Origin of the sequence: Bradyrhizobium sp. BWA-3-5 (genome assembly GCF_032917985.1) — a bacterium.
In the GTDB taxonomy this organism is placed as follows: Bacteria; Pseudomonadota; Alphaproteobacteria; order Rhizobiales; family Xanthobacteraceae; genus Bradyrhizobium.
This window is the reverse complement of sequence record NZ_CP136626.1, coordinates 3,050,858-3,163,895: the sequence shown is the minus strand read 5'-3', so window position 1 is coordinate 3,163,895 and position 113,038 is coordinate 3,050,858. Positions and strand designations below refer to the sequence as shown.

Annotated in this window: 105 protein-coding genes, 2 tRNA genes and 4 pseudogenes (2 of these 111 cut by a window edge); 53 read left to right on the top strand and 58 right to left on the bottom strand. The window is 62.8% G+C overall.

Features of this window, described 5'->3' with window-relative positions:
• A protein-coding gene (locus RX331_RS15095; protein ID WP_317257296.1) for a LysM peptidoglycan-binding domain-containing protein crosses the window boundary here: on the top strand, window positions 1–665 show its 3' portion. It extends 322 nt beyond the left edge of the window; only the last 665 of its 987 coding nucleotides appear in the window; its start codon lies off the left edge, out of view; the stop codon is at window positions 663–665.
• Here RX331_RS15095 and RX331_RS15090 read toward each other — a convergent pair.
• From RX331_RS15090 to RX331_RS15070, 5 genes are all read right to left on the bottom strand, one after another.
• Entirely contained in the window at window positions 617–1,234 is a 618-nt protein-coding gene (locus RX331_RS15090) for an isoprenylcysteine carboxylmethyltransferase family protein (protein WP_317257295.1), read from the bottom strand. The genes RX331_RS15095 and RX331_RS15090 overlap by 49 nt on opposite strands.
• Before the next feature lie 24 nt (window positions 1,235–1,258).
• Window positions 1,259–2,308: an NAD-dependent epimerase/dehydratase family protein gene (locus RX331_RS15085; protein ID WP_317257294.1), complete on the bottom strand. Its 1,050-nt coding sequence runs from the start codon at window positions 2,306–2,308 to the stop codon at window positions 1,259–1,261.
• Window positions 2,309–2,340: 32 nt separating this feature from the next.
• On the bottom strand, window positions 2,341–2,853 hold the full coding sequence (locus RX331_RS15080) for a DUF962 domain-containing protein (RefSeq protein WP_317257293.1): 513 nt from the start codon (window positions 2,851–2,853) through the stop codon (window positions 2,341–2,343).
• Window positions 2,854–3,179: 326 nt separating this feature from the next.
• Window positions 3,180–4,154 (bottom strand): Bug family tripartite tricarboxylate transporter substrate binding protein, encoded by a 975-nt coding sequence (locus RX331_RS15075; protein WP_317257292.1) that lies wholly within the window; start codon window positions 4,152–4,154, stop codon window positions 3,180–3,182.
• Window positions 4,155–4,220: 66 nt separating this feature from the next.
• The gene (locus RX331_RS15070) at window positions 4,221–4,916 is read right to left on the bottom strand and encodes an urease accessory protein (RefSeq protein ID WP_317257291.1); all 696 of its coding nucleotides are present in this window, start codon (window positions 4,914–4,916) and stop codon (window positions 4,221–4,223) included.
• Window positions 4,917–5,537: 621 nt separating this feature from the next.
• On the opposite strand from RX331_RS15070, the gene RX331_RS15065 reads away from it, so the two are divergent.
• A tRNA-Thr gene (locus RX331_RS15065) sits at window positions 5,538–5,612 on the top strand.
• A gap of 87 nt (window positions 5,613–5,699) precedes the next feature.
• Here the strand turns inward: RX331_RS15065 and RX331_RS38800 are convergent.
• Window positions 5,700–5,837: pseudogene (locus tag RX331_RS38800) on the bottom strand (hypothetical protein); the annotation flags it as partial.
• 356 nt (window positions 5,838–6,193) lie between these two features.
• Between RX331_RS38800 and RX331_RS15060 the strand changes: the two are divergent.
• Together RX331_RS15060 and RX331_RS15055 are read left to right on the top strand one after the other, a co-directional pair.
• Window positions 6,194–6,445, top strand: a complete 252-nt coding sequence (locus RX331_RS15060) for a hypothetical protein (RefSeq protein ID WP_317257290.1) — start codon at window positions 6,194–6,196, stop codon at window positions 6,443–6,445.
• 152 nt (window positions 6,446–6,597) lie between these two features.
• Window positions 6,598–7,032, top strand: coding sequence for a hypothetical protein (locus RX331_RS15055; protein ID WP_317257289.1), 435 nt, complete (start codon window positions 6,598–6,600; stop codon window positions 7,030–7,032).
• Between the two features lie 17 nt (window positions 7,033–7,049).
• On the opposite strand, the gene RX331_RS15050 is transcribed toward RX331_RS15055, so the two are convergent.
• Window positions 7,050–7,898 carry an alpha/beta hydrolase gene (locus RX331_RS15050; protein ID WP_317257288.1) on the bottom strand — a complete coding sequence of 283 codons (849 nt, stop codon included), beginning with the start codon at window positions 7,896–7,898 and terminating at the stop codon, window positions 7,050–7,052.
• Complete coding sequence (locus RX331_RS15045) at window positions 7,895–8,260, bottom strand: hypothetical protein (protein WP_317257287.1); 366 nt, start codon at window positions 8,258–8,260, stop codon at window positions 7,895–7,897. Before RX331_RS15045 ends, RX331_RS15050 begins: the two co-directional genes overlap by 4 nt.
• A 390-nt stretch (window positions 8,261–8,650) precedes the next feature.
• Between RX331_RS15045 and RX331_RS15040 the strand changes: the two genes are divergently transcribed.
• A complete protein-coding gene (locus RX331_RS15040) occupies window positions 8,651–8,905 on the top strand; it encodes a hypothetical protein (protein ID WP_317257286.1) in 255 nt (84 codons plus the stop codon).
• A gap of 92 nt (window positions 8,906–8,997) precedes the next feature.
• Here the strand turns inward: RX331_RS15040 and RX331_RS15035 are convergent, their stop codons facing one another.
• From RX331_RS15035 to RX331_RS15015, 5 genes are all read right to left on the bottom strand, one after another.
• The gene (locus RX331_RS15035) at window positions 8,998–9,237 is read right to left on the bottom strand and encodes a hypothetical protein (protein WP_317257285.1); all 240 of its coding nucleotides are present in this window, start codon (window positions 9,235–9,237) and stop codon (window positions 8,998–9,000) included.
• A gap of 177 nt (window positions 9,238–9,414) precedes the next feature.
• Entirely contained in the window at window positions 9,415–10,128 is a 714-nt protein-coding gene (locus tag RX331_RS15030; RefSeq protein ID WP_317257284.1) for a porin family protein, read from the bottom strand.
• 319 nt (window positions 10,129–10,447) lie between these two features.
• The gene (locus tag RX331_RS15025; protein WP_317257283.1) at window positions 10,448–11,497 is read right to left on the bottom strand and encodes an alpha/beta hydrolase; all 1,050 of its coding nucleotides are present in this window, start codon (window positions 11,495–11,497) and stop codon (window positions 10,448–10,450) included.
• A gap of 204 nt (window positions 11,498–11,701) precedes the next feature.
• Window positions 11,702–12,097: a hypothetical protein gene (locus RX331_RS15020; protein ID WP_410708282.1), complete on the bottom strand. Its 396-nt coding sequence runs from the start codon at window positions 12,095–12,097 to the stop codon at window positions 11,702–11,704.
• 230 nt (window positions 12,098–12,327) lie between these two features.
• Window positions 12,328–12,615, bottom strand: coding sequence for a His-rich protein BRANT (locus tag RX331_RS15015; protein ID WP_317257282.1), 288 nt, complete (start codon window positions 12,613–12,615; stop codon window positions 12,328–12,330).
• A gap of 314 nt (window positions 12,616–12,929) precedes the next feature.
• Here RX331_RS15015 and RX331_RS15010 point away from each other — a divergent pair, with 314 nt between their 5' ends.
• Window positions 12,930–13,466, top strand: a complete 537-nt coding sequence (locus RX331_RS15010) for a tetratricopeptide repeat protein (protein ID WP_317257281.1) — start codon at window positions 12,930–12,932, stop codon at window positions 13,464–13,466.
• 151 nt (window positions 13,467–13,617) lie between these two features.
• Here the strand turns inward: RX331_RS15010 and RX331_RS15005 are convergent, their stop codons facing one another.
• Window positions 13,618–15,177: a S10 family peptidase gene (locus tag RX331_RS15005; RefSeq protein WP_410708211.1), complete on the bottom strand. Its 1,560-nt coding sequence runs from the start codon at window positions 15,175–15,177 to the stop codon at window positions 13,618–13,620.
• Window positions 15,178–15,486: 309 nt separating this feature from the next.
• Here RX331_RS15005 and RX331_RS15000 point away from each other — a divergent pair, with 309 nt between their 5' ends.
• The 5 genes from RX331_RS15000 to RX331_RS14980 all read left to right on the top strand — a co-directional run bounded on the left by RX331_RS15000 (window position 15,487) and on the right by RX331_RS14980 (window position 20,620).
• Complete coding sequence (locus tag RX331_RS15000) at window positions 15,487–16,149, top strand: hypothetical protein (RefSeq protein ID WP_317257280.1); 663 nt, start codon at window positions 15,487–15,489, stop codon at window positions 16,147–16,149.
• Window positions 16,150–16,198: 49 nt separating this feature from the next.
• Window positions 16,199–18,328, top strand: coding sequence for an adenylate/guanylate cyclase domain-containing protein (locus tag RX331_RS14995; RefSeq protein ID WP_317257279.1), 2,130 nt, complete (start codon window positions 16,199–16,201; stop codon window positions 18,326–18,328).
• 124 nt (window positions 18,329–18,452) lie between these two features.
• Window positions 18,453–19,232: an NAD kinase gene (locus tag RX331_RS14990; protein ID WP_317257278.1), complete on the top strand. Its 780-nt coding sequence runs from the start codon at window positions 18,453–18,455 to the stop codon at window positions 19,230–19,232.
• Between the two features lie 226 nt (window positions 19,233–19,458).
• Window positions 19,459–20,004, top strand: coding sequence for a response regulator (locus RX331_RS14985; protein ID WP_317257277.1), 546 nt, complete (start codon window positions 19,459–19,461; stop codon window positions 20,002–20,004).
• Window positions 20,005–20,026: 22 nt separating this feature from the next.
• A complete protein-coding gene (locus RX331_RS14980) occupies window positions 20,027–20,620 on the top strand; it encodes an Hpt domain-containing protein (RefSeq protein ID WP_317257276.1) in 594 nt (197 codons plus the stop codon).
• Between the two features lie 166 nt (window positions 20,621–20,786).
• On the opposite strand, the gene RX331_RS14975 is transcribed toward RX331_RS14980, so the two are convergent.
• From RX331_RS14975 to folE, 4 genes are all read right to left on the bottom strand, one after another.
• A complete protein-coding gene (locus tag RX331_RS14975) occupies window positions 20,787–21,962 on the bottom strand; it encodes a DUF2336 domain-containing protein (RefSeq protein WP_317257275.1) in 1,176 nt (391 codons plus the stop codon).
• A gap of 204 nt (window positions 21,963–22,166) precedes the next feature.
• Entirely contained in the window at window positions 22,167–23,147 is a 981-nt protein-coding gene (locus RX331_RS14970) for a transglycosylase SLT domain-containing protein (RefSeq protein WP_317257274.1), read from the bottom strand.
• Between the two features lie 245 nt (window positions 23,148–23,392).
• Window positions 23,393–23,821 (bottom strand): phosphoribosyl-AMP cyclohydrolase, encoded by a 429-nt coding sequence (gene hisI / locus RX331_RS14965; RefSeq protein ID WP_317257273.1) that lies wholly within the window; start codon window positions 23,819–23,821, stop codon window positions 23,393–23,395.
• Window positions 23,822–23,849: 28 nt separating this feature from the next.
• A complete protein-coding gene (gene folE / locus RX331_RS14960) occupies window positions 23,850–24,572 on the bottom strand; it encodes a GTP cyclohydrolase I FolE (protein ID WP_317257272.1) in 723 nt (240 codons plus the stop codon).
• A gap of 243 nt (window positions 24,573–24,815) precedes the next feature.
• On the opposite strand from folE, the gene RX331_RS14955 reads away from it, so the two are divergent.
• Window positions 24,816–25,265 carry an iron-sulfur cluster assembly scaffold protein gene (locus tag RX331_RS14955; protein ID WP_317257271.1) on the top strand — a complete coding sequence of 150 codons (450 nt, stop codon included), beginning with the start codon at window positions 24,816–24,818 and terminating at the stop codon, window positions 25,263–25,265.
• A 170-nt stretch (window positions 25,266–25,435) separates the two neighbouring features.
• On the opposite strand, the gene RX331_RS14950 is transcribed toward RX331_RS14955, so the two are convergent.
• Window positions 25,436–26,359, bottom strand: a complete 924-nt coding sequence (locus tag RX331_RS14950; protein WP_317257270.1) for a hypothetical protein — start codon at window positions 26,357–26,359, stop codon at window positions 25,436–25,438.
• A 277-nt stretch (window positions 26,360–26,636) separates the two neighbouring features.
• Between RX331_RS14950 and yidD the strand changes: the two genes are divergently transcribed.
• Window positions 26,637–26,972, top strand: a complete 336-nt coding sequence (gene yidD, locus RX331_RS14945; protein WP_317257269.1) for a membrane protein insertion efficiency factor YidD — start codon at window positions 26,637–26,639, stop codon at window positions 26,970–26,972.
• On the opposite strand, the gene RX331_RS14940 is transcribed toward yidD, so the two are convergent.
• Together RX331_RS14940 and RX331_RS14935 are read right to left on the bottom strand one after the other, a co-directional pair.
• Entirely contained in the window at window positions 26,969–28,204 is a 1,236-nt protein-coding gene (locus RX331_RS14940) for a hypothetical protein (protein WP_317257268.1), read from the bottom strand. The two genes, yidD and RX331_RS14940, sit on opposite strands and share 4 nt — an antisense overlap.
• 2 nt (window positions 28,205–28,206) lie before the next feature.
• Entirely contained in the window at window positions 28,207–29,571 is a 1,365-nt protein-coding gene (locus RX331_RS14935) for an APC family permease (RefSeq protein WP_317257267.1), read from the bottom strand.
• A gap of 298 nt (window positions 29,572–29,869) precedes the next feature.
• Here RX331_RS14935 and RX331_RS14930 point away from each other — a divergent pair, with 298 nt between their 5' ends.
• Window positions 29,870–31,186: an alpha/beta hydrolase gene (locus tag RX331_RS14930; protein ID WP_410708209.1), complete on the top strand. Its 1,317-nt coding sequence runs from the start codon at window positions 29,870–29,872 to the stop codon at window positions 31,184–31,186.
• 18 nt (window positions 31,187–31,204) lie between these two features.
• Here RX331_RS14930 and trpS read toward each other — a convergent pair whose 3' ends face one another.
• The gene (gene trpS / locus RX331_RS14925; protein WP_317257266.1) at window positions 31,205–32,224 is read right to left on the bottom strand and encodes a tryptophan--tRNA ligase; all 1,020 of its coding nucleotides are present in this window, start codon (window positions 32,222–32,224) and stop codon (window positions 31,205–31,207) included.
• Window positions 32,225–32,592: 368 nt separating this feature from the next.
• The gene (locus tag RX331_RS14920; RefSeq protein ID WP_317258135.1) at window positions 32,593–33,717 is read right to left on the bottom strand and encodes an MFS transporter; all 1,125 of its coding nucleotides are present in this window, start codon (window positions 33,715–33,717) and stop codon (window positions 32,593–32,595) included.
• 344 nt (window positions 33,718–34,061) lie between these two features.
• Between RX331_RS14920 and thrS the strand changes: the two genes are divergently transcribed.
• Window positions 34,062–36,104 carry a threonine--tRNA ligase gene (gene thrS, locus RX331_RS14915; RefSeq protein WP_317257265.1) on the top strand — a complete coding sequence of 681 codons (2,043 nt, stop codon included), beginning with the start codon at window positions 34,062–34,064 and terminating at the stop codon, window positions 36,102–36,104.
• A 294-nt stretch (window positions 36,105–36,398) separates the two neighbouring features.
• On the top strand, window positions 36,399–36,962 hold the full coding sequence (locus RX331_RS14910) for a nitroreductase (protein ID WP_317257264.1): 564 nt from the start codon (window positions 36,399–36,401) through the stop codon (window positions 36,960–36,962).
• 141 nt (window positions 36,963–37,103) lie between these two features.
• On the opposite strand, the gene RX331_RS14905 is transcribed toward RX331_RS14910, so the two are convergent.
• Window positions 37,104–38,171, bottom strand: coding sequence for a hypothetical protein (locus RX331_RS14905; protein WP_317258134.1), 1,068 nt, complete (start codon window positions 38,169–38,171; stop codon window positions 37,104–37,106).
• A 235-nt stretch (window positions 38,172–38,406) separates the two neighbouring features.
• Here RX331_RS14905 and RX331_RS14900 point away from each other — a divergent pair, with 235 nt between their 5' ends.
• Complete coding sequence (locus RX331_RS14900; protein ID WP_317257263.1) at window positions 38,407–39,486, top strand: patatin-like phospholipase family protein; 1,080 nt, start codon at window positions 38,407–38,409, stop codon at window positions 39,484–39,486.
• Window positions 39,487–39,524: 38 nt separating this feature from the next.
• Here RX331_RS14900 and RX331_RS14895 read toward each other — a convergent pair whose 3' ends face one another.
• Entirely contained in the window at window positions 39,525–39,953 is a 429-nt protein-coding gene (locus RX331_RS14895; RefSeq protein WP_317257262.1) for a CBS domain-containing protein, read from the bottom strand.
• Between the two features lie 186 nt (window positions 39,954–40,139).
• Window positions 40,140–40,937, bottom strand: a complete 798-nt coding sequence (locus RX331_RS14890; RefSeq protein WP_410708281.1) for a rhomboid family intramembrane serine protease — start codon at window positions 40,935–40,937, stop codon at window positions 40,140–40,142.
• Window positions 40,938–41,493: 556 nt separating this feature from the next.
• Between RX331_RS14890 and RX331_RS14885 the strand changes: the two genes are divergently transcribed.
• The 5 genes from RX331_RS14885 to RX331_RS14865 all read left to right on the top strand — a co-directional run bounded on the left by RX331_RS14885 (window position 41,494) and on the right by RX331_RS14865 (window position 45,096).
• Window positions 41,494–42,048, top strand: coding sequence for a PAS domain-containing protein (locus tag RX331_RS14885; protein WP_317257260.1), 555 nt, complete (start codon window positions 41,494–41,496; stop codon window positions 42,046–42,048).
• Window positions 42,049–42,263: 215 nt separating this feature from the next.
• Window positions 42,264–43,043: a transporter substrate-binding domain-containing protein gene (locus RX331_RS14880; protein ID WP_317257259.1), complete on the top strand. Its 780-nt coding sequence runs from the start codon at window positions 42,264–42,266 to the stop codon at window positions 43,041–43,043.
• 21 nt (window positions 43,044–43,064) lie between these two features.
• On the top strand, window positions 43,065–43,727 hold the full coding sequence (locus RX331_RS14875) for an amino acid ABC transporter permease (protein WP_317257258.1): 663 nt from the start codon (window positions 43,065–43,067) through the stop codon (window positions 43,725–43,727).
• A gap of 3 nt (window positions 43,728–43,730) precedes the next feature.
• Entirely contained in the window at window positions 43,731–44,381 is a 651-nt protein-coding gene (locus RX331_RS14870; protein ID WP_317257257.1) for an amino acid ABC transporter permease, read from the top strand.
• The gene (locus tag RX331_RS14865) at window positions 44,368–45,096 is read left to right on the top strand and encodes an amino acid ABC transporter ATP-binding protein (protein ID WP_317257256.1); all 729 of its coding nucleotides are present in this window, start codon (window positions 44,368–44,370) and stop codon (window positions 45,094–45,096) included. The genes RX331_RS14870 and RX331_RS14865 overlap by 14 nt, the downstream gene beginning before the upstream one ends.
• A gap of 46 nt (window positions 45,097–45,142) precedes the next feature.
• On the opposite strand, the gene RX331_RS14860 is transcribed toward RX331_RS14865, so the two are convergent.
• The 4 genes and pseudogenes from RX331_RS14860 to RX331_RS14845 all read right to left on the bottom strand — a co-directional run.
• Window positions 45,143–45,703, bottom strand: a complete 561-nt coding sequence (locus RX331_RS14860) for a hypothetical protein (RefSeq protein ID WP_317257255.1) — start codon at window positions 45,701–45,703, stop codon at window positions 45,143–45,145.
• A 135-nt stretch (window positions 45,704–45,838) separates the two neighbouring features.
• Entirely contained in the window at window positions 45,839–46,612 is a 774-nt protein-coding gene (locus RX331_RS14855) for an enoyl-CoA hydratase-related protein (protein ID WP_317257254.1), read from the bottom strand.
• A 91-nt stretch (window positions 46,613–46,703) separates the two neighbouring features.
• A pseudogene (locus RX331_RS14850) lies at window positions 46,704–47,931 on the bottom strand (SLC13 family permease).
• 157 nt (window positions 47,932–48,088) lie between these two features.
• Window positions 48,089–48,151, bottom strand: a pseudogene (locus RX331_RS14845) (hypothetical protein); the annotation flags it as partial.
• Here RX331_RS14845 and RX331_RS14840 point away from each other — a divergent pair.
• Both RX331_RS14840 and RX331_RS14835 read left to right on the top strand, forming a co-directional pair.
• A complete protein-coding gene (locus tag RX331_RS14840; RefSeq protein WP_317257253.1) occupies window positions 48,134–48,562 on the top strand; it encodes a host attachment protein in 429 nt (142 codons plus the stop codon). The pseudogene RX331_RS14845 and the gene RX331_RS14840 overlap by 18 nt on opposite strands.
• A gap of 179 nt (window positions 48,563–48,741) precedes the next feature.
• Window positions 48,742–49,359: a PilZ domain-containing protein gene (locus RX331_RS14835; RefSeq protein ID WP_057843932.1), complete on the top strand. Its 618-nt coding sequence runs from the start codon at window positions 48,742–48,744 to the stop codon at window positions 49,357–49,359.
• On the opposite strand, the gene RX331_RS14830 is transcribed toward RX331_RS14835, so the two are convergent.
• Complete coding sequence (locus RX331_RS14830) at window positions 49,346–49,534, bottom strand: hypothetical protein (RefSeq protein ID WP_317257252.1); 189 nt, start codon at window positions 49,532–49,534, stop codon at window positions 49,346–49,348. The genes RX331_RS14835 and RX331_RS14830 overlap by 14 nt on opposite strands.
• Window positions 49,535–49,690: 156 nt before the next feature.
• Here RX331_RS14830 and RX331_RS14825 point away from each other — a divergent pair, with 156 nt between their 5' ends.
• Window positions 49,691–50,320, top strand: coding sequence for a transglutaminase-like cysteine peptidase (locus RX331_RS14825; RefSeq protein WP_283034020.1), 630 nt, complete (start codon window positions 49,691–49,693; stop codon window positions 50,318–50,320).
• Window positions 50,321–50,453: 133 nt separating this feature from the next.
• Here the strand turns inward: RX331_RS14825 and RX331_RS14820 are convergent, their stop codons facing one another.
• Together RX331_RS14820 and RX331_RS14815 are read right to left on the bottom strand one after the other, a co-directional pair.
• On the bottom strand, window positions 50,454–50,771 hold the full coding sequence (locus RX331_RS14820) for a hypothetical protein (protein ID WP_317257251.1): 318 nt from the start codon (window positions 50,769–50,771) through the stop codon (window positions 50,454–50,456).
• An 87-nt stretch (window positions 50,772–50,858) separates the two neighbouring features.
• On the bottom strand, window positions 50,859–51,314 hold the full coding sequence (locus RX331_RS14815) for an Hsp20 family protein (protein ID WP_317257250.1): 456 nt from the start codon (window positions 51,312–51,314) through the stop codon (window positions 50,859–50,861).
• Window positions 51,315–51,601: 287 nt separating this feature from the next.
• Between RX331_RS14815 and RX331_RS14810 the strand changes: the two genes are divergently transcribed.
• The 5 genes from RX331_RS14810 (at window position 51,602) to RX331_RS14790 (ending at window position 56,106) form a co-directional block, all read left to right on the top strand.
• Entirely contained in the window at window positions 51,602–52,066 is a 465-nt protein-coding gene (locus RX331_RS14810) for a GNAT family N-acetyltransferase (protein ID WP_317257249.1), read from the top strand.
• A 23-nt stretch (window positions 52,067–52,089) separates the two neighbouring features.
• Entirely contained in the window at window positions 52,090–52,977 is an 888-nt protein-coding gene (locus RX331_RS14805; RefSeq protein ID WP_317257248.1) for an alpha/beta hydrolase, read from the top strand.
• 134 nt (window positions 52,978–53,111) lie between these two features.
• Complete coding sequence (locus tag RX331_RS14800) at window positions 53,112–53,618, top strand: hypothetical protein (RefSeq protein WP_317257247.1); 507 nt, start codon at window positions 53,112–53,114, stop codon at window positions 53,616–53,618.
• A gap of 411 nt (window positions 53,619–54,029) precedes the next feature.
• Entirely contained in the window at window positions 54,030–54,914 is an 885-nt protein-coding gene (locus RX331_RS14795) for a dienelactone hydrolase family protein (protein WP_317257246.1), read from the top strand.
• A gap of 37 nt (window positions 54,915–54,951) precedes the next feature.
• On the top strand, window positions 54,952–56,106 hold the full coding sequence (locus RX331_RS14790) for a serine hydrolase (protein ID WP_317257245.1): 1,155 nt from the start codon (window positions 54,952–54,954) through the stop codon (window positions 56,104–56,106).
• 32 nt (window positions 56,107–56,138) lie between these two features.
• Here the strand turns inward: RX331_RS14790 and RX331_RS14785 are convergent, their stop codons facing one another.
• From RX331_RS14785 to RX331_RS14775, 3 genes are all read right to left on the bottom strand, one after another.
• Entirely contained in the window at window positions 56,139–57,884 is a 1,746-nt protein-coding gene (locus tag RX331_RS14785) for a ShlB/FhaC/HecB family hemolysin secretion/activation protein (protein WP_317257244.1), read from the bottom strand.
• Between the two features lie 347 nt (window positions 57,885–58,231).
• Window positions 58,232–63,388, bottom strand: a complete 5,157-nt coding sequence (locus RX331_RS14780) for a beta strand repeat-containing protein (RefSeq protein ID WP_317257243.1) — start codon at window positions 63,386–63,388, stop codon at window positions 58,232–58,234.
• 466 nt (window positions 63,389–63,854) lie between these two features.
• Window positions 63,855–64,388, bottom strand: coding sequence for a hypothetical protein (locus RX331_RS14775; protein ID WP_317257242.1), 534 nt, complete (start codon window positions 64,386–64,388; stop codon window positions 63,855–63,857).
• A 179-nt stretch (window positions 64,389–64,567) separates the two neighbouring features.
• Here RX331_RS14775 and RX331_RS14770 point away from each other — a divergent pair, with 179 nt between their 5' ends.
• The 3 genes from RX331_RS14770 to RX331_RS14760 all read left to right on the top strand — a co-directional run bounded on the left by RX331_RS14770 (window position 64,568) and on the right by RX331_RS14760 (window position 65,506).
• A complete protein-coding gene (locus RX331_RS14770; protein WP_317257241.1) occupies window positions 64,568–64,930 on the top strand; it encodes a hypothetical protein in 363 nt (120 codons plus the stop codon).
• Between the two features lie 184 nt (window positions 64,931–65,114).
• Window positions 65,115–65,342 (top strand): hypothetical protein, encoded by a 228-nt coding sequence (locus RX331_RS14765; protein WP_317257240.1) that lies wholly within the window; start codon window positions 65,115–65,117, stop codon window positions 65,340–65,342.
• Window positions 65,339–65,506, top strand: a complete 168-nt coding sequence (locus RX331_RS14760) for a hypothetical protein (RefSeq protein WP_317257239.1) — start codon at window positions 65,339–65,341, stop codon at window positions 65,504–65,506. The genes RX331_RS14765 and RX331_RS14760 overlap by 4 nt, the downstream gene beginning before the upstream one ends.
• 36 nt (window positions 65,507–65,542) lie before the next feature.
• Here the strand turns inward: RX331_RS14760 and RX331_RS14755 are convergent, their stop codons facing one another.
• Both RX331_RS14755 and RX331_RS14750 read right to left on the bottom strand, forming a co-directional pair.
• A complete protein-coding gene (locus tag RX331_RS14755) occupies window positions 65,543–66,073 on the bottom strand; it encodes a gamma carbonic anhydrase family protein (RefSeq protein WP_317257238.1) in 531 nt (176 codons plus the stop codon).
• Window positions 66,074–66,138: 65 nt separating this feature from the next.
• The gene (locus tag RX331_RS14750; protein WP_317257237.1) at window positions 66,139–66,468 is read right to left on the bottom strand and encodes a DUF6949 family protein; all 330 of its coding nucleotides are present in this window, start codon (window positions 66,466–66,468) and stop codon (window positions 66,139–66,141) included.
• A 221-nt stretch (window positions 66,469–66,689) separates the two neighbouring features.
• On the opposite strand from RX331_RS14750, the gene RX331_RS14745 reads away from it, so the two are divergent.
• The gene (locus RX331_RS14745) at window positions 66,690–67,403 is read left to right on the top strand and encodes a hypothetical protein (RefSeq protein WP_317258133.1); all 714 of its coding nucleotides are present in this window, start codon (window positions 66,690–66,692) and stop codon (window positions 67,401–67,403) included.
• A gap of 144 nt (window positions 67,404–67,547) precedes the next feature.
• Here the strand turns inward: RX331_RS14745 and RX331_RS14740 are convergent, their stop codons facing one another.
• Complete coding sequence (locus RX331_RS14740) at window positions 67,548–67,766, bottom strand: DUF3126 family protein (RefSeq protein WP_317257236.1); 219 nt, start codon at window positions 67,764–67,766, stop codon at window positions 67,548–67,550.
• 107 nt (window positions 67,767–67,873) lie between these two features.
• Window positions 67,874–68,701, bottom strand: a complete 828-nt coding sequence (cysE, locus tag RX331_RS14735; protein WP_317257235.1) for a serine O-acetyltransferase — start codon at window positions 68,699–68,701, stop codon at window positions 67,874–67,876.
• Between the two features lie 208 nt (window positions 68,702–68,909).
• Here cysE and RX331_RS14730 point away from each other — a divergent pair.
• Window positions 68,910–70,265 (top strand): annotated as a pseudogene (locus tag RX331_RS14730) (hypothetical protein); the annotation flags it as partial.
• Window positions 70,266–70,283: 18 nt separating this feature from the next.
• Here RX331_RS14730 and RX331_RS14725 read toward each other — a convergent pair.
• Window positions 70,284–71,036 carry an alpha/beta hydrolase gene (locus tag RX331_RS14725; protein WP_317257234.1) on the bottom strand — a complete coding sequence of 251 codons (753 nt, stop codon included), beginning with the start codon at window positions 71,034–71,036 and terminating at the stop codon, window positions 70,284–70,286.
• A gap of 54 nt (window positions 71,037–71,090) precedes the next feature.
• Window positions 71,091–72,239 carry a hypothetical protein gene (locus RX331_RS14720; RefSeq protein WP_317257233.1) on the bottom strand — a complete coding sequence of 383 codons (1,149 nt, stop codon included), beginning with the start codon at window positions 72,237–72,239 and terminating at the stop codon, window positions 71,091–71,093.
• 260 nt (window positions 72,240–72,499) lie between these two features.
• Between RX331_RS14720 and RX331_RS14715 the strand changes: the two genes are divergently transcribed.
• Entirely contained in the window at window positions 72,500–72,745 is a 246-nt protein-coding gene (locus RX331_RS14715; protein WP_057852504.1) for a zinc-finger domain-containing protein, read from the top strand.
• Between the two features lie 7 nt (window positions 72,746–72,752).
• The gene (locus RX331_RS14710) at window positions 72,753–73,955 is read left to right on the top strand and encodes an FAD-dependent monooxygenase (RefSeq protein WP_317257232.1); all 1,203 of its coding nucleotides are present in this window, start codon (window positions 72,753–72,755) and stop codon (window positions 73,953–73,955) included.
• A gap of 148 nt (window positions 73,956–74,103) precedes the next feature.
• Here RX331_RS14710 and RX331_RS14705 read toward each other — a convergent pair whose 3' ends face one another.
• A complete protein-coding gene (locus RX331_RS14705) occupies window positions 74,104–74,532 on the bottom strand; it encodes a twin-arginine translocation pathway signal (RefSeq protein WP_317257231.1) in 429 nt (142 codons plus the stop codon).
• Window positions 74,533–74,706: 174 nt separating this feature from the next.
• Here RX331_RS14705 and RX331_RS14700 point away from each other — a divergent pair.
• A tRNA-Leu gene (locus RX331_RS14700) sits at window positions 74,707–74,793 on the top strand.
• Between the two features lie 658 nt (window positions 74,794–75,451).
• On the opposite strand, the gene RX331_RS14695 is transcribed toward RX331_RS14700, so the two are convergent.
• From RX331_RS14695 to RX331_RS14675, 5 genes are all read right to left on the bottom strand, one after another.
• The gene (locus RX331_RS14695; RefSeq protein ID WP_317257230.1) at window positions 75,452–78,136 is read right to left on the bottom strand and encodes a hypothetical protein; all 2,685 of its coding nucleotides are present in this window, start codon (window positions 78,134–78,136) and stop codon (window positions 75,452–75,454) included.
• Window positions 78,137–78,215: 79 nt separating this feature from the next.
• A complete protein-coding gene (locus RX331_RS14690) occupies window positions 78,216–79,109 on the bottom strand; it encodes a hypothetical protein (protein WP_317257229.1) in 894 nt (297 codons plus the stop codon).
• 2 nt (window positions 79,110–79,111) lie between these two features.
• Window positions 79,112–80,119: a TRAFAC clade GTPase domain-containing protein gene (locus tag RX331_RS14685; protein ID WP_317257228.1), complete on the bottom strand. Its 1,008-nt coding sequence runs from the start codon at window positions 80,117–80,119 to the stop codon at window positions 79,112–79,114.
• Between the two features lie 3 nt (window positions 80,120–80,122).
• A complete protein-coding gene (locus tag RX331_RS14680; protein WP_317257227.1) occupies window positions 80,123–81,211 on the bottom strand; it encodes a GTPase-associated system all-helical protein GASH in 1,089 nt (362 codons plus the stop codon).
• 13 nt (window positions 81,212–81,224) lie between these two features.
• Window positions 81,225–82,562, bottom strand: coding sequence for a metallophosphoesterase (locus RX331_RS14675; protein ID WP_317257226.1), 1,338 nt, complete (start codon window positions 82,560–82,562; stop codon window positions 81,225–81,227).
• A 464-nt stretch (window positions 82,563–83,026) separates the two neighbouring features.
• On the opposite strand from RX331_RS14675, the gene RX331_RS14670 reads away from it, so the two are divergent.
• Window positions 83,027–83,593 carry a TMEM175 family protein gene (locus tag RX331_RS14670; RefSeq protein ID WP_317258132.1) on the top strand — a complete coding sequence of 189 codons (567 nt, stop codon included), beginning with the start codon at window positions 83,027–83,029 and terminating at the stop codon, window positions 83,591–83,593.
• Window positions 83,594–83,971: 378 nt separating this feature from the next.
• Here the strand turns inward: RX331_RS14670 and RX331_RS14665 are convergent, their stop codons facing one another.
• Both RX331_RS14665 and RX331_RS14660 read right to left on the bottom strand, forming a co-directional pair.
• Entirely contained in the window at window positions 83,972–85,732 is a 1,761-nt protein-coding gene (locus RX331_RS14665; protein WP_317257225.1) for an adenylate/guanylate cyclase domain-containing protein, read from the bottom strand.
• Window positions 85,733–86,868: 1,136 nt separating this feature from the next.
• A complete protein-coding gene (locus tag RX331_RS14660; protein WP_317257224.1) occupies window positions 86,869–87,603 on the bottom strand; it encodes a lysophospholipid acyltransferase family protein in 735 nt (244 codons plus the stop codon).
• A 136-nt stretch (window positions 87,604–87,739) separates the two neighbouring features.
• On the opposite strand from RX331_RS14660, the gene RX331_RS14655 reads away from it, so the two are divergent.
• A complete protein-coding gene (locus RX331_RS14655; RefSeq protein ID WP_317257223.1) occupies window positions 87,740–88,597 on the top strand; it encodes an alpha/beta hydrolase in 858 nt (285 codons plus the stop codon).
• Between the two features lie 482 nt (window positions 88,598–89,079).
• On the opposite strand, the gene RX331_RS14650 is transcribed toward RX331_RS14655, so the two are convergent.
• Window positions 89,080–90,702, bottom strand: coding sequence for an ABC transporter substrate-binding protein (locus tag RX331_RS14650; RefSeq protein WP_317257222.1), 1,623 nt, complete (start codon window positions 90,700–90,702; stop codon window positions 89,080–89,082).
• Window positions 90,703–90,978: 276 nt separating this feature from the next.
• On the opposite strand from RX331_RS14650, the gene RX331_RS14645 reads away from it, so the two are divergent.
• From RX331_RS14645 to RX331_RS14605, 9 genes are all read left to right on the top strand, one after another.
• Window positions 90,979–92,109 (top strand): M20/M25/M40 family metallo-hydrolase, encoded by a 1,131-nt coding sequence (locus RX331_RS14645; RefSeq protein ID WP_317257221.1) that lies wholly within the window; start codon window positions 90,979–90,981, stop codon window positions 92,107–92,109.
• A gap of 241 nt (window positions 92,110–92,350) precedes the next feature.
• On the top strand, window positions 92,351–93,292 hold the full coding sequence (locus RX331_RS14640) for an ABC transporter permease (protein WP_317257220.1): 942 nt from the start codon (window positions 92,351–92,353) through the stop codon (window positions 93,290–93,292).
• A 12-nt stretch (window positions 93,293–93,304) separates the two neighbouring features.
• Entirely contained in the window at window positions 93,305–94,195 is an 891-nt protein-coding gene (locus tag RX331_RS14635) for an ABC transporter permease (RefSeq protein WP_317257219.1), read from the top strand.
• A gap of 112 nt (window positions 94,196–94,307) precedes the next feature.
• Window positions 94,308–95,948, top strand: a complete 1,641-nt coding sequence (locus tag RX331_RS14630) for an ABC transporter ATP-binding protein (protein ID WP_317257218.1) — start codon at window positions 94,308–94,310, stop codon at window positions 95,946–95,948.
• 228 nt (window positions 95,949–96,176) lie between these two features.
• Complete coding sequence (locus tag RX331_RS14625; protein ID WP_317257217.1) at window positions 96,177–97,679, top strand: M81 family metallopeptidase; 1,503 nt, start codon at window positions 96,177–96,179, stop codon at window positions 97,677–97,679.
• Window positions 97,680–97,703: 24 nt separating this feature from the next.
• A complete protein-coding gene (locus RX331_RS14620) occupies window positions 97,704–98,876 on the top strand; it encodes a M20 aminoacylase family protein (protein ID WP_317257216.1) in 1,173 nt (390 codons plus the stop codon).
• Window positions 98,869–100,290, top strand: coding sequence for an amidase (locus RX331_RS14615; protein ID WP_317257215.1), 1,422 nt, complete (start codon window positions 98,869–98,871; stop codon window positions 100,288–100,290). The genes RX331_RS14620 and RX331_RS14615 overlap by 8 nt, the downstream gene beginning before the upstream one ends.
• Window positions 100,291–100,465: 175 nt before the next feature.
• Window positions 100,466–101,356 (top strand): crotonase/enoyl-CoA hydratase family protein, encoded by an 891-nt coding sequence (locus RX331_RS14610; protein ID WP_317257214.1) that lies wholly within the window; start codon window positions 100,466–100,468, stop codon window positions 101,354–101,356.
• Window positions 101,357–101,442: 86 nt separating this feature from the next.
• A complete protein-coding gene (locus RX331_RS14605; RefSeq protein WP_410708280.1) occupies window positions 101,443–102,087 on the top strand; it encodes an esterase/lipase family protein in 645 nt (214 codons plus the stop codon).
• A gap of 268 nt (window positions 102,088–102,355) precedes the next feature.
• Here the strand turns inward: RX331_RS14605 and RX331_RS14600 are convergent, their stop codons facing one another.
• The 3 genes from RX331_RS14600 to RX331_RS14590 form a co-directional block, all read right to left on the bottom strand.
• On the bottom strand, window positions 102,356–103,372 hold the full coding sequence (locus RX331_RS14600; RefSeq protein ID WP_317257212.1) for an NADPH:quinone oxidoreductase family protein: 1,017 nt from the start codon (window positions 103,370–103,372) through the stop codon (window positions 102,356–102,358).
• Window positions 103,372–103,983 (bottom strand): 2-hydroxychromene-2-carboxylate isomerase, encoded by a 612-nt coding sequence (locus RX331_RS14595; RefSeq protein ID WP_317257211.1) that lies wholly within the window; start codon window positions 103,981–103,983, stop codon window positions 103,372–103,374. Before RX331_RS14595 ends, RX331_RS14600 begins: the two co-directional genes overlap by 1 nt.
• Window positions 103,984–104,115: 132 nt before the next feature.
• Window positions 104,116–104,817, bottom strand: a complete 702-nt coding sequence (locus tag RX331_RS14590) for a glutathione S-transferase N-terminal domain-containing protein (RefSeq protein WP_317257210.1) — start codon at window positions 104,815–104,817, stop codon at window positions 104,116–104,118.
• 116 nt (window positions 104,818–104,933) lie between these two features.
• Between RX331_RS14590 and RX331_RS14585 the strand changes: the two genes are divergently transcribed.
• On the top strand, window positions 104,934–105,956 hold the full coding sequence (locus RX331_RS14585) for a methionine synthase (protein WP_317257209.1): 1,023 nt from the start codon (window positions 104,934–104,936) through the stop codon (window positions 105,954–105,956).
• Between the two features lie 95 nt (window positions 105,957–106,051).
• Here RX331_RS14585 and RX331_RS14580 read toward each other — a convergent pair whose 3' ends face one another.
• The 3 genes from RX331_RS14580 to RX331_RS14570 all read right to left on the bottom strand — a co-directional run bounded on the left by RX331_RS14580 (window position 106,052) and on the right by RX331_RS14570 (window position 108,077).
• Window positions 106,052–106,669, bottom strand: a complete 618-nt coding sequence (locus tag RX331_RS14580) for a hypothetical protein (protein ID WP_317257208.1) — start codon at window positions 106,667–106,669, stop codon at window positions 106,052–106,054.
• A 124-nt stretch (window positions 106,670–106,793) separates the two neighbouring features.
• Entirely contained in the window at window positions 106,794–107,312 is a 519-nt protein-coding gene (gpt, locus tag RX331_RS14575) for a xanthine phosphoribosyltransferase (protein ID WP_317257207.1), read from the bottom strand.
• A gap of 27 nt (window positions 107,313–107,339) precedes the next feature.
• Window positions 107,340–108,077, bottom strand: a complete 738-nt coding sequence (locus RX331_RS14570; protein WP_317257206.1) for a competence/damage-inducible protein A — start codon at window positions 108,075–108,077, stop codon at window positions 107,340–107,342.
• Between the two features lie 220 nt (window positions 108,078–108,297).
• Here RX331_RS14570 and RX331_RS14565 point away from each other — a divergent pair, with 220 nt between their 5' ends.
• The 3 genes from RX331_RS14565 (at window position 108,298) to RX331_RS14555 (ending at window position 111,628) form a co-directional block, all read left to right on the top strand.
• A complete protein-coding gene (locus RX331_RS14565; RefSeq protein WP_317257205.1) occupies window positions 108,298–109,716 on the top strand; it encodes a circularly permuted type 2 ATP-grasp protein in 1,419 nt (472 codons plus the stop codon).
• Window positions 109,717–109,718: 2 nt separating this feature from the next.
• Window positions 109,719–110,663 carry an alpha-E domain-containing protein gene (locus tag RX331_RS14560; protein ID WP_317257204.1) on the top strand — a complete coding sequence of 315 codons (945 nt, stop codon included), beginning with the start codon at window positions 109,719–109,721 and terminating at the stop codon, window positions 110,661–110,663.
• 125 nt (window positions 110,664–110,788) lie between these two features.
• Window positions 110,789–111,628 carry a transglutaminase family protein gene (locus tag RX331_RS14555; RefSeq protein ID WP_317257203.1) on the top strand — a complete coding sequence of 280 codons (840 nt, stop codon included), beginning with the start codon at window positions 110,789–110,791 and terminating at the stop codon, window positions 111,626–111,628.
• A 147-nt stretch (window positions 111,629–111,775) separates the two neighbouring features.
• On the opposite strand, the gene RX331_RS14550 is transcribed toward RX331_RS14555, so the two are convergent.
• Window positions 111,776–113,038 carry the 3' portion of an ABC transporter substrate-binding protein gene (locus RX331_RS14550; RefSeq protein WP_317257202.1) on the bottom strand. The gene runs 348 nt beyond the window's last position, so 1,263 of the gene's 1,611 nt are visible here — the last part of the coding sequence; its start codon lies beyond the right edge, outside the window; its stop codon occupies window positions 111,776–111,778.

Below are 113,038 nucleotides of genomic sequence, written 5' to 3'. Positions count from 1 at the left end.
CGCCGATCGTTCTGATCGGCCATTCGATGGGCGGTCTTTGCGCCGTCACGTTCGCGGGGATCCTGAAGGCTGAAAACATCCAGGTGAGCCTGGTCGTCACCATCGATCCGGCCCACGCAACCCCGAAGGTGCCGCTGAACGTCGAGCGCTTCATCAACATTTTCCTGTCGGACAGCATATTGGGTGGCGGCGATGTGATTGCGGAGCCGGGCTATCAGGGACACTACGCGAGCTTCGACCTGAAGCAGCACGAGGAAGTCAGCCACATCAACATCGACAAGATGGATTCCATCCACCAGCAATTGGTGACGGCGATTGCGCAGCTCGCGACGATCCCTGCCCCGGCCGGTGGAGAAGCGATGCCGCTTCGCTACGTGGTTCCTCCCGATGCGCCGATCGAACTGTGGGACAGCGGCACGCCGCAAATGACCAGGTCGGGCGACACGCTGGAGAAGCTCGCGGCATTCAACCACGTACCGCTGTGGTCGCTGACCCAGGCCAATCAGTATTCGGAAAGCACACCGCTGCCGATCGGCCAGCGGGTATTGATTCCACGCCGTCTTGCTACCCCCGTCGCGATCGATGGGGCGCGACCGAAGCGGCAGTCTGCAGCCAATCAGGTGAACGGAATCAGCATCGGGACGCGACGGCAATATGAGCCATAGGCGTCTTCGCCAAGTTCGGCCGTGAGGAAGCCTTCCTCCATGCGCGCCTTGAGCGCCATGCCGAGCGAGATCAGCGCCGCACCCAGCATCGCGGTCACGGTTCCGACCGCAATTCCCGTCACCAGCATCCCTGCGATCAGCCCCGTATAGATCGGGTGTCGCACCAGCCCGTATGGACCGGTGTCAATGAGCTGATGGCCTTCCTTGTGCGTGATCGAGTTAGACCAGAAACGTCCGAGATGAATTCGCCCCCACCATGTGAACGCGATCCCGGCAAGCACGAGACATGCCAGCAGGTAGATTCCAGCGCTGCCAAACTGCCAGAGCGGCTTTTCACCCAGGACCTTTCCGGTCAATGGCAGGAACAGTAAAGCTCCCAGGTAAATGAGAGCGCGGTATTTGAGGGAGTCCGAGCTCATTACATTCTTCCTGGTCTGACCGGACCAGAACGACGCCACGACCCAGCTGATCACCCAGAGGATCCAGATGATGGCGAGCAACTGCGTCGGCCACGTCGTGGTCCAGCCGCTCAGGGCGAAAGCGAACCATTGACCAGGATTGTTCAACATATCGTGGACCGCATGAGGTTTGAGTCAGCCGCCAAGCCGGCGCTCGGCGTGAAGGGGTCGAGGGCGCGTATTGGGCGTTGAGCCCCATTCGCCCTGATTGTCACCGGCACCCAGCAAGTGCGCTATGGTTTCCCGCAACACCGGCTCGATGGGGCTTGGCGCATAGCCGAGCTCGCGTTGTGCTTTTTCGATCGACAACGCCCCCGCTCGCAATGCGATGCGAACGCCTTCGGCCGTGCCCGACGGAGGCCGGCGCGTCACGTGATCGGCAATGAACTCCAGCACTGCCGTGACCATTTCGGCGACCTTGCCGTTCACTTGAATGCGCCGGGCACGACGGCGGCTGATTTCGGCCATGATATCGAGGATCTGCTCTAGCCGCATGCTTTCGCCGCCGAGAATGTAGCGGTGTCCAGCCTGTCCGCGCTCCATCGCAAGGATCAGCCCTTCTGCCGCGTCGCGCACATCGACGAGGTTCACGACGAAATCAAGATGCAGTTGAAGGCGTCGATCGAGGAAATACCGGAGCATCGCCGTCGGCGGGGTAATATTGTGGTCGTGGGGCCCGATCGGCATGGTGGGACAGCCGACGATCACCGGATAACCGGAGGCGGCCGCCTGCATCGCGAGACGATCGGCCAGCATCTTCGAGCGCGTGTATGGACCCGGCATGTCGTCGGAGAGCAACGCATCATCGGGAACAGGGACCATCGTCGGTGAAGCGCGAAATAGAATCGATTCCGTCGAGCAGTGCAGCAAGCGCTTGATGCCGCGCTTACGCGCTGTCTCAATCACGATCTCGGTGCCACCGCAATTGACGGTGTGAAAATCGGCCTTGCGGGGTAACCACATGCCGGGCAGGCCGGCAAGATGATAGACTTGTTCGACCCCATCCATCGCCCGGTGCACCAGGTCGCGATCGAGCACTGATCCGCTGACGTGCTCAACCTGCGGCAGAATGCTGGGCGGCGGCTGAAGATCAAGCACCTTCACCCGCTGTCCCTTCGCGATCAGCGCCGCGACGAGATGCTTGCCGATAAAACCACTGCCGCCTGTGACCAGCACGCGCTTCATGCTATGGGTACTTCAAGCTGGATTACTCGCAATCAAGATGCAGCTACCTGCGGATGATCCTCAATGATGAGGGCGAGATCGCGCCGAAAGCCCAGCGCAATAAATAGCTTCGCCATAACAAACATTGGTCCAAGCAACAGGTGCGTCGGATTGTCGACCAGCGCCGGCTGTCGCCGTTCGAACACGCGGTGCCCGATGATCTGCGATGCAACGCCGACGACAATCAGGATCGCCGTGAGTGACCACAGGCTGGTCGTCGTCGCATGACTTGCGATCACGGCAGCTACTGAGAGTAACATGATTGCGGCCGCAAGGATCGCGGCCCCGAGGGCGAAGTCGAGCAAGAACCAGTACATGAGCACTGGTATGACGGCGATGGCCGCCGCACTGGTTTGGAACCCGAAGATGGTGATGGGCCACAGGCTGAGCGGAAGAACAGCGGCGAGGAACAAGAACACGATACCGAAGACATGCATCGCGCAATTCCGTGGATCGCGATGGTATTCAACGTAATCCGCAAGCTGCCGCCGAAAATATGAACCCATGCGGTGCTTTCCTTCTGTTGTCGACCGGCGGGCCAGGCAGGTCATCCGAGACCCGACGCATCTGCTTCCATGTCCCAACTCCCACCAGGAACATTGATGGTAGTCAAAGCGCAGAAGCGGCACCTTGTACAGTCCGTCGAGGACGCCAAGCCTCTGGGAGCCAACATTGGCAATTTATGCAGTAATTCAGGCGACTAGCGCGGTATAGGGTCCCGGGAACCAGCTGTTGCGACAATTTTCCCCAACTGCTTGCCGGATGGCGCGGGTTGAGCGAACGAATTCTGTGGTTCCGGGCGATTCGCAGGCCCGGGAGACGGCGAGCGCTTTCAATTGGTGATCTTGTATCCCGTCGCCTTCACGATCGGCTGCCAGAACGCGGTGTTGGCGGCGAGTTCCTGCGTCAGGCCTTCCGGCGTCGAGCCGACCGGGATCAGGCCGATGACGGAAAGCTTTTCCTTCACTTCAGGCTTGGTGAGCGCGGCGGCGACCGCCTCGCTCAGCTTCTTCGCGAAATCCGGCGGGCTGCCGGCCGGCAGCCACATGCCGTACCAGCCATCCGCCACCAGATCGACGCCGCTCTCCCGCAGCGTCGGCGCCTCCGGCAAAAACGGCGAACGCTCCGCGCTGCCGACCGCTAGAATCCGGACATTGCCCGCGCGATGCTGCGGGATCGCGTCGGTCAGCGTCGAAATCGCGAATGGCATATGGCCGCCGACGAGATCGTTGATGATCGGCGCGCTGCCGCGATAGGCTACGCGCGTCAGCTTGATGCCGAGCGCCTCTTCGAGCCGCGAGCCGGTGAAATGCGGAATGGTGCCGTTGGACGGCACGCCGAAGGTGGCGTTATCCGGATTGGCCTTCAGCCAGTCGACGAATTGCTTGAAATCCTTGACCTCGGCCGGAACGGCCTTGCCGACGAAGACGCAGAACTCGAACCGCACGAGCTGGCTGACCGGAACGAAATCCTTTGCCGCGTCAAAGCTCGGCGTGGTCTCGACCATCGGCAGCAGATACATCGTCGGCCCCGTTGTGACGAGGATGGTCGTGCCGTCGGCGTTGGCGCCCTTGACCGCCTTGATGCCGATCAGCCCGTCACCCCCGGTGCGGTTTTCCACGATGATGTTGCGGTCGAGCGATGGCGCGATGTGCTGGGCCAGCAGCCGGCAAAGCGCGTCGCCACCGCCGCCCGCCGCAAACGGAAACACGATCCTGGTAAGCGGCCCGGCCTGCGCGAATGCCCTGCCCGTCATCGCCAGCACCGAAGCTGCGGCACCTACGGCCAGAAAATTCCGACGCTTCATCCTGTTTCCCCTCCAAACTCTTATTGTTGTTCAGCCCGTCGCTCAGCCGTTCGCCGCGACGCCGTGTCAGGCCGCGACGGTCTCGACCACCGTCATAATTCCTATCGCGACGGTGGCAAGACCGACGGCGCCCTGCAGGGCGCGATTGGCATAGGTGAGCGAGCGGGCGGAGACCACCAGCGGCACCGCGATCACCGTCGACAGCGCCCCCATGCCGATCATCGAGCCGATGCCGAACAGCGCGACATAGCCGAGCCCGACCATCGGGCTGGAGGCCTGCGTCACCGCGAGCACCAATAGCGCGGCCGAGCCTGCCATGCCGTGCATCAGGCCGACTAGCAGCGTGCGCCAGCGGAAGCCGTGGTCATGGGCATGGACGCTGCGGGCGTGCGGCGCGGTTTCGCCGGCATGGCTACGGTCATGGAAATGCACGGTGCCGTCGTCATGACCGTGGCGGTGAAAATGCACGCGGTCGTGCCGCAGCCGCCACAGCACATGGGCGCCGAGGCCGATCAGCATCACGCCGACCGCGGTCTCGAGCGGCCGGGCGACGTTTTCCGGTATAGCCCGTTCCAGCAGAATCGCGGCGCCGGCGAAAGCGAACAGCGTCAGCGTGTGGCCGAGCCCCCAGGTCAGCCCGTGCTTGACGATATCGGCGACGTGGCTGCGGCGCGCGGCGATGCTGGAGACGGCGGCAATGTGATCGGCTTCGAGCGCATGCTGCATGCCCAGCAAAAACCCCAGCCCCAGAATTCCGAACATATGCCCCCTGCTCGCCTGTATCAGTTCATCGAATACCGGTCGGAAGCCGTTGTCAGGCCAACACTTCCGAGCGGGCTCCGCAGCGCTGGCGCAGGAGCGGTGGTCGGCAGAATTTCTCACGGTGCTTCAAACAACAAGCAGATGAAACTTCACATCTGACAAGAGATTGCACAACCGAAATCGCAAGCGCCTCGCCCTTCTTCGCAGCATCACGGCGGTTTGACGCAGGGCACGCAGGGGCGCAGCGGAACGATCGGTCGCAGGAAGCCACAATGGAGTCATCCCGTGACACGATCAGCGGTTCTCGCGGCCACAGCGATCCTTGCGTCCGCGGTCGTAAGCAAGCGGCCGCGATTGCCATGCGCCGGCCGCCATCGTCGGCGGCCCGATCGGCGGCGACGGATAGGCCCGGCGCAACGGCTTTACCTGCACTCCCGGCACCTGGTTCCGAGGCAACGACGGCCGACGGCATATCTGCCAATAAGGCGGCCCTTTCGCGGGAGCGTTCTGTTCTGAAGGGCGTATCGAGGTTCTGGCCCTTTGCGAACAAGTCTGGTATTCGAGCCGTCGGCATCGCGCCTTCCCGGCGGGTTTCCGCCGGTCGCGGATCGCTTCAAGTTTGCCGGTTTAGCTCAGCGGTAGAGCAGCGGTTTTGTAAACCGAAGGTCGGGAGTTCAATCCTCTCAACCGGCACCATTTCAAAAAGCGTGGGATAGTGGCGATTGCACGGCAACGAACCTCAAGCGGAGTGCCGCCATCATCTTCGTCACCGGAAAACCGCGGCCCCGTCTCGGATGAAAAGCCCCCGTAGAGATGCGCCCGCTCTATTCCAGATGCGACGGCGATTGCGGTGACATTCTGTGCCCGGACCGCACTACCGAGGGCCAGACAAACCTGACGACTATCGGCGGTTTCGAACACCCGTAGTTTTACGGCACATAAAGCGGCATCTGGCGAGTTTATCGCCGGCGGAGTTTGTTACGGCCCAATGTGATGGAAAGGCAATTTCAAAAGTAGCACTCGACCATTGCGCAACCTATGAGAGCTCTGCCGCTGGCTCTCCGCTTCGGCTCTTGAGCCGGTGCCGCTGCGATTTGCCCCGCTTCCGGCCAGACAAGTCACAAGCTGTGAGGCAATGGAGCTCACAAGCCGCGAGGCAATGGAGCGCCGGCGTTGGCCGGAACAGTCCAGCTTGGCATCCGGTCCGGCCTCCGCGAGCGAACACTACGCGCGCCCTGCGCGATCGGAACCATCCCTCAATCGCCGTGTTTTCCTACATGAAAATTCGCGAAGAAAATTGCAATATGGTTCTGCTCGCAGTGGTCACCTGCGTCAGCGTGGCCATAGCCGGCGGTGCAAGCCTGCTGGGATCTGGCGAGAACAAGCCGGTCCGCCTTACTGACCGGACCATCGGCCGCATCGAACAGACCGCGGAGCCCGACAAGCGGATCATCCATATCGCGGACCAGCCGCCCGTGCGTGTGATCGGCGCGCCCTTTGTCCTGAACACGAATCCGCACGAGCGTTGACAGCCGCCGTCTAGTGCACGCCGCCGGTTACAACTGTCACCGTTTTATCACCTTGCGGCGCAAAACCGCGGCACTTATCCACCGCTGCCTTCGCGCCGGCTTGATTCCACAAACGCCGTTTGATGGAGTGGATTCGGCCGAGGGCTTTTTCCATGAAATGGATGAGGGAACGCGATCTCCTGATCGCGCAGACGATGGCGTTCGTTCAATCGGTAACTGGTAAGCCGCCGGAAGCCGTGAAAACGATGACGACATCGGCTGCCGTGGTGACGATCGAGACATCCGAAGTAGCCGCCGAGCCCGCGCCGCTTGCCGAGATCGCCGCCCTGCTCGCGCAAAAGATGCCGACTTCCCTCGCGCCGGCGCCGGCGCCAACGGAAACGCCGCGGGAGCTATCGCGGCCAACCCCGCTCCCGCGTCTCGACCTGCGCGACGATTTTCAAGCCGAGATCAAGGCGCGGGTCGCCAGTTTCCGTGCCCATCAGGAACGCTTCAACCGTGAGCGCGAGGCCTATTGCAGCGCGACCATGGCCAAGGTCCATGAAGCGCTGAAGGATGGCAATCAGCCGACACGCCCCGCCAAATAGCGCTCGCTCGCCGGATCTTAATTCCTGCCGATCTTCTCCAGCACCGGCAGCAGATAGGTCAGAAACGTCTGCGGGTCTTCGCTCATCGGAAAATGGCCGAGCCCCTTCATGATGGTGACGTGGCAGCCGGGAATGCTGTTCGCCACATCCAGCGTTTCCTCCGGCGTACAGGAATAGTCGTACTCGCCGGACAGGAGATACAACGGACAGCGCCTCGTATCGATCTGCGCGACGCGGCCACGGATATCCCCGTCCAGCTTGTAGAAATAGAGATCGCCCTTGAACACGCCGGGACCGCCCTGCATGTAGTGCCACAGCGTCTCCCATCGCTCCTTGTCCGGCGCATCAGGGCCGACCAGTCCGGAGACGATGGCGCCGCAGACTTCGCCGCCATGCACGTCCGCGCGGTGCAGGAAGTTGAGGTCATAATACGGATCGACATGCGCGCCGGCCTGCAAGCCGATGATGGCGCGAAATCGCTCGGGGTGCTCGAGCGCCAGATGCAGCGCGATGCGGCCGCCGATCGAACAGCCGATCAGGATCGGCTTGTCGAGGCCGAGCGCGGCCGAAATCTCCAGCACCATGGTCGTGTATTGCGCCAAGGTGAGCTGATACTCCTCATCATGCCAGCCGGCCGGCGGCGAGGATTTGCCGTGCCAGGGCATGTCGAAGGCGATCACGCGGTGGTTTTCGGTGACACGCGGGTCGTTCATCAGGCCGCGATACTGCCGCCCGTCGCTGCCCGCGGTGTGGAGGCACAATAGCGGCGTCCCCTCGCCGGCTTCCTCGATGTAGATCCGGTGCGGCCGGCCGAACAGATCAAGGTGCATGTAGCGGCCGGTAACCGGCTCGAATCTCGCGCTCATGCGGTAGCTCCTTCGCGCAGCTTGGCAAGGGCTTCCTTGAAGTAGCGCAGATGGGCCATGAAGACCTGCAGATTGCCCTCGGCCTTCAGCGTGCGCCGCTTGATCAGCGCCATCAGGTCGTTGGAGCCCGGCGGCGGGCGCCGGCTCCAGAACTTCCGCCATTCCTCTTCGGACGCCCGTAGTGCAAAGGAAGAAGACGGCATCACGAAGGGTCCTTGCGTCACCGCGACAATACGGCCCTCGAAGATGGAGATCATCCAGGGCGTGGTGCCGATCTCGAGAAGGAAACTGGTGGTGAGATAGCGGCCGCGCCGGACCAGGCCTGGATCGTTATTGACGCGTTGCTGAAGCGTTTCGATCATTTCCTGCCCTTCCCTGGCCGCTTGCCGGCTTCTCACCGTTACCAGTCCAGCGGAATGAGGCAGCCGTCAATCGGCCAAAGAATCGGCCGGGGCTAGAGCCAGGCGCATACCAGCGCCATGTTCGCCACGCAGGCGACCAGCAGGCATACGGTCACCTTGAGGTGAACGTACTGGCCGGAGGTATGAAGGCTCGTTCTCATGGCCGGGAACATCCGGCGATTCTGGCTGACGAGTCTCGGGGATTCTTTTTTCGGGCGTTTACGGCTCGTTAAAGACTCAGAGACACCACGAAAATGGGCCGAAACGAGCCAATTTGCTCCCGAAACAGCCGGTGGAATGGCGGAAACCCGGACCCCGCTTCCGCGTTGACCGTCTTTACCGGAGCTAGCAATGCCCTACGCGCTGTTCTCGAACGATGCCAAGCTGAGCAAGGCCTATCCCACCGCCGCCGACGTCTGGAAGATCGCCCAGAAGAGCGGCCTCGTCGTCGATGTCGTTTCCGGCGAAGACAGCACTGGCCCCCATCCGGTGCTCGACCATGACTACGAGATCAAGCCGTGCCAGCTCGAGCCTCATGAAGACCCCGCCCGCAATAAGGCCGACGCTGAGCGCGAAGCGCAGACGGAATTACAATTGGCCTCATAATGAGAAATGACGCAGGCAGGCCGGCACGCAAACAACACCTCTCGGCGTATAGGTCCCCTTCGCCGGGACGACATCCGAGACGTAGATCGTTTCTAGGGCGTCGCCGAGACCAGCGATGCCTGCTCCGAAGCCAGAGTGACACAGGCCTTGCGCCGCTGCAGTCCCCGGATCGCGCCGGTTACCTTGCGCACCTTGCCGACCCCGCACGAGGGATCCTGCACAAAGGCGATTTCATAGGGAGCAAGGATAAGCGGTTCAGATTTCAGGACAGTTTGAGCAAGGCACGGAAACGCCGCTGCGGAAATGATCAGCCCTAACGCAAATGCACGCATGTTTGTGGTCCCACCAGCCGGCCGGAAACATAATATCGGATCGTGACGAAAAGTTGCATGCAGCGCGAAATTTTTTCGCACTCGCCAAAAAAACTCCCAGGCTCGGACGGCCCAACAAACCTTCCAATAAAAAAGGCCGGCATATTGCCGGCCTTTCTCACGTCGATACGCAGCGTATCAATATTTGCCGACGGCCGGACCACCCCAGCCGAACCGGTAGTTCACGCCGACCTTGGCGGTGTGCTCGTCGTTGCGGAAGCTGCGGCCGGCGATGTCGGCCGGACCGGAGGTAAAGGTCGTATCGCCGAAATTGTAATACTGGTACTCGGCCTTGGCCGACCAGTTCGGGGCGAACATGTATTCGAGACCGCCACCCACGGTGTAACCGTCCTTGTGGTTGCCGTTGGTCGTGAAGCCCTGCGGCACCCCGGCCACCGTCACGCCGAGATTGTTGCCGTCGCGCCAGGCGTAACCGCCCTTGGCGTAGAGCAGCGCCGGTCCCCAAGTGTAGCCGAGACGGCCCGTTACCGAACCGAGTTGGTCGGTGTTCGAGGTCACGAGCGTGCCGCCCGGAAACAGCGTGCCATTATTATTGCCGCCCGACAGCCAGCTATACTGGGCTTCAGCACCCACCACCCAGTTCGGTGCGAACTGATAGTCGAAGCCGCCCTGGACGCCACCCAGGAAGCGGGCGTCGCTGCCTTGCAGGGAGTTGCTACCTGCAAACGCGCCGCCGACATGGCCGCCGACATAAAAACCGGTCCAGTTGTAGACCACCTGAGGCGCCGTATAGGCAGGCGCCTTGGTGTAAGGCCGCGGCGGCATATCGGCCGCAAAAGCCGGCGCCGCCAGGGCGACCAGCGCGGCAGTGCCGAGCAGAATCTTCTTCATCTACTAATCCCCGTTACAGACGTTGCGGATACCAATCCAAACAACGTGACCTCATTTAGGTTGCTTTGCGGCAATCGCCCGCGACCGGATGGCGCGTCGGCGTGACCTCACAGCAACAGATCGTTTTGGTTCCTCGCATATGGGGCTTTTTTTCCCCGTTAAGGGCGCGGTTTTCCGCTGTATTTGTGTCCGGAATCACTAAGACAAGGTTCAAGGCTCGCCGAAAAGTGATCTGAATTCGTTCATGGTTCCGCCCCCGGAACGCCGGAGGAAGGACGGCCGGCAGGCCGCACAGCGGCCTGCCTCGGGCGGCGCTTCGTCAGCCGCGCGCCACTTCGATAATGGCGTCGGCGAACGCCTGCGGCGCTTCCTGCGGCAGGTTATGTCCGATGCCCCCGGTGATGAGGCGGTGGACGTATTTGCCGGAAAATTTCCTGGCATAGACCTTGGGGTCCGGATGCGGCGCGCCGTTGGCGTCGCCCTCCAGCGTGATGGTCGGGACCGTGATGACCGGAAATTCGGCGAGTCGCTTTTCCAGCTCGTCAAACTTCGCCTCGCCCGGCGCAAGACCGAGCCGCCAGCGATAATTGTGGATCACGATGGCGACATGGTCAGGGTTGTCGAAGGAGGCTGCGCTGCGCTCGAAGGTGGCGTCGTCGAACTTCCATTTCGGCGAGGCAAGCTGCCAGATCAGCTTGGAGAACTCGCGGCGGTACTTCTCGTAGCCGAGCCGGCCCCGCTCGGTGGCAAAATAATACTGGTACCACCATTGCAACTCGGCCGACGGTGGCAGCGGCTTGCTGTTGGCTTCCTGACTGCCGATCAGATAGCCGCTGACCGAAACCAGCGCCTTGACGCGCTCCGGCCAGATCGCCGCGACGATGTCGGCGGTTCGGGCGCCCCAGTCGAAACCGGCCACCAGCGCCTTGTCGATCTTCAGCGCATCCATCAGGGCAATCACGTCGGTGGCGAGTGCAGCCTGCTGGCCGTTGCGCGGCGTATCCGCCGCAAGGAAGCGCGTTGTGCCATAGCCCCGCAGATGCGGCGCGATCACCCGGAAGCCCGCGGACGCCAGCAGCGGCACCACATCAACGAAGGCATGGATGTCATAGGGCCAGCCGTGCAGAAGAATGACCGCAGGGCCATCGGCGGGGCCGGCCTCGGCATAGCCAACATTGAGGACATCAGCCTCGATCTGTTTCACTGCGTCAAATGAGGTGTGGGTGCCCACTTTCACCCCGCCTCCGCCGGGCTTCGCCTCTCCAGACTGCGCGAACAGGCGGCCACTCCCCAGGAACGGCCCAGCCGCAAGCGCCAAGGCGGCTGCACCGAGAAAACGGCGGCGATCAGGGGTGACGTGTTGGGACATGACTCTCTCCGTATTAACTCTTATGCGATTAGGTCGCATGCGATGTACTAGGCGACTGCCTGCCGGTCAACCTGTTCGACCTAATCGCCTGCGCTTTATGCATCACACTCTCGTGTGGGGCGCGCCGGGCAAAGATTGAAGATATCTGCGGGGAGCAATCCGCTGACAGGCTCTCGGTGTCTTCTGGGTGTGCGCGCCTGAACGCTAGCGCGTCATCTTCTCCAGTTCCGGAAATGGCGCGTAGGCCAGCCCCGCACAAGTCTCGGCGGCGTTTTCGACGATGCGGTCGAGCCGGCCGTCGACAAACATGATGGCGCGTTCGCGCGGCTCGCGATAACCCCCGTCGGATTCACGGGCCGAGAACCTGACGCAGGCGACATAGCGCTGCCGTCCGCCGATCACGCGCTCGACCGGCTCGGCCATGACGGCGTCGCGCACGCCGACGGGATTATTGAGATAGGTCCGCAGGAATGACTGCACTTCGGTGCGGTAATTCTTCGGAAACGGCTGGCTGGAAACGCCGCGATCCTCGGTAAAGGTAATCGGCTTGCTTTCATCAACGGCGGCGCACGCCGACAGCATGACCGGCAGCAACATCATCACCGCAATTTTGATCGAACGCCCCAAGCGAAGTCTTCCCCTCAATCCGCCATCTCTTAGACTGCTTGGCGCAGGAATGGAATTCGCAACTCGGTTATCTCATCGCACTGCTCGCGAAAAATTGAGCAGCGCCAGCCCACCGCCATTAGCGAAGCAATGGCGCATGGACTGGCCTGATATTCGCCGGCGCCGGGGCAATGGGGGCGAAAACGCGCGCCGGCGAATCAGATTCAGCTACGCTTCGCGGCCGGCTTCATGTGCTTGGCGGCAGCGTGTGATTTTCCTTTCACCTTGTGCGCGCTCATTTGCTTGTGATGGCGATCTATCTTTGCATTGGCATTGAGCGCCTTGGCCTTGCCCTGCTCCGTCGTGACGGCAGGAGCCTGTGCGGCTTTGTTCGCAGGAATTTGCGTGGTCTTGTTCGCCGGGGCCTGCGCAGCCTTACCCGCGGTACCTGCAAGTGCGGGTGCGGCGAGAACCGAAACGGCAACGAGCGCTGCGGAAATGGTCTTGAGCATGGTTGTCTTCCTCTTCCTGTGTCTGTGTCCCGCCCCATCGGACCTGCGGGCATTTTCCGATTGATGGCCAGGGCTCGCCGATCATGTAGGCGATGCTAGCGGCCCCGCACTGAACCCCTCCTGAAGCGTTCGTTCATCTGAATGACACCTTCATCATGTCCGCTTGATCACGGGACGCCGATGAAAATTGGCGAAATCGAGATGAAGGGCGCGGGAATGCTCTTGCGAATGTCTTTGGGAATGTTCTCGGGCGCCAGGGGTTTCAACCACGGGCTTCGGTGTAGGATCGCCGAACCGCCATCCAGGAGACTTGCATGAACAAACTCGCGATCAGACTTCTGACTCTCGCAATGTTGTCACTCACACTTGCGGCAGCCCCTGTCGTGACCGCCGTCTACGCCGCCCCCGACAACGATCCACCGCCGCCCGACAAGAAGAAAAAGAAGTCCAGCGAAGCCCGCCCCGGCAGCGAGCAAACCGCATTCGCCGACGGCTATCGCGCCGCCTATGCCGCGATTTACGAGCGCCACGACTATGCTGCGGCGATCGCGCAGCTCAAGGCGCTCGGCCGTGACGATAGCGCCGCCGTCGCCAACCTGATCGGCTACTCCTATCGCCAGCTCGGCGACTACAAGGTCTCGCAAGTCTGGTACGAGCGCGCGCTCAAGGCCGATCCGAACCACGTCAAGACCTGGCAGTATTACGGCCTCTGGCAGGTCGAACAGGGCAACCGCGATCAGGCGCAGTATCACCTGAACAAGATCGCGCAGCTCGCGGGCACCTCGAGCGAGGAATATCGCTCGCTGGCGGCTGCGCTGGAAAAGGCGCCGGGCACGGGACTGGTTTACTGAGGCACCGCGCTCTCCGCGTTATTGCGAGCGAAGCGAAGCAATCCATTGCGCGGCATAACGGATGGATGGATTGCTTCGTCGCTTCCGCTCCTCGCAATGACGGAAAACAATCACCGGCGCAGTCCTCGAAACTGCGCCGGTTTTCTTTGCCTCACTTCATCGCCTTCTCGACTTCCGCACGGAAGGCCTGACGCGTGGTGTCGCGCGAATAGAACATGTGGCCGCCTGGATAGACGACGAGCTTGACGCGGTCCGACCTTGCAAAGGCCGGCAACTGGTCGAGCATCACCTTCGAGGCAAAATACGGCGTGGCGAGATCGAACAGCCCGTGGCCGACCAGCAGTTTCATGTTCGGGTCGAGCGCGAGAATCTGGCGAAGCTGCGAGATCGACTCCGAAGGCCCGCGGCCGAAATCCCAGGCCTTGTACACGGCTTCGTTGAGCAGATGATACGAGCCATCCGGCCGCCAGTTCAGCTTGCGCGTGGTGAGGTCGACCGCCGCGCTGGTCAGCGGCGCCATTAGGCTGTCGCCGGAAGGATCGCCGAAATGCGCGGAGTTCGAATCCGGATAAGGGTCATAGCCTAACACCGAGCCGTCGTAGCGCCCTGTGACGCGACCGTTGCGACGATCGAATTCGCGGCGAAACTCGCCGACTTCGAAGCGTCCCGCAAGGCGCCGGCTCACCGCCTGATCGATGCCGGTCAATGCCGCCACCTTGTCGGCGAGCCGCGTCGACGCCGTGCTGTCAGCCTGCCCTTTAATGAGGTCGGTCAGAAACTCGCCTTGCGCATAACGCTCGATATCGGTGAGATCGGCGCGCGTCACCTTGGCCTCCCCCTTGGCCTCGCGCGCCACCGCCGCCATGCTCGGCAGCGTGTACATGTATTGCAGGATGCTCGAGCCGGAAAAATCGCGATAATCGAACAAGGGCGAGACCATGATCAGCCCGCGCACGCCGACGCCCTGCTGTGTCTGCAGGTTGCGCACCACTTTCGGCCCGCGGATGCCGCCATAGCTTTCGCCCGTGACGTATTTCGGCGACAGCAGGCGGTCGTATTTCTCCAGCCAGCGCCGGATCACCAGCGCGATCGCGGCGACATCGCCATCGACGGAATAGAAGCGCTTGCGCGCGTCGTCACCGGTCGCGACAAAACGGCTGTAGCCGGTGCCGACGGGATCGATGAAGACGAGATCGGTGAAGTCGAGCCACGTCTCCGCGTTGGGCAACAGATCGGGCGTCGCCGACGACACCGCGCCCTCGCCCGTGATCGACACGCGCCACGGCCCGGCAGCGCCGAACTGCAGCCAGGCCGAGGACGCGCCGGGGCCGCCATTGAAGAAGAACGTCACCGGGCGGCGCTCGCGATCGCCGCCGTCGAGCTGATAGGACGTATAGGCGATGTCAGCCTGCGGCTCGCCCTTGTCGTCGAACAGCCGGATCGAGCCCGCGGTGGCGGTGAAGTTGAGCGTGCGGCCGGGCAGCGCCAGCGCGTGCTCGGTGGTGGAATCCGGCGGCAGGCGATGCTGCTCGGCCGTGGGTGTCAGAGCTGCCGAGGCACCGCGTACCGGTCCGCCCTTTTGACCGGGCGGAGATGGCGAGGCCGTTGCCGAAGGCTGCGGCGCCGGGTCTTCGGCGCGGGCCGCGAGGCTGCCGCACAGGATCAAAAGCATGGCGGCAAGGCGCAGCGCCGCCCCTGGTCGAAAACTCATGTCGTTTGCTCCACGCGCGTGCTCCCTGGGCGCCGCGAACCGGTGCGTCGGATTCTGCCGCAACAGTGCGACAATCAGGCGGTGCTGCACAACACGCGGAAACCTGCCGGAAAATCACAATCCCGACAGCTTCCCCTGGGAAAATGGCCGCTACGCCCGGTGGTTGTCCCCCTCGGCGGTTAGGTGCTATCGGTCGGTTCCGCCGGGGAAACAGCCGAGTATAACGACCAATATTTTCGATCCATCCATGAAACCATTCCGGCGCTGGCGCGACTAATGAACCTGCGCTTTTCAATGGGGATTTATACGATGAAACGTACGATTGCTGTTTGTCTCGGCCTCGTGGTGCTGGCATCGAACGCCGCCGCCCAGTCGCCGGTTGCGGTCGTCGAGGACATCAAGGGCAAGGTGACCGGCGCGGAGTTCATGGACTATGTGGCGCCGAAAGCGGTCATCAAGATCGGCGACGGCGGCTCCGTCGTTCTCAGCTATCTGAAATCCTGCCGGCGCGAAACGATCAACGGCGCCGGCACCGTGACCGTCGGCACCGACGAAAGCACCGTGGAGAACGCCGGCGTCCTGGTCGAAAAGACCGATTGCGATCCCAGCCAGATGAATGTGGCGACGCGCGAGACCCGGGCGGCCGCGGCCACCGTGCTGCGCAGCGTCGACACCAAGGCGCTGCCGGAGCCGCAGCTCACGCTTTACGGTTCATCGCCCTTTATCGAAGCCAGGGGACGCGGCACGCTCACCGTGCGCCGCCTCGATGTCCCCGGCGAGAAGCAGCAGATCAATCTCGGCGGCACCCAACTCAAGGGCAAATTTGTCGACTTCGCCAGTGAGAACGTCGCGCTCGTTCCCGGCGGTCTCTACGCCGCCAGTTTCAAGCAATCGCAAATCGTGTTCCGGGTAGACGCACAGGCCAAGCCCGGCGCGACGCCGATCGTCGGCCGGCTGCTGCGGATGGAATAGGCGTGACGGACCTGCCCGCTTGAGAATACGGCGCAGCACGCGCAATAGGATGGTCGTTGCCGCAATCGCGCTGGTCTGCGCGGCGGCTTCGGTATCTCCCGTGGTCAGGCCGATCCGCGGGCTCTCGCTCGATATCCTCACCGCGCTGCGTTGGGAGATGTTCGGCCGCCGGCAGGATCCGGCCGCCTCTCCTGCGGTCGTCGTCGCGATCGACGAGGAGAGCCTGCGCGCTCCGCCCTTTAAGGATTCGCCGATGCTGACCTGGACCGGCGAGATCGGCCGCGTGCTGGCGGCAACGCTCGAAGGCGGCGCCAAGGTCGCCGGCTTCGACGTCGTGATCCCGGCGTCGATCGAGCAATCGCAACTGCCGTTCGGCGAAGGCATGCTCGGCGACAAGGTGCGCGGCTTCGATCGTGACTTCCTGAGGGCGCTGGCCGCCGCATCAACGAATGGCAAGGTGGTGCTGGGCGAAATCCTCGGCGGCAACCAGCCGGTCAGGCCATCGCCAGGCCAGCGCGTCGCGGTGCGCCAGCACCTGAATATTCGGCCGCTCAACGTTTTCAACGATCATGACGATATCGTGCGCCGCCTGCCGCTGAGCTTTGCCGTCAACGGCACCAAGATGCCGTCGATGGCGGTCGAGCTGGCATCACGGGCGCTCGGCGCCGCGCCGGAATTCGACGCGAGCGGCAGGATGACGCTGGCGGGCTACCAGGTGCCCGGCCGCGTGCCTGATACAATGACGCTGAATTTCGAGGGCGGCGCCGACGACATCCCGACCTTCTCCTTTGCGGATTTGCGCGCCTGCGCCGTCAAGAACGACAAGGACTATTTCAAGCGCTGGTTCGCCGGAAAGGTCGTCATCTTCGGCAGCGTGCTCGATATCGAGGACCGCAGGCAGACCTCCAAACGTTTCGCGACCGGCATCGAAGGCGCGCGCACGCCGCGCTGCGCCGCGGAGACCACGCCGGTCACGGCGGGCTACCGGATCAGCACGATCGCGGGCGTCTATATCCATGCAACCGCGGTCAACAACCTGATCCAGCGCAACGCCGTAGTCGAGCCCGGCCCGCTGGGCCGTTTCCTGATCTCCGCCTTGTTTGCCGCGCTCGCGGCGATTGCCGCGTGGCGCTTGCGGCCGCTCAGCGCGGCGCTGGCCTGGGCGGCGGTGATCGCGATCAGCGTTACCGGCGCCACGATCGCCTTCAACCAGTCGCTGGCACTGCCGGTCGCCGAGCCGTTGCTGGCCAGCCTGTTTGCGCTGGCCGCCACCATCGGCTTCCGCTTTGTCGTCGCCGACAAGGACCGCCGCCTCTTGCAGAAGAGTTTTGCGCTCTATCTCGCCCCGCATGTCATCAACCGCATGCTGTCGTCGAACAAATTGCCAGAGCTCGGCGGCGAAACCCGCAACGTCACCGTGTTCTTCTCCGACATCGAAGGCTTTTCGCTGATCGCGGAAAAGATGTCGCCGGACGGCCTGATGGAGCTGATGAACGAATATCTTTCGGCGATGACCGACGTGATCGAGCGCCATGGCGGCTATGTCGACAAATATATCGGCGACTCCGTCGTCGCGGTGTTCGGCGCGCCGGCCGACGATCCCGACCACGCCGCCAATGCGGCGCGCGCAGCGCTCGATTGCTGCACGCAGCTCGCCGAACTCAATACGAATTCGCCCCTCTTCCAGGGATACAAGCTTGCGCAGCGGATCGGCATCAATTCCGGCGAGGCCTTGGTCGGCAATTTCGGATCGCGGCGGCGTTTCAATTACTCTGTCATGAGCGACGCGGTGAACCTCGCCTCGCGGCTGGAAGGTGCCAACAAGTTCTACGGCACCACCGTCATCGCCTCCGAGACGACGGTTGCGCTGGCGGGCGGAGACTTCGCCTGGCGCGAACTCGACGCCATCAGGGTCAAGGGGCGGACCGGTGCGCTGAAGATCTACCAGTTGCTGGCGCGGGCGGCGGAGCTGACCACCGCCCAGCAGACAATGATCGACAATTATGCCGACGGGCTGGCGCTTTGGCGGGCCCGCGAATTTGAAGGCGCGGCGGAATGTTTCGCCCGTTCGGCCGAGATCGACCGCCCCGCGTCCCTGTTTGCGGCGCGAGCGCGGGAATTGGCCCAAAATCCGCCCGAAGCGGGTTGGGACCCGATCCGGACCTTGCAGGAAAAATGACGCCCCGATGACCGCCGGTTTAGGTTACCGACGCGAAAGAGCCGCCTAACCATCTCGACAAGCCTGCCCAAGGTGTATAGACGAGCGCGGCGCAATCCGGCGCTATTCGCGAGCTCGTCGTCCGATGGCCACCCCCAAGCGATACGAACGGATCGCCTTCGTCGCGAGCCCAAGCGACGAGGCGCAGGCCGCGCTGGCGCAGCTCACCAAGCTCTACGGCGATCATGATGCCGGCGCCGCCGATGTGGTGGTGGCGCTGGGCGGCGACGGGTTGATGCTGCAGACGCTGCACGCCCACATGCGCACGGGAAAGCCGATCTACGGCATGCATCGCGGCACCGTCGGCTTCCTGATGAACGAATTCACCACCCACGATCTGCACACGCGGCTGGCGGCGGCGCGGGAATCCCTGATCAACCCGCTCTTGATGCGCGCCACCGACGTCCATGGCGTGGTGCATCTGCATCACGCCATCAACGAGGTCGCGCTGTTCCGCCAGACCAACCAGGCCGCGCATTTGCGCATCCTGATCGACGAGCACGAGCGGATGGCCGAACTGATCGCCGACGGCATCCTGGTGGCGACGCCGGCCGGCTCGACGGCCTATAATCTGTCGGCACAGGGACCGATCCTGCCGATCAACGCCGCGCTGCTGGCGCTGACCCCGATCAGCGCGTTCCGTCCACGGCGCTGGCGCGGCGCCCTGCTCCCCAATTCAGCCTTCGTGGTGATCGAGGTGCTGGAGGGTGCGAAACGTCCGGTCGCGGCCGCCGCCGACCATGACGACGTGCGCGACGTCCGCCGCGTCGAGGTGCTGTCCGACAAGACGATCTCGATGCGAATGCTGTTCGACCCCGGTCACAGTCTCGAGGAGCGGATCCTGCGCGAGCAGTTCGGTTCCTGACGTCTGTCGTCCCAGCCTCGAGCCGGGACCCGTACCCACAGGCGTTGGTCGTTGCAAACGTTGTCGGTTCATGCCCCAAACTGCACGGGCCGCGGCGTATGGATCGCGGCTCAAGGCCGGGACGACCCAACGGCTTTGTCGGCCCATCAATCTGTGCCGCAACCATTCCTTAATGGGGCCGCGATATGGTTAACGCCAGTATACTGTTTGCTGGCCGGACCCGACCATGTATCGCATTGACTTCAACAAGCTGCGATTTCTGATTTGCGACGACAATCCGCATATGCGTCGCATCCTGCGCACGCTGTTGCATTCGTTCGGCGCGCGCGAGGTCTATGAGGCGGAAGACGGCGCGACCGCGTTGGAAATGTACAGCCACTATGTGCCCGACATCGTCATCACCGACTGGGCGATGCCGATCTTCGACGGACTCGAGCTCGCGCAGATGATCCGCCAGCCGGAAGGCAAGGGTAACCCCTATGCTCCGATCATCATGCTGACTGGGCATTCGGAAAAGCGGCGCGTGACGGTCGCGCGCGACGCCGGGGTCACCGAGTTCCTGGCCAAGCCGATCTCGGCCAAGGGGCTCTACCAGCGCATCCTCAATGTCGTCGCCAATCCCCGCCCCTTCATCAAGACCAAGACCTATTTCGGCCCGGACCGCCGGCGCAACACCGCCAATGCCTATATCGGCCCCGAACGCCGGGTCGGTGGCGAAATGGAAGTGCTGCAGCAGCCTTCGCTGCTCGATAAGGCACGATCGAACATCTGAGCTCTGGCCTGGAGAGACCATCATGGCAAAGGAAAAGCCAGGAACGCAGAAGGCAGGAACGGTGCAGATCAGGTCGTTCGCCGATCACCATGTGATCACGCAGCCCAATCCGCTGCGCAAGGTGCTGCTGCGCGTGCCCGAGTCCGATCTCGACGACCCGGTCGGGCGCGCGGAAAAGGCGCTCGCCGAACTGTCAGGCGAATTCAAGAACTGGATGACGATCGAGGCCGACCGCCTCTCGGCCGCCCATGCAACCGTTCTGCGCAACGGCTTCACCATCGAGAGCCGCGAAGAGCTGTTTCGCGCCGCCCATGACATCAAGGGCGATGCCGCCACGTTCGGCTTCCCTTCGGCGGCGGCCGCCGCCGAGAGCCTCTGCCGCATCATCGAGCATGCGCCCGACCTCGACCAGGTCCCCGAGGAGCTGATCACCCATCACATCAATGCCGTTCAGGCGATCGTGCGCGAACGCACCAAACTCGATACGGCTGTCATGGCGAGCAAGCTGAGCAGGCAGCTCCGCGGCGTGGCCGATGAATTTTTGCTCAAGGTCAACCGCGACCGCCCCGATCATCTCGAAGCGATCCTGGCGCCGAGTATCGTTCCGGCAGAGTAAGCCAAACGGGATTATCTCCGCGCGTCGTCCCTGCGAACGCAGGGACCCATAACCGCCAGCGCTGACTATTTTTAAAGCTAACTGCCACATCGCCCTGCGGATAAGCCGCGGCGTATGGGTCCCTGCGAACGCAAGGGACGACATCGATATTCGTGGCAGCGTCGACTTACGCCGCGATCAGATCGCGCGGGGCCGGCACAAAGGCCTCATCGGCGACCAGTTCCTCGCAGAACGCGCGGGCTTCCTCGCGTGCGGATTCGGTCGCAAAGCGCCGCAGCAGGATCAATAGCGGCTCGGCGGACTTGCCGTCGGTCTCGCAATGGGTCAGCGCGCGCTCCACCATGCGGCGGCGCAGGCGCGCGGCTCCGACGAGGGTATCGACATAGCCGGTTTCGCGGCTGGCCTCGAGCGCCACACGAAACGCTGCGAAGGTCGATTCTGGCAAGCCCGCGCGGATCAGCAGCGCCTGCAGGCTGGCGCCGCCGCGGTCATGCAACAGCGCCGTGACGCGGGCCATCGGCAGATCGGCCAGCTCCGCCAGCGCCGCCTCGAACAGTTCGAGATTGCTCGACAGCAGCGCACGCAGGATCAGGCCGGCGGTCAATTGGTTGGTGGCGCGCAGGTGCTGCACGAGGCCGGCCATCTCCTCGCCGCGCGAGCGCGCCGCGATATTGAGGGTCGAGCGCTCGCGCGCTTCGTTTGCCAGCCGCCCTGCCCGGTCTGCGCTCAGCCAGTTGCGCGCGACGACGAACTGCGCCAGCGTGTCGGACAGCTTTGCGACCAGCGCGGCGCGGGTCGCGGCCGGCAGGCCTTCGAGCAGCAGCATCGATTCCCTGATCGCGGCGAGATGGCCATGACGTTCGACGATGCGGTCCCAGGAGAACGGCGCCAGCTCGGCATAAGCGTTTTCAATGAGCTCGAGCGCGGCGGCGGCCGAGCCGACTTCGGCGATCGCGGCGGAAACCGACGGCGGCAAATTAATGCGGCGGGCGATTGCGCATTGCATGTCGCTGTTGCCGGTGGCGACGATGTCGACGAGGTCGGCATCGATCAGAAGCGGCGAATGTTCGAGCACCGGCAGCGCGATCGCGGGCTGGTCAAGCGCCAGCGCCTGCACGATCGCGGCCGGCGCCTCGGAACTGCGCGCGAATACTTGCGACATCGCCTGGCGTACCAAAGGCGATGGATCGTCGAGCAGCATCAGCAGCGCGCCTTCGGCGGCGATGCGGTCGTCCTCGCTGAGATCTGAAATCAACCAGGCGCGCGCCAGTGCCCGCGTCGCCTCTGCCCGCTCGCCTGCCGGAGCGGTACGAATCCAACTGATGAACTGCCGAACGATCATGGTCCTGGCTACGCAACCTCAGACGACACCGGAACGCGATGCCACTATTAGAAAAAATAAACCATGACACTTAATAAAGGGTTCACCATAAACGGCTGGTTCTATTGACGTTTTGTTAAGGGTGCGACAACGCCTCATTAATATTTGGCATACCGCATGCCCGCCGACGCGTGGGCAAGCGCATTTTCTCGCCGCCTTTTTCGGTCAGCTGCTGAAGGTGCCGAAGCGGTCGCTGAAGAGATCGAGCCGGCCGGGCGCGCGGACGTCCGGCGTCGCGGATGCGACCTTGCCCCACAATTCCTGCACCGTCGGCGAGATCGGCTGGGTGCGTTCGCCGGCTTGGAACAGCGAGCGGAACATCGGCTCCGACGACGCAGTTTGCGACGTTGCCGCGACCGGCGTTGCCGCCCGCGAATCCGGAAAGCTTGCGAGATAGGCGGCGTTGTCGATGGCGGTCACCGCAGGCGTAGCGCTTGCGACGGTGACGCGCCTGGGCAGATCGCCGCCGGCGGCCGCCATCGCGGTTCGCGTCACCGGGGAGTTGGCGGCCGCGGCATAGCGCGTGCTGAGCACCGAATAGACCTCGGAGACGCTGCGCGAGCGTCCCGCGCGATCATAGAAGATCGACTGGTTGGCCGCCGCCGCGTTCGGAAACATCTGCGCGGCCGAGGCGTTCGGATTATCCTCGGCGTTCTGGATCAGCTTGCCGGCGCCGCCGACGCCCATGAAATGCGCCATATAGAGTTCGGCATCGCTCGGGCGGCGGCCGATCTTGCCGGTCAGCTTGAAGCTGTTGGACTGGGTGAGCACCGCCGCCATCTGCGAGGCGGCATCGGGATCGTCGCGCAGCCGCATGATCGCGGCCTTCATATCGGGATCGCTGACCGAATAGCGGCCGTCGGAATCCCTGGTGATGGCGTCGGAATATTTGCCGTAGCCGAGATGGGCGCCTGCCTCCTTCACCGTGCCGAGCCAGGTCTGGTCGATGAACTGAAACAGCCCACGCGCCGACGAGGTGGTAGCGGCGGCATTCGGGTTGAAATTGGATTCCATCTTCGCGGTGGCGAGCAAATATTCGAAGCTGGCACCGGTGGTGGATGCCGCCTGCCTGATCGAGCCGGCGATCTTGGCGCGCGTGGGATCGACACCTGCCGCAGCCGTGGCACTTATCGTGTCGATCGCCATGTCTCAGGTCGCCCCGTTCCTCGCGAAACTCGCGCGGGCTTTCACGGCGCTGGCAATTCAGCACCCGTTCGAGGTTGAGACTGCGGCAAGTATGGTTAATGGGGGGTTAATGCGGGGCGGTGTCCCGGACGCGGTGCAGCGTCACTTCGACGGTACACCGCAGAGCCGGGACCCACGGTGCGCAACGGGCCCCGGATCAGCAGCGCATCACTGCGTGCTGCGCAGCATCCGGGGAACGGACGACGTCACTTCCGATACACATCGTCCGGATCGAACTGGCGCTCAGCATCGACGAACGACACCCGCGTGCCGCCGTCCGCCGCCTCGACCTTGCGATAGAAACACGAATGCCGCCCGGTGTGACACGCGGCACCCTGCTGCGCGACACGGATCCAGATCGCGTCCTGATCGCAATCCATCCGCATCTCGACCACGCGTTGGGTCTGACCCGAGGTCTCGCCTTTCCGCCACAACGCGTTGCGCGAACGGCTGAAGTACCAGGCGTCCCCGCTCGCGATGGTCTTGCGCAGCGCTTCCTCGTTCATGTGCGCGACCATCAGCACGTCGCCGGTCGCCGCATCGGTGGCGACACAGGTGACGAGGCCGGACGCGTCGAATTTCGGCTGGAAGACCAGCCCCTCTTCACGCTCGTTGGTCGCTGCGGATGGGGACACGGTGACCCTCGCGAAAAGTTAAGCGAGGTTACCGGTTCGGGCCTCGCACCAGGGACAGGAAGCGCTGCTGCTCCGCCGGATTGTCGCGGAACATGCCGGTGAAGCGGCTGGTGAATGTCGTCGCACCGTGCTTGGCGACGCCGCGCACCGACATGCAGGTATGCTCCGCCTCGATCAGCACGGCAACGCCGCGCGGCTTCAGGACCTCGTCGATCGCAGCCGCGATCTGGGCGGTCAGGTGCTCCTGGGTCTGCAGGCGACGGGCAAAGATGTCGGTGAGTCGCGCCAGCTTGGACAATCCCACCACCCGTTCCACCGGCGTATAGGCGATATGCGCCTTGCCGTAGAACGGCATCATGTGGTGCTCGCATTGCGAGGTGAATTCGATGTCGCGGACCAGGACGAAATCGTCGTAGCCGGCGGTCTCGCCAAACGTGCGGTCCAGCACCTCGGCCGGGCACTGATGGTAGCCCTGATAGAGCTCGTCGAAGGCTTCGACGACCCGGCGCGGCGTGTCCAGCAAGCCTTCGCGCGAGGGGTTCTCGCCGATATAGCTGAGCAAGGTGTGCACGGCGTGCTCGGCCTCCGCGCGCGAGGGGCGCGGCAGGTCGGCACGGACGGCGGCGGCCAGGAACTCGGCGGGATCGAGCTCGGCAGGACGGGCATCGGGGGCCACATCGGGCGATTTCACATCGGTAGGCTTGGCGTCAGAAGGCTTGCCGGGGCGGAGAGTTTTGATCAATGCGTCCATGTCTTCTCCGTTCGACCGGCCTTGGGGCCGGAGTGTCACCGGGCAGACGGGGCGGTTTGACCGCCGGGCGCCTGAGTCCCATCCACAACACGCCAAGGGCCGATCCGGTTTCCGCGCCGGCTCGGCTTCGGCGAACGGCGAGGCTGTTTTTCCGCCGTTCCTGTCCATATATAGGACGATGAAACCCAGCCGCCAAGGGCTCGGACAAGGGCGCTCGGACCGTCGCCCCGGACACCTACGCACATGCTGAATGACATCTACAACAAGCGGATCATCGAACTGGCGGGCAATATTCCCCGGCTCGGCCGCCTTCCCGACCCTCACGCCAGCGCCACCGCCCACTCCAAACTGTGCGGCTCGACTGTCAAGGTCGATCTCAAGATGGATGGCCCCGTGGTCTCCGACTTCGCCCATGACGTGAAGGCCTGCGCGCTCGGCCAGGCCTCCTCCTCGATCATGGCAAGGCACGTCGTCGGCTCGACGGCTGAGGAGTTACGTGACCTGCGAGAAACTGTCCGTAAGATGCTGAAGGAAAACGGCAGTCCGCCGCAGGGCAAATGGGCCGAGATCGCCCTGCTCGAGCCGGTGCGCGACTACAAGGCCCGCCATGCCTCGACGATGCTGACCTTCGACGCCGTGGTCGACGCCATCGGCCAGATCGAGGCCAGGGCCAAGCAGACCGCGCAGGCTTAGCCCCGTCCACCGTCGTCATACCCCGCGCAGGCGGGTATCCAGTACACCGAGGATTCTCGTTCGATCACAAACGCCGCGGCGTACTGGATCATCCGCTCCAGTGCGCAATTGCGCACAAGGCGGATGATGACACCGTTTGTTGGGATGGAGCCTACTTCTGCCGATGCAGCTTATTTCTGCGGCGCGGCCGGCTGCGCCGGCGCGCTCGCCTTGCCGCCGGTCGGAACCGCGGCCTCCGCGGTTTTCGTCGACTTGCCCTGCTGCGGCTGCATATCGTCCATTGCGGAGCTGACGAACCGGTCCTGCGGCTTGGACGGCTTGGCTTCCGCCATCGGCACGCCCGCATTGTCTTGCGGGAAGACGTCCGCGGCCATCTCGGTCGTGGTGAGATTGGCCGAGCGCAACTCGATGCGCGACAATTCGTGGAGATCTTCCCACGGCGGCACGCTGAGCGCGAGCGACAGCAAATCGCCGGTTCCGCCCATGTCGAACGTGTATTTGGTCAGGCGGCCGATGTCGCGCTGGACGATCATCAGATCCTGCGCGGAGTAGCTCGAGGCCTTGGCATCGTCGGCGCGGTCGCCCATCCAGATCTGGTGCACGCGGACATGCGCGACCGGCGGCACGTAACGGGTCTTGCCCGAGAGCAGCAGGAACACGCACATCGACTCGCAATAGGCTTCCGGCACAACGCTGGCGCGTTCGCCATTCGGCGTCTGTGTGCGCACGGTGGCGCCGACCGTGGTCAACGCACCGAGACTGCGGAACTTGCGGCCAAGCGTGATGGAATCATTGACCGAGCCGCCGCTGGAATCCAGCACGATGGTGGCGCCGGCCAGTTGGCGGCCCTTGGCGAACTCCTCGAACTCCCGCGGGCTGTCTGACGTGACGATGCCGACCGCCGAGACCCAGCCCTTGCAATCGCCCTGGCATGCATTCCATTTGAAATGCATCGGCTGCTTGCGTTCTTCGAGGGTGCCGCCGGCATACGCTGAATTACCCAGCGTCGTGATGGCGCCTGGCAATGCGAGACAAAAGGCGGCGGCACCGAGAAGAGCCCATCCGCGGAATTTCAGCGATGTCACAAAGCTCAATTTGGTTCCTTCCCCCAAGCCCGGTCTACGACTCGCAGCAATGGCCCCATCTTAGCGTGATACGATTCTGTCATCGATCCGTACGAAAACGGTAACTGTGCTGACGTGTGCCGTCCATAATACCTTGGCTTGCAGCGTTACTTTGCAGTGCGATAATTGCGAAGTGTGGCTAAATATCTGCACGAATTAAGTTCCTTGCTTTGGAACTCCCGCAAAACTACGTACATAGTTCTGCATGGCGCGCGCGAAACATTCATCCTCACACCAAAAACAATGCATGGACTGTGCCAGCACAGCGCGTCGTCTGCCGCGAAATGCAGGACGCGCGCTGATCTGGATCTACCGCCACACGCTGTCGCCGCTGGTCGGCTACAACTGCCGGCACCTGCCGACATGCTCGGTGTATGGCGACGAAGCGATCGAGCGTTTCGGCCTGTGGGGCGGCGGCTGGATGACGCTGGCGCGGATCCTGCGCTGCCAACCATGGGGCACATCCGGCATCGACAATGTGCCGCTCATCACACCGCCGGGTGCGCGATGGTTTCTGCCGTGGCGCTACGGACGCTGGCGCGGTGTCAACTCGACTGCAAAGCGTTCGGATTCCACCGCCTAGCGCCAGAAGAAAAATCCATCCCCGCGCTGCGGCCACCAATCCGGCAGTGGCCGCGAACCTATGTAGGCCGGCGTCCGCGGCTTTCGCGGCGGCGGCGGTGGCGGCGCCTCGGCCGACGTCGTGGCATCGATGGCGGGCGATCCATCGTCCGGCAGTCTCACCGCCAGCAACACGTTCGTTTCAGGCGTGCGCCAGCGATAGCCGATGCCGAAATCGATCGGCTGCGCGCGGCGGAACAGTGCGGCGTAGGATTCCTGATAGCGCCCCGGAAATTTGTCGACCGGCCCGAGATAGCGGCCGAACGGAAACAGACGCCACTTCTTCGTGCTGTAATAGCCAAGCGGAATTCCGGAATCATCCTGGATGATGGTGGCGCTGTTGTTGAGCAGGAAGTTGCGCACCGTGGTGAAGTTGCCGGAGTGCAGCAGATAGGACGCACTCTTGATCAGGCTGTTGGCGGGCGCGAGCGTCTCGCAGAATTTCAGGAAGCCGCTCGCCTTTACGCCGGAATTGGAAAGGTCGGTCGAGAAGTAATACAGCGTCTTCTCCTGCCCTTCGGGACCGGCGAAGATGATGCGCACACCGCGGACGGCATTGGGGCCGGGATTTTCGCCGGCGAAATAGGCTGCGCCCTTGTCATCGAGCGAGACCGGCGTGGCGCTCTTCACCGTCATGCCCGAGCGCGCCAGGAATACGTAGAGGATCGGCAAGGTGCCGCTGATCTGGCCCGCCTGCAGATCGGTCTTCATCTGCTTGGTGATGAAGAAGCTGAAGCTCAGGATCGATGAGAGCGAACGCTCGACGTTGTAGAGCGCCGATGCGATGCCGCCGCGCGGAAGTCTTGTGAGGTCGGGGACCGAACCCACCGGCTCCAACGCGCTCAGCACATAGGTCGACGCCTTCGGATGAAAGGCGTTGGCATAGAGAAAATCGGGCCCTGAGAACATGTAGAACATGGTCGGCTTCGGCGCCGCCAGATTGATATCGGCCCAGGCGCGGATCCGCGACAGCTGGCGCTGCTCGAGCTGGCCGAACGCGCTGTCGAAAAATTTGGCGTGGCGTTGCCAGGCCGCCTCCTTGGTGAGCGGCACCAGCGGCGAATCCGCCGACGGCATCATGCCCGCCAGGAATTTCGCGGTGTCGTCCAGCGTCGCGGTCTGGGCACGGGCGCAAGCCATGGCCGCCAGCAGCAACCCAGCCGCAACTGTCACCATTCTCAGGGAATGCCGCATGCTCACTCGCTGCCCACGGCGGCCGTCGGGACCGGATCTGTCCGCTTGCGGAAGACGGCGTAAATCAACAGACCTGACGACATGATCAGAAGACTTAGGAACGAGCGCAGCGGCTGTTCCTTCAAGAGATAGTACATCATGAAGCCGGTCACGAGCAGGAAGACCAGCGGCGTTACCGGGTATCCCCAGGCGCGGTAGGGCCGCGGCAGATCCGGATGCGTGATGCGCAGCTTGATGACGCCGAGCACGGTGAAGAACGAGCAGAACAGCAGCGAGAACTGGATGAATTCCAGCACCGCCTCGAAGCTGCGCGTGAACAGCATCAGGCTCGCGACCGTGAGCTGGAAAAGAATCGCATAGGCCGGCGCGCCGCCGGTCGACCTTCGCGCGAACAGGCGCAGCACCGGAAGGTCCTCGCCCATCGTCATCATGACGCGCGGCCCGATCCACATCATCGCGCTGATCGAGGAGATCAGCCCGAAGCAGATCATCGCGCCGACGATGCGGCCGCCGAACTCGCCGAAGATGTAGCTGCCGGAAATGCGGGCGACGTCGAGCTGGCCGGCAAGCTTGTCGATCGGCGCGGTGTGCAGGAACACCGCATTGAGCGCGACGTATAGCACGAGTACGATCAGCGTGCCGATCAGCATCGCCCGCGGCACGTTGCGTTCGGGCAGCCTCACCTCGCCGATGATGTAGGTCGCCGCGTTCCAGCCCGAGAAGGAATACATCACGAACACGAGGCTGATCGCGAATGGGGCGCTGACGATATGGGTGAAGTCCGCGGCCTGCGGCGCAAAGGAGGCCGGCTGCGCCGTGCCGATCACGAAGCCGCAGGCCAGGAAGGCCACGATCAGCACCACCTTCAAGATGGTCGCGATCAGCTGAAAGGTCGAGGAATGCCTGATGCCGGCGAGTTGCACGAGCGACACCAGCCAGACCACGCCGACCGCAAGCACCAGCGGCGGCGCATCCGGAAATACCGACCTGCCGTACTCGCCGAAGGCCATGGCGGCTAGCGCGACCGGCGCGGCGAAGCCGACGGTCGCGGATACCCAGCCCGCCACAAAACCGAAGGCCGGGTGATAGGCGCGGCCGAGAAAATTGTATTCGCCGCTCGAGCGCGGAAACATCGCGCCGAGCTCGCCATAGGAAAACACCCCGCATAACGCGACGATGCCGCCGACGGTCCACAGCAACAGGATCGAAAAGCCTGACGGGATGTCCTTGACCTGAAAGCCGAGGCTGGTGAAGACGCCGACGCCGACCATGTCGGCAACGACGATGGCAACCGCCACCAGGACCGAAACCGTGGAGCCGCGTCCGGAGAGCGAACCGGACCAAGTCCCCGTTTCTGATGCCGCCATCTCGGAGCCCACCCTCAAGCGCCCGCAGCCAGGAGACGCATCGTGCAGGCTGAAACGATCCAATTCAAGCAGTGTTAACAAGGGTTTAAATTGAGAGGCAAAATAGGTCTCATGGTACCGCCAGACGCCACCGTGCCACTACTGGATTGCGAAAACATCGTGGCGGTCCCACAATCGGGACACGATTGCATGGTCTCTTGGGGCGTCCGGAAGTGGGGAGTTTTTCCGGACGCTTAGCGTCGCCTAAACGCGTTCAAGTTTACGCTGGTTGACGGTGGATCTTGGGACATTGGGGTGGATGGTCGGAGCTAATCCGAAATTCCAGACGATAGATCGCGCTGCCTGGACGGCGCGATCTATCGTGCTGCGCCACGTCCTGCGACGACCATGGCCCTGGGTCGCGATGGCTGCGCTGCTTGTGCCACTGTCCTTTGTTCTCGCTCAACGCGGCAAGGCGCCCGATGCCGGCACGCTGGCGGCGAACACCGACGGCGCCAAATTGCACGCCGGCAAGTCCAAGTCGCAGGCTTCTGTCGACAGGTTCGAAGACCGCTTCCCGCAGTTGCAATTCGCCGATCGTTTCCCCAGCGCCAGCGAAAGCTTGCCGCAGATCCAGCGCCAGGTCGCGCTGATGCCGGAGGCGCGCGCGGTACGCACCGAGCCGGTGCGGGTCGCCGCGTTGACGCCGGCGCTCACCTTGCCGCGACCTGAGCGCGAGGAGCTGACCACGCTGGTCAGCATGAAGTCCTCCGCCTTCCCCTATTTCGGCACCAACCCGAACTCCGAAGAGCCCTTCCTCAACATCACCAAGGGCGAGCGCAAGGGACACAAGAACTATAGCGGGCGGGTCTATTGGCAGGACGAGACCTACAATGACAGCCGCGTGCTGGTGCACGTCCCCGAAGCGTTCGATGTCAAAAAGCCGGGCGTGATCGTGGTGTTCTTCCACGGCAATGGCGCGACGCTGGAGCGCGACGTCCGCGACCGCCAATTGGTGCCGCAGCAGATCTCCGATTCCGGCGCCAACGCCGTGCTGCTCGCGCCGCAGATGGCGGTGAATGCCGCCGACTCCTCGGCGGGCAAGTTCTGGCAGCCGGGCGGCCTCAAGCGCTTCATCGATGAATCGGCGGGCCACCTCGCCCGCCTCTATGGCGATCCGAAATCGGCGCAGGCGTTTGCCAACATGCCAATCGTGATCGTCGGCTATAGCGGCGGCTTCCTGCCGACCGCATGGAGCCTCGAGGTCGGCGGCCTCTCTGGCCGCGTCCGCGGCGTCGTTCTGCTCGATGCCGTCTATGGCGAGTTCGACAAGTTCGCGTCATGGATCGAGAAGAACCGGACCGGCTTCTTCGTCTCCTCCTATACCCGCCACACCAAGCGGCACGACCTCGAGCTGATGCAGATGCTCCGCGACCGCGGCATCGCGGTCAGCGAAAGCATGGACGGGTCGCTGCGCCCCGGCAGCGTCGTGTTCGTGCAGACGCCCGACGGCGTCACGCATCGCGACTACGTGACCCAGGCCTGGACCGAGCATCCGGTCAAGGAAGTGCTGGTCAAGATGGCCGCAACACCGGCGCTGACGCGGATCGCCAGCGCGCCTTACGTGGGCCGGTAATCTCCCTTCTTTGACCGACTAACTCAGTATGAATAGACCGAGCGCGGCGCGAACATCGCGCAAAGTGGCATCGGTGATCTCCCGCGCTCGCGCAGTGCCACGCTGAACGACCTGCAGCACATAGCCCGGATCACGAGCGAGTGCGCAGCGACGGTCTCGGATTGGCGCAAGAAGTGCCTGCAGCACATCATCTAGGCGTTTCTTGACAATGCTGTCGCCCAAACCGCCGCGGATATAGCGTGCCTTCAAATCCTCAACCGTGATGTGATCTTCGTCGAACGCATCCAAGTACGTAAAGACCACGTTGCCTTCAACGCACCCCGGATCAGACGCCTTTAGATGGTTTGGATCAGTGAACATCCGCCGGACAGCCTCACGTATTTCATCGGCTGTTGCTGATAGCCGGATAGTATTGCCCTGCGACTTGCTCATTTTGGCTTTGCCGTCGATGCCTGGAAGACGTCCGATGCGAGGAATAAGCGCGTGAGCTTCTGGCAGCACGTCAACACCAGCTTGGCGATTGATGCGGCGAACAACCTCATTGGTTTGCTCAATCAATGGAGCTTGATCTTCTCCAACCGGGACAATCGTCGCTTTGAAGCCGGTTATGTCTGCGGCCTGGGCGACGGGATAGCAGAGAAAGCCTGCAGGAATATCTCTGCCGAAGCCTCGCGCCTGAATTTCGTCCTTGATGGTTGGGTTGCGCTCAAGCCGCGCGACCGTGACAAAGTTCATGTATAGCAGGGTCAAATCGGCCAGTGCCGGAAGATGCGATTGAAGACAGATCGTGCTCTGGTTCGGGTCGATGCCGACAGCGAGGTAGTCTGTCGCGATCTCAATCACATTGTCACGCACCCGGCCGGGATTGTGCGCGTTGTCCGTGAGTGCCTGGTTATCCGCCAGCAGCAGGTACTGCCGGTGTGTAGTCTGCAGGGCGACGCGGTTCTTCAACGAGCCGACGTAGTGCCCTAGATGCAACGGTCCGGTTGTTCTGTCACCGGTCAAGATAACAGGGAGGGTGGCTGACGAATCTTGCATCGCGGTTCTCCGGATCAGGAGCCGCCGTTCAATCGGACTTTGATGAAAGCAACCTCGCAAGCCGATGAACGGCGGCGACGGTTGGGTGAATGACAAAGCCGTGCCGCTCCTAAGGGGAGCGCCACCACAAGTTCGCAAGCGTGATCACGACGACAGTCATACGGCCGATATTGACGAGACCTCAGAGGAAAGCAAGTCGGCTTGATGCCTCAAATGGAGTCGGAAGCCGACACTGGCGTTATTCTCGACGTGCCCGCGATGAGCCTGAAAGTGGTCGATGCTGCAACAGGCATCGGCGCCATCCGCGTGGCAAGGTGATCATCAGCGATCGGCAACGGAACTACAAAGCAGACATTGGCGGCCTATGACTATGCGCTCCGGCTCTTCCTCGGCCTGGTCAGAACCACCGTCGTCACCGCCAAAGCGACGAAGGCCGTGGCGACATAGCCGGAGGCATTGAGGAGATCGCGCGCGTAGAGGAAGCCACCGATCGCCGAGCCGATGGCCTGTCCGATATAGAGCACCGATGTGTTGAGAGACACCGAGGCGGCGGCGAGCGCAGGTGCGGCGGCGACCAGCCTCACCTGTTGCATCGAATTGGTGGACGCAAATCCGATGCCCCAGATCGCGACGGAAACCGCCATCAGCGGGTAGATGCCGGCGCTGAGCGCCCAGCCGCCGAGGCCCGTCAGCAATATCGACGTGAACAGCATGGACGTCTTCCAGGCGCCCCAAGAGTCGACGATGCGGGTCGCAATAACAGTGCCGATCACGCCGCACGCGCCGTAGCAGGCAAACACCAGCGCGATCGGGTCCGGCCCGGCGCCGGTGAGCCGCGCCAGCAGCGGACCCATATAGGTGAACACCACGAACTGGCCGGACATCTGCAGCGTCGTGATCAACAGCAGCAGCAGGATCATCGGGTTGCGGCCGATCGCGGCCCAGGTCTTGAGATCGACCGGCGCGCTGATCAGCCCGCGCGGCAGCCGCCAGCCCAGCAACAGGAAGCTCAGGCAGCTCATCGCGCCAATCGCGGCATAGACCGCCGGCCAGCCATAGCGGCTGGCGATGAACGTGATCGCCGGCAGGCCCACGGCCGCCGCCAGCGACCAGCCGAGAAAGATATAGGCGATGGTGCTGCCGCGCTTTTCTTGCCGAACGATCAGCGCCGCGGTTCCGGCGGCCTGCGGGGTGTAAAGCGCGCCGATGCCGAGCATGAGGAGACGAATGGCCAGCAGGCTCGCGTAATCAGGCGCAAAGGCGGAGGCGAGATTGGTCAAGGCGAGCACGGCCAGCGTTGCCGTCAACAACGTGCGGCGCTCGATCCTGGAGGTCAGCCAGGCCGTGACGGGCGAACCGACGCACAGCATGATCGCACCGAAGGTGATCAGAAGCCCGGCGGTACGGACCGAGACGCCGAGACCAGCAGACAGTTCAACCAGCATGCCCGCCGGCGCCAGCACCGAGCAGCCGGTCACGAGGTTGCCGAGCATCAAGGCGGTGGGGGCGAAGCGGCGTTCGGTTTGGACGGGCACGGGCACATGTTTCATGCACGTGCATGTACGGTCCACGCCGCGCCAAGAAAAGGACGCGATACCGGATTATTTGTCATCGCCGTCATGAGTTTTATTGATTTGACGGCGCGGACACCCATGCGCCGCCGCGACGGAGAACCGGTCTTCTTTTCCGGGCGATGGGGCCAAGTGTAGCTCCCGCGGCCGCTCTCCCATCACGCTATTTGGCGAAATTGCCCGATTGCAGGAGCCGAATCCCCTGCTATACCGCTGCTTCCCGCTTACCTGCGCTCGTTCGCAGGAGTGAGCTTTAGGAGACGACAATGCCTGACCAGAATACGCCCCCATCGGGCTTCCAGTTTGGCCTCGCCAATCTGAAACCGGCTGAACCCTTGGAAAAGATCACAGTTACCTTCCCCGACGGCGCGAAACGCGACTACGCCAAGGGCACCACCGGCTTCGATGTTGCCAAGGGCATTTCGCCCTCGCTTGCCAAGCGCACGGTCGCGATGGCGCTCGACGGCGTGGTGACCGATCTCAACGATCCGATCTCGCAGGACGCCCGGCTCGAACTGATCAACCGCGAGGACCCGCGCGCGCTGGAGTTGATCCGGCATGACTGCGCGCATGTGCTGGCGGAAGCGGTACAGTCGCTGTGGCCGGGGACGCAGGTGACGATCGGCCCGGTCATCGAGAACGGTTTCTATTACGACTTCTTCCGCAACGAGCCGTTCACGCCGGAAGATTTTGCGGGAATCGAAAAGCGGATGCGCGAGATCATCGCGCGCGACAAGCCGTTCACCAAGGAAGTGTGGGACCGCGAGAAGACCAAGCAGGTGTTCCGCGACAAGGGCGAGGCGTTCAAGGTCGAGCTGGTCGACGCCATTCCCGGGAATGAGCCGATCAAGATCTATTTCCAGGGCGACTGGTTCGATCTGTGCCGTGGCCCGCACATGAACTCGACCGGCAAGATCGGCAACGCCTTCAAGCTGATGAAGGTGGCGGGCGCCTATTGGCGCGGCGACGCCAACAACCCGATGCTGACGCGCATCTACGGCACCGCCTTCGCCAGGCAGGAGGAGCTCGACGCTTACCTCAAGCAGATCGAGGAAGCCGAGAAGCGCGACCACCGCAAGCTCGGCCGCGAGCTCGACCTGTTCCATTTCCAGGAGGAAGGCCCTGGTGTTGTGTTCTGGCACCCGAAGGGCTGGACCATCTTCCAGGCCTTGATCGCCTACATGCGGCGCCGCTTGACGGGCGACTATGACGAGGTCAACGCGCCGCAGATCCTGGACAAGGTGTTGTGGGAAACGTCGGGCCATTGGGACTGGTACCGCGAGAACATGTTCGCGGCGCAGTCGGCCGGCGACGAGGCCGAGGACAAGCGCTGGTTTGCGCTGAAGCCGATGAACTGCCCTGGCCACGTACAGATCTTCAAGCACGGCCTGAAGAGCTATCGCGACCTGCCTCTGCGCCTCGCCGAATTCGGCGTGGTGCATCGCTACGAGGCGTCGGGCGCGATGCACGGCCTGATGCGCGTGCGCGGCTTCACGCAGGACGACGCGCATGTGTTCTGCACCGAGGCGCAGCTTGCGGAAGAGTGCCTCAAGATCAACGAGCTGATCCTGTCGACCTATGCCGATTTCGGCTTCGACGGCGAACTCACCGTAAAACTCTCGACCCGGCCGGAGAAGCGCGTCGGCACCGACGAGATGTGGGATCATGCCGAGCGCGTGATGGCGACCGTGCTGGCCGAAATCCAGGCCAGCGGCAATAACCGCATCAAGACCGCGATCAATCCGGGCGAAGGCGCGTTCTACGGGCCGAAGTTCGAATATGTGCTGCGCGATGCCATCGGCCGCGACTGGCAGTGCGGCACCACGCAGGTCGACTTCAACCTGCCGGAACGTTTTGGCGCCTTCTACATCGATGCCGACGGTTCGAAGAAGGCACCGGTGATGGTGCATCGCGCGATCTGCGGCTCAATGGAGCGCTTCATCGGCATCCTGATCGAGCACTTTGCCGGCAACTTCCCGCTCTGGCTGTCGCCGACCCAAGTTGTGGTCACGACCATCACCTCGGAGGGCGACGAATACGCCAAGGTAGTTGCCGCTGCCGCGCGGCGCGCCGGCCTTCGCGTCGAGATCGATTTGCGCAACGAGAAGATCAACTACAAGGTCCGCGAGCACTCTCTGGCAAAAATCCCTGCCCTGCTCGTCGTCGGCAAGAAGGAAGCCGAGACCCATACCGTCTCGGTCCGCCGGCTCGGCAGTGACGGCCAGAAGGTGATGCCGACCGACGAGGCGATCGCCGCCCTCGTCGAGGAAGCAACGCCACCGGACGTGAAGCGGGCACGCGCGGCTTAGGAAGAAAGTGTGTGGAGCGGATTATGTTTTTTCCGCTCCCATACTTCCACTCGACGAACCAGATCATCGAGCCGCTTGCCCTTGGGCGAACCAATCCGGGCATTCATTAATCCCTCGATCTCTTTGAGAGCTCGGCGATACTCGCGGTCAGATTTGATTGGCCTGCGCACGGTCGAAGGCTCAGGTAAAGGTGTGTCGGCTGATATTATCACAATCGATCTAAATTGGCTTCCATAGGCTCCGAAGCCACCTATCTCGGTGGTACAAATTCCCAGATCGACGAAAGAAACCCTTGTGCCCGACGCTATCGAACTCCTGAAGATCCGCCGCTCGGTCAAGCCGCGCGAGATGAGCGGCCCCGGCCCGACGGCGAGCGAACTCGAGACCATCCTGACCATCGGCGCGCGGGTGCCTGATCATGGCAAGCTGGCGCCGTGGCGCTTTATCGTGTTCGAGGGCGACGCGCGGGCGCGGGCCGGCGACATCATCGCGCGGGTATTCGCCAAGAAGAATCCGTCCGCCCCCGCCGCCGACATCGAGGTCGAGAAACGCCGGTTGATGGATGCGCCGCTGGTGATCGCCGTGGTCAGCTTCACCAGGCCGCATCCGAAGGTGCCGGCCTGGGAGCAGCAATTGTCCGCCGGCGCCAGCGCGATGAACATCGTCACCGCCGCCACCGCGCTCGGTTATGGCGCCAACTGGCTGACCGGCTGGTTCGCGTTCGACCGCGACGTGCTCGACGGGCTCGGACTGAAGGCGGACGAGAAGCTCGCCGGCTTCATTCATATCGGCACGCCTTCGAAACCGGCCGAGGACCGCCCTCGCCCGGCGCTGCCGGATATCGTGACGCGGTTCTGAGGCCGGCACGCCGCGGTAACGGCAGACCTCTGCTGTCCCGGATGGAAGCGGGATGAGCACCGAGAGCCGGGGCAAATCCTGCTTTGCATGGGGTTGTTTTGCGATTTTTATCGGGGCAGCCCGGCGCCAAGCCATCCGCGGCTAGCGCGCGATGACCTCGACCTCGGCATCGACGCCGTTGACGACGTTGAAGGGCCGCTCGAACACCTTGCCTTCATTCTTGGCGATCGCCCGGTATTCGCCCTCGGACAGCACCACGCGCGGGAACGCTCCGATCGATTCCTTGATGACGTCACCGCCCGGCGTGATCACCGACCATGCGGTGTTGGCGAGCGCCTCGCCACCCTTGTCGCCGACGAGCTTCAGCGTGATGACAGCGGCGCGATGGCTGACCGTCACGTCGGTCAGCTTGCCAGCCTGGACGCGGATGTCGGAGCGCACGACGGAGTTGGCATCGCCATAGTTGGAGATGATGTAATAGGTGCCTTCCGGCAGCAGCGCGACATCGCCAGCGGCCACGTTGGGAATCAATGAGGAGCGCTCGGCGCCGCCTTCGAACTGGCTACCCTTGTAAAGCGCGAACGAAATCTGGTTCGGCGGGATCTTGCTGGAGCCGACACGGCCTTCGATGCGCAGCCCGCCGGCCGGCAGCACGAAGGAGACACGGTCGGTCTCCGCCTTCAGGCTCACCGCACGTACCGCGCTGACGAGGCCAAGGGCGACGTGGACGACGTAATTGCCGGGCGGCAGCACGATGTTCGGCGTCGCGCCGCGCTCCTCCCGGATCAGCTTGAACGTACCGGTGTCGTCGGGCTTGTCGGCGAAGACCCGCCATACCAGCCCGCCATTGATGACAGGCAGGTCCTTGCCATAGCGCGCGTTCAGCGACAGCACGGCCTGGTTGGGGGTTGGCGCCCCCGGCGGCGGGACGACCGGCGGCACTGCGGTAACCTGCGGCTGAACGATGGTCGGCTGGGTCAGCGGCGTCGAAACCGGCGGCAGCCCCCTCGTATCCGATGGCGGCGCCAGGTTCATGGCAGGCCCGGACTGGCTCTCCGGCACGGCGGCGGGCGGCACTGGTGGCGGCCGGTCCGAGAACCACTGGGCCGAGGCGGTGGTCGGAATCAGCAGCACCCAGGCAAGGGCCAGTGCCGGGAAAAGCCATCGGCCCCGCCCGCTTCCAACGATACCGTGATCGCCCGAAATCATGGCCATGCTTTTCACCGAAAACGCGGCAAATTCAAGCCTCAGGCGCCCAAGTCCGGGCAGCTACGGGGTTCGGAACCGGTCCTGGCACCCAATGTTAATGCGGCGGTCGTGGTCCAGTCACATTCCCTGCCTAGGCCGCTTCCTTGGGGCGTAAACCATGCGCCCGGATCGGAATAGGCAGTTCTGGCGCGTCCGCGCCGCGGCGAATATCCTCTGAAGCCGCAGGAGAGTTTGCGTGTTGGATAGCTGGATGGGCCGCGGCCAGAAGGGCTCTGATGCCCAAAACGAAGCTCAAGACAAGGCCCAGGACAAAGTGGGGCTCGGCAGCATTCGCCGGCCGGTGATCGGGCTGGCGCTGGGCGGCGGCGCCGCGCGCGGCTTTGCCCATATCGGCATCGTCCGCACGCTGGCCGCCCATGGCATCATGCCCAATGTCGTTGTCGGAACGTCGATCGGTGCCGTGGTCGGCGGCGCTTATGCCGCCGGACACCTCGATACGCTCGAGGAATGGGCGCGCAGCCTGCAGCCGCGAACCGTCCTCTCCTACCTCGACATCCGCCTGAACGGTTCCGGCCTGATCGGCGGCGCGAAGCTTGCGGCCGAACTGGAAACTGCGCTCGGCCAGAGCCTGATCGAGGAACTGCCGGTGAAATTTGCCACTGTCGCGACTGAGGTGCGCACCGGCCACGAGATCTGGCTGACCCATGGCCCGATGGTGGATGCGATGCGCGCCTCCTACGCGCTGCCTGGAATTTTTTCACCGGTCCTGGTCGGCGACCGCTGGCTGGTCGACGGCGCACTGGTGAATCCGGTGCCGGTGTCGGCAGCGCGTGCGCTCGGCGCCGAAATCGTCATCGCCGCCAATCTTTCCAGCGACGTCTTCGCGCACTCCACCACGATCTATTCGCATGGTGCCGTGCCCAGCGTTTCGGTATCGGTGATGCCGGAGGTAGCAGCCGAGCCGGAGCCGCGCAGGCGCGGTATCGGAAAATTCTTCTCGGCCGAACGCACCATGAAGCGCGAGTTCTTCGGCGGCGGCGGACGGCCGGGCATCTCCTCGGTCATGGTCGATGCCTTCAACATCATGCAGGACCGCATCACCCGCGCCCGGCTCGCCGGCGATCCGCCCGATCTCTTGATCTCGCCCCGCGTCGGCAAGATCGGCTGGTTCGATTTTCACCGCGCCGACGATTTGATCGCCCACGGCGTCAAGGCCGCCGAGCGCGCAATCGATTCGATCCAGGAGGCGATCCACATTCTGGCGCCGCCGGCGGCCGTAGCCGAACCGCCGGTCGAAAAGGCGGACAAGGAATAACCTAGCGTTTTCGCATCAAGAAAACGCGTCAAAAGAAATCAGGCCGTCTTGATGTAGTCGCGCAGCGCTTCCTGCTCGGCCTCGTATTCCTGGACACGGCGCTTGACGATGTCGCCGATCGAAATCAGGCCGACCACCTTGCCGCTCTCGACGACGGGCAAATGGCGGAACTTGCCGATCGTCATCATTTCCATGATGCCGGCGACGGTATCCGACTCGCGGCAGCTCACGACCTTGCGCGTCATGACAGCGCTGACCGGCTCCTCGAGCACCCTGGCGCCGCGCTCGCCCAGCACGCGGACGATGTCGCGCTCCGACAAGATCCCTTCGAGCCGTCCCTCGTTCATCACCAGCACCGCGCCGATCTTGCGCTCGCCGAGAGTCTTGATCGCAGCCGAAAGCTTGGCGTCCGGCTCGACGCTCGTGATCTGATGGCCCTTGGTGTCGAGAATTGAACGTACCGTCATTGTCGCCTCCTGAATCCGTTCGCGCCCGAGGGCCCGACTTGTTCGCGAGTCTTCAATCAACAGTTCCCGCGCCGGTTTCGTTTCAGGCCACGGTCTGCAAGCGCGGCTGCATGGCAGCGGCATTGGCTTGCGTTACAACTTTTGTCGCAGATGATGGATGAAATCGCCTCTCGCCGCAAGCGGCGATCAGACGCGGCCTGGCTCGTCCGGCGATGCCGCGTGCCGCATGCCGTGCGGCACCGGATCGAACAGCGAAAACAGCATCAGGCCGGCGAGAAAGCCGCCGATATGCGCCTGCCAGGCAACAGTTGCACCTTCGGCACCGATCGAAATCGAACCCAGGCCGAAGATGATGTTGACGCCAAACCACACCGCCAGAAATCCAAGCACGCGCGGGTTGCGCAGCGCACGCGCCAGCGACAGCGCTGGAACCTTGGCGGCGGCATCGGCATCACCCCGCCGGAACGAAAGAAAGCTTCCCCGCACGAAGGCAAAGCGGATGGCGGCGGCCATGGCGCCGGAAACCGAGGCCGAGGCGCCGATCATCGGTGCGATGGCGTGCTCATGGGTGACGAGATGCGCCAGCGCGCCCGCCGCCGCCGTCACCGCCATGAAGGTGAAGAATCTCACCGGGCCGAACCGGCGCGCCAGCGCGCTGCCGAACGGCAGCAGCCAGAGGACGTTGAAGCCGATATGGCTGAGATTGGCGTGCAGCAGCGAATAGGTGACGAAGGTCCAGACCTTGGCCCCCGCCCCGCCCGGAAACCTGATGTTGAGCAGCGTGGAATCGTAGCGCTTCGGGATGAACCCGAACACGTCGATGGTCCAGTTCTCCAACTCCGGCGGCAGCAGCACCCGCAAATGAATGATCGCGATCAGCGCCACATAGGCCGTCAGCGCGCCCGGCAGCGTCAGGATCGGCTCATGCGGCGCGTCCGGCGGCTCGACATCGGAGGAGTAGGGCTGGGATTGCAAGGGGTCCAGGACCTTAGCTGGGCTTGAAGGCGTATGGGTCCAGATAGGCGGCTTTGCCCGCCCTGTGCAAGTGCGCAAACACAGCTTTCGCGTCCCGAACGCGGCGCGGCACGCAGTGACGCGGCGCACCGCCAAGGGGCGCTGCGCCGCGTCCGGGACACGGATATCGCCGCCCAGAGAACAAACGAAAAAGGGAGGATGCTGAGAACATCCTCCCTTGTCCTGCTGATCTTCTCACGCCCCAGGAGTGAAGGATCACATCCCCACCCCTCCCCGCGCGACGACCAAACTGTTTGACGCCACTGTGTACCAACTGCGCCGGAGTTACCCTGAGATAAGCCTGCGCCGTCCGATGCGTTCCACCCTATGCGTAGCGCCTCGCCCTCGCCAACCTCATAGTTAATTTAACGTTAACAACACAAAGCCGCGCCCGGCGAGGCCAAATCGGCTCAACGGCATGGACGCTGCAAAGCCCGTTCTGCACAACAGCCGAGGGAAGGCGCGTTGCGCAAAAGCGGGACAGAAGTGTCTCGCGGCAAGCAATCCGGGGGCGAAGGACAAGGACATGAAACACCCATCGAGCCGCGAGTTCTTCGCCTATTGGAATGCGAAGCGCGGCGATGCCCGGGCGCCGGACCGCAGCGAGATCGAGCCGGGCGCAGTGCGCGAACTGCTCGGCGACATTTTCGTGCTGTCCTATGACAACTCCGCCGGCTATCCGTTTCGCGTCGCCGGAACCCGGGTCAGCGCCCTGCTCGGCCGCGACCTCAAGGATGCCAGTTTCTCCGCGCTGTTCACCGAGCATAGTCGCGGCGAGATCGAGGAAATCATCACCTATGTCGCGGAAGAAATGCTGCCAGCGATCGCCGGCGTCACCGCCACCTCGGACGATGGCAAGACGGCGCATCTGGAGTTGTTGCTGCTGCCGTTCAACAACCGGGCGCATGCGCCGATCAGCCTGACCGGATTGCTGGCGCCATTTGAAGACAACCTCACCACGATCGGCGATTTCAAGTTGACGTCGTGGCGCTATGTGCACACGCCGCAAAAGTTCGTCCCCCGCGCCCTGCGCAAGCTCGCCATCGCGCGCGGCTTCATGGTCTATGAAGGCCTGCGGTAATCACGAACCACTGGTTCGCTGACATAGCATGGTCCGCCTGACCATGCTCGAAAACGCTCCAGAAACAGCCCTCAAAAAAAGCACGGCCGAGCATTGCCTAAACGCGAGGCGTCAGGCAGGGTCGAATCACGACGTGGAGCCGGGCCACATCGCCGAATGATGCCCCGAGAGAAATCTCGCAGGGCACGTTCCGTTGTAACCTCGGAGATCCAAGAATGCCGTTCAAGAAATTGTTGCTCGCCGCCGCAATTGCCACTGCCGCGGTGGCGACGCAGGCCCATGCCGACGCCCTCGATAACATCATGAAGTCGAAGGTCATCAAGGTCGCGGTGCCGCAGGATTTTGCGCCGTTCGGCTCGGCCGGGCTCGATCTCAAGCCGCAGGGCTACGACATCGACATGGCCAACCTGATCGGCAAGGAACTCGGGGTGAAGACCGAGATCATTCCGGTGACCAGCGCCAACCGCATTCCCTATCTGCAGACCAACAAGGCCGACCTCGTCATCTCCAGCCTCGGCAAGAACGAGGAGCGCGAAAAAGTCATCGACTTCTCGATCGCCTACGCGCCGTTCTTCTCCGGCGTGTTCGGCACCAAGGCCATCGCTGTTGCGAGCGCCGCCGACCTCAAGGGCAAGACCATCGGCGCCACCCGCGGCGCGATCGAGGAGCAGTCGTTGACCGCCATGGCGCCGGCGGATGCCACCGTCAAGCGCTTCGAGGACAACAACGCCACCATCGCCGCGTTCGTGTCCGGCCAGGTCGACCTGATCGCCACCGGCAACACGGTCGCGGCTGCGATCGCCGAAAAGGTCCCTGCCCGTGCGCCGGCGCTGAAATTCGTGATCAAGGACAGCCCCTGCTATGTCGGGCTCAACAAGAACGAGCCGGCGCTGCTTGCCAAGGTCAACGAGATCATCACCAAGGCAAAGGCATCGGGCGAGATCGGCAAACTGTCGGAGAAATGGCTGAAGGCACCGCTGCCGCCCGGCTTCTGACGTAAGACCGGGGGCGGCCGAGTGTCCTACAAGCTGCAATTCGCCGAACTGCTACCCTACTGGAACGTGCTGCTGTATGGGCTGGTCTTCACGATCGTGCTGACGATCGTGTCGACCGTCGCCGGCATCGCCGTGGGCACCGCGGGCGCCGCGGCGCGCACGTTCGGACCCGTTTGGCTCGGCCGCATCGTCGCCGTCTATGTGGAATTGATCCGCAATACGCCGTTCATCGTGCAACTGTTCTTCATCTTCTTCGGCCTGCCGGCGCTGGGGCTGAAGCTCAGCGAAACCACCGCGGCCTTCCTTGCGATGGTGATCAACCTCGGCGCTTATTCCACCGAGATCATCCGCGCCGGCATCGAGGCGGTTCCGAAAGGGCATATCGAGGCCGGCCTCAGCCTCGCCATGACCAAATGGGAAGTGCTGCGCCACATCGTGCTGAACCAGGCGTTCCGGAAAATCTATCCGGCGCTGTCGTCGCAGATCATCATCGTCATGCTGGGCTCGGCGGTGGTGTCGCAGATCTCGGCGGAAGACCTGACCTATGCCGCCAACTTCGTGGCATCGCGGAACTTCCGCAACTTCGAGGTCTACCTGCTGGTCGCGCTCGCCTACCTCGTACTCGCAATGCTGATGCGCGCCGCGCTGCGCGCGCTCGGCCGCGTCATCTTCAAGGCGAGGTGAACCATGCTGCAGTTCAGTGTTTGGGACATACTCTCCAACCTGTTGATCGCCACGCAGTGGACGATCGTGCTGTCGCTGATCGCGTTTGTCTGCGGCGGCATCGTCGGGCTGGTGCTGTTGTTCATGCGGACGTCGCGGATCGCGCCGCTGGAATGGTTCACCAAGGTCTACATCGAGTTCTTCCAGGGCACGCCGCTGTTGATGCAGCTATTCCTGTTCTTCTTCGGCATCGCGTTGTTCGGCGTCGAGGTCTCGCCGTGGGCTGCCGCGACGCTGGCGCTGACATTCTGGACCAGCGCGTTCCTGACCGAGATCTGGCGCGGCTGCGTCGAATCCATTCCAAAAGGCCAGTGGGAGGCCTCCTCCAGCCTGGCGCTCAGCTATATCGAGCAGATGCGCTATGTCATCCTGCCGCAGGCCTCCCGCATCGCGGTCGCGCCAACCGTCGGCTTCTCGGTGCAGGTGATCAAGGGCACCGCGCTCGCCTCGATCATCGGCTTCGTCGAACTGACCAAGGCCGGCACCATGCTCAACAACGCGACCTTCCGGCCGTTCCTGGTCTACTCTCTGGTCGCGCTGATCTATTTCTGTCTTTGTTTCCCGCTGTCCTGGTGGGCGAAGAAAATCGAAGGCCGCCTCAATGTCGCTCGTTAGCATTCGTGACGTCAGGAAGAGTTTTGGCCAGAACGAGGTGCTGAAAGGCGTCTCGCTCGATATCGCCAAGGGCGACGTGGTCGCAATCATCGGCCGTTCCGGCTCGGGGAAGAGCACCCTGCTCCGCTGCATTAACGGGCTGGAGACCTATCAATCCGGCAGCATCGTCGCCGACGGCATCGAGGTCGGCGGCGCCGCTACCAATCTGCGGGAGCTGCGCCGCCACGTCGGCATGGTATTCCAGCAGTTCAACCTGTTTCCACATCTCACCGCGGCCGAGAATGTCATGCTGGCGCCGACCGTCGTCAACAAGACGTCCAAGGCCGAAGCCCGCGCCACCGCCGCCGAGGTGCTGGCCAAGGTGGGCCTGTCGGAAAAGATGGATGCCTATCCGAGCGAACTCTCCGGCGGCCAGCAGCAGCGCGTCGCCATCGCCCGCTCGCTGGCGATGCGGCCAAAAGTCCTGCTGTGCGACGAGATCACCTCCGCGCTCGATCCCGAGTTGGTCAACGAAGTCTTGCGCGTCGTCGAGCAATTGGCGCGAGAGGGCATGACGCTGATCCTGGTCACGCACGAAATGCGCTTCGCCCGCGACGTCGGCACCAAGCTCGTCTTCATGCACCACGGCAAGGTGCATGAGGAAGGCGTGCCGAAGGAAGTGTTCGCCGCGCCGCGCACCCCGGAACTGCAGCAGTTCGTCGGACAGGTCGGCTGAGCAAGGGCATTCGTCAAGCCCGGCACCGCGGCCAGTTGCTTGAAGCTCAAGACAACGTCACATTGTCGAGAAATGGCTGCCACGAGCGCGCCTCTTTGCTGGCCTTATCAAATTGTCCATCCTCTAACAGCTTGCCGACACATCTGAAGTACTCGCAAAGGAATGACGCATCCGGCAATTGGTACACGTGCTCGTCCGGGACCCACAGATGAAATTTCCTGGCGGAGACGAATGCAGACATGATTGCCGGTTTGAGATCAGGCACATTGTCCGGCCAGCCTGACGACGCGGTCCGATTTTTGAGGCTGTCTGAAAGACTGCGAAATTTAGAGCCGAGGCTCCGGAGCTCGGAAGCTCTCTTTTCATCCGACTTCCGGTTTAGCCACTCTAATGAGACGCCAAGTACGATACCGGTCCAGAAGACCACGGCAAATTTGAACCAGCGCTGGCGGTCCAGTGCGACAAGGTCTTCAAAAACTGTCGTAGCCGCCGCGTTCGGATCGGAGAGGACGCTTTCGACCAGCCATTTTCCAAGGATAGGCGCGATCAGCGGGATCAGCAGAAGACCCCAAATTCCAAACAGAAACTGTTTATGCCATTTGGACATGGAGTCTTGTTGTTTAGCCCAACTGAACAACCATCCAGCCGAATTAAAAGTTCCACGCGTATCGCGCGCCAACCCATGGCCATTCTGCTATGCGATCGGCAACCGTTCTCGACCTTGATGTTGCGCGATCCTTTCTCAGCGTCCGGTGAAGACGGCGGCGCGTTTCTCGATGAACGCATTGCGCCCCTCGAGCGCGTCGGTGCTCAGGCGGATCTCCGCCTGCGTCTCGATCTCGCGGCGGAACTGGTCGGCATAGCTCGCGTGCTCGCTCTCGTCGATCAGACGGCGCGTCGCGACCAACGCACGCGTCGGCCCGCTCGCGAGCTTGCGGGCCAGTTCGAGCGCGCCGTCGGGCAGCGCCGCGTCATCAAACACCTCGCGGACCAGGCCCCACTCCTTGGCCTGATCGGCGGATAGCGCCTCGTTGGTCATCATCAGTTCGAGCGCGCGCTGCCGGCCGATAAGACGCGGCAACAGCCAGGTTGAACCGAGATCAGGGACCAGCGCGATGCGGCTGAACACCTGGATGAAGCGGGCTGAACGCGCAGCGACGATCATGTCGCCGGCCATCGCAAGGCTGAATCCGCCGCCCGCGGCCACGCCGTTGACGGCAACCACGATCGGCACGCGGCACTCGCGCATCGCCTTGAACGCCGGCCAGTAATATTTCATCACGCCGGCCGCGATGTCATCGCCGAGGATCTGCGCAGCCTTTAAATTCTGGCCCGAGCAAAAGCCGCGGCCGGCCCCCGTCAGCACCAGCGCCCTCACGTCTGGATCGCCGGTCGTCTCGGCAATCGCAACGGCGAGGTCGCCCAACAAATCGGGCGTCATCGCATTCAGGCTTGCCGGCTCGTTCAATGTCAGAATGCCGACATTACCGTGTCGCTCGCGTTTCACCCCCGGCATTTTCCCTCCGTTCGCTAGCATTTTTGGCCGGCCCGGATAGGGGCGGCAGATAGCCCTAATGCTACCGAAGCGATGCGACGAAGCACAATCGTCATTCGCAGGATTTGCCGAAATCACTGCTCTTGGAGAGTGTCGCCGCCCGGAACGGTGGGCTGTGCGCCTTTCCCCACACGTAGCCCAGCCACCTCCAATACGTCGCAGCCAGCACCATCACGAGCACTAGCGCAACCGCGGTCAGCGCCAGTCCGGTGCGGACGAAATCGCGTGCGCTGAACGTATCGGTACCATAGGCGACCATATTCTGCGGCGCGTTCACCACCAGAATGAAGCCGAAGCTCACCACGAACTGCAGCAGCATCGTCATGCCGATGATGTTGATTCCCGGCGTCACGACGCTCTTCAGCACAGCGATGACGATCGGGATCATCGCCGATGCCAAAGCGGTGGCACTCGCAAAGCCCAAGTGAATCACCACCAGGAACAGGCTCATCACGGCAAGAATGAACAAGGCCGTCGCGTTCTTCAGGCCGAACGCCGTGACGACGATATTGGCAAGCCAGGTCGCCGCGGTGGTTTGCAGCAGTGCCGTGCCGAGGCTGATCCCGACGCCGAACAGGATGATCGTGCCCCACGGTATCTTCGGCTGCGCCTCCTTCCAGGTCATGATGCCGAATCCCGGCAGGAACATCAGCGCGACGGCGGTGATCGTCGTCGTACTGGTATCGAATTTGTGCAGCACGCCCTCGGTCGCCCAGAATCCGATCAGGACAACCGACAGCAGCAGCAGTTTGATCTCGGCTGATGTCATCGGCCCGAGCTCCGACAGCGATTTGCGGATTCCCTCACGGCCGCCCGGCACCTGCGCAACTTCCGCCGGCATCATCCGCGTCATTACGAAATACAGCGCGATGCACATCACGAGCGAAGGGCCCGGCTGCGATCAGCCAGTCCAGCCAGGTGATGGTCCTGCCGGACGCCTTTTCAATGAAGCCAATGGCCACCATGTTCTGCGCTGCCGCTGTCTTGATGCCGACATTCCAGATGCTGGCGGTCTGCACCGTCGTGATCATCAGCATGCCGGCAACGGCACCGCGCCTGTCGACGCCGAAGGCGGCGATGATGCCGAGCGTGATCGGCACCAGACAGGCGACGCGCGCAGTGGTGGACGGCACCATCAGCGCGATCACGAAGCCGACCACGATCGTACCGATCACGACATTCCTGGTTTCCGTGCCAACCCTCGACAGGATGGTGAGCGCAATTCGCCGGTCCAGCCCGGTTGAGGTCTTTGCCGCAGCCAGAAACAGCGCGGCCGCCACCAGCACCAGCGCGGTGTTGGCAAACCCGCCGAACGCGAGACCGAGCGCCGCGCTCGTACCCGTCAAGCCTTGGGATTGGCGACACTCGGCGCCAGCCCGAGCAAGATGCCATCAGCGCGGCGATGACCACCGCCGACACCGCGTAATCGATCGCCTCGGTCATCCAGATGATCACGGCGAAGCCGAGAATGGCGACCATGCGATGGGCCGCGACCGGCAAATCCGCGGGGGTCGGCAGCAGAAGGATGCCGGCAAGCACCGCGGCGATCACCTGTTTCCGAATCTGCACACAAGAGAAGTGCATGAGCATGAAGACTCCTCCACGCATGCGCAGGGAAGCGACGCGCCGGGCCGCGTTCATCAGTCGACGGGCAGCGCGCGCAGCTCCATCGAACAGACCGACTGGCACGATGAATCCGAACGGCTGTTCTTGAAAACGCTCGCCGGCCGGCTCGACACGGCGATCACATCAGGCGAGACCTCGGCCCTGACGATGGTTGCATCGCCCCGGGCGCTTGGCATGATCAGAACGGACTATTCGGCCGTGGTGCGAAAGGCCCTGCATGGCGAGATCGCCAAGGATCTGATCAAGATGCCGGTCTATGAAATCGAGAAGCAACTTCTCGCCTGACGGCCGAGCAGCGCGCGGGTTGTTCAGCCGGCGCTGATCAAGAAATTCGCCCGGATGAGCGCGACGCAACCTTCATCCGGGTCGATCACCTGCTTTTGCAACTGCTGATAACACATCGTTAACCCTGTCGGCCTTAGGGTCTTGGCGACGCCGAAAGACCGGCTGTCTGGTGGCGAAGAATGTCGTTTGCGCAAAAGAAAACAACCACGGTCCCGTCCGCAGAGGAGCGGCGGCGCTTTCAGCGCGTCAAGGTCCACCTGCTCGGCCGCTACATGCTGCCCGATCGCCGCGAATTTCCTTGCCAGATCATTAACATGTCGCCGGGTGGCCTCGCGCTGCTGGCGCCCGGCATCGGCAATGTCGGCGACCGCGTGATCGCCTATCTCGACCATATCGGCCGCGTCGAGGGCAAGATCACCCGCATCATCGACAATGGCTTTGCCATGACGGTCGGCGCCACCGCGCGCAAGCGCGATAAGCTGGCCGCTCAGCTCACTTGGCTCGCCAACCGCGATATCCTCAACCTGCCGGAAGACCGCCGCCACGACCGTATCGTGCCGCGCAACCCGATCGCGCTCCTGACCCTCGAGGACGGCAGCAAGATGACCTGCCGCATCATCGACCTGTCGCTGTCGGGCGCCGCGATCGCCGCGGAGAACCGCCCACCCCTGAAATCCCTGGTCATGCTCGGCAAGGTCCAGTCCCGCGTGGTGCGGAACCTCGAGGAAGGCTTTGCGCTCGAGTTCGTCCACGAGCAGGTCGCCGAGACGCTCGAAGACGCAGTTACCGCGCGGTAAAGCGCCAGCCGGCAAAAAATCCCGACTTTTCAGCCTCAAAGGTGGTATCCGCGCGATAGGATGCCGCCTTTTCGCTGTTTGGCACCGGCCAAAGTCGGTTAATGCCGTCGCCTTTTCCGTCAGCAACGCCTGCGGTTCCAGCGTCCCCGGCGTTAATAGATAAAATTTGAATCAATTGCAGTTGTCTCAGATTTTAGTCGAGTTCGATGCAAGCATAGTTTCGAATTCGCTGCGCGCTTTACTGGCATTCGCGTCAAATCTACTTGCCTGACTTAGCAGCGGCGCAAATCCTTTGTGCGAAACGTGGTCCCAACAAAAAACGGGGGCCACAATGTCATTCAGGGGACGGGGAAAGGGACTGGCTGTTATCGCCGCCCTTTTAGGGATCAGCGCTTCGATGTGCGTCTCGGCGAAAGCCGGCGACGTGCTCTATGCCAGCCTGGGCGAGACCGCACGTGCGCCGATCGGCTGGGTCGAATTCTGCGCTGAAAACGCCAGCGAATGCCGCGGTGGCACTTCGCAGCCGCGCGACATCGTGCTGTCGCAGACGGCATGGCGGGATCTGCTGCGGGTCAACAAGTGGGTCAACGAGACCGTCAAGCCGATCACGGACATGGATCATTGGGGCGTGATCGAGAAGTGGTCGTTGCCGACGGACGGTTACGGTGACTGCGAGGACTATGTGCTTCTGAAGCGCAAGATGCTGGTCGATGCCGGATGGCCGCGCGAAGCGCTGCTGATCACGGTGGTGCGCGACAAGAAGGGCGAAGGCCACGCAGTGCTGACCGTGAAGACGGATAAGGGTGAGTTCGTGCTCGACAACCAGAACGAAAACGTTCTGGCCTGGACCGAGACCGGCTACCGCTTCGTCAAGCGTCAGTCGCAGAGCGATCCCAATGTCTGGGTCTCGCTTGGTGACAGCCGCCCTGCCGTCGCCACCGCTTCGTCACGCGATCGATAACGAGACAAGGAATTTACGAACCCGCGACCCGGTCACATCCCCACCCCTCCCCGTCCCAGACCGGTTCGCGCGCGGCCAGGCTTCCCCCAAAGCCTGGCCGCAACCTTTTTGGGATATGGGTAGCGCCGAAAGCTCACGCCGCCAGCGCCACACGCGAGGTCGATTTCTGCCGCATCGGCTTGCCGCCAGGCGGGCCTGAGGGCTTGTGGTCGAGCATCGAGAGCGCTTCGAGAATCTCGTCGATTGTCACGATGCGCCTCGTGCCCGCCAATTCGCGTAGCGCGGGATTTGACGTTACCGCAGCCGCATCCGACGCCCAGGACGCGAGGATTGCGCGCTTTTCGGCGAGCGAAAGCGTCTTGTCGGCGACCACATCAAGGGGGTGATCGAACGCAGTGCCCGGATGCAGCACGGCATTCAGATCATAGACATTGTCTGCCTGATCAATCATCGATTTTGTCCTCCCGAGTATAGAGAACGCCTCCCGCCCGACAGGCTCGGGCGGGCGCCTGCGGTTCTATCGCGGGGCGTGGCGGGCTTAGGCCGCCTTCGCCTCGATCTGCTGAACGTTGTTCGGCGCCGTGCCGTTGATCGCGATTTGGCGCGGCTTCATCGCTTCGGGCACTTCACGGAACAATTCGATCCGTAGCAGGCCGTCCTCGAAGGACGCGCTCTTCACCTGCACATGATCCGCAAGACTGAACTGACGCTTGAAGGGCCGCGCGGAAATACCCTGGTAAAGATATTCGCGCTGCTCCTTCTCGGACTTGCGGCCTTCGATCGTCACCGTGTTCTGCTCGGCGGTCACGGAAATCTCGTCGACGGCAAAGCCGGCCACGGCGAGCGAGATCTGGTAACGGTCTTCGCTCAGCCGTTCGATGTTGTAGGGAGGGTAGTTATCCTCGCCGGCGCGTTGCGCGGTCTCGACGAGGTCGAAAAGGCGGTCGAAGCCAATGGTCGAGCGCCAGAGGGGTGAGAAGTCGTATGTGCGCATAGCCAAATCCTCCATGGAGCAAGTTGGTTACGAGCGGCACCGGACACGACCGGTGCCCGTCTCAAGGCCGGGCCCGTCAGGCGCCCGGACCGCCCAGCGGCGGCAGCAAAAAAATTAGAAAAACCGGATTTGGTTTCAAGGGGGATGCTAAAATTTTTTTGGCGGAGCCCTAGGAGCCCCGACCCGGGTATCCTGGCTTTCCCTCAAAGCCGAGGCCCAGAGATTTACGAGCGCGCGCCTAGTGACGATAATGCGCCGGCCGAATCCTGGAAGGAAAGCGCCGCCCGATGGACATGCTGGTCAAGCTTTACGCGCTGCCTTCCTCCCGGGACGCGTTTGAGCGTCTCGGCAAGGCCGGCATCACGACGCGGCGGGCGCTCGCCCCCGAAAAGCACAAGGTGGTCGCCTGGGTCCGGCAAAACTTCAGCGAGGCCTGGGCCAGCGAAGTCGAGGTGGCGTTTTCCCGACAACCGGTCTCCTGCTTTATCGCCGTCAGGCAAAAGAACATTTTGGGATTTGCCTGTCATGACGCGACCTGCCCCAACTTCTTTGGGCCGACGGGCGTGGACCCGAACGAAAGGAAGCACGGCATCGGCAGGGCACTGCTGTTCAATTGCCTCGAAGCCATGAAGCAGCAGGGATATGGCTACGCCATCATCGGCGGAGTCGGTCCTGCCGAATTCTATGCAAAGACGGTCGGCGCGATACCGATCGAGGGCTCCGAGCCCGGCGTTTATCGCGGGCTGTTGTAGCGCGGACGGTCCGGGAGGACGACATGGCCGAACGCGAAATCGATGCCATCCGCAAATTGCTGACGTCAAAGCCGCGGCCGGTCGGCTGGTCGGAACGGCGTGAACGTCTCGACGAAGTTGGCTCGACTTGGCCGGTGGCGCCGGACGTGCGATGCGAGGCGGTCGATTGCGATGGCGTTACCGGCGAGTGGTCGATTGTTTCAGGCAGCGTACCTTCGCGCGTGCTGCTGTATTTTCATGGCGGCGGATACTGCTCGGGCTCGATTCTGAGCCATCGCCGCCTGGTGACGGAGGCCGGGCGCGCGGCGGGTACGCGCACGCTGGCGATCGACTATCGGCTTGCTCCCGAACATCCCTACCCCGCCGCCCATGAAGACGCCCTCACCGCGTGGCGCTTTCTGCGCCGACAGGGCATTGCGGCATCAAGCATTGCTATCGGCGGCGACAGCGCCGGAGGCAACCTGGCGCTCGGCTTGATCCAGCGCCTGCGCGCCACCAACGAAGAATTGCCGGCCTGCGCCTGGCTGCTCTCGCCGTGGACCGACCTCACGATGTCAGGCGGCACGCTAAGGACCAAGGACGCCGTCGATCCGCTGATCCACAAGGCCTATCTCGACGAACTGGCGGACGGCTATGCGCCGCCATCGATCGATCGCCGGGACCCGCTGATCTCGCCCCTGTTCGCCGATTTCTCGCGATTGCCGCCCATCCTGATTCAGGTCGGATCGGCCGAGACATTGCTGGCCGACGCCACGCGGCTTGCCGAGGCCGCGGGCGCGACTGACGTCGATGTGACGCTGCAAATCTGGCCGCACATGATCCATGCGTGGCCGGTCTGGAATGCCCATCTCGAGGACGGCCGCCGCGCGCTGGCACGCGCCGGCCAGTTCATCCGGGCGCAGATGCGTTAGCCCAGGCGTCCGCTGGGGCCATTCAGAAGCTGTTTTGTTCGCGATTCCAGACATTTCCGGCAAATCCCGGGTTTTAGCCGAGTCCGCCCTGTGCTATTTTGGAACTTTGGAATCACGTCCGGATTTGAAGTCGCATGATCGAACTCGGCCCCCGGAGTGCCAGCCCCATCGTGCGTTTCGGCGGTCAGCCGATTGCGATCGCCGCTGTGGCTCTCATTGCTGTTGTACTTGGAGTTAGTTCTATCGCCCTCTGGCGCGCCTATACCGGCAGCGCGCCGGAGACCGATCGCGCGGTTGCGGCCCGGCAGTTGCAGGCGCGCGCCACGCAGGCATCCGAGCAACTGGTCGAGAAGACCAAGGGATTGGAGGCGACCCAGCAGGAATCGATCGACCAGTTGCAGATGGTGCAGGATCAGCTGTTGACGGTGCGCCGCCTGCTCGCCGCGCAGCAGGCCGACACCAAGAAGCTTTCCGAGCAGCTCGGCACGCTGACCGAAGCTGTCGACGGGCTGCGCCAATCCTTCGCCAGTGCGCAGGCCTCCGAACCCGCCGCCGCCCCCTCGCCGCGCAAGCGGTCAGTCAAGGCAGCGCCCCGCTCAGGCAGGTCGGCAAACCGCGGCCGTGCCAAGGCGCGCGGCTAGCTGCCCCGGGGCGACGCCTCCCCACGCGACGGGCCGATATGACGGGCCGATATCCTGTGTTCGGCAACATTGGCGTGCTCCTTTCACAGGCTAGGCCCGCCCGTGGCCTCGTCGGCGGGATACTTTCCACCGTTAAGATATCCGATGTCGCAAGTTTTTTGCGCCTTTGTGAACTGGTTCACATATCCCCGCAAGATTCCCGGTCATGCTGAAATTCACCGGATGGCGTGAGCCGATTTCAATATCCGGGGCTGGCAAGGTCGTTGACGGTATACTGCGTCGACGGCCTTGTTTTTTGCCTGATTTTTGGACGATCGAGCTCCCCCGGCCGGCGGCCCTCTCGCAAGCCGGTGATTTGCGTTCGCGCCCGTTTGCAAGCTGAATGCGCCTCCCCAAAAGGAGGACCTGCCAATGAGCGCCGAACCCCAACTGACGTCAGATGTCATCGGATTGACCAAGGTCGCGCCGTTCTCGCGTCGCGGTTTCATGACGGCATCCGCCGCGGTGACCGCAGGCTACACGCTGGCGGCCGGGCCGGTGCGCGCCGACGCGATCAAGACCGATACCGGCGGGCTTGCCGACGGCGAGGCCAAGATCAAGGTTACGGACGGCGAGATGCCCGGCTATTTCGCGCGGCCGGCCGGCGTCAGCAATCCGCCGGTGGTGCTGGTGGCGATGGAGATTTTCGGCCTGCACGAATACATCAAGGACGTGACGCGGCGCCTCGCCAAGCTCGGCGCGCTCGCAGTGGCGCCGGACTATTATTTCCGCAAGGGCGACCTGAGCAAGATCACCGACATTCCGCAGCTGATGCCGCTGGTGAATTCGAAGCCGGACGCCGAGCTGTTGTCCGATCTCGACAGCACGGTTGCCTGGGCCAAGTCGCAGGGCGGCGATACCGCGCGGCTCGGCATCGTCGGGTTCTGCCGCGGCGGGCGAACGGTCTGGGAATATGCCGCCCACAGCGGTACGCTCAAGGCCGGCGCCGCGTTCTATGGCTCGCTGGTCGATCCGCCCAACCCGGCCTGGCCGAAGAGCCCGACCCAGCTCGCGGGCGAGATGAAGGCGCCGGTCATCGGCCTCTACGGCGAGGCCGATGCCGGAATCTCGGTGGCGCAGGTGGAAGCCTTCAAGGCGGCGCTGGCGGCCGACAAGAAGACCGCCGAGCTCAAGATCTACCCCGGCGCCCCGCACGGCTTCCACGCCGACTATCGCCCGAGCTACCGCAAGGACGCGGCCGAGGACGCCTGGTCCCAGATGCAGGCCTGGTTCAAGAAGTACGCCGTGCTCGGCTAGCCGGGCCGCCTCAATAGCCGTGTGCGAGGGGACCAAAATGAGACGGCGCCAGTTTGTTTCACTACTCGGTAGCGCCGCGTTGGCGCCGCTCGTTGCCCCACGTGTCTACGCCGACGTGGCCGACGACTGCGGCGTTCCGGCGGCACGCCACGACGGCTGGCCCCTCGCCTCCGGCAATGAGGACAAGCTCATCGACCGCGCCGCGCTGTGCAGGATGGCCGATCGGCTCGTGGCTTCCGGCGCCAACGTTCATGCCGTTCTCGTCGCACGCGGTGGCAAGCTGGCGTTCGAACGCTACTTCCGCAATACCGACGAGATCAGCGGCCGCCGCGTCGAAAACGTAGCTTTCGATGCCGGCACGCTGCACAACGTTAAGTCGGTTACGAAGGGCGTCGCGTCACTTGCGCTCGGGATCGCGATCGATCGCGGCCTGATACGCAGCGTCAACGAGCCGATCTTCAGTTTCTTCCCCGAATTGGCCGACTTGCGTTCCCCCGAAAAGGACCGCCTCCAATTGTTGCACGTGCTCACCATGTCGCTGGGTCTGAAATGGGTGGAAGCCATCCCGAGCAACGAGGGCAACAATGACGAGCAGCGCATGCATGTGGCGCCGGATCCGTGTCGTTATGTCCTCAGCCTTGCGTCGGCTGCGCCGCCCGGACAAGAATTTTTCTACAACACCGGCGCGCTGACGCTGCTGTCAGCCATAGTCCGCAAGGCCACCGGAGTCCCTCTCGACGAGTTTGCCCGCGAAGCGTTGTTCGGGCCCCTGGGTATTACCGAGTTCGAATGGATCAGGGTGAAGGGCGATTCCGATGCCGGTGGCGGATTGCGTTTGCGACCGCGTGATATGGCGAAAATCGGCCAGCTTGTTCTTGCCGGCGGCCGATGGAACGATCGTCAGATCGTTTCGAAGGCATGGATCGACGCTTCGATGAGACCACGGCTGGAAGCCACGGGTCCATATTTCTATGGATATCTATGGTGGCTCGGCCGCTCGCTCGTCAATGGGCGCGAGATCCACTGGGCCGCCGCGCTCGGTCGAGGCGGGCAGTCGATTCGTATCGTCCCGGAGCTCGATCTCGTTGTCGTGGTGACTGCGGGGTACTACCAGGACTACAGCACGCAAGCGTTTCAAGTTCAGGCCGGCGTTTTCAGGGATGTCTTGCGAGGGATCTCGCTGCCGGGGTGAACATGTGGGCGCCAACCCGCTACGTGATGCCCTCAATAGCTCATCGAGGCCTGCACCGATACGCGCCAGGAGCCGGCCCGGCTATATTGCCCGTCACTCATCGCCCTCGCCGCCAGCAGTTTTGAGTTGAAGTTCGTTCCTGCCGCAAAATCCAGTCCGGCTCCAAGCGAGGACAGCGTGGTGTCGCGCCTGGAGAACAGGTCCCGCCCCCACCCGGCGTCGGCGAGTAAAAACGGCGCCAGCGTGCCGGGCATCCAGGACGGCAGGCCGGGCGAGGAGAAATAGAGCGAGTTGCGCAGGATCAGGGCTTGGTCGACCACGCCGTCCTCGGTCACATAGCCGCGCACGGTGTTGATGCCGCCGAGCGAGACACGCTCGGTGTCCGGAAGCGGCTTGGAGGACGCCAGCACGGTGACTTCCGATTTCAGCGACAAACCCTTCGGCAACGGCGTCACGCGGCCATAGTCGAGGGCTACGAGATTGGTCTGCACGTTGGTGACGCGCCCATTGGTGAAGGCGCTCCAGGCCGTAGAATTGTTGCCGGAGAGGATGCCACTGGGATTGGACTTGAGACGGACGTCCAGAGTGTTGGTGCCGAGATTGTCCGACCAGCGCCCGTTCCACCCCACCACCAATTGGGCGACGTCGGCGCTGCCTTCGGCGACCGGCGTGCCGTCGAAGATGGTCGTACGCAGCTGATGCTTGAGCTCGACGCCGCCGAGCAGATCGCCGGTTGCCTGCGGCGCCAGATTGGAGAGCGCCGTGCGAATGATCGCCGACGCCTGGCTCGTCTGCGTCTTGATCCGGAACAGCTCGTTCGGCCGCTCGTTGGTCAGCACGTGATCGCCGACCACTTCGAGGCTGGTGCGCAGCCCGAGCGGCGTGAGCAGCCGTCCCGCCTGACTGACATATTTCGCATCGTCGGGCCGGTTGAACAGCCCGTCATCGACCCAGAAATTGCTGCTGCCGGTGAGCTGATAGGACGCAAAGATATCGGCCGAAGGCGCCCCGTTGGCGCCGACATAATACCGGTTACGATCCGTCGCGCGCGTGCCGCTGTTGGCGTAGCCGGCATAGACCTGCCACGGCTTGCGGTCTGTTACCTGGATGTTGACGTCGGTCATGCCGAGATCCTTGCCGGGGCCGAACACCGCTTCGACCTGGCGAAACGGATTGTGGTTGGCCCAGTCGAGATCGGTCTCGAGCTTGCGCGCATCGATCTCCTGACCGGGAACGAGGCGGATGCGGTCTTGCGGATAGTTTTCCGCCGCGGCGCCTGTCACCCTGATGCCGGCGACCTTGAACGCGATGACCCGCAATTGAAGCACGCCGCTCGATACTTCCTGCGGCGGCAGCGTGATCGATACGAATGGACGCCCGGCTTCGCGATAGACCGCGGCCACCTTCGCCTGCACTTCGGCAATCAGCTTGCGGCTGAACGGGCGATCAAGAAACGGCGTGAGCTGCTCGCGCAGGCCGACGGCGTCGATGCCGCTGACCTGACTGACATCGATGCCCTTCGCGCCGGCAGCCGGTTTTGCGTTGGCGTCTGGACCGACCAGGACGATGCCTTGAAGATTCACGCCGAGCGGTGTCGCGTCGTCGCTCCTCAGAAGATCGTCGGTGCCGAGCTTGATCGCGCTAGGACGGCGCGGCGGCTCCGGCGGCAGATTGCGTTCCACCATCTGCGCCTGCACTGCGCGGTCAGGCGCGGCCGCAACAGCGCAAGCCATCATCAGCGCGCAACCGATGCGGATGCCGCGCGCGCGACGCGCCACGCGCGCTCCGCCGTGTTGCGGAAGCCGCGGCATCATGACGACCGCAACCCGCGCAGGCCTTGCGGTGTCGACGTGTGGGTTCGCATGAGTCTGCACGTTCCGACGTTCTGTCGCACACACGGCGAACAATGAATGCGTCAACCATTATGGTTGATCACTTAATAACGGTTTAAGTTGAGTTCCATATGCGGCAGAACTACAACGTGTAAATTGAATCGCGGGCGATAGCACCAATCATTGCGTGTGCTGATGCGTTTGGAGGTCTTCCTGAAAGCACAAACGCCACTTCCGAAAAGACGAATATTCGATATCAACACGCGATGCGTGTGGTCACGCACAGACAGAAATCAATTGTCGGCAAACGCCGGCAAACGATCGCGACTGACCGTCGTGTCGATGAACCTGGCGCGCGTACCGATCCGCCGGTTATGGGGATGAGGCAGTTCAAGACATCGCCTGGAATTGCAGGTGATCGCCGGCGATGACTCTTCGAGGCCTTCGGGAAGCCGCAACTGCTCGGGCGGCTGCGGCGCAGGCAGAGACACCCGCGATCTCGCATACGATGCGAGATCCGCGGTCGGCGCGCGCGGCGTGGCCGCCGGCGTAACCGTGAGATCAGCACCAACGAAGGAGAAGGCATAGTTCGATGACGCCGCGAGCGTACCCTGCGTGATGCCGTAGACACCGGCCGCGCTGGAAATGGTCGCCGATGTCGCGAGCGCGCCGGAGAGCGTATCGCCGTTGACGAGGCCTGCCCCACCGATCCGATAGGTCAGCGCCGGATTGGCATCGCCAAAGGTGCGGCTCTTGGCGTCGGCGGTCACGGTGATGGCGCGCGGCGTCACCGTGAGGTTGGCGCCGATGAAAGAGGATATCGCATAGTTCGGTGAGCCCAGCGTGCCCTGCGTGATGCCGTAGACGCCGACATTGCTGACCGCCGTCGCCGGTGTCGCCAGCGTGCCCGACAGCGTATCGCCGTTGACGAGGCCGGCTCCGCCGACCCGCCAGGTCAGCGCAGGGTTGGCATCGCCATAGGCGCGGCTCCGGTTGTCGGCCGTCACCGTGATCGAACGCGGCGTAATGGTCAGCGTGCCCGGTGTATCGATGAAGCGATAGGCCTGCCCGGAAACGCTGACGGCGCTGCCGCCGGTGGCAGTGATGGCGTAGACACCGACACCCGACGTCGACGTCGCCGCCGTCGATACCGAGAGTCCGTTGATGACTCCGGCCGTATTGCCGTCATGCAGCCCGTATACCGAATAGGTGAACGCCGGATTGGCATCGCCATAGATCCGCGACGCGTTGACCGGATTGACCCGCAGCACGAAATTGACGCCGTAGAGCTGCGGGTAATAGCCGATGCTCGGCGCCGACCAGACGGTGGAAAAATCCCAGCCCGCGTAAGTCGACGCGAAGTTCGCCGGATTTTGCATCTGGCCGGTGGTGAGGCCGGTGATGCCGGCGCTGGCGCCGCTGCCAACCGCGTTCGTCTTTCCGGACGTATCGGTGTCCCAGTAGGTCGACGTGATCGCGCCGGTGCCGGTGCCGGTGACCGATCCAACCAGGCCGCCGGCCATCGCGGTGCCGGATGCCGAGACGGCGCTCGCCGCTCCGGTCGCGTATGTCTGCGTGACCGTGCCGCTGCTGGTGTGGCTGCCGATCAGTCCGCCCGCCATCGTTGACCCGGCAATGGAGGTGGCACCGGCCGCACCGGTCGCGTAGGACTGTGTGACAGCGGCCGCGCCGACGCTTCTGCCGATCAATCCCCCTGCCATGGCTGAACCGGCAGCGGAGGTAGCGCTGGCTGCACCGGTCGCATAGGATTGTGCGAGCGTAGCCGTGCTGCCATTGCTGCCAAGCAGCCCGCCCGCAGCCGTGGCGATGGCCGCCGCAGACGTCGACGAAACGTCGACGCCGCCGGTCGCATGGGATCGGGTGACGGCTCCGGAGTTGCTGCCAACCAGTCCACCGCCCGACAATGTGGTGGCGGTTGACGACGTCACGCTAACAGCTCCGGTCGCGTAGGACCGGTCGACGGAAGCTCCCACCGAGTTGATGCCGAGCAATCCCCCGCCGAACGATGTGGAGGTCACGGCACCGGTCGCATAGGACCCGATGATGGCTGCACCGCTGGCGTTGTAGCCGACCAGTCCTCCGCTGAACGCCGTGGAAATCACAGCCCCGGTCGCATGGGAATCAACGATGGTCGAGACGTTGTAGCCGACCAGGCCGCCGACTCCCTGGCTGCCGCCGCTGACCGCTCCGGTGGCATAGCTCCTGAGAATGCTGCCGTTGCTCTGAGCGGTGAGGCCGCCGGCGCGCGTACCCCCGCTGCCGGCCGTGACGTCGCCCGTCGCGTAGCTGTCCTGGATGATGCCGCCTGCGTTATTCCATCCAATGAGACCACCCATGGAGGAACTGGTCGTGGTAACTCCAGCTACCGTGACGGCCGCCCAACTGTTGGCGACCTTACCCCCACTCTCACCTGCCAGTCCGCCACCAAGGCCTGTGGCTGCAACCGTACCGGTCGCCGAGGCATTGCTGATGGTCCCGTTTGACAGGCCGACCAGGATGCCGACGCGATTCAGTCCGGTAAGATTCGCGGCCTGCAAGCTGATATTGCTCAGCGTGGCTCCGGCTGAGGCGTAACCGAACAGTCCGACATAATTGGTCGATGGCAGGTTGATCGCAAGGTTCGAGATCACGTGGTTCTGACCGTCGAAACTCCCGATGAACTGGCTGGATAAATCGCCGATCGGCGAGAAGCCGGCGGACGACCACATATCAGGATATTTGCCGCCGGAAGCAAGGCCGTTCGAGAAATCAACGTTCGATGTGAGCTTGTAGCTCGCGCTGAGGTCCATCGCCATCAACTGGAGCTGATGGGCGTTTGAAATATTGGTGGCATATTCCCACTGGCCGAATGGTCGGGTCCGGCCGTCGACCATGAACCAACCGCTAGCGCTCTTGCCGGCGGTGAAGTCGAAACCAACATAGGCGCTTTGCCTGAACGCATCGTTTGCCGCACCCGACTGCGCAGGGTCGCTCGTCACTTCCATTACGCCGCTCGACGCGGTGCCGGTGCCAATTCCGGCCGCCTGACCCGTCGTGTAGCTGTCCCAGTAGGACTGCGTGACGGTGCCGCCATTGTCGCCGATCAGCCCTCCGACACCGGAAGCGCCGTTCACCGCTCCGGTCGCGTAGGATTGCGTGACAGTGCCGCCGTTGTAGCCGACGAGCCCACCGACCTGATTGGTGCCGGTGACGGCTCCAGTGGCATAGGACTGTGAGATGGAGCCGCTGTTGCCCCCGACCAGACCGCCCACATTGCCGTCACTGGCCGTGACCGCACTGGTCGCATAGGACTGCACGACAGCACCAAGGTTGGCGCCGGCGAGCGCTCCCACCGATCCGCGACCGGTGACGGAGCCGCCGAGCAGCCCGACATTGCATACCAACGAGCCGCTATCGAGGTAGCTGAACAATCCGACAAAGTCGCTCGACGGCCGATTGATGAAGAGGCCCGCGATCGCGTGGCCCTGGCCGTCCAGCTTTCCGGCAAAACTGTTGCCGGTCCCGATCGGCTGGAACCCGGCGCCGCTATTCCAGGTGGATGTGATGCCGGCATCGACGTCGCGGCCGAGCGCAAAGGTGCCGGACAGATTGTTCTGCATGTTCTGCAGGTCGTAGACGGTGTTGACCAGCATATAGGTATTGAGCGTGGCGCCGCCGATGACGTTGCCGGCGAAGCTCGTCTGTGTCGGCGCCGTATATTTGGTGGCGTTGACGGTCGAGCTGCTGCCGATCGGACTGTAGAAGATCGACACCGTTCCCGCGGTCGACACCTGGCCGCCGCCGAACGTCACGGTGCCGGTACCCGTGGCCGCATTGTCGGCATGCAGCACGACACCGCCGCCACCGGCGCTCGCGATGTTGGCGTTGATCGCAATGTTCCGATAGGCGCTGAGCGTCAGCGTCGCATCGCTCGCCCAACTTATCCCGCTTGCCACCGTGATGTCGCCATTGCCGCCGCTGCCGGATGCGTTCGTCTCCTGGGTGACGTTGCTGCCGCCGTTCAGCGCGGTCGCGATGGTGCCGGCGAGCGTCGCATCGATCGTCAGATCCGCCGGATCGAGCAGCCAGGTGCCGCCGCGGCCGGCATTGACGCTACCGCCGGCGAAGTTGAACGCATGCCCCGAGGTCTCGATGAAGCCGCCGCGCAGCCCGGTAGCGCTGATCCTCCCGCCGAACGCGGTCGTGCCGTCCGACCACACGACGACGTTGCCGCCTGCGCCGGAGGTGCCGTCAGCCGTGATCGTCGCCCCCGCCTCGATCGTCGTGTTCTGCGCATTCGCGATGGCCTGCGGCAGGAATTTTCGCCCCGCGTCCGATCCGCCGGCGCGGTCGCCGCCGATCAAGACGGTGCCACCGGATGTACCGGCGGCGTCGATGCGTGCGGCGGAGGTCAGCGTGACGTCCTTGCCGGTCACCACCACGGTGCCGCCGGCACCGCCTTTGCCCTTCGCTTCGATCGTGCCGCCAACCAAAACCTTATTGCCGCTGACAACGACGTCGCCGCCGCTGGACGAGCGCGGCGGCGCCGTATCTGCCTGCAGACGCCGCGCCACGACCTTTTGCGTCACCTTGACCGAGCCGCCCTCGGAGGTGAGGAATATCCGCCCGCCTTTGTTCGCAACGCCGGTTGCCTTTATCGCGCCGCCGGTATTGCCGGCCAGCGCGTAGATGTTGCCGCCATTGGCGCGCAACTCGACTTCCGTGGCGCGGATCGCACCGCTGTTGCGGATCTCGCCATCCTGGGCCGCCCGCCGCACCATGACCTTGCCGTTGCCGAGCGCGCCGTCGTTCAGCAATACCTCGCTGCCGGAGGCCATCGCCGCGGTGCCGTTGCGCGCGTTCAGCGACCCTTCATTGCGGACCTGGCGCGCAACCAGAACGACATCGCCGTTCGAGGAGCCGATCTTGCCAAGGTTCACCACCGAGGCGTTGCTGTTGCCGCTGAAGGTCAGCGCGCCGCCGGCGCGGAAATCCGCATCCTTCACATCCAGCGTCGAAGCGACGAAGCTGCCGCCGGTCTTGACCACGCCGGTCGGCCCGACCACAACTCCCGACGGATTGACGAGATAGACCGAACCGGTTGCCGAGACGACACCGTTGATCGACGACGGCACATTGCCGGTCACGCGGTTGAGCGTCGCCCCGCTGCCGTTATTGAACTGGACCTGGTTGCCCTGCCCGACCGAAAAGTTCGACCAGTTGACGATGCCGGTCGCGCTCGATTGCGTGACCGTCAGGCTAGTCGGCGACGTCTTGCCGATCGCAACGCTACCACTTATCACCGTGCCGCCGCTCGGCAGCGACTGCGCCATCAACGGCTGCGCGCATCCAAGGCCGAACAACAGCGCAATGGAGCTGACGGAAGTTCGAAAATCCCGGGTGCACGATTTGATGGCTGACGAGAGACAGGACGTGGATGAGACGATCATCGAACCACCATCCGCTTAAGGCGGCACCGCAAGGCTTTCCATCTCCGCAAGTTCTTTGTCAGACGCATACGAGTTCCATGCACGGAACCGCACCGTGGCAAGCGACCATCTAAGGATGCATCAAAGAACAGACGCAATTTTTCAGAAAATTGCGAATACTGGACGGCAACGGAAAGGCGCGGGCCAGCTGGCCAAGCGCAGCAAGGTGCCGGGATGGCTAGCCGAGGGGACCGCCGTTGCGATGTGGTCTCGGCATCCGGCGTAGCCGGGACATCGTTCGCTCGATCTCCCAGAACATCCAGACGAATGCCGTACCCAAGCCAACCACGACAATCAAAAACATCAACGTCAATTGGGGCGCTGTAAGCATGTTCAACATCCCCCATCCGATGCGTACGGCGCGTCAGCGAACGATATCAATAGCCGCCTCGATACAATAACAACGAGGCCGCCCTATTCATCCGGATCAACCGCAGACCTGCACGCGCCGGATACGCCAGCCATATGGCGTCAGCACACTCCGTCGAACGATGTAGCAGCCGTCATCGCCGTAGTAGTAGGCGTCTGCATAGTCTCCGTAATACGGATAGCCGTAATCATAATAGTCGTTGTAGTAGCCGTAGCCCAGGCCAAGGCCGATGGCCGCCGCGGCAAACGGGAATCTCCGATGGTGGAAACCGTGATGGTGGAAGCCACCGTGGAAACGATTGACGGCAAGCGCGCCGCTCCTGAATCCAGCCGCGGGCAAGGCGGCCGCACGGAAACCACCGCCACCGATTGCGGCGGCCCGGAAGCCGGCACCACCCATGCCGATCGCGCCACCGCGGAAGCCGCCGCCACCCATTCCAATGCCGCCGCCCCGGAAGCCTCCGCCGCCATGGAATCCGCCGCCGCCGTGGAAGCCGCCACCCCCAAAACCGCCACGGGCGAAAGCCATGTCCGGTGCCAGCATGGCGACCGAGGCGAATGCGAACGAAGCAATCATCAGTTTGCGTAGCATAACCGTCCTCCCAGCCGCGCGTATGGACGCTCGACGCTTTCGGCGTCGGATCCCGAGAGATCCCACGGAATTCTAGGACGAGTTCTGTGACTTGGCTGAGCAGTCTTGCTCACTTCTGCGCGACCATATCGGCAGATCAGCAACCGCGGCAGATGCTCTTGATCTTGCGATCGACTTCCTTGTTCTCTTCGTTGATCGCGGCATCGCCACTCGTCTGCGGGCCGGTGACCGTCGTCCCCGATCCCGACGACCTCGCCGAACCGGTTGTTACGCCGCTGCCGGTGTTGACACCGCCGCCCGATGACTGCGCGGTGCCGGCGGTGTTAGTGCCGGGCGCTGGTGGCGATGCCCGCCTTACCGAGTTCGCTGCGCCGCTTGGATCCTCGCCGGCGTTGTTAAGGCCGCCGGGAGCGGCGGGCCCGGGAGGGACGCCGCTGGTAGCTTGCGAGCCGGCTCCGGCAGAGCCTGCGCTCGGCGAGCCAGCAGCACTGCCGCTGGTGCTGCCAGACGATGATCCACCGGATGACCCACCTGAGCTCTGAGCGAGCGAAGCGACCGGGGATATCAGAATTGCAATTGCCGCAACGGCGATGGTTGCAGACGCGAGCTTCATCGGAAATCTCCTTTTTGGAGCAACGACGGCGCCCCTGTCCTGGTTCCTGCCGGAACGAATCCGCGCCCGGATCATTCATTCACATCCGCTCGACAGTCCGGAGTGGTCAGAATTTGCGCAAATTGATTGCCTTCGACGACGACACGCTCGGCAAGCTCACTCAGCTTGGGCGCGACCGGATGGCGACATTTCAGGAATTGGCGGACGAGGCCTTTGCCGACCTGCTCAAGAAGCACGGCATTCCCGTCGACCTCAAGGATGCCCTGCGAAAGAGCGCGCGGTTTTCGAAGGACGAGGCGCCGAAGAAGACACGCGCGAGAAGCGGAAGGACGCCATCATGAACTCGGACCCGGACCCTTTCGAGCAGGGCGAGCGCGCGGCGCGCCAGAACATCCCGGCGGAAGCCAATCCGTATCGGGACGGCAGCGAGGAGCACGCCCTCTGGGCCGCCGGTCATGAAAAGGTTGCCGGCGCCCGCGAGGCCAATGAGAGTGAAGGCACCTGAGCACGCTCGAGGAATATCAGATGCGGACCGGCGTTCTCAACCGATCTTCGTCAATCCGCTTTTGAATCGCGGCCCATTGCGCTGGTAGGATTTCGCGGCACGTCCCATTGCAGTCGCCTGCTCGGGTGTCAGCGTGCGGATCGCGCGCGCGGGCGAGCCGATGATTAGCGAATATTCGGGGTATTCCTTGCCTTCGGTGATGACCGATCCCGCGCCGACAACGCTGCCGCGGCGGATCCGCGCGCCGTTCATCACGATCGATCCCATGCCAACGAGCGCGTCGTCTTCCAGCGTGCAGCCGTGCAGGATGACGTTGTGGCCGACGGTGCAGTTCCTGCCGATCGTCAGCGGAAAGCCGGGATCGGTGTGGCAAGTGCAATTGTCCTGCACGTTGGAACCTTCACCGATCTCAATCCACTCATTGTCGCCGCGCAGCACTGCGCCGAACCATACGCTGGCATTGTCCAGAAGACGCACCTTGCCGATCAGGGTGGCGGTGTCCGCAATGAAATAGTTTCCGTCCGCAGGGAGTTCAGGTCCCTGCCCGTCGAGTTCGTAGATCGCCATGACAAAAAGGCCTCCGTTGGCGGAGACCTTGGCACAGCCGCTGGCAGCGGATCAAGCGAGCAGCTTCAGGCCAACAAGCCCGTGGCGCGCAGCGTCATGATGAAGAACGTGCCGGACATCATGCTCCAGAAGCCCGAAAGTACGGTCGCCATCATCACGAATTCGAAGCGCCGGCGCTCGATCTTCGCGCCGCGCAGGGTGTTGCGCATGATGATGAACGGCGCGGCGAAAACCAGAAACGGCACGGCCGCAAATGTCTTCGGCGCGACGCCTTCGCCGAGCAGCCCGAACCCCGCCGGCCGGGCCGCCATCGCCTGATAACCGCTGGCGAGCGCGCCCGCGAACGCAAAGCCGATGCAAAGAGCGAACAGGGAATTCAACGCCTCTGGCGACATGATGCTTCCGGAAACTCGAAAAAACCGCGCGCCCTGCTTTCGCAAAATTGCCCGGCCCCCGCCATAGCATCCTTAAGGAAAGGTTAATGGCCGGCGACGAGAACCCGGTTCGCGCATGGCTGACGAGGCCCGAAAGCCGGCGAAATCATGCTGAAATCGCCGGCATCGTGGCATATTCGCCAAATGATTCGCGTGTTCCACCATCGACCAACGCTTCGTTCATGACCCTGCTTTCGACGGCCCAGCACCTTGCCCGCGACACCCGCAGGGACCCGCGCTCACACATGATCCTGATCGTGGCGGCCGTGACCATCGCCGCGGGCGCCGTTGCACTGGTTGCCTATCTGTTGTGGCCGACCTGGGTTGCGCGTCCTGCCGGCGGTCCGGATCGGCTGCCGGTCAGCGTCGGCACCACGCTCTTCAACGTGCCGACGGCCGCGATCCGCCGCAAGATCCAGCGACACTCCGGGCCGCAGGAGCGCGTCGATCTCAGTTTCGTCTTCCCCTCGCTTGAAGTGCCGGATGCGCCAAAGCACGTCAGTGCCGACACGATCGAAGACAAGGTGCAGCCGATCGACCGGATCTTCGTCTCGATATCGGCCCATCATGATGCGCTGGCACCCGACATGCGCCTGCGCACGATCTATCCGCGCTACCTCGATCAGGCGGCGACGCCGATCAATGACGGATTGACGATGCGCGCCTTTCGCGACGGCTCGCCTTACGCCAACGAGGATCTGTTCTCCGCCGCCACACCTGGCTTTAACGCGCGCTGCACGCGCGACGGCCTGACGCCGGGCATGTGCCTCAGCGAGCGCCGCGTCGACGGCGCCGACCTGACGTTCCGTTTTCCGCGGAGCTGGCTGTCACAATGGCGCGACGTCGCTGACGCGATGGACCGCCTGACGGCGCAGATGCGCGGGCCGAGGGGATAGGCGCCGACTTTGTACAAGGGTGGGCGAAGGCGCGCAGCGCCGTGCCCACCACAAGAACTCGCAATTCGAGAAAGACAATCGGTGGGCACGCTTCCGCTTTGCCCACCCTACGACGTCTGTGATGCGAGCACGAAATGCGCGGCCTCAGCCGACGTCAGCTAGGTCTTCCTCGAGGATCGCCATCTGAAACTGGAACGAGCGATCATCATCCTCGTCATCGACGAACAGCACGCCGACGAACTCCTCGCCGATATAGACTTCGGCGGAGTCGTCCTTTTTCGGCCGCGGCACGACACGGATCTTGGGATTGCCGAATACGCGCTTGAGATAAGCGTCGAGCTTCCTGACTTCCTGAACGTCCACGACGGTCTCCATCGGATTCACTGAATTTTCCGGGAGGTTTTTAGGACGAGACGACACAGACTACCAGCCGTAAGTTCACAAATAGGGCTGGGAGAAAGTGTGGAAAATCAAAGCCCGATGGCGCCGAGCATCTGATCCATCGTGCGCGACGGCTCCGCACAGCCGGCTTCGCCCACGATCTTGGCGGGAACGCCGGCCACGGTGACGTTATGCGGCACCGGCTTGACCACCACCGAACCTGCGGCAATGCGCGCGCAGTGGCCGATCTCGATATTGCCGAGAATCTTTGCCCCCGCCCCGATCAGTACGCCGCGCCTGATCTTCGGATGACGGTCTTCGTTCTCCTTGCCGGTGCCGCCGAGCGTGACGCCGTGCAGGATCGAAACGTCATCGTCGATGACAGCGGTCTCGCCGCAAACGAAACCGGTCGCATGATCGAGGAAAATGCCACGGCCGATCTTGGCGGCGGGATTGATGTCGGTCTGAAACACCGCCGAGGAGCGGCTCTGCAGGTAGTAGGCGAAATCCTTGCGGCCCTTTTGATAGAGCCAGTACGCCAGGCGATGGGTCTGCAGCGCGTGGAAACCCTTGAAGTAGAGCAAGGGATCAATGAAGCGCGAGGTTGCGGGATCGCGGTCGTAGACCGCAACGAGATCGGCGCGGAACGCGTTGCCGAGATCGGGCTCGTCGCGCAGCGCCTCGTCATAGGTCTGGCGGATCAGATCGCCCGACAGCGCCGAATGATCGAGCCGCTCGGCGAGACGATGCACCACCGAATCTTCGAGGCGGTCGTGGTGCAGCACGGTCGAATAGATGAAGGAGGCAAGCTCGGGCTCGCGGCGGACGATATCCTCCGCCTCGCCCCGGATTCGGTCCCAGATCGGATCGAGTGCGGCGAGCTTCGACGCTTGCGGATTGACCTGATGCACTGCCATGATGGCTCTCGCAAATTCGCTAGGGTCTGCCGATATGATAGCACGGCGGGCGGGCTTCTGTCCCGGGCAGGCCCCGGCAAAGTAAACCGTTGCGGAACGCCGTTCGGGGTCAGTTCAAGGTGGTCAGTCAATTCCGGAATTCAAGCCGGATCATGTCCGACTATTGATCAATTTCGGCCGGCCGGCCATTCCCGGATGCTGGGACCTAATGGGGGAAAGTCAGATCAGCACGCAGATATTGCAGGCGCGGACCGCCGCGGCTTCGCGGTCGGCCTGGATCGCGGCCATTGCCATCCCATTGATGTTGCTGGCGCCCGCGCTGTGGAATGGCTACCCACTGCTCCAGTGGGATACCGGCGGCTACCTCGCGCGCTGGTATGAGAGCTATCTGGTGCCGAGCCGCTCGACGACGTTCGGGCTCTACCTTCATTTCGGCGAGGATTCGAGCTTCTGGATCAATCTCGGGATCCAGGCGCTGGCGACGCTGTGGATTCTGCAGCTCTTGCTGCGCGTGCTCGGCATGCCGCAGCCGTTGCGGCTGCTTGCCATGAGCATCGCGCTGGCCTTGACCACCTCGCTGCCCTGGCTGACCAGCACGCTCTTCACCGACATTTTTGCCGGCCTTGCCGTGCTGGCGCTCTACATTCTGGTCGCGCAGGGCAAGCGAATCTCGATCCCGGAAAAATGCCTGTTGTTCGGCCTCACGGCTTTCAGCGCCGCATCGCATAGCGCGACGCTCGGCGTGCTGCTCGGGCTGTGCTGCATGGGATGGATCGCGCGCCCTTTTCTGCGCGGGCAGATTTCCGTTTCCGGCTTAATGCAGGGCAGCCTCACCGTCGTCGCGGGGGCCGTGCTGTTGCTGTCGACCAATTTCGCGCTGTCCGGAAAGCTGGCATGGACGCCCGGCGGCTACGGCGTCGCTTTCGGCCGGATGCTGCAGGATGGCATCGTCGCGCAATATTTGCGCGATCACTGTCCGACACAGCATTTCAAACTCTGCCCCTATCGCGACCAGCTTCCCGCCACGGCCGATCAGTTCCTGTGGGGCAACAGCATGTTCAACACGCTCGGCCGCTTTCAAGGCATGAGCGACGAGATGAGCCAGATCGTCCTGCATTCACTGGCTGAATATCCGGCCTGGCAGGCCAAGGCGGCGCTGACGGGTACGGCGCAGCAACTGGTGCAGGTCGGCACCGGCGAAGGTGTCGGCGTCTGGCTCGGCCATACCTACGGCATCATCGAGCGTTTTCTGCCAGCGCAGGTTAACCCGATGCGCGCGGCGCAGCAGCAGCGCTGGCGTTTCGACTTCACCGCGATCAACGCGGTTCACATTCCCGTCGCGCTGGCATCATTGCTCCTGGTCGCTGTTCTGTTCGGCCATGGTATGCTGCGCCGGCCGTTCGACGAGCTCACGCTGCTCGCCGGCACGATCACATCAGCCGTGCTCGGCAACGCGTTCATCTGTGCCGTGATATCCGGCCCGCACGACCGCTATGGCGCACGGATGGCCTGGCTGACGACCACGGTCGTGCTGATCGCGGCCGTCAGGCTCGTCACCGGCGAGGCGGCATCGCGCGACCGTTCATTGCCGACGCGACAGGAAGTCGATGACGCCGGCTTTATAGACCTTGTCCCCGACCGCGCGCATGTGATCGCGGTTCGGAATGTCGAGCACCTTGGCGCCCGGAATGATTTCCCCGAGCGCCGCGGCTGAGCCTGCGATCTCATCCTTGGTGCCGACGGCGATCAGCACCGGCACATTGATCCCGGCGGCCTCTTCCGCCGTCATCAGCCGCCGCGAGCCGCGCAGGCAGGCAGCCAGCGCGCGGCGGTCAGAGCGGGTCTGGTCGGCGAAGGCGCGAAAGGTCCGCCCCACCGGATCGGTGACATCTTCGAGCGACGGCGCCTCCAGCGCGAGCGCCACGCTCTCGCCGGGACCGCCACCCTCGATCAGCCCGATCCCGATTCCGCCGAAGATCGCCGAGCGCAGCCGCTTCGGCTGTTCGCGCGCCAGTATCGCCGTCATCCGCGAGCCCAGCGAATAGCCCATGACATCGGCGCGCTCGATGCCGAGATGATCGAGCAGCGCGATGACGTCACCCGCCATGATCGCGATTTCATAGTCGGCGCTGTCGTACAGCTTTTCGGAATCGCCGTGGCCGCGATTGTCGAGGGCGATGACACGGCGGCCGTCCTTCCTCAGATCGGAGACCCAGGTCGGATAGACCCAGTTCACGTTCTTACTGGAGGCAAAGCCGTGCACCAGAACGATCGGATCACCTTCCCCCTCATCGAGATAGGCAATTTCGACAGCGCCGTTGTGAAAGCTCGGCATCATCAGTTCCATTTTTTGGGGGATCGAAAGAAGCAGGCTTGCGATGCTGCAAGTTTAGCCCTGCGGGACGGCACCCGCCAGAGCCGGACCGGACGGCATGCTCGCGGCCGCCGCCTGCCTTCGTAAGCGCCGCGCCTTGCTTCGACGCAGCCAGGCTTCGGTAGCCCGTTCGGTCATCGCCTTGATCGATGACAGGAAACCGAACAGCGCCAGCAGCGCGCCAAAAATCCACATCGTCAGGTTAAATGTGCCGGCGGCCAGCAGCAGCGCGCCGCGGCCGAGCACCTTCAGAATCGCACGGGTCTGGCCACCCTTGGATTCGGCAAGCCGGGCGGCGCGGGCAACATCCTTGGGCCCTTGCGCGATCCGCAGCGTGTCGAGTGCGCCGCGCGTGCCGGCCCTCTCGCCGACGCGGCCGACGTCCTTCGCCAGCCGCACCAGTCCGCCAGCCTTCTCGGCACGGAACGCCGCCTTGATCGCACTGGCGGTCTCGCCGGGCCGCAATACCGAGCCCTTCGCGACAGCCTGCTGCAACATCGGCGCGTCGACCACCTCGCGCGCGGAACGCCCGGCCCACCGCGTCAATCCCTCGCCGAGCCGCCCGACCTTGCGGGCATCCTTGACCATCGAGAGGCCGGCGCGAACCGGACCGAGGCCGCCGACGGAAACGTAGGTCGCGGCGGTGACCGCGAGCCCGACGGTTGCCAGGCCGAGCACCAGGCGGTCCGCCTCTTCGCCGGTCGCCAGGTGCTTGCCCTCGCGCACGACGTCCCTGATGTCACCGAACACGAAGAGATCGCCGGCGACGGTGCCCGACAGGCTCGCGACATCTTCGGCATTGCCGGTGACGAGACCCGTCGCAAAGCGCTTGGCAAAATGCGACGCCGAACCGGCGTCAGTAACGGCGTCGCTGACGCGCTTCGACAATTCGTCGCTGACCGCAATGCCCTTGTCGCGGGCGAGCTCGACGAAGCTGCTGGCGAGATCGGAATCGCCTTCTGCGAGCGCCGCCTCGATATGTTCGGCGACCAGTGCCTGATTGGCCCGCAAGGCGGAATTGATGTGGATATCGGACAGCGCCGCGGGGTCGTCCTGCGCCGCCAGGATGGCGCCGGCCTCGCGGGCATGCGGCCACAGCGCTGCGCACACCGCAACACTGAGCGCCATCCCCGCCAAAGCCAAACCGAGCCGCAACCGCCTCATCCAAAAAAGCCCAATGTTTTCGTCAATCTCAAGATGGTGTGCCGTTTTTAAGACACAACTGCCCCGACGAAAGAAGGGCTTTTCTCCGACGACAAGATTGTGTCGAATTTGCATGAGCGAATGTGCGGTGGGGACCTCCAGGAATCGCTGGCCAACGGCTCTAGGAATCATCGGCACCCCCCACTATGGTGCGCGGCGTTTCGGGTTTGCCGCATCGTGTTGATTGCGTCCGCCTACCGTTGCTATCCAAGGTGAAACTGATGTCCGACCATGTCGTCCCGCATTTCCACAACGACGCCGGCGTCTCGGTAATCGAGATCGGCTCGCAGGAATTCATGTGCGTGGGCGCCAACCCGCCGTTCGACCATCCGCACGTGTTCCTGGACCTCGGCAACGACAACGAAATCATCTGCCCGTACTGCTCGACGCTGTACCGCTTTGCCGCCGACCTCGGCGCGGGTGAGGCCCGCCCGCCGGAATGCGTGCTGAAGGACAAGGTCGCCTGACCTTTCGGTGGCTGCCGCGCGCACCATCATCGTTGCTGGTGCCGGGATCGGGGGACTGACGGCAGCGCTGTCGCTCGCGGCGAAGGGCTTTCGCGTCATCATCCTGGAGAAGACCGAACGGCTGGAGGAAGCCGGCGCCGGCCTGCAGCTTTCGCCCAATGCCAGCCGAATCCTGGTTGACCTCGGCCTGCGGGCGCGGCTCACCTCGCGCGCCGTGACCCCGGAGGCCATCGCCATCATGAGCGCGCGGGCGGGCGGCGAGATCGCTCGCGTGCCGCTCGGCGAGGCTGCCGGCCAGCGCGCCGGTGCGCCCTATTGGGTTATGCACCGCGCCGACCTGCAGGCTGCGCTCGCGGCGGCAGTGAGCGAGCACCCCGACATCGACCTGCGGCTCGGCTGCCAGTTCGAGGACGTGACCTCGCATGCCAGGGGACTGACGGTCGTGCAGCGCCGCGGCGACACGCGGCAGCAGGAGCTGGCGGCGGCGCTGGTCGGCGCCGACGGCATCTGGTCGGCGGTGCGGAACCATCTGTTCCCGCAGACACAGCCGCAATTTTCGGGCCTGATCGCCTGGCGCGGTACCCTCGATGCGACGACGCTTCCGCGCGAATATACCGCGCCCCGGGTCCAGCTCTGGATGGGCCCGGATGCGCATCTGGTCGCCTACCCGATCTCGGCGGCGCGGCAGATCAACGTGGTCGCGATCGTGCCGGGAACCTGGAACCGGCCGGGCTGGAGCGCCCCTGGCGACGTCAACGAACTCAAGGGCGCGTTCGCCTCAAAGGGCTGGCCTGCGACGGCGCGCATGCTGCTGGGTGCCGTCGACGGCTGGCGGCGATGGGCGCTGTTCACGCTGCCCGACCTCGGCCAATGGACGGAAGGCGCCGTGGCACTGCTCGGCGACGCCGCCCACGCGATGTTGCCGTTCGCCGCCCAGGGCGCCGGCATGGCGATCGAGGACGCCGCCGTGCTCGCGAAATGCCTCGGCGAAGCCCCGAGCAACAACGCCGCCGGCATCGCGGCCGCGCTGGAGCATTATGCCCGCCTGCGGCGCGGCCGCGTGCAGCGGGTGCAGCGCACGGCACGGCAGCAGGGACATATATATCATCTGACCGGGCCGCTGGCGCTGGCGCGTGACCTCGCCATCAAGGCGATGGGGCCTACGCGCATGCTGGCGCGGCAGGACTGGATTTACGATTGGCGGGTGTGAGCGGGAATTCCAGCCCCGACGGACGAGATCGGGTCCGGCCCGAGGCCGCGCTGACCGCCCAAACCAAAATATCGAAAACAACCCCATGCACAGTAGCCGTCAAGGCCCTGCGTAGCCGGCGATCGACCGAGCATCATCTCATCGAAGTCTAGTTCGCGGCCCGTTTGGCTTTGGCCCGACCACCCTTCGCAACGGGAGCCGACTTGGCCGGGGGCGGCGCTTCCGGCTTCGATTCCACGCACCTGTTCTTCTGCCAGGCTTCATCGGCTAGCTTCGATTGTCCGCGCAGCGCAATGTATTCATTGCGGTAGGCGAGCTCCGCGACCACCGGGCCGGCGACGCCGGTTTCCGCCTTGGTCATCAGCCCCTGCAATTCCGCTGTACGGCCGGCGAGGGTCTTGCGCTCCGTTTCGAGCTGCTGGCAATTGTAGAGATCGTATTTGGCGGGATCGGCGAAGGCCGGCGCAATCGTATCGCTCATCCCGGCGCAGCCGGACAGGCCCGCCCCCAGCGCAACCAGCGCCAGCGCGGCAAGGCAGCCTTTGAACGACCTGTCGTGGAGCAGCGATATCGGCATCGACCCTCGCCCAAGCGGATAGTATTGAGATTGCCTAAAACAGGGCCAAAGTGTCCGCATTGAGGCTTTGCTTTGGCAAACGCCCTCGCTTAAAGCAAAGCACGCGCCTGGCTGGAGAACATGCCGATTTTACTTCTCCAATAAAGGCGCTAAGTATCTGATCTCCTGAGTAAAGCGGACGTGGCGGAACTGGTAGACGCAAGGGACTTAAAATCCCTCGATGGCAACGTCGTGTGGGTTCGAGTCCCACCGCCCGCACCAGCCCTCGCGCGCGAAGCGAGTGAAGGCTGCCGCGCCGAAGCCGACAGGCGAAGGCGGGCACGGCCGAGGTGTTCTCTCGCTCCCACGATTCACGAGATACGGGACATGGGTTTTCGTGGTTACTCCGATATGCAGCGTAGGGGTGCCGACGGTCGCGGTCACGCGACAATGCCAAAAAGTTCGCGGTCAAAATGCCGGAGCCGATCACACTTTGTTGGGTCGCGAACCTAGTGGGGAACTGGTATGTGCGCTTCCCCGCAACTAAAGGCAGAATGCCCATGGGATACGCGTCGTGCCTCGAAAATAATATCGAAAAAGTCTACGATAACATACACATGCGCGGAGGCTATCGGCCCGAACCCGAGCCGAAGCCCGTATTCGTTGCCACTTCCCCACCGTTGCAGCCTGCTCTGACCAGCGTAGTCATACCGCTACCGCCCCGGCCCGACCCAACGGCTATTGCAGAGCGAATGCGCGCGCAGCGCGAAAAGCATGTCTTGGCACTTTATGAACTGATGCCGGGTAAAAACTGGCGACATTGACCGGCCAGCAGCCCGGCCGATCTCGTCGTCCGTAGCTATCTTTCGCGCCTGTACTTCGTCGCGAGGCAGGCGACAGCGCGGGTGCGAGCCGATCAAGAAAAGCCAGTCGGGAGTTTCTAGTCCCATGGCTCATAAAAGTTCGGCTTTTCGTAGTACGAGACAAGCTCATTCACAGCCGAGTATGCGAGAGGTTCGTTCCGCTGGCGCAGATCAGAAATCATCCGCGCAACGTATTCTTCTCCCGACCACTTTCGCCACACGCGCCGAAATAGCTTTCTGAGTCCGAACGACTCAGCTGCGGTCAACGCTAGATCACCCGGCGGCCAATTCGACTGATAGAAACTGTCTACAAGGTTTCGCCTCAAGCCCTTCGCACGATCCCAATCGAAGGATAGGAGGCTGTTTGCTTCGTCACTGTATGGAGATTGCTCTGCAACCGCTTTGTAAACGTCGGGAAAGGCGCAGCGAACGATCGAACTTACCGGCAAATAACCACTCCCGAACGAAAAACTTAGCGCCTGGACGCAATGACGCACGTAGAAGCGCGGCTCACAAAGATTTTTCGCGCGATCGAGGGCGCGCCACCAGGAGCTCGTAATCTCATGCGTCCAACTGACGTTAGGCTGCCTAAGCAGTTGACCTATAACCGCGACCGTTACAACCCTTCGGGAGCGATAGAAAGCATCAGGGGCTTCCGCAAGGACAAGCCATGCGCGACCATAAAGTTCTCTGTTGCGCGCAATCTCGGCGCCGAACAAGTTTGCGTACCGCGAACTATCAGCCTCTAGCACACACGTCGCGAGGCTCGGTATCTGATCAATCTGCTTCAATTCGATAGTGTCGCCTAAGCCGCGCAGGGCTCCTACGAAAATCGTGCGGACGAGAAGCGGCGGCAGATCCGCCGGTATTGGACTGGCAGTCCAACTCCGGATTGCTGGAAGCAGCATGTCCATCGCTTCGAACGGCAGAACATCCAATTCTCTCAGAATGCGCGAGAGCACATCACTCGCGCCGTTAAGCTTGGCCGACGCAGCATGCACAAGATCGACGACTATTTTTGGTCTTTGATCGAATGCCTCTCGCAACCAATTCGGGAAATGGGCGTAGTAGGGAAGGCGCGCCAAGAACTGCACGAGAATCGCAACTCTGGTTGTCTCATCCGCCGTCTCATAATCCAGCAATTCGAGGATTCCAGAAAGAGACAGATCAAATGTCGAACTAGCAATGCGGATGCTCTCCGGCGACTGAGGCTGTAAAGCAAACGCCCATCGCCGGACCATCGGCGAATGCGTCGGAACGAAATACTTCTCTATCGCATGCGCAAGATCGCCGCTTAGCTGCGAAGCTTGAACGCCGAGAAGAAGATTGCCGACATCAGCACCGGACAAGCGAGGAAAACATTCCCCGAAAAGCTGATCGTCAACCGCTGAGGAATCGGCCATCGAACTTAGCATCCCGGCCCAATCGGGCCAGTTCACATCACTAGACCGGTTCTGAAGCCACCGCTGGAGATCCTTGGAGGGGCGAAAATCTCCCTTCGCCGGAATCCCCAAGTAGCTCCTTCCGATACTCGAATGGAGAGGAACGATTTCGCCAGCCGCAGCGTCGAACCTGTGTAAAGCAATGAGACCGTGCGAACCCTGTTCCCCGAGCCACTTGATACCGTCTATGAGGCCAGCTCGAAACGAACGTCGCGCAGGCTCCTCCGCGCTAGTCCGCCCCATCAGCTCTTCATAGCTAGCAAGCGTTTGCTCTAGCGCCTCGTATCCCCATTTCCCGACACGACGCCGCAAGTCGACGAGAACCCCTTCACCGATCTGTGCATAGGGCGAATGCGAAAGTCTCTCACAGACAAGCTGCAAGAATGATAGAGCCTGCCGCGCATCGGCAATTTGGTCTCCCGCCAACAATGCCGACTCAGCGACCGCCCCCTTGAGATGCACCTCTGACGAAGGGTCGGGGCACAGCCTCTCAACAACGTCCATTGCGCCGAGTGCCGCATTAGGCGACTCTTGCGTGCGGGCGCGAAGATCATTCAGCAGATAAAGCCATCGAATGGCCGTCGGTTCAGGGCCCAGAGCGTTGTCAAGATGCGGCCAGTCGAGAGGAATGGGAAGCGGCCGCGACGAACTAATCAGTTGAGCCAACTCCATCATCCATTCTTCGGAAACCCGACGCTGCTTTCCGGAACGAGAACTCTCAATCAGGTTTTCACGCGCGATTTTCGAGTACCGAGAATAGACAGCGGTTGGCGCAAAAAGGAGATCGAATGGCGCATTCGACAGACTGCGCGGCTGCAAGCTTAAGGTGCATGCTGCGAAACGCCTACGAAGCTGAGGCCATAAGACGCGACAAATCGACACGAGAATGTCGCTCGCATCGCCATCGCGCAACCAAACGATCGGCCTGATCCCCTCGCCAAAGTATTTTGCTACAAAGGCCTCTATCTCCACCGGGGGCGCTGGTACGTGGTTGGATGGAAGCGAGCTTGTTTCTATCTCTAGCGGATGCTGGACCAGGCTTCTGTCATCCCGGCTTGGCGGTGAAAGCGCGTTCAATATGTCGGGCAAACAGACATCGCCCGCTAGCCAGCCGGCCATCCCAACGAGCGCGGTTCGCGTCAGTACGCAACCACTTCGGGGCGCATCCTTATCCAACCATGTCTTCGCTATCGCATAGTGCGTTCCGGATGGCAGCGGATAAATTGTCAAATAAGGCTCGAAGCGCACATCGCTCTGAAGCGTGCCCGATAAATCGCTCAAACGAGCAACCAACTCATCATCGACCGCAGGCAACTTCACGCTACCCGCAAGCAGCTCATGGCCATTACGGTAGCCGTGCAGCAGTTGGTGGACCTCTGGGAGAGACACGCTCTTAGCTTTACCTTTCCGCCTCGAAACCCATGATCCAAGAAATCGGCAGCGTCATATCTTTCGCAATGGCGGGCGCTCCACCTAGCTCATGCATAACATAACCGCCGGAAAGAGGATCATCTTGACCTAAGCTCTGTTCTTTGAACCCTGGCTGATGGTCAAAGTCTCCACCCGCGACGGTTACCCCAAATACCGCAAAATCGAATTTATCATCGTTGGCTTCCACAAACTGCGAAAGCAACGGAAATTCTTGCGATAAGTACGCCGCTGGACCCGCTCCCTGAGTATCCTTGGGCACACGGTCCCAAGCCGAGACAACAAGCGCAACCCGTGGACGGTTACCACCGTTCCTTCGGTTCGCGAAGGCCACATCGAAAAATTGTAGCCAGTCCGTCATTACTACTTGTGTTGGTGCTACCCAGTCTTGTTGAACGCCATCAATGACCGGCGCGCCCCACATCTGTTCACACTTTATCCAGTCGAGCGGACTGACCACCTGATCTGATGCGGCACGTACAAACATCAAGATTCCGCATGGTTGGGAGATTCGATCCTCCCAATCCTTGCTCCACTCCCGCTTGCGATAGATGGCCATCCATCTTTCACCAAAGCAATCGGGAACGATCAGCTCTCCGGAATGGACCAAAGTTCCATCACCGATCTTGAATGGAATGATGTTTTCACTGAAGACATCGTGCGGGGTGTGCTGTGCAAACTCACCCTTCAGTAACGACTGGCTTCCCGCTTGAAGATAATCCAAATGATCCGGCAGGCCGTCACACGTAATTTTTCCCCTGCCCTGGTTCATCGCAAGCCAGAGCCGGAAGATGTAATTGCTCTTTCCGCTATCAGGCCCTCCCACCAATACGACCGAAGAAATTGGCGCTGCGTTGGCGCTCATGTTCAACCTCGAATCCGCGCGAAATTACGACCGCCTGCTGTGTCCGTGAAGGCAAACGCTGGCATGCTCGAAGTCGCACGTCTTCCCAAGATGTACTCAATGACGTCCATAACGCCCGTACCCGATTTAACTTCGGCGGGCTTCCGCGAAATTGCAGCAACCGGAATTACCTTTGGCGAGAAACCCGCTTGGCGCGCGTGTTCTTCGAGAGACGCAACAAAGGTGGGCACCTGCATCCCAACCTCGTCGGCTTTGGTGACCATCAATACAAAAGGAAGCGAGCGATCGACATTAAGCGTATCGGCTAACCGACTAATGAGCAGCTTTGCGTTCTGCGCTGCCGCGTGTCGCTCAGGGCCATTGAGTATCGGGCCGTCTAACGCAATCACGACGCCATCCGCTCGCTTCAAGAACGCAAATCGGTCCGCAACGCCAGCATCCTTGATAAGGTCAGTGGACCACTCACCGGGAAGATCCGTAATCAGCAGGTCGTATCGCCGCCTATCGCTCGTCCGTTCACGAAGCCCAAGATGGACGATGGCAGGCTTTCGTGGGTCGGCCAGCACCGTATGATCAGCGAGTTGCTTCGGAAGTGCACCATCTTTCCACTCGCGCAGTCTCCGCGCGCGTGTTTCGAGCCCGTTCAACGTCAAGCTTCCTGCGAAGCCCAAGTCATCACCGATGCCGCGACATGCCGTCATCAGATAGAGCGATGCGAGAAAACAGGTCTTACCTGTGTCGTACTGCCCTAGCACGGCAATCACAGTACCATAGCTGGCACGCATAATCTCGGCTGCGTCTGAGGTTCCAAGTTCGAAGCCCGAGAAAAAGACGCGGCCGACTTCTTCGGCTTGAGACTCTTCCACGGACGCGGCCACGTCGACCGGAGCTTGTTTCTCGTCATTATCTTGAACAATGACATTCGGGCAAGTCTCTGGCGGCTTGTGCAGCAACAAGCACGTGCCGGTGGCCGCGACGGTGCAATCTTGTTTCGAACAGGCAAGCCGCATGGATCACTCGGTGATGTTTTTGTAAAGCCGCTGCGCGATTTTTTCCTGAAAAATCTGAAACGCCAAGCGGTCAGGCCTGATCTTTCCGGCCGGGTCCCAACCCGTCGCCTTTTTCATATCGGACAGGAACGAGTTGTCCTCAGCCATCCGACGGCAAGCCCATGAAATCGGGAATACCGCAGGGTTACCCTGCACCAGAGCAGCTACGTTCGCATCATCTGTGACGCACCGTTCAGCGGCCGCCTTATCCCAATGACCCAGGAGATCCTTCAGGTTCTGCTCTTCAAGGTCCTCCGGCCGACGACCCACCTTCAGCACGCGGTTCAGCAGGAACGGTGTGTTTGGCAGCGGCGGCAGCAAAACAAGCCCGGAAAGCTCCGTCGCGCCGTCGAGGGCGGCCAAACCCGCTGGCATATCGGCGAACGATGTTTCCGTGCTCGTCGAGGTGCCGTTAAAGGCCCACCATAATGTATCAAGTTCCTCGCGGGTTACCTGCTCGTTTGCCTCAATCGAATTAGCCAAGTGCAAGAAATGCTTTTTGGCTTCCGTCCAGAAAGCCGGGACGTCGCCAGCCTCCTTAATATTGTTGATATAGCGGGGGAGAGACCATCGCTGATGGCGATATCCCGCAGAACTTTTGGTGGCGCTCTTACAAATTTCCAACAATTCGGCCAGCATCTCACGGAGATGCCTTTCCGAGGGAGGTCGTCTGTTCGCAAGAGCTGCCAGGACGATCGCCGCCATGGCATCGCAGTCCGCTGAACTTCCCCCTTTTTTTCTTTGTCTCTCGGCCAGTTCACCGACAATAAGGGCGCAGCACGACCGCAGATTCATCGCGTTTTCGCCTATCGCCTCCGGCGTCGCAGGTTGCTCGTTCTTTATTGCGGCGATCACTTCGGAAATGATCGGCGTGTCTTGAGCGAAGCGCGCCGTGACGCCCGCAGCCGCAATGCATGCGCAGTCGATCCTACGTCCGGAATCTGTAGAAAACGCCTCCACCAACGCCGTAACAACCGCCGTTCGCTTTGCCACAAAATCGTCTTCAGGAGCCGGATGAACAATTCGGCTCCACTCAAAAACCTTAGAAAGCATTCCCCCCTCCGTCTCAGAATGGATTTTGTTGTCGCTCTGCCGCAGGAACGTAAGCCATCACTTCGTCCCAAACCTCGGCAAGCTTGTTTCTGTCTCGTGCGGTCGAAAGCGCGCTCCGTTCCACAAGCTGCGGCATCGGCCGTTCTAGGCCCTTCGGCAACACATCCACCTTCGTGAGAACTGCGTATCTTTGGCGCCAATCGAGGTACCTCCAGAAGAAATAGAGAAGTCTCGCAAACCGCTCTTCATCAGGCATGGCTGCGATCTCCTCCTCGTTTACGCCAACCGGAGTTACTGACACGGTCTCGGCCGCTGGAGCCTCAGCGATCTTGGTATAATTCCGGCAGGGAACAGAGAACCGCAGGGACTCAGCGCCGTCGGTTCGCTCTCGATCCGTATCGAACTCGGCTTTGCCGTGAATCCACTTACGAGGGAACACCGAAACGCCGAGCGAGAAATTATCGTTCGCCTCGGACAGATCGAACTCTATCCAGTTGTAGCAAAAGGGGGAGCGTTGCTCGCTTCCTGGCGGCGTTGTCGCGCCAGCGTCCAACATGAGGTATTCAGTATTGCCTTCCATCACCTTCCGGAAGCGTGGTTGGTGTTCATGCCCCGCAAGCAAGACCCGTCCTCGCGTAATTATACGAGGCTGCGCATTGGCCTCGTCCTTGAACCATGGGAGCGGGTGATGGCACATCACCACATACTCAACATTATCCTCTTGTTTGAAGATGTACTGGCTGCTGCCGAGGATCATCGTGCCTTTAGCGTCATTCGCGTCGCAAACTTGAACGCTTGTCATACCGAAAAATCGCAAAATATGACCAGTCGGAAACTTAATCTCTTTAATGCAGACGGGCCGCCGTTCACTTTGAAAATCAGATTCGTATCGATTTGAGAATTCGCGGTAAGCGGCAAGCTTCTCAAAGAAGGACACTGCGCTGCTACTAAGCCCTTTCGGATCGTTGCCCAAAATCTTTGCAAGTATGCTGTCTACGTCGTCGGGCGAACATTTGCGTAAGTCTTTGTGTAAGAGTTCGACACCGTAATCGATCTTCGACCGATCGACATCGTGGTTTCCCGGAATAATGTGAACAGCCCGCCGTTCGCAACCAACGATGTCGCAGATGTTATCCAGCCAAACTCCGGCCCGATCGTATTCGGCTTTCTTGCCTGCATAGGCAATATCCCCCGTCACGAGGATGCCATTGGCTGGCCCTAGCTTCCCACGCATTACCTTGCAGTCACGCGTCACGGCGTTCCGCACGTCTTCCTGGTGGTGGAACGTGCCGTCCTTATCCTCTTGGCCAAAATGAATGTCGGATAGATGAACCATTCGGATCCTGGACATGCGCCTTGCTTCCGGATTTGCTTCTTGGCAACGCCTCAATAGCGTCAGTTGTAGATTACCGAAAAACGCTACTTTAACGCTAGGACATTCTTTAGACCGCGTATCGGGTTAGCTCTCAAGGGGTTTTGCTCGGCCGAACTTGGCTTTCCCCAATCAAACTGAGCTGACGTGAGATGCCTAGACATTGACATCCAGTGTATGCAGGACGCGACAAAATCGTGGGTTTATCGAACATGCCAAGGGACTTAAAATCCCTCGATGGCACCGTCGTGTGGGTTCGAGTCCCACCGCCCGCACCAGCCGTCGCTCGCGAAGCGAGTGAGGGCTGCCGCGGCGAAGCCCACAGGGCGAGGGCGGGCCTATGGCCGTGAGCCACGGCTGGGCAAGCCACGCTCTGCCGGGGCCTAGCTTGGGTGGGCGGGACGCACTGGGGAACTGGGGAGACCACATTGCCGCAAACCGGCATGTTCGAGATGCGTCGGCTGGAGATGCTGAGCAACACCATCTTTGGCGTTGCCATGACGCTGCTCGCCTATGACCTGCCCAAGGCGTCGAGCTTCAAGCAGGCGCCGTCCTGGATGGATCTGGTACACGTCTATGCGCAGCCGGTCATCGCGCTGATGATCAGCTTCATCGTCGCCGGCATGTTCTGGTTCAGCCATCACCGCCGGCTCGCGGTTGCGCCGGAGGGCGGCCGCGGCGTGGTGTTTCTTAATCTGTTTTTTCTGCTCTCGATCATCCTGCTGCCGGTGACGAACGGACTCTACGGCACCTATCGGCTCGATGGCGTGCTGGCTGTCCTCTACGGGGTTCATCTGACCACCATCGCCGCGCTGAATGCGGTGCTGTGGGTGCTTGCGCTCGGGGGTCGGAGGGATCCGCACTTGCTGACGACGGCGCTGTTTCCGGTGGTCGTGTTCGTCCTGGGAACGGCTGCCGCCGTCGTCGCGCCGGAGGTTGCGCAGTACACGTGGTGCCTGGCATTCCTCGCGCCGTTCGCAGGCTGGCTCGCGGCGCGCCGCGCGAGATAAGACATGTACTCATTAAGCGGCTGGCCGACTGAAGTCTGGTCAACTCTAACAGCGGCCCCAGAGCGAACACTCTCCAAGGTCGCAGATGGGCCAATTGGGACATCCGATTGCTCATCCGACCAACTCGACGGCCATTCCTAGAGTTGGAATTTGGGCGAGCTGTCGAGACCCTCTGGCAGCGTGATCAAAATCAAGCGCTGCTCCTCTTTGGTTGACTAGATGTGAACCGATTCCATGCATCCTTCACCAACATAGAACCACCGGCCGAAATGCCGCACCTCTCTATGGCCCGTCTTGCCATCCGGTGTGGGGAAGATGCGCATATCGCAACCTCCGAATAATCGAACTCTCGAAAGAGCCGGAAGGCTTCCTTCCTCATCATTTGGGGAGCCCGGCACGCCGCAATGCTTCTTCGTATCGCGAGATGTCTTCGGCACGCCGATAAGGTCCCAGCACGCTTTTGAGGTTGGAAACCCGCAGTGTAGGATTGAGTTGGCGCAGGCGCACGATCGCCTTCTTCGCTTGACCCAGCCGTCCCGCCATCGCATTACTCGCAGCGCCAATACGAAGTAGCGGTTGGGAGTTTGGATTGTCCTGCAACGCCATTGCCGCCCACGATGCCGCTTCATCATAACGACTCAGAAAGAAATGTGCATGCGCAGTCCCAGCTCGCATCGGTGCGATCCACGGATCAAGTGGGCTCAGGCGTATGGCACGCGTGAAGCGCTCGATCGCTAGCTCGTACTCGCCGAGCCAATTCTTCACCCAACCACCGCAATCCCACGCCTCGGCCACATTGGAATTAAGCGCAAGCGCGCGATCGATCAAAGCGGCGCCTCGATCGAGATCGCGAACAACATATGCCAATGCCCATCCGCTATCAGCGAGCGCGATCGCATCATCCCTACCCAACTCAACCGCTCGCTGAGCGAGCCGCGATACCTCGGCAACCTTTTCCGGTGTGAGTGAAAGCCAGCCAAAGGCTTTGGCATTGGCATAGCAAAAGGCGGCACGCGCGTAGGCTGCCGCAAAGTCTGGGTCGAGCTTGATCGCGCTGTAAAATAGGTGAAGTGCTTCACTGCACGCCTGCTGACTGGAGTCTTGATAAGACTTAGCTAAACCGCGCAAGTAGTGTTCATAGGCGTCGAGACGCTCAGTCGGCTTGCATCTGGTGCGCTCGATCTCGGCTTTTTCAACCGCCGGCGCTATTGCTCCGACAATGCTCTCCGTCACCTGGTCCTGGAGATCGAAAATGTCGCCGATCCCACCATCAAACCGGTTCGCCCAAAGATGCGCACCAGTTGCGGTGTCGACAAGCTGACCCGTGATGCGCACCCGATTTGCGGCCTTGCGAACGCTTCCTTCCAACACATACCGCACTCCTAGCTCACGCCCGACTAGCTTCATGTCAACGGCGCGCCCCTTGTATGTGAAGCTGGAGTTACGGGCGATGACGAACAGTGCCTTGAAATGAGATAGCGCCGTGATGATGTCCTCGACCATTCCATCGGCAAAGTAGTCCTGTTCTGGATCCCCGCTCATGTTGGTGAAAGGCAATACGGCAATCGACGGTTTGGTCGGCATCGCGAGTGCGGGGTTGGCCGATTGCGTCCCCGGTCCGACGTCCGGGGTTGCAATCCGGAAGACGCGGACCGGGCGGGCGATGTTTTTGAGCTGCCGTTCGCCTAGATCCTCGAAGCCCAGACCCAGCTTGTCGCGCACCTGATCGTGTACGACCCTGCTTACGCATATCCCATTAGCTTCGGCGAGGCCTTCGAGCCGTGCCGCAACATTAACGCCATCGCCATAAATATCGTCGCCGTCAATGATGATGTCCCCGAGATTGATGCCGACGCGGAACTCGATGCGATGGTCCGCCGGCACGTCTGAATTACGCTGTTGCATCGCGCGCTGGACCTCGACCGCACATTGGACGGCTTCGATCACGCTCGGGAATTCGATCAGAAGGCCATCCCCAGTTGTCTTGACTATGCGGCCCTGGTGCTCGGCAATGTTCGGGTCGATCAAATCTCGTCGATGCGTCTTGAGCGCCGCCAAGGTCTCGGCCTCGTCGACACCCATCAGCCGGCTGTAGCTGACAACGTCGGCAGCGATGATGGCGGCCAGCTTCCGGGTCATGCGCGCACCCGTTCCCGTTCGGGAGCTTAGGCAGCCCGTCTACCCGACGAGGTGCTGACGGTCATCCGGTCCGGGGCGCGGTTCCGGAATTCCGTTAGGGGTCGGTTGCGATGTTTCGATCGAAGGCCGATCACTTCGCTCTTCCCCGACTAGTAGACGTCCTAGCAAACCACTCGAAAATTAATCGGTAGATCACGCTACGTGTGTGAAATCGCCCACACCCATAATTTTATTTTGGCAGCGATGAGCTGCTTCGTCTCTGTAGAGGGATCGTTAACCGGGAGCCGTGGGCAGCCGGAAAAGCCAGTCGACGTTCCATTGCAGAGGAGCGGCACGAAGCCGGCATCTCGGTCGCGCGTGGGCCAGCTTCGGAGGACTCGATTCAGCGGTTGCGATTGGCCTTTCCATCGCAAGATGGATTGGGCTCGGAATAGAAGCAGCGATGCCGGCCAAAATGGGCTCGCTCATAGATGCCGCTGCAATCGTGATCATCACTGCAGATACTAAGACGACGAGCACATCGGTCATGATGCGCCTCGGCAATTGCTTCGTCATGACTTGAGCCCTCACAACCGAATTGAAGTACGTGCGCAGTTACAATCTAGTTCGTACGTAAATGGTATGTGAACGGGTGATCACCGCGCGTGGCGGATCATCCCTCTAATAGGCTGGCAGTGCCGGATAGTGTAGCAGCGATCCAGACCTAATAAGCCAATCCGCCCGGTTTCCAGATCCGTCGAGATTGATCTTGCGTCATACCTCTATCTCTAGCGTATGCAGCGAAGGGCACTTTCAATTGGCGCGAGCATTATTCGTGCGGTGGCGGGATTTGGTTGAGAGCTCAGAAATTGCCGTGGTTAGATCAGCAGGCGCCAACGGCTCGTTCAGGAGCAAGCTGTTCGGCACGCTTCTTGTGTTTGAGTCAACGCACCGAAGTTCTGCTTCGAGTCAAAAGCGGCGGTCCGGCCGCTCATCTCGTCAGGTCCGGTTCTCCTCTGACAGCGGCCTTTCGGCCGCTCAAAGCCAGTTCGGCTGAGGGCTACTAGCCGACGTAGAACGTGCGGCCTCGCATTCACCCCGTCGAGACTCCATCCATCGCAAAAAGAGGAAAACTACCGCGACAAGTAGTCCACATCCTAGCGTACCTTCGCCTCACTCACCCTGAGCAAACGGCTCGCCTCCTCCGCAATCGCCCGCTCCATCTTCTCCTGGAATTCCTTGCGCGGCAGGCCGGGCGCGATCGGCGGCAGGAAGGACAGCGTGATGGTGCCCGAGTGCATCATCAGCGTCTTTTTGCCCCAGAACAGGCCGGAATTGCAGGCCGCCGGCACCACGGGGATTTCCAGATTGGTGTAGAGCGCGGAGATGCCGGCGGACTGGAATTTCACCGGTTCGTCGATCGCCTGGCGCGTGCCTTGCGGAAACAGCAGCACCTTGCGTCCCTCGCCGGTCGCGCGCCTTGCTTCATCGACCATCTGGCGCAGCGCGTGGCGGCCAGCCGAGCGATCGACCAGGATCATCGGATAGCGCTCGAGGAACCAGCCGACCAGCGGCAGCTTGCGCAGCTCCTTCTTGGCGACGATGCTGGCGTCCGGGAAGATCACGCAGAGCGCCGCGGTCTCCCACAGCGATTGATGATTGCAGGCGATGATGCAGGGTCCATCCGGAACATGCTCGCGCCCCTCGACGCGATAGTCCAACCCGATCACGTATTTCATCAGCAGCATGATGCCGTTGGCCCAGACCTGGGAGACGGCGCGAACCGTTTTGCTGCTCGCGTTGAACAGCGCCATGAACGGCACCGACAGCGAAACGAGCACCGTCAGGATCACCACGGCGGCATCGAACAGTATGGACCTCAGATAATGCAAACGTTCCGTCCTCTCGGGCTGGTGCGGCTTCCAATACAGCACTTTTCCTGCCTTGCACAATTGCGGCCGCCCCGCTGAAATACGACTGAAAGGCGCCGACCATGGATCGGCCCGATTGTCCCTCCAGGATCGCCGCATGCCTGACAGCGAAAAGATCGCCATCGCGCCGCATCTCGTCTTCGACGCCATCACCGCGGGCGCGCCCGGCGCCCCGCTGGTGCTGCTGCTGCACGGCTTTGCGGAATCGATGCATTGCTGGCGCGCCCAGGTCACGGCCCTTGTCGACATGGGCTACCGCGCCATCGCGCCCAGCCAGCGTGGCTATTCGCCGGGAGCCCGGCCCGATCCGCGCGAGTTTTCGCACTACCTGATCGACCGCCTGATGGACGACGCGATGGCGATCGCGGCGGCCTGCGGCTATGGCGAGGCGCGCTTTCACCTCGTCGGCCATGATTGGGGCGGCAGCATCGCCTGGGGCATCGCCGACCGCCATCATGCGCGGCTGGCTTCGCTCACCATCCTCTCCCGTCCGCACCCCAACGCCTTCAACCGCGCGCTGGCGACCGACGGCGAGCAGGCGCAGCGCTCGAAGCACCACAAGGCGTTTCTCGAACCGGATGCCGCCGATATCGTGCTGGCTGACAACGCCAGATGGCTGCGCGATCGCCTCGCCGCCAATGGCGTTCCCGCTGAAGCCATCGAGCGGCATCTCGCCGTGCTCGGCAACAAGGATGCGATGGAAGCTGCGCTGGCCTGGTATCGCGCACGCGGCGCGATCCGCGGCCCGCTCGGCCCGATCCGCGTGCCGACGCTCTACATCTGGGGCGATGCCGACGACACCGTCGGCCGCAGCGCCGCCGAAGGCACGGTTGATTTCATCGCCGCGCCCTATCGCTTCGAAGTGTTACCTGACGTCGGGCATTTTGCGGCCGATCAGGTGCCGGAGCGGGTGAACGAATTGTTGCTGGAACATATCGCGGCGCATCGGGCGTGAGGAACGCAACGCACTCGAAAATGTTGTCATGCACAAAATGGAGCATGACGAATGGCCGAAGACGCCCTGGATAAGCCCGCCGCGGACGGACGTGAACTACCCGAAGATGAGGACTTGGAGCAATCGCAAGCGCCGCGGATTCAACCGCCGTTTCTGAGCGACGGCCCGGAACTAGAGCGAGATAGTCATTGCTGACTTGCGCTTCTGAATAGCGAAAACGCGACGGAGGACAAAACCTCCGTCGCGTTTGTCGTTCGACCTGAAGATGATTCTGGTTAGATCGCTTTAGCAGCCGGCCCGCCCACCTCTCCCGCTTGCGGGGGAGGTCGGCGCGAAGCGCCGGGTGGGGGCTCTCTCCTCTTGGGCAGTCTCTCCGTGGAGACACCCCCACCCCAGCCCTCCCCCGCAAGCGGGAGAGGGAGCGCACCTTCTCCGTGGTCGCAATCAAACCTCACATCATCAGGATTTAGTGCTGTTACGCCCTACTCGCTCTTGTCGATGTTCCAGAACACCGGGGTCGCCGGGCCGTCGACGATGCCGGTCAGCGATTTACGCCAGCCGCTCGGGATCGTGTACTGGCCGAGCGGGATGTAGATCACCTGTTCATAGGCATGCTTCTGCAGTTCGGCGGCAATCTTCTTCTGCTCGTCCGCGGAACCGGAGCGCGCAAACTTGTCGCGCAGCTCTTCGATCTTGGCGTCTTCGGCCCAGCCGAACCAGCCGCCGTTCTTGCCGCGGCCGCCGACGGAAGCGTTGGCCACGGGATTGGAGACGTCGGCCGCGACCCAGTTGGTGAAGAACATGTTCCAGCCGCCTTCCTTCGGCGGCTTCTGGCTGGCGCGGCGGGTGACCACGGTCTGCCAGTCGGTCGCCTGCAGGTCGACCTTGAAGCCGGCTTCGCGGAGCAATTGCGCCGCGACGATCGGCTGCGCCTTCAGCGTCACCACGTCGCCGGGGGCCATGATGACAACAGGCGTGCCGTCATAGCCAGACTCGGCGAGCAGCTTCTTCGCCTCCGCCATGGCGTTGCCCTTGACCAGGGTCTCGCCACCGACATCGGTCTCCAGCGGCGTGCCACAGACGAAGATCGCACCGCAGGTCTTTTGGTACTTCTCATTGCCGACCAGCGCATCGAGCACGTCCTTCTGCTTCATGGCGAGGAAGGCGGCGCGGCGAACCTTGACGTTGTCGAAGGGCGGATAGAGGAAGTTCATCCGACCCAGCGTCTGGAAACCGAACTTGTTCAGGACGTCGATCTTGATGTCGCTGTTCGCCTCCAGCACCGGCAAGAGATCGAACGGCAAATTCTCCATGAAGTCGATGTCGCCCGATTGCAGCGCGTTAACCGCGGTCTGCGCATCCGGCATTGTGATCCATTCGACACGATCGACCTTCACCACCTTGCCGCCGGCAGTCCAGCTCGGCGGCTCCTTGCGCGGCACGTAATCGGCGAACTTTTCATAGACTGCCTTCACGCCGGGCTGGAATTCCGCCTGCACGAACTTGAACGGACCGGAGCCGATCTGCTCCTTGATCTGCTGGCCGGCCGGTGTCTCCGCGAGGCGCTTCGGCATCATGAACGGCGTGTAGGACGACGGCTTGCCGATGGACTCCAGCACCAGGCCATAGGGCTCCTTCAGCTTGAGCGTAAACGTCTTGGCGTCGACGACATCGAGGCTGGCGGTGAAGTCCATCAGCTTCTGGCCCATCGCGTCGTTCTTGCCCCAGCGCTTCAGCGAGGCGACACAATCCTCCGCCGTCACCGGCGCGCCATCATGCCACTTCAGGCCATCGCGCAAGGTGAAGGTGTAGGTCAGCTTGTCGTCTGAGACTTTCCAATCCGCCATCTGCGGCTGGATCTTGAAACTGGAATCGGTGGCCAGCAGCGTGTCGTAGACCATGTAGCCGTGGTCACGGGTGATGTAGGCGGTGGTGAAGCCGGGATCTATGACGCGCAGGTCGGAATGCATCACTGCGGTGACGGTCTTCTTGCCGGCCGCCATGGCTTCCGACATCGCGCCCAGCGATGTCAGCGCCACCGACAACGCAAGCGCGGATAGTACCGATGCTATCGTGGGACGTTTCCGACGCATGATGGGGAACATTCGATCTCTCCTGACGTGAAACTGGTCAAAGTCCGCTGATTCATTATGCATGCGGTTCGTTATTTGGGCGAACTAACACGCTGTAAATCCTGACTATTTGAAGACTTGCATCAAGCACGCGGCGCGTCAATCGGCATCTGGCGGGCCCGCCCTTGCGGATGCGGCGGCCCATGCGGTCATGTTTCACTTTACAAATCCGCCGCAGATCATTCTCGTAAGCCGCGCCCGGCCATGCCGGCCGCTCGCAAACCAACATAAGAAACCCAAGAGAAGTCCATGAACCCAGCCAATCTTCCCTTTGATTCCGAGGCCATGTTGCAGGGGCTGCGTACCTGGGTGGAGTGCGAGAGCCCGACCTGGGACAAGAGCGCTGTCGAGCGCATGCTCGACCTCGCCGCGCGCGACATGGCGATCATGGGTGCGACCATCGAGCGCATCGCCGGCCGCCAGGGTTTCGCCGGCTGCGTCCGCGCCCGCTTCCCTCACCCAAGGCAAGGCGAGCCCGGCATCCTGATCGCCGGGCACATGGATACCGTTCATCCCGTCGGCACCATCGAGAAGCTGCAATGGCGGCGCGAGGGCAACAAATGCTTCGGCCCCGGCATCTTCGACATGAAGGGCGGCAATTACCTGTCGCTGGAGGCGATCCGTCAGCTGGCGCGCGCGGCGTTCACCACGCCGTTGCCGATCACCGTGCTGTTCACGCCCGACGAGGAAGTCGGCACGCCCTCGACCCGCGACATCATCGAGGCGGAAGCGGCGCGCAACAAATATGTGCTGGTGCCGGAGCCCGGACGGCCCAACAACGGTGTCGTCACCGGGCGCTACGCGATTGCGCGCTTCAACCTGGAAGCCGTCGGCCGCCCCAGCCACGCCGGTGCGACGCTCTCCTCGGGACGCTCCGCGATCCGCGAAATGGCACGCCAGATTATAGCGATCGACGGCATGACGACCGAAGATTGCACATTCTCGGTCGGCATCGTGCATGGCGGCCAGTGGGTCAATTGCGTCGCCACCACCTGCACCGGCGAGGCACTGAGCATGGCCAAGCGCCAGCAAGATCTCGACCGCGGCGTCGAGCGCATGCTGGCGCTGTCAGGCACCAGCAACGACGTGACCTTTACCGTGACGCGCGGCGTCACCCGCCCGGTGTGGGAACCGGATGCCGGCACCATGGCGCTCTACGAAAAGGCGCGCGGGATCGCCGCGGAGCTTGGCCTCGAGCTGCCCCATGGCAGCGCCGGCGGCGGATCCGACGGCAATTTCACTGGCGCAATGGGCATCCCGACGCTCGACGGTCTCGGGGTCCGCGGCGCCGACGCGCATACGCTGAACGAGCATATCGAGGTTGACAGCCTCGCCGAGCGCGGCCGCCTGATGGCGGGGCTGTTGGCGACGTTGGAGTGACGGTGCTCTATCCGCCGTCATTGCGAGGAGCGAAGCGACGATGCAATCCATGCTTCCTCGCGGCCCAATGGATTGCTTCGCTGCGCTCGCGATGACAGCTAGGAGGCGTTCCATACCGCTTAGCTGCACCGCAAAAAACGCAAGTGCAATGGCACGGGACTTGCTCAAATGCTACGCTGGCGGCGTGGACATCACGTTCAGCACCGGCGCTGCCCAATCAACCCACAACTGATGGATCAAGATGCTCGGATACCTGCTTCGCCGCATTCTCGCCGCCATTCCCGTGATGGGCGTGGTCGCGCTGTTTGTGTTTCTGCTGCTGCGGCTGACGCCCGGCGATCCCGCGGCGATCCTGGCCGGTGATAACGCGACGCCCGAGCAGCTCGAGCGCATTCGCACCTCGCTCGGCCTCAATGAACCGCTCTACACCCAGTTCTTCACCTGGATCGGCAGGCTGTTGCAGGGCGACCTCGGCACATCGCTGATTTCCAACGTGCCCGTGCTCAAGATGATCGGCACGCGCATCGAGCCGTCGATCTCGATCGCGCTTTCCACCATCGTCTTGGCCATTTTGGTCGCCGTGCCGCTCGGCGTGATCGCGGCGTGGAAGCACGGCACCTGGATCGACCGCTTCGTGATGGGCCTGTCGGTGGTCGGCTTCTCCGTGCCGGTATTCGTGATCGGTTACATGCTGATCCAGATTTTTGCGATCGAGCTGCGCTGGGTGCCGGTGCAGGGTTTCCGCAGCATCACCGCGGGCTTCGGCCCGTTCTTCGAGCGCATCATCCTGCCGACCTGCACGCTGTCCTTCATCTATGTCGCGCTGATCGCGCGCATGACGCGGGCGGCGATGCTGGACGTGCTCGGTGAGGATTACGTGCGCACCGCGCGCGCCAAGGGCATCAGCGAGACCGGCGTCTTGCTGCGCCACGCGCTGCGCAACGCCGCCGTACCCGTCATCACCGTGATCGGCACCGGCTTCGCCCTTCTGATCTCCGGCGTCGTTGTCACCGAGAGCGTGTTCAACCTGCCGGGCATCGGCCGCCTCACCGTCGATGCCGTGCTGGCGCGCGATTATCCGGTCATCCAGGCGATGATCCTTCTGACATCGCTGATCTACGTCACCGTCAATCTCCTGATCGACGTCGCCTATACCTTGCTTGATCCCAGAATTCGTTATTGAGGCTCGCTACCGATGGCGATCGATACCCTTCCCGAACCGTCAATCCCGGTCACCACGCCGTTTCGGCCGAAACTTGGATTTCTCACGGCAACGCCGATCATCGCGGGCGCGACCATCTGCCTTGGGCTTGTCATCGCCATGGCGATCGCAGCTCCCCTGCTCGCGCCGCACGATCCGCAATTGCTGGCACCGGCGCAGCGGCTGAAACCTTCGAGCGCGCAGTTCCTGCTCGGCACCGACGCCTATGGCCGCGACCTCTTGTCCCGCATCATCTATGGCGGCCGCATCTCGCTCCTGATCGGCCTCGGCGCCGCGATCTTCTCGATCGGCATCGGCCTTGTGATCGGCCTCGTCTCCGGCTTCTTCAAATGGGTCGATGCCGTGATGATGCGGGTGATGGACGGCCTGATGGCCATCCCCTCCATCCTGCTCGCGATCGCCGTGGTGTCGCTGTCCGGCGCCAGCCTGATGACGGTGATGGTGGCGATCACCATTCCCGAGATTCCGCGCGTGGCGCGGCTGGTGCGCTCGGTCGTGCTGTCGGCGCGCGAGGAGCCCTATGTAGAAGCCGCGATCTCGGTCGGCAGCAGCCTGCCCAAGATCATGTGGCGGCATCTGATGCCGAACACGGTGGCGCCGCTGATCGTGCAAGGCACGTACGTCGCCGCGTCAGCCATTCTCACCGAGGCGATCCTGTCGTTCCTCGGCGCCGGTATCTCTCCGGAAACGCCGACCTGGGGCAACATCATGGCCGAGGGCCGCGCCTACTTCCAGGTCAAGCCGTCGCTGATCTTCTGGCCGGGTTTGCTGCTCTCGATCGCGATCCTCAGCGTCAATTTGATCGGCGATGCCGCCCGCGATGCGCTCGATCCGCGCATGAAGCAGCGGGAGGCTGGGAAATGAGCACGACCTCTCCCCTCATTGCGAGCGAAGCGAAGCAATCCATCTCGCCGCGCAAAGAAAGAATGGATTGCTTCGTCGCTACGCTCCTCGCAATGACGGCTAAGAATAAACAATGACCGACATCATTCTAGACATCGACAATCTCGTCGTCGGCCTCGGCAAAAAACCCGGCGGCCCGCGCATCATCGACGGCATCTCCCTGCAGGTCCGCGAAGGCGAGACGCTATGCGTGGTCGGCGAAAGCGGCTCCGGCAAGTCCGTGACGTCGCTGACCGTGATGGGGCTGCTGCAAAAGGGCGCGCTGACGCCGACCGGCGGCAGCGTCAAGCTGGTCGGCGAAGAACTGCTCGGCGCCTCCGACCGCCGCCTGCGCGAACTGCGCGCCACGCGGATGGCGATGATCTTTCAGGAGCCGATGACCGCGCTTAATCCCGTCGTCCCGGTCGGCCGCCAGATCGACGAAGTGCTGCGGGTCCATACCAATCTCGATACGCGGGCGCGCCGCCAGAAGATCCTGGCGATGATGGAGCACGTCCGGCTGCCCGACGTGGAGCGCATCTTCGCCTCCTACCCGCACCGGCTCTCCGGGGGCCAGCGCCAGCGGATCATGATCGCGATGGCCCTGGTGCTAGAGCCGAAACTCCTGATCGCGGACGAGCCGACGACCGCGCTCGACGTCACGACGCAAAAGCAGATCCTCACCTTGATCCGCGACCTGCAGCGCGACCACGGCACCGCCGTGCTGTTCATCACCCACGACATGGGCGTGGTGGCCGAGATCGCCGACCGCGTCGCCGTGATGCGCTACGGCAGGCTGGTCGAGACTGGCACGCTCGATACCGTCCTGCGCACGCCGACGATGGAATATACCCGCAACCTGCTGTCGGCGGTGCCGAGCCTGGTGCCGCGACCGCCGCGGGCGGAAACCAGCGAGCCGGTGGTGCTGGAAGCCAATGAGCTCGGCAAGGTCTACCGCGAGCGCTCCTTCCTCGGAAAGGCGCGCGAAGTCGCAGCCGCCAAGGACGTCACCCTGACGCTACGCAAGGGCCGCACGCTCGGCATCGTCGGCGAGAGCGGCTCGGGCAAGTCGACGGTGGCGCGCTGCATTGTGCGGCTGATCGACCCGACGTCGGGCGGCGTGCGCCTTGCCGGCCGCGAGATCTCCGACCTGTCGCGCCGGCTGCTGCAGCCACACCGCAAGAAGATCCAGATCATCTTCCAGGACCCCTATCGCTCGCTCAATCCACGCGTCACCGTCGGCGAGACCATTGCGGAAGGCCCGATCAATTACGGCATGCCGCGCGCGGAGGCCTTGGCGAAGGCGCGGGAACTGCTCGAGCTGGTCGGCCTGCCCGCCGATGCCGTCTCGCGCTATCCGCACCAGTTCTCCGGCGGCCAGCGCCAGCGCATCGCGATTGCCCGCGCACTGGCGCTCGATCCCGATGTTCTCGTCGCGGACGAAGCGGTCTCGGCGCTCGACGTCTCCGTGCAGGCACAGGTGCTCGAACTGCTCGACGAAATCCAGCAGCGGCTGGGTATCGCGCTCCTGTTCATCACGCATGACCTGCGTGTCGCCGCGCAGATTTGCGACGATGTTGCCGTGATGCAGCATGGCCGGATCGTGGAACAGGGACCGGCCGCAGAGGTGCTGACCAACCCGCAGCAGGCCTATACCAAGGCCCTGCTCGATGCCGCTCCGGGCCGCGGCTGGGATTTTGCCAATTTCCGACCGGTCGAAGTGGCGGCGGAGTGACGCGTCCGCCCAGCCCCGTCATTGCGAGGAGCAAAGCGACGAAGCAATCCATGTCTCCACAAGTGGAAAGATGGATTGCTTCGCTTCGCTCGCAATGACGCGGCTGATTGCGGTGCAAGACAACTACGAACGCCCACGCGGCATGCAAAACGGAATTGCTTCAATCCTTGCACTTGCCACGATGTCCCGCTTAACGTCCCCCCAACCAAGAACACCGGCTGAGAAAAAATGACCCGCATCGCCGTCGGCGGCTTTCTGCACGAGACCAACACCTTCGCGCCGACCAAGGCGACCTATCAGGACTTTGTTCATGGCGGCGGCTGGCCGGCGATGGCGCATGGCGCTGGCGTGCTCAAGGTCATGCGCAAGATCAATGTCGGCCTGGCCGGCTTCAATGAGGCGGCAGAAAGCCATGGCTGGGAGCTGGTCCCGACCATTTCGGCGGCCGCCAGCCCCTGCGCGCATGTCACCAAAGATGCGTTCGAGCGCATCATGCAGGAGATGATCAGCGGCATCGCCAATGCCGGACCGATCAATGCCGTCTATCTCGATCTGCACGGCGCGATGGTGACCGAACATTACGACGACGGCGAAGGTGAAATCCTCGCCCGGGTGCGCAAGGTGATCGGCAAGGATTTGCCGCTGGTCGCAAGCCTCGACCTGCATGCCAATGTCTCGCCCGAAATGATCGCGCATGCCGACGCGCTGATCGCCTACCGCACCTACCCCCACATCGACATGGCCGACACCGGCCGCGCCTGCGCCAGGCACCTTGCGCTGCTGCTGAAATCGAAGACGCGTTTCGCAAAGGCGTTCCGGCAATTGCCGTTCCTGATCCCGATCTCCTGGCAGTGTACCAACGACCAGCCGACCCGGGGCATCTATGAAAAGCTCGCGGCGCTCGAAAGCGATGATGTGCCGACGCTGTCGTTTGCGCCTGGCTTTCCAGCGGCGGATTTCGCCCATTGCGGGCCGAGCGTGTTCGCCTATGGCAGAACGCAGGCCGATGCGGACGCCGCCGCCGACAGGATCGTCGCCCTCGTCGAGGGCCACGAGGACGATTTTGACGGCCGCATCTATTCGCCCGATGACGGCGTGCGCCTCGCCATGGAGTTGGCAAAAACCGCGAAGAAGCCGATCATCATCGCCGACACCCAGGACAATCCCGGCGCGGGCGGCGATTCCGACACCACGGGCATGCTGCGCGCGCTGGTGCGCAACAACGCCTCCGGCGCGACCGGCGTGATCTACGATCCGGCGTCGGCGAAAGCGGCGCATGCCGCGGGTGTCGGCGCCACGGTGACGCTTGATCTCGGCGGCAAGTCCGGCATTCCCGGCGATGCGCCCTACCACGAAACCTTCGTCGTCGAAAAATTATCCGACGGACAGTTCGTGGCGCCCGGTCCCTATTATGGCGGCCGCGATATGGACATGGGACCCTCGGCCTGCCTGCGCATCGGCGATATCAGGGTCGTCGTCGGCTCCTATAAGGCGCAGCTTGCCGATCAATCGATGTACCGCTATGTCGGCATCGAACCGACCGAACAGAAGATCCTTGTCAACAAGAGCTCGGTGCACTTCCGCGCCGATTTCGAACCGATCGCCGAAAAGCTCTTGATCTGCGCCGCACCCGGCGCGATGCCGGCCGATACGGCAACGCTGCCCTGGACGCGGCTGCGTCCGGGCATTCGCATCAAGCCGAACGGCCCGGCCTTCACCCCATCCGCCTAACCAGCCATACACGGGATCACAGACATGCCTACTATCGAACGCATCGACGGCTACGCCGAGGAACTCACCGCCATCCGGCGCGACCTGCATGCCCATCCCGAGATCGGCTTCGAGGAAGTGCGCACCTCCGGCATCGTCGCCGAGAAGCTGAAGGGCTGGGGCATCGAGGTGCATCGCGGGCTCGGCGGCACCGGCGTGATCGGCGTGCTCAAGGGCAATGGCAGCGGCACCAAGCGCATCGGTCTGCGCGCCGACATGGACGCGCTGCCGATGGAGGAGAACACCAACCTGAAATGGCGCTCGACCATCCCCGGGCGCTTCCACGGCTGCGGCCATGACGGCCATACCACGATGCTGCTCGGCACCGCGCGCTATCTGGCTGAAACCAAAAATTTCGACGGCACCGTGCATTTCATCTTCCAGCCGGCCGAGGAAGGCCTCGGCGGCGCCCGCGCCATGATCAAGGACGGCCTGTTCCAGAAATTCCCCTGCGACGAGGTCTACGGCCTGCACAACGCGCCCGATCTCAACCACGGCGAGATCGCCATCCTGCCGGGCCCGGCGATGGCCGGCGCCGACTTCTTCGACATCACGATCAACGGCTATGGCGCGCATGGCGCGATGCCTGAGCGCTCCAAGGATGGGGTGGTGATCGCCACCACGCTGGCGCAGGCGCTGCAGACCATCGTCAGCCGCAACGTCGATCCGTTGAAAGCGGCGGTGCTCTCGATCACCCAGATTCACGCAGGCTCGGCCTATAACGTCATCCCCGGCGACGCGAAACTGTGCGGCACGGTGCGCGCATTCGACGATGACGTACGCGCGCTGATCCGCGAACGCATGCGCGCGATCAGCGCCGGCATTGCCGCAACCTTCGACTGCGAAATATCCGTCGATATCCGCGACGGGTTCAGCGTGCTGGTCAACGAGGAAGAACAGTCCAGGGTGGTCGAGGAGGCTGCGAAGACGATCGTCGATCCGGCCAACGTGTTCACGCGGGCGACGCCGAAGATGGGCAGCGAGGATTTTGCCGACATGATGCAGGTGGTGCCCGGCGCCTATTTCTGGATCGGCCATGACGGCTCGGTGCCGGTGCATAATCCCGGCTATGTGCTCGACGACAAGATCCTGCCGATCGGCGCCAGCGTGTTCGCCCGCATCATCGAAACCCGTCTCCCGGTAGGTTCGCATGCATAGACCAGCCGCCGAAGAAGAGATCACCTCGCTGCATGACCTGTCCGCGACAGACCTGATCGCAGGTTATCGCGCCAAGCAGTTCTCGCCCTCGGAAGTGCTGGAGGAAATCATCGCGCATGTCGCGGCGTGGGAACCGCACATCAAGGCGCTCTATCTCTACGATCCCGACGGCGCCCGCGCCGCCGCGAAGGCCTCGACCGACCGCTGGCAACTCGGAGAGCCCGCCGGCTCGCTCGACGGCGTGCCTGTCACCATCAAGGACAATATCGCAACCAAGGGCCAGCCGATTCCACTCGGCGCCGCCAGCGTCAAGCATGTGCCGGCCGAGCGCGATGCGCCGCCCGCCGCGCGGCTGCGCGAATCCGGCGCGATCATCTTCGCGAAAACGACGATGCCGGATTACGGCATGCTGTCGTCGGGCCTTTCCAGTTTCCATCCCCTCACCCGCAATCCCTGGGACCTGACCAAGAATCCTGGCGGCTCCTCCGCCGGCGCCGGCGCGGCCGGTGCCGCCGGTTACGGCCCGCTGCATCTCGGCACTGACATCGGCGGCTCGGTGCGGTTGCCGGCCGCCTGGTGCGGCCTCGTCGCGCTGAAGCCGAGCCTCGGCCGCGTTCCGATCGATCCGCCCTATGTCGGCCGCGTCGCAGGCCCGATGACCCGCACCGTCGACGATGCGGCGTTGATGATGTGCGTGCTGGCCAAACCCGACCGCCGCGACGGCATGAGCCTGCCGGCCGACACCATCAACTGGAAGGCGCACGACAAGTCGCCGCGCAAGCTGCGCATCGGCCTGATGCTCGATGCCGGCACCGGCCAGGCGCTCGAGCCCGAAGTGCGCAGCGTTGCCGTCAAGGCCGCCAAGGCGTTCGAATCCGCCGGCGCCGTTGTGACCGAGATCGACGGCATCCTGACGCGCGAGATGCTCGACGGGCTCGATAATTTCTGGCGCGCCCGGATGTGGGACGACCTTTCAAAGCTCTCGCCCGAGGAACGCGGCAAGGCGCTGCCCTACATCCACAAATGGGCGGAAGCCGGCGCAAAACTTTCCGGTGTCGATGTCATCAGAGGTTTCAACGCGACCATGGCGATCCGCGCCGCCGCGGCAAAATTGTTCTGCGAACACGACTACGTGCTTTCGCCGGTATCGCCGGTGGTGAACTTCCCCGCCGAGTTCGCTTCCCCGATCAACGATCCCGACAAGCCGTTCGAGCACATCTGCTACACCGTACCGTGGAATATGTCGGAGAACCCGGCCATCTCGATCAATGGCGGCTACGACAAGAACGGTTTTCCGATCGGCGTGCAGATCGTCGGCCGCCGCTTCGACGATCTCGGCGTGCTCGGCATGGCCAAGGCGTTCGAAGGCCTGCGCGGCCCGCAGCGACCGTGGCCGACGCCGCCGGGAAAATAAATCCATACCTCCGTCATGGCCGGGCTTGTCCGGGCCATCCACGTCTTTACGCTGTCGATGGACCGAAAACCGTGGATGCCCGGGACATCTTGCGCAAAGACGCGCTTTGCGCTTTAGCCCGGGCATGACGACGTGTTGAGCAATCGAACAAGAAACACAAACGAAGGAAACGCCCATGGCGTATGAGACCATCAAGTACGAGGTCAACGATCAGATTCTCACCGTCACGCTGAACCGGCCCGACAAGCTCAACGCCTTCAACGGCACCATGCAGCAGGAGCTGATCGACGCCTTCGACGCCGCCGACAAGGACGACAATATCCGCGCCATCATCGTCACCGGCGCCGGCCGCGGCTTCTGTGCCGGCGCCGACCTCTCTTCCGGCGCCAATACGTTTGACCGCGACGCGCGGCGCGGGCCGGTCAGACGCCTGCCGAGCGGCGCGGTGGATTACAGCGATCCCCAGGTGCGCGACGGCGGCGGTCAGGTGACGCTGCGCATCTTCAAGTGCCTGAAACCCGTGATCGCGGCGGTGAACGGGCCTGCCGTCGGTATCGGCGTCACCATGCAGCTCGCGATGGATATCCGCATCGCCTCCGAAGCGGCGCGCTTCGGCTTCGTGTTCTCCCAGCGCGGCATCGTGCCGGAGGCCGCCTCGAGCTGGTTCCTGCCGCGCATCGTCGGCATCTCGCAGGCGCTGGAATGGTGCTATTCGGGCCGCGTCTTTCCGGCGCAGGAAGCGCTGGCCGGACGCCTCGTCAGCAAGGTGGTGCCGCCGGATGATCTGCTGCCGGCCGCCCGCGCCCTCGCCAAGGAATTCGCCGCCAAGACCGCGCCGGTTTCCGTCGCGCTTATCCGGCAGATGATGTGGCGCATGCTCGGTGCCGACGACCCGATGGAAGCCCACAAGGTCGACAGCCGCGGCATCTACACCCGCGGCCGCTCGGATGATGTGAGGGAAGGCGTGGTGTCGTTCCTGGAAAAACGCCCGGCGCAGTTCAAGAACAAGGTGTCGAGCGACATGCCCGACTATTTCCCGTGGTGGGACGAACGGGAGTATAAGTGAGCGAGCGGCCGGCTTCGGTTGATGCGAGACAAGACGGCGTCGTCCTGCTGCACGGCATCAGCAGGACGGCGCGATCTTTTCGCAAAATGCAGGCGGCGTTGGACGCCGACGGCTATGCAACCCTCAATCTGGACTATCCCAGCCGCCGGAAGGCGCTTGAAGGGCTTGCGGAAGACATCGATCCCTCCGTTCAACGATTTGCGGATGGCATCGACGGCTCCATCCATTTCGTCTGCCATTCGATGGGCGGCCTGCTGGCACGGGTTTACATTGCGAGATATCGGCCGGAACGCCTCGGCCGCGTCGTCATGCTCGGCACGCCGAACAGCGGCAGCGAGATCGCCGATCGCCTCGGGCATCTCAGGCTCTACCGCGCCTTCTTCGGACCGGCGGGGCAACAGCTCGGCACGCGGCGGGATGATGCAATCAATGCGCTGTTTCCTCCAGTTGACTATCCGGTCGGGATCATTGCCGGAAACCGGTCGATCTATCCGATCGCGTCAACATTCCTGCCGAAGCCGCATGATGGGCGCGTGTCGGTTGCCAACACCAAACTCGACGGGATGACGGCTCACATCGTAATCCCCAGCTCGCATCCTTGGCTGGTGCGAAATAGCGTCGCGGTCGCGCAGACGATTGCGTTTTTGCAGGATGGGAAGTTTACCACCTCCCGTCATCACCCGCCAACGGGTCGCGCGAATGCGCGCCCGATGACAGGCTCCGGCGGGTGATCCAGTATTCCAGGGGCGTCGGTGCTTGATCGATCGGCCGCGGCATACTGGATGCCCCGCATGCGCTGGGCATGACAGTCATCGGGTGGGCAGAGGAGCGCAAGCGACGTGCCCACCTCTTTTGCGGCGACAATGGGCACGCTTCGCTTAGCCCACGATCTCAGCGCTGTCGTCCCGGCCAAGCGAGCAACGCGAGCGCGAGCCGGGATCCATAACCACCCGCTTTAGTTTCGCGCCGGGGCGTCCGCCAGTTTGCCTTCTCGATCGATCACGCGGTATGATTCCCGCCTTCGCGGGGACGACGGAGAGAGTCACCCATCACCAGCGCCACGCGCCCGATCGCCTTGCGGTCAATGAGAAGCCGCATCGCCTCGGCGTAATCTTCCAGCGGCAGGCGGTGCGAGACGTTGGGGCGGATTTTTCCGGCCTCGGCCCACTCGGTGAGTTGCCTGATCCTGACCTCGCCGAGTGCGGGATTTCTCCGCACCGCCTCGCCGGCCCGGACGCCGAGTACGCTCGCGCCCTTGATCATCAACAGATTGGTCTTCGCAAGGCCGATGCCGCCGGTGAAGCCGATGACGAGCAGCCGCGCGCCCCAGTTGATGCAGCGCATCGAGTTCTCGAACACTTCGCCACCGACCGGATCGAACACGACGTCGGCCCCTCGCCCGTCGGTGATGCGCTTCACGGCGTCGCGGAACGGCTCACGATCGTAGCGGATGAGATGATCGGCGCCCCTTGCTTTCGCAATCGCCAGCTTCTCGTCGCTCGACGCCGTGGCGATGACGACAGCACCGAGCATCTTGCCGATCTCGACGGCGGCGAGCCCGACGCCGCCACCGGCGCCATGCACCAGCAGCACCTCGCCCGCCCGAAGCTGCCCGCGGTCGATCAGCGCGTGATAGGCGGTGCCATGGCCGGCCAGGAACGTTGCACCCTCGGCATAGTCGAACGTCGACGGCAGCTTGATGAGCTGTGACGGCGTGGCTACCGCCTCATCGCAATAGGCGCCGTGCCGCATCCTGACGATCACGCGCTCGCCCACCGCGACACCTTCCGCCGCGTGGACCTCGACAATATCGCCCGCGGCCTCCATGCCCGGCGTGAACGGCAGCGGCGGCTTGAGCTGATACTCGCCCGCCACCATCAGCACGTCAGGGAAATTCAAGCCGGCGGCCCGGATGGCGACGCGCACCTGCCCCGGCGCCAGCGGCGAGGAGGCAAATGTTTCCAGGTGCAGATTCTCGGGCGGGCCGAGCTCGCGGCAGACGACGGCGCGCGGCATCAGGCGGCCTGCACCTTCAACCGCTCCAGTGCCTCGCGGATCAAGGGCATGCGGTCGTTGCCGAAATACATGTCGGTCTTGCCAACGAAGATGGTCGGCGACCCGAACCCGCCGCGCGCCATCACCTCGTCGGTGTTGGCCTTGAGCTGATCCTTGATCGCCTGCTGGCCGATACCCTCGAAAAACTTCACATGGTCGATGCCGACCTTCTTGCAGATCTCCGTCAACACGGAGTCCTGCGAGATGTCCTTGTCGTCGCCCCAATAAGTCTCGAACACCGCGCGCGCGAACGGCACCATGTCGTTGTTGCCGAGCCAGATGCAGCCGCGCATCGCCTTGACGCTGTTCACCGGAAACACCGTCGGCGGCATCTTGATCGTGAGCCCAGCCGAACGCGCCCAGTCGGCGAGGTCTTTTTTCATGTAACGCGCCTTGAGCGGCACCGGCGTCTCGCGGGAGGCGTAGACGCTGGGGTTGACGGTATTGAAGATGCCGCCGACCAGGATCGGCCGCCAGCTGATCTCGACGCCGAGCTCTTTTGCGAGCGGCTGGATGTTGTGGAAGGCGAGATAGGTCCAGGGACTGGAGCAGTCGAAGAAGAATTCGAGCATGGGTGTTTTCCTTTTGTTGTTGACCCTCGTCCTGAGGAGCCGCGCAGCGGCGTCTCGAAGGATGCAGGCCCGTCTGTGGCCTCATGGTTCGAGACGCGCGTTCCGCGCTCCTCACCATGAGGGGATAGAGTGTCACTTCCTCTCCGCCAGCTCCTTCGCTCGCGCACCGAACATATTCCGCCGCGCTTCCTCGTCGAACGGCTCCTTGACGAACTTGCCAATTGCCAGCCCCGCCTGCACCTTCGGCCGCGCGCGGACCTCGGCGTACCAGCGCCTGACGTTCGGGTAATCGTCCAGCGTAAAGCCCTGCGCCTTGTGGGTCATGGTCCAGGGGAAGCAGGCGATGTCCGCGATCGAATAGTCGCCGGCGACATAGGCGCCAGTCTTGCCGAGCTGGCGGTCGAGCACGCCGTAGAGCCGCGCCGCCTCGTCGCGGTAGCGCTCGATCGCATAGGGGATTTTTTCCGCCGCATAGAGCGCGAAATGACCGTGCTGGCCGAGCATGGGCCCCAGCCCACTCATCTGACACATCAGCCATTCCATCACGCGGGAGCGTGGGCGCGTCTCCTTCGGCAGAAAGCGCCCGGTCTTGTCGGCGAGATAGATCAGGATGGCGCCGGTCTCGAACACTGAAAGCGGCCCCTGCCCATCGGCCGGCTCATGATCGACAATGGCCGGAATCCGGTTATTCGGGCTGATCGCCAGAAATTCCGGCCTGAACTGCTCGCCGGCGCGAATGTTGACCGGAATGACCCGATAGGGAAGCCCGAGTTCCTCCAGTATGATCGAGATCTTCCAGCCATTCGGCGTCGGCGCATAATGCAGGTCGATCATAGCTCCCCTAGCTGCCGGTCACGGGGAAGCCCCAAGGCGGCGACTTTTGTTGTTCTGTACCTCGATCCTAAGACATGGCAGACAGGCGCTCAATCAGAACTGACCGGGAGGCTCCCATGCTGTTTCCAACCACGATCGCAGGCTCGTTGCCCAAGCCAGAATGGCTGGCCGAACCCAACATGCTGTGGGCGCCCTGGAAATCGAAGGGCGACGAACTGGCCCGCGCCAAGCGCGACGCCACCATGCTGGCGGTGAAGCTGCAGGAGGATGCCGGCGTCGATATCGTCACCGAGGGCGAGCAGGCCCGCCAGCATTTCGTCCACGGCTTCCTGGAGAAGGTCGAGGGCATCGATTTCGCCCACAAGGTCGAGATGGGCATCCGCAATGATCGCTACAAGGCGATGGTGCCGCAGGTGATCGCACCGCTGACGCTGAAAGGCCGCGTCCATGCGGATGAGGCCCGCGTCGCCCGCACCCACACCACCCGCAAGCTGAAATTCACCCTGCCCGGCCCGATGACCATCGCCGATACCGTCGCGGACAAATATTACGGCGACAAGGTCAAGATGGCGTTTGCCTTTGCCGAGTTGCTCAACGCCGAGGCCAAGGCGTTGCAGGCCGACGGCGTCGACGTGATCCAGTTCGACGAGCCCGCCTTCAACGTCTTCATGGACGAAGTCTCCGACTGGGGCATCAAGGCACTGGAGCGCGCCGCCGAAGGGCTGACCTGCACCACCGCCGTCCACATCTGCTACGGCTACGGCATCAAGGCCAATACCGACTGGAAAGAGACGCTGGGAGCCGAGTGGCGGCAGTACGAGGATATTTTCCCGGCGATTGCGAAAAGCCCAATCCAGCAGGTGGCGATCGAGTGCCGCAATTCAAAGGTGCCGCTCGATCTGCTGGCGCTGCTACCGGGTAAGGTCGTCCAGGCCGGCGTCATTGATGTGGCCAGCGATACGGTCGAGACCGCCGAGGATGTGGTGAAGGTGATTGAGGCGGTCGCGAAGTTCGTGCCGCTGAGCAACATCGTCGCGACGACGAATTGCGGCATGGCCCCGATGCGGCGGGATATTGCGGAGGCGAAGCTGGTAGCACTTGGCGCAGGCGCGAAGCTGGCGCGGCAGAAGTTGGCATAGTCGTCATTGCGAGCGCAGCGAAGCAATCCACCGCTCCACACGGGGATAGATGGATTGCTTCGTCGCTTCGCTCCTCGCAATGACGAGGTGACCGCCTATTTCACCGCACTCGGATGCAGCACCGGCCGATATCCCGCGCCGAACGCGCGCAGCGTTGACGGCGGCGTCAGCAGCAGCGCGTCATCGATCGCGACATCTATCTTGCGATAGCCAGCCATCGACCATTGCAGCACCCTTTCCGCCACGATCACAAAACTCTCTTCACCCCGCACCACCATCGCGCCATCAGGCAGTTGTGTCACGGGAACCGGCAGCGGATGCAGCCGCTTCCTGCCGCGCTCCAGCCGCTCCTGGTGCAGCACGGCGTCCATCTCCCGCGCGCGAATGTCCGAAACACCGTTGCCCTTTTCCCAGCAGCTACGAAAACGGTTGGCGTCGTCGCGGCGGCAGAAGAAGCATGGGCGGTGGCCGGCGGCGAAGGCGGTGGCTTCGTCGAGAAAGAACAGCTCGGTCCAGCTGCGCCGGCCCATCACCGGCCGTCGCCAGCCTCTGAACTCGCAGAGGCAAGTGATCCACGCCGGGCTCGACCAGCGCTTTTTCAGCAAGGTCTTCGTTGCGGGATCGTGGATGATGCCGCGATTGCCGGTGAAGAGGCCGCGATGCGGGGTGGCGATGATGTCGCCGGTGGGGGTGACGCGGTTCTGCAGGGGCATGGGGCGTCATTCCATCGTCATTCCGGGGCGCGCCTCTTGGCGCGAGCCCGGAATCCATACTCACGATGGTGGTTATGGATACCGAGCTCGCCTCTTCGAGGCGCCCCGGAATGACAGAAAGCCATCACGACCGGATCGGCGGCTGGTACGACAGCGCGGTGTCCCAGGGAAAATGGATCCAGGTGTCCTGCGACACTTCGGTGATGAAGGTATCGACCAGCGGCTTGCCCTTCGGCTTGGCGTAGACGGTGGCGAAATGCGCGTCGGGCAGCATCTGGCGCACCATCCGCCCGGTCGCGCCGGTGTCGACGAGGTCGTCGACGATCAAGAGCCCCTTGCCGGTGCCGCCGCCGAGTTTGGCGACGTCGGCAGAGACGCTCTTGAGCACGTGCAGGTCGCCCTGGCTGGTGTGGTCGTAGCTGGCAATGCAGACGGTATCGATCACGCGCAGGCCGAGTTCGCGGGCTACGATCGCCGCAGGCACGAGGCCGCCGCGGGTGATCGCGATCACGGCATGAAACGGCCCGACCTCGTTGAGCCGCCAGGTCAGCGCCCGGCAATCCCGATGAAACTGGTCCCAGGAGACCGGAAAGGGCCGGCCTGCCCGCGCCTCGGCGCTCGGTTCGGAAGTGTTGTCTGCCATCTTGGTTCGCCTTGTCTTACCGCCCTGCTAGCGCGCCACGTTCAATCCCGCCAGCATCTCCTTCACCGCGGCCATGGCGGCGTTCAGCTTGTCAGGGTCGCGCGAGCGGACGACGAGGTTGGTGTTGGGCTTCTTGTCCTCGTCCATGAACGGATAGCTGCCGATGATGGTGTCGGGATGGGCGTTGGCGATCTCGCGCAGCGGCCCGCCAATGTCGCCTTCCCGCGCATTGGCCGTGACCGAGTCCGAGAGCATCCGCGCGCCGGATTTCAGCTTGGGCGCGACGATGTCCATCATCGCCTGCATGATCGAGGGGATGCCGGCCATTACGATGACGTTGCCGAGCTTGAAGCCGGGCGCCAGGATAGTGGCGCTCTGGATCAGCTCGGCGCCGTCGGGCACGCGGGCCATCCGCAGCCGCGCCTCGTTCAGGTCCTGCTCGCTCCAGCGCTCGCGGAAGCGCGCCACGACTTCCGGATGATGGTCGATCGCAACCCCAAAAGCCTTGGCGACGCTGTCAGCGGTGATGTCGTCATGGGTCGGCCCGATGCCGCCGGTGGTAAAGACGTAGGTGTAGCGATTCCGCAGTGCATTAAGTGCATCGACGATGTCGGTCTCGTCGTCGGCGACGATGCGGACCTCCCTGAGGTCGATGCCGATATTGGTCAGGTATTCGGCGATGAAGCCGATATTCTTGTCCTTGGTCCGGCCGGACAGGATCTCGTCGCCAATGACCAGAATACCCGCCGTGACGATCTCGCTCATGACTTCTCCCCACCTGTCCCGGTACTTTGCGCAAGCAACGCATTGAAGTCACGGGGATTTGCTGCCGAAATAAGCACCCGGCAGCCCTTTTTTAGGGCAGCGCGGCGAGCTACCCCCTCGAAATGCCGCGAGCCAATGCATATCGCGCTGGCCCGAGCCTTGCTACCATCCCGTGAAGTCATGCACTGTGCCGCATGGCTTCGGGGGATAGTCAGGGTTTATGGCAGTAGCCTTTGATGAAATGAACGGGCCCGGCGGCGACCTCCGTCCGGCCTATCAGGAGCTTTCCCGCTGGCTGAAAGAGACGCCGCCGGAGGCACTGGAATATCGCCGCCAGGAGGCGGAACTCCTGTTCCGCCGGATCGGCATCACCTTCGCCGTCTATGGCGATGCCGAAGCCCAGGAACGGCTGATCCCGTTCGACGTGATTCCGCGGATCATGTCGGGCAAGGAATGGACGGTGCTGGAAAAGGGCCTGAAGCAGCGGGTCCGCGCGCTCAACATGTTCCTGCGCGACATCTATCACGGCCGCGACATCCTGCGCGCCAACATCATCCCCGATGACCTGATCTTCCAGAACCCGGTCTTCCGCCCCGAGATGAACGGCCAGAGCGTGCCGCACGACGTCTATGTGCACATCGCCGGCATCGACATCGTCCGGACTGACGCCGAGAATTTCATCGTGCTGGAAGACAATGCACGCACGCCCTCCGGCGTGTCCTACATGCTGGAAAACCGCGAAATCATGATGCGGCTGTTTCCGGACCTGTTCGCCCGCCACCGCGTGGCGCCGGTGGAGCGCTATCCCGACGAACTGCTGTCGGCACTGCGCTCGGTGGCGCCGCTCTCCGCCTCGGCGGAGCCGACGGTGGCGCTGATGACGCCCGGGGTCTACAACTCCGCCTATTACGAACACTCCTTCCTCGCAGACAAGCTCGGCATCGAGCTGGTCGAGGGGCGCGACCTCATCGTCAAGAGCGACGAGGTGTTCATGCGCACCACAGAAGGGCTGAAGCGCGTCGACGTGATCTACCGCCGCGTCGACGACGACTTCCTCGATCCCCTCACCTTCCGCCCGGATTCAGCGCTCGGCGTCCCCGGGCTGATGTCGGCCTATGCCGCCGGCAACATCACGCTGGCCAACGCGGTCGGCACCGGCATCGCCGACGACAAGGCGATCTATTCCTATATGCCGGACATCGTAAAATTCTATCTCGGCGAGGAGCCGATCCTGAAGAACGTGCCGACCTGGCGCTGCCGCGAGCCAAAGGATCTGGCCTATGTGCTCGACAACTTAAGCGAACTGGTCGTCAAGGAAGTGCACGGCTCCGGCGGCTACGGCATGCTGATCGGCCCCGCCGCGACCAAGGCGACGATCGAGGCGTTCCGCGACAAGCTCAAGCGCGAGCCGGAAGGCTTCATTGCCCAGCCGACGCTGGCGCTCTCGACCTGTCCGACCTGCACCGCGTCCGGCCTTGCGCCGCGCCATGTCGACCTGCGGCCGTTCGTGCTGACAGGGAGCAAGCACGTCACCATCGTGCCGGGCGGGTTGACGCGGGTGGCGCTGAAGGAAGGCTCGCTGGTGGTCAATTCCAGCCAGGGCGGCGGCACCAAGGACACCTGGATACTGGACGAATAGAGATGCTGTCGCGCACCGCCGAAAACCTGTACTGGCTGGCCCGCTATGTCGAGCGCGCCGAATATATCGCGCGCACCATCGACGCGACGCTTCGCGTCACCGCGCTGCCCGCCGCCTATATCGGCAAGACCAATGAGTGGGAATCGGCGCTTTTGACCGCCGGCGTCAGCGAGAGCTTCTTCGAAGCCTATCTCGAAGCCAACGAGCAGAACGTCGTCGAGTATCTCGCATTCTCGCCGGCCAATCCCTCCTCGATCAAAAACTGCATCGAGGCGGCGCGGCTGAACTCGCGCTCGGTCCGCACCGCGCTAACGTCGGAGATGTGGGACACCATCAACTCGGCCTGGATCGAATTGCAGGAGGTGTGGGGCAAGGGCACCTCGAGCCGCGAGGAACTGGCGCGCTTTCTCCGTTTCGTGCAGGAGACCTCGCTGCGCTTCGACGGCTCGGCCTACCGAACCATGCTGCGCAACGACGCCTACTGGTTTTCGCGGCTGGGCGTGCATCTGGAGCGCGCCGACAACACCGCCCGCATTCTCGACGTGAAGTATCACGTGCTGCTGCCCGAGGAGGAACATGTCGGCGGCCCCCTGGATTATTACCAGTGGACCTCGATCCTGCGCTCGGTATCGGCAACGACCGCCTATCACTGGGTCTATCGCGAGACGCTGAAGCCGTGGCTGATCGCCGATCTCCTGATCCTCAACGACACGCTGCCGCGCTCACTGGCGAGCTGCTACAGCAACCTCGTACGCAACCTCGACCAGATCGGCGTCGCCTATGGCCGCCAGGGCCCCTCCCAGCGCCACGCCCGCGGCGTGCGTAACCGGCTTGAACACAGCCATATGGACGATATCTTCCAGCACGGTGTGCATGAATTCATCCAGGAATTCATCGCCGACAATTCGCGGTTGGGTGAGATCATCACCAGGCAGTATTTGATTTGATCAAGCGCCGTCATTCCGGGGCGGCTCGCAGAGCCGAATCCGGAATCTCGAGATTCTTTGGGGCGCAAGGGCGCCCCAGAGTTCGCTTCGCGCCCCGGAATGACGAAGAGAATACGAGACACAAGATGCGCCTGCGAATTGCCCATACCACGACCTATCGCTACGAGCCGGCCGCCTCGGGCGTGATCCAGATCCTGCGCATGACGCCCGGCAGCCATGACGGGCAGTATGTCGCCGAATGGCAGATCGACGTCTCGACCGATTCGCGGCTCGATATGCACCAGGACGCATTCGGCAACCTCACCCATGTGCTCACCTATGGATCGATCGCCGACCTCACCATCCATGTCGAGGGGCTGGTCGAGACCCACGACACCGGCGGCGTGCTGCGCGGCACCGACGAGCGCTTCCCGGCCGGCCTGTTCCTGCGCCAGACCGCGCTGACGACGGTCAACCCGGCGATGGCAACCTTTGCCCGCGAGCTGCGCGCGGAATCCGACGGCGACGTGCTCGGCTTCCTGCACGCACTGATGGTGCAGATCAACGAGCACATGACGTTCGACGAGGACCCGACCAATTCAGGCACGTCGGCGGCGGAAGCGTTCGCCCTCAAGCGCGGCGTCTGCCAGGACTACGCCCATATCTTCATCGCCTGCGCCCGCTCCGGCGGCGTGCCGGCGCGGTTCGTCTCCGGCCATCTCTTGCGCGCAGACGGCACCGTGCATCAGCAGGCCGGACACGCCTGGGCCGAAGCCCATGTGCCCGACCTCGGTTGGGTCGGCTTCGACACCGCCAATGGCATCTGCACGACGGACGCGCATGCCCGCGTCGCCATCGGGCTCGATTACCTCGGCGCCGCCCCCGTGCGCGGCACCCGCTATGGCGGCGGCAGCGAGACGCTGACGGTTGCCGTGAAGGTCGAACAGGCCGGACGGCCGGGGCAATGGCAGAACCAGTCGCAGTAGGCCGGCGCTTTTCCCATCGTCATTGCGAGCCAACGGGTCGCGCGAATGCGCGCCCGATGACAGGCTCCGCGAAGCAATCCACGCTACAACGCGGGGATAGATGGATTGCTTCGTCGCTTCGCTCCTCGCAATGACAGTGGACGATCGTCACTTATCCAGCCACACATCCTCAAAGCGCAGATTGTTGTACTGGCTGTTGGCATGGGGGCGGAAATTCTTCACATGGGGCTGCCAGCAATTGGCGGCCGAGGAGTGCAGGATGACGGGCCGCGCGGCGTCCTCGACCAGCAGCCGCTCGATCTCCCAGACCATCTTCTTGCGCTTGTCCGGGTCGAGCTCGCTTGATTGCGCCGCCAGCAGACGATCGACCTCGGCATTGCAATATTGCGTGTAGTTGCGCTCCGACTTGCAGGAATAGTTCTCGACGATATTGCCGTCGGGATCGTCAACGCTGACGCCGGTGACGTTGAGCCCGATCGTGTAATCCTTCTTGGCGAGCCGCGCGTACCAGCGCGGCGTGTCGAGAATGTCGAGCTCGCCGACGATATGGATCTTCTTGAGCTGGTCGATCAGGATGACAGCGGGATCGCGATAGGTCGGCAGATTCCGCGTCTGGATCTTGATCTGTAGCGGCTTTGCGTCGCTATAGCCGAGCTTCTGCATGATCGCCTGCGCCTCGGCGATGTTCTTCTCGGTTTCGGGACCGTAGCCAGGAAGCTGCGACAGCATTTCCGAAGGCATGCCCCATTCGCCTTCGGGCTGCGCCAGCATCGCCCCGCCCATCCGCGCCAGCCCCTCCATCAGGATGGTGTTGAACGGCTTGCGGTCCAGCGCCAGCGACATCGCCTTTCGGATGTCCGGATTGTCGAACGGCGGATTGACGCGGTTGACCATCAGGTTGATCAGCGTCCCTGTGGTGGTCATCTCGCAGATCGCATTCGGCGCGCGCGCCTTGATGTCCTTCATCAGGGGAATACTGACGTCGGAGGGAAAGGTGATGTCGTATTCGCCGGTCGAAAACGCCAGCATGCGCGTGGCGCGGCTGTCGATCATCCGGAACGTGATCTCGTCGAGATACGGTCGGTCCTTTTTCCAGTAGTCGGGATTGCGTACCAGGCGAACGGACTCGCCGCGCTTGAACTCCACAAACCTGAACGGTCCGGTGCCGACAGGCTTGGTGCGCATCACCTGCTGCGGCACATGGCAGGGATAGACGGGCGAAAACGCGCTCGCCAGCAGCACCGGCAGGCTCGGCTGCGGCTCGCTCAGCTCGAACGTCGCCTCATAGTCGCCATTGATGGAGACGTCCTGCAGCTTCGTGTACCAGACCTTGCGCGGGTTGCGTTTGAAGTCCTGGGTCTCGGTCTTGCCGATCAGCATCCGCCAGGTGCACTGCACGTCCTTGGCGGT

What these genes read in the sequence shown, in the direction of transcription:
- RX331_RS14790 (WP_317257245.1), top strand. Translation starts at nt 54,952, where the DNA reads ATGAGACGGCGCCAGTTTGTTTCACTACTCGGTAGCGCCGCGTTGGCG.
- RX331_RS15075 (WP_317257292.1), bottom strand. Translation starts at nt 4,154, where the DNA reads ATGAAGCGTCGGAATTTTCTGGCCGTAGGTGCCGCAGCTTCGGTGCTG.
- RX331_RS15085 (WP_317257294.1), bottom strand. Translation starts at nt 2,308, where the DNA reads ATGAAGCGCGTGCTGGTCACAGGCGGCAGTGGTTTTATCGGCAAGCAT.
- RX331_RS14620 (WP_317257216.1), top strand. Translation starts at nt 97,704, where the DNA reads ATGCCTACTATCGAACGCATCGACGGCTACGCCGAGGAACTCACCGCC.
- RX331_RS15005 (WP_410708211.1), bottom strand. Translation starts at nt 15,177, where the DNA reads ATGAGTTTTCGACCAGGGGCGGCGCTGCGCCTTGCCGCCATGCTTTTG.
- RX331_RS14555 (WP_317257203.1), top strand. Translation starts at nt 110,789, where the DNA reads ATGCGCCTGCGAATTGCCCATACCACGACCTATCGCTACGAGCCGGCC.
- RX331_RS14810 (WP_317257249.1), top strand. Translation starts at nt 51,602, where the DNA reads ATGGACATGCTGGTCAAGCTTTACGCGCTGCCTTCCTCCCGGGACGCG.
- trpS (WP_317257266.1), bottom strand. Translation starts at nt 32,224, where the DNA reads ATGCAAGATTCGTCAGCCACCCTCCCTGTTATCTTGACCGGTGACAGA.
- RX331_RS14630 (WP_317257218.1), top strand. Translation starts at nt 94,308, where the DNA reads ATGACCGACATCATTCTAGACATCGACAATCTCGTCGTCGGCCTCGGC.
- RX331_RS15000 (WP_317257280.1), top strand. Translation starts at nt 15,487, where the DNA reads ATGAAACGTACGATTGCTGTTTGTCTCGGCCTCGTGGTGCTGGCATCG.
- RX331_RS14825 (WP_283034020.1), top strand. Translation starts at nt 49,691, where the DNA reads ATGTCATTCAGGGGACGGGGAAAGGGACTGGCTGTTATCGCCGCCCTT.
- RX331_RS14655 (WP_317257223.1), top strand. Translation starts at nt 87,740, where the DNA reads ATGCCTGACAGCGAAAAGATCGCCATCGCGCCGCATCTCGTCTTCGAC.
- RX331_RS14610 (WP_317257214.1), top strand. Translation starts at nt 100,466, where the DNA reads ATGGCGTATGAGACCATCAAGTACGAGGTCAACGATCAGATTCTCACC.
- RX331_RS14590 (WP_317257210.1), bottom strand. Translation starts at nt 104,817, where the DNA reads ATGATCGACCTGCATTATGCGCCGACGCCGAATGGCTGGAAGATCTCG.
- RX331_RS15040 (WP_317257286.1), top strand. Translation starts at nt 8,651, where the DNA reads ATGCCCTACGCGCTGTTCTCGAACGATGCCAAGCTGAGCAAGGCCTAT.
- RX331_RS14650 (WP_317257222.1), bottom strand. Translation starts at nt 90,702, where the DNA reads ATGTTCCCCATCATGCGTCGGAAACGTCCCACGATAGCATCGGTACTA.
- RX331_RS14955 (WP_317257271.1), top strand. Translation starts at nt 24,816, where the DNA reads ATGCTGAATGACATCTACAACAAGCGGATCATCGAACTGGCGGGCAAT.
- RX331_RS14680 (WP_317257227.1), bottom strand. Translation starts at nt 81,211, where the DNA reads ATGCTTTCTAAGGTTTTTGAGTGGAGCCGAATTGTTCATCCGGCTCCT.
- RX331_RS14720 (WP_317257233.1), bottom strand. Translation starts at nt 72,239, where the DNA reads ATGAGGCGGTTGCGGCTCGGTTTGGCTTTGGCGGGGATGGCGCTCAGT.
- RX331_RS15010 (WP_317257281.1), top strand. Translation starts at nt 12,930, where the DNA reads ATGAACAAACTCGCGATCAGACTTCTGACTCTCGCAATGTTGTCACTC.
- RX331_RS14755 (WP_317257238.1), bottom strand. Translation starts at nt 66,073, where the DNA reads ATGGCGATCTACGAACTCGACGGGCAGGGACCTGAACTCCCTGCGGAC.
- RX331_RS14665 (WP_317257225.1), bottom strand. Translation starts at nt 85,732, where the DNA reads ATGACCCGGAAGCTGGCCGCCATCATCGCTGCCGACGTTGTCAGCTAC.
- yidD (WP_317257269.1), top strand. Translation starts at nt 26,637, where the DNA reads ATGGACTGTGCCAGCACAGCGCGTCGTCTGCCGCGAAATGCAGGACGC.
- RX331_RS14625 (WP_317257217.1), top strand. Translation starts at nt 96,177, where the DNA reads ATGACCCGCATCGCCGTCGGCGGCTTTCTGCACGAGACCAACACCTTC.
- RX331_RS14985 (WP_317257277.1), top strand. Translation starts at nt 19,459, where the DNA reads ATGTATCGCATTGACTTCAACAAGCTGCGATTTCTGATTTGCGACGAC.
- RX331_RS14670 (WP_317258132.1), top strand. Translation starts at nt 83,027, where the DNA reads ATGTTCGAGATGCGTCGGCTGGAGATGCTGAGCAACACCATCTTTGGC.
- RX331_RS14675 (WP_317257226.1), bottom strand. Translation starts at nt 82,562, where the DNA reads ATGTCCAGGATCCGAATGGTTCATCTATCCGACATTCATTTTGGCCAA.
- RX331_RS14795 (WP_317257246.1), top strand. Translation starts at nt 54,030, where the DNA reads ATGAGCGCCGAACCCCAACTGACGTCAGATGTCATCGGATTGACCAAG.
- RX331_RS14865 (WP_317257256.1), top strand. Translation starts at nt 44,368, where the DNA reads ATGTCGCTCGTTAGCATTCGTGACGTCAGGAAGAGTTTTGGCCAGAAC.
- RX331_RS14935 (WP_317257267.1), bottom strand. Translation starts at nt 29,571, where the DNA reads ATGGCGGCATCAGAAACGGGGACTTGGTCCGGTTCGCTCTCCGGACGC.
- RX331_RS14975 (WP_317257275.1), bottom strand. Translation starts at nt 21,962, where the DNA reads ATGATCGTTCGGCAGTTCATCAGTTGGATTCGTACCGCTCCGGCAGGC.
- RX331_RS15015 (WP_317257282.1), bottom strand. Translation starts at nt 12,615, where the DNA reads ATGCTCAAGACCATTTCCGCAGCGCTCGTTGCCGTTTCGGTTCTCGCC.
- RX331_RS14685 (WP_317257228.1), bottom strand. Translation starts at nt 80,119, where the DNA reads ATGCGGCTTGCCTGTTCGAAACAAGATTGCACCGTCGCGGCCACCGGC.
- RX331_RS14635 (WP_317257219.1), top strand. Translation starts at nt 93,305, where the DNA reads ATGGCGATCGATACCCTTCCCGAACCGTCAATCCCGGTCACCACGCCG.
- RX331_RS14995 (WP_317257279.1), top strand. Translation starts at nt 16,199, where the DNA reads ATGGTCGTTGCCGCAATCGCGCTGGTCTGCGCGGCGGCTTCGGTATCT.
- RX331_RS14895 (WP_317257262.1), bottom strand. Translation starts at nt 39,953, where the DNA reads ATGACGGTACGTTCAATTCTCGACACCAAGGGCCATCAGATCACGAGC.
- RX331_RS14600 (WP_317257212.1), bottom strand. Translation starts at nt 103,372, where the DNA reads ATGCCGCGCGCCGTCGTCTGCCGCGAGCTCGGCCCGCCCGAGAATCTG.
- RX331_RS15090 (WP_317257295.1), bottom strand. Translation starts at nt 1,234, where the DNA reads ATGTTGAACAATCCTGGTCAATGGTTCGCTTTCGCCCTGAGCGGCTGG.
- RX331_RS15030 (WP_317257284.1), bottom strand. Translation starts at nt 10,128, where the DNA reads ATGAAGAAGATTCTGCTCGGCACTGCCGCGCTGGTCGCCCTGGCGGCG.
- RX331_RS14690 (WP_317257229.1), bottom strand. Translation starts at nt 79,109, where the DNA reads ATGAGCGCCAACGCAGCGCCAATTTCTTCGGTCGTATTGGTGGGAGGG.
- cysE (WP_317257235.1), bottom strand. Translation starts at nt 68,701, where the DNA reads ATGGCAGTGCATCAGGTCAATCCGCAAGCGTCGAAGCTCGCCGCACTC.
- RX331_RS14640 (WP_317257220.1), top strand. Translation starts at nt 92,351, where the DNA reads ATGCTCGGATACCTGCTTCGCCGCATTCTCGCCGCCATTCCCGTGATG.
- RX331_RS14990 (WP_317257278.1), top strand. Translation starts at nt 18,453, where the DNA reads ATGGCCACCCCCAAGCGATACGAACGGATCGCCTTCGTCGCGAGCCCA.
- RX331_RS14585 (WP_317257209.1), top strand. Translation starts at nt 104,934, where the DNA reads ATGCTGTTTCCAACCACGATCGCAGGCTCGTTGCCCAAGCCAGAATGG.
- RX331_RS14580 (WP_317257208.1), bottom strand. Translation starts at nt 106,669, where the DNA reads ATGCCCCTGCAGAACCGCGTCACCCCCACCGGCGACATCATCGCCACC.
- RX331_RS14860 (WP_317257255.1), bottom strand. Translation starts at nt 45,703, where the DNA reads ATGTCCAAATGGCATAAACAGTTTCTGTTTGGAATTTGGGGTCTTCTG.
- RX331_RS14715 (WP_057852504.1), top strand. Translation starts at nt 72,500, where the DNA reads ATGTCCGACCATGTCGTCCCGCATTTCCACAACGACGCCGGCGTCTCG.
- gpt (WP_317257207.1), bottom strand. Translation starts at nt 107,312, where the DNA reads ATGGCAGACAACACTTCCGAACCGAGCGCCGAGGCGCGGGCAGGCCGG.
- RX331_RS14885 (WP_317257260.1), top strand. Translation starts at nt 41,494, where the DNA reads ATGAAACACCCATCGAGCCGCGAGTTCTTCGCCTATTGGAATGCGAAG.
- RX331_RS14565 (WP_317257205.1), top strand. Translation starts at nt 108,298, where the DNA reads ATGGCAGTAGCCTTTGATGAAATGAACGGGCCCGGCGGCGACCTCCGT.
- RX331_RS15045 (WP_317257287.1), bottom strand. Translation starts at nt 8,260, where the DNA reads ATGATCGAAACGCTTCAGCAACGCGTCAATAACGATCCAGGCCTGGTC.
- RX331_RS14920 (WP_317258135.1), bottom strand. Translation starts at nt 33,717, where the DNA reads ATGCTCGGCAACCTCGTGACCGGCTGCTCGGTGCTGGCGCCGGCGGGC.
- RX331_RS14780 (WP_317257243.1), bottom strand. Translation starts at nt 63,388, where the DNA reads ATGATCGTCTCATCCACGTCCTGTCTCTCGTCAGCCATCAAATCGTGC.
- RX331_RS15025 (WP_317257283.1), bottom strand. Translation starts at nt 11,497, where the DNA reads ATGTCCCAACACGTCACCCCTGATCGCCGCCGTTTTCTCGGTGCAGCC.
- RX331_RS14940 (WP_317257268.1), bottom strand. Translation starts at nt 28,204, where the DNA reads ATGCGGCATTCCCTGAGAATGGTGACAGTTGCGGCTGGGTTGCTGCTG.
- RX331_RS14605 (WP_410708280.1), top strand. Translation starts at nt 101,443, where the DNA reads ATGCAGGCGGCGTTGGACGCCGACGGCTATGCAACCCTCAATCTGGAC.
- RX331_RS15060 (WP_317257290.1), top strand. Translation starts at nt 6,194, where the DNA reads ATGAAAATTCGCGAAGAAAATTGCAATATGGTTCTGCTCGCAGTGGTC.
- RX331_RS15020 (WP_410708282.1), bottom strand. Translation starts at nt 12,097, where the DNA reads ATGATGTTGCTGCCGGTCATGCTGTCGGCGTGCGCCGCCGTTGATGAA.
- RX331_RS14745 (WP_317258133.1), top strand. Translation starts at nt 66,690, where the DNA reads ATGACCCTGCTTTCGACGGCCCAGCACCTTGCCCGCGACACCCGCAGG.
- RX331_RS14815 (WP_317257250.1), bottom strand. Translation starts at nt 51,314, where the DNA reads ATGCGCACATACGACTTCTCACCCCTCTGGCGCTCGACCATTGGCTTC.
- RX331_RS14800 (WP_317257247.1), top strand. Translation starts at nt 53,112, where the DNA reads ATGATCGAACTCGGCCCCCGGAGTGCCAGCCCCATCGTGCGTTTCGGC.
- RX331_RS14820 (WP_317257251.1), bottom strand. Translation starts at nt 50,771, where the DNA reads ATGATTGATCAGGCAGACAATGTCTATGATCTGAATGCCGTGCTGCAT.
- RX331_RS15080 (WP_317257293.1), bottom strand. Translation starts at nt 2,853, where the DNA reads ATGGGTTCATATTTTCGGCGGCAGCTTGCGGATTACGTTGAATACCAT.
- RX331_RS14760 (WP_317257239.1), top strand. Translation starts at nt 65,339, where the DNA reads ATGAACTCGGACCCGGACCCTTTCGAGCAGGGCGAGCGCGCGGCGCGC.
- RX331_RS14840 (WP_317257253.1), top strand. Translation starts at nt 48,134, where the DNA reads ATGGGCCGCGACCGGCAAATCCGCGGGGGTCGGCAGCAGAAGGATGCC.
- RX331_RS15050 (WP_317257288.1), bottom strand. Translation starts at nt 7,898, where the DNA reads ATGAGCGCGAGATTCGAGCCGGTTACCGGCCGCTACATGCACCTTGAT.
- RX331_RS14805 (WP_317257248.1), top strand. Translation starts at nt 52,090, where the DNA reads ATGGCCGAACGCGAAATCGATGCCATCCGCAAATTGCTGACGTCAAAG.
- RX331_RS14615 (WP_317257215.1), top strand. Translation starts at nt 98,869, where the DNA reads ATGCATAGACCAGCCGCCGAAGAAGAGATCACCTCGCTGCATGACCTG.
- RX331_RS14570 (WP_317257206.1), bottom strand. Translation starts at nt 108,077, where the DNA reads ATGAGCGAGATCGTCACGGCGGGTATTCTGGTCATTGGCGACGAGATC.
- RX331_RS15035 (WP_317257285.1), bottom strand. Translation starts at nt 9,237, where the DNA reads ATGCGTGCATTTGCGTTAGGGCTGATCATTTCCGCAGCGGCGTTTCCG.
- RX331_RS15055 (WP_317257289.1), top strand. Translation starts at nt 6,598, where the DNA reads ATGAAATGGATGAGGGAACGCGATCTCCTGATCGCGCAGACGATGGCG.
- RX331_RS14705 (WP_317257231.1), bottom strand. Translation starts at nt 74,532, where the DNA reads ATGCCGATATCGCTGCTCCACGACAGGTCGTTCAAAGGCTGCCTTGCC.
- RX331_RS14980 (WP_317257276.1), top strand. Translation starts at nt 20,027, where the DNA reads ATGGCAAAGGAAAAGCCAGGAACGCAGAAGGCAGGAACGGTGCAGATC.
- RX331_RS14870 (WP_317257257.1), top strand. Translation starts at nt 43,731, where the DNA reads ATGCTGCAGTTCAGTGTTTGGGACATACTCTCCAACCTGTTGATCGCC.
- folE (WP_317257272.1), bottom strand. Translation starts at nt 24,572, where the DNA reads ATGGACGCATTGATCAAAACTCTCCGCCCCGGCAAGCCTTCTGACGCC.
- RX331_RS14905 (WP_317258134.1), bottom strand. Translation starts at nt 38,171, where the DNA reads ATGATTTCGGGCGATCACGGTATCGTTGGAAGCGGGCGGGGCCGATGG.
- RX331_RS14595 (WP_317257211.1), bottom strand. Translation starts at nt 103,983, where the DNA reads ATGCTCGAATTCTTCTTCGACTGCTCCAGTCCCTGGACCTATCTCGCC.
- RX331_RS15070 (WP_317257291.1), bottom strand. Translation starts at nt 4,916, where the DNA reads ATGTTCGGAATTCTGGGGCTGGGGTTTTTGCTGGGCATGCAGCATGCG.
- RX331_RS14560 (WP_317257204.1), top strand. Translation starts at nt 109,719, where the DNA reads ATGCTGTCGCGCACCGCCGAAAACCTGTACTGGCTGGCCCGCTATGTC.
- RX331_RS14775 (WP_317257242.1), bottom strand. Translation starts at nt 64,388, where the DNA reads ATGCTACGCAAACTGATGATTGCTTCGTTCGCATTCGCCTCGGTCGCC.
- RX331_RS14725 (WP_317257234.1), bottom strand. Translation starts at nt 71,036, where the DNA reads ATGCCGAGCTTTCACAACGGCGCTGTCGAAATTGCCTATCTCGATGAG.
- RX331_RS14880 (WP_317257259.1), top strand. Translation starts at nt 42,264, where the DNA reads ATGCCGTTCAAGAAATTGTTGCTCGCCGCCGCAATTGCCACTGCCGCG.
- RX331_RS14970 (WP_317257274.1), bottom strand. Translation starts at nt 23,147, where the DNA reads ATGGCGATCGACACGATAAGTGCCACGGCTGCGGCAGGTGTCGATCCC.
- RX331_RS14855 (WP_317257254.1), bottom strand. Translation starts at nt 46,612, where the DNA reads ATGCCGGGGGTGAAACGCGAGCGACACGGTAATGTCGGCATTCTGACA.
- thrS (WP_317257265.1), top strand. Translation starts at nt 34,062, where the DNA reads ATGCCTGACCAGAATACGCCCCCATCGGGCTTCCAGTTTGGCCTCGCC.
- RX331_RS14750 (WP_317257237.1), bottom strand. Translation starts at nt 66,468, where the DNA reads ATGTCGCCAGAGGCGTTGAATTCCCTGTTCGCTCTTTGCATCGGCTTT.
- RX331_RS14835 (WP_057843932.1), top strand. Translation starts at nt 48,742, where the DNA reads ATGTCGTTTGCGCAAAAGAAAACAACCACGGTCCCGTCCGCAGAGGAG.
- RX331_RS14930 (WP_410708209.1), top strand. Translation starts at nt 29,870, where the DNA reads ATGGTCGGAGCTAATCCGAAATTCCAGACGATAGATCGCGCTGCCTGG.
- RX331_RS14645 (WP_317257221.1), top strand. Translation starts at nt 90,979, where the DNA reads ATGAACCCAGCCAATCTTCCCTTTGATTCCGAGGCCATGTTGCAGGGG.